General features: G+C 52.4%; 84 protein-coding genes, 16 tRNA genes, 1 rRNA gene, 1 pseudogene, 2 riboswitches and 1 other annotated feature (1 of these 105 only partly in view). Of the genes and pseudogenes, 77 read left to right on the top strand and 25 right to left on the bottom strand.

Translation table 11 applies throughout. From position 1 onward, the window contains the following. From J2Z18_RS08570 to J2Z18_RS08440, 27 genes are all read left to right on the top strand, one after another. Window positions 1-196 (top strand): 23S ribosomal RNA (locus tag J2Z18_RS08570); the annotation flags it as partial. Between the two features lie 161 nt (window positions 197-357). Then, window positions 358-433 (top strand) — tRNA-Asn (locus tag J2Z18_RS08565). A 5-nt stretch (window positions 434-438) separates the two neighbouring features. Further along, window positions 439-530, top strand: a tRNA-Ser gene (locus J2Z18_RS08560). 15 nt (window positions 531-545) lie between these two features. After that, window positions 546-620, top strand: a tRNA-Glu gene (locus J2Z18_RS08555). A 65-nt stretch (window positions 621-685) separates the two neighbouring features. Then, window positions 686-761, top strand: a tRNA-Val gene (locus J2Z18_RS08550). 29 nt (window positions 762-790) lie between these two features. After that, window positions 791-867 (top strand) — tRNA-Met (locus J2Z18_RS08545). A 29-nt stretch (window positions 868-896) separates the two neighbouring features. Further along, window positions 897-973 (top strand) — tRNA-Asp (locus J2Z18_RS08540). 65 nt (window positions 974-1,038) lie between these two features. Further along, window positions 1,039-1,114, top strand: a tRNA-Phe gene (locus J2Z18_RS08535). A gap of 18 nt (window positions 1,115-1,132) precedes the next feature. Beyond that, window positions 1,133-1,208 (top strand) — tRNA-Thr (locus J2Z18_RS08530). Window positions 1,209-1,212: 4 nt separating this feature from the next. Next, window positions 1,213-1,298, top strand: a tRNA-Tyr gene (locus J2Z18_RS08525). Between the two features lie 7 nt (window positions 1,299-1,305). Beyond that, window positions 1,306-1,379 (top strand) — tRNA-Trp (locus J2Z18_RS08520). 20 nt (window positions 1,380-1,399) lie between these two features. Beyond that, window positions 1,400-1,475, top strand: a tRNA-His gene (locus tag J2Z18_RS08515). Window positions 1,476-1,491: 16 nt separating this feature from the next. Then, window positions 1,492-1,566 (top strand) — tRNA-Gln (locus J2Z18_RS08510). 8 nt (window positions 1,567-1,574) lie between these two features. Continuing rightward, window positions 1,575-1,649 (top strand) — tRNA-Gly (locus J2Z18_RS08505). An 11-nt stretch (window positions 1,650-1,660) separates the two neighbouring features. Continuing rightward, window positions 1,661-1,734 (top strand) — tRNA-Cys (locus J2Z18_RS08500). Between the two features lie 11 nt (window positions 1,735-1,745). After that, window positions 1,746-1,819 (top strand) — tRNA-Arg (locus J2Z18_RS08495). A 7-nt stretch (window positions 1,820-1,826) separates the two neighbouring features. After that, a tRNA-Leu gene (locus tag J2Z18_RS08490) sits at window positions 1,827-1,906 on the top strand. A gap of 370 nt (window positions 1,907-2,276) precedes the next feature. After that, window positions 2,277-2,576, top strand: a complete 300-nt coding sequence (locus tag J2Z18_RS08485; RefSeq protein WP_007131933.1) for a hypothetical protein — start codon at window positions 2,277-2,279, stop codon at window positions 2,574-2,576. 71 nt (window positions 2,577-2,647) lie between these two features. After that, the gene (locus J2Z18_RS08480; protein WP_007131934.1) at window positions 2,648-3,322 is read left to right on the top strand and encodes a PspA/IM30 family protein; all 675 of its coding nucleotides are present in this window, start codon (window positions 2,648-2,650) and stop codon (window positions 3,320-3,322) included. A gap of 2 nt (window positions 3,323-3,324) precedes the next feature. Then, window positions 3,325-3,822 carry a PspC domain-containing protein gene (locus J2Z18_RS08475; RefSeq protein ID WP_028404769.1) on the top strand — a complete coding sequence of 166 codons (498 nt, stop codon included), beginning with the start codon at window positions 3,325-3,327 and terminating at the stop codon, window positions 3,820-3,822. 1 nt (window position 3,823) lies between these two features. Continuing rightward, entirely contained in the window at window positions 3,824-4,510 is a 687-nt protein-coding gene (locus J2Z18_RS08470) for a PspA/IM30 family protein (RefSeq protein ID WP_007131936.1), read from the top strand. 174 nt (window positions 4,511-4,684) lie between these two features. Next, window positions 4,685-5,329: a cell wall-active antibiotics response protein LiaF gene (liaF, locus tag J2Z18_RS08465; RefSeq protein ID WP_210094573.1), complete on the top strand. Its 645-nt coding sequence runs from the start codon at window positions 4,685-4,687 to the stop codon at window positions 5,327-5,329. Window positions 5,330-5,378: 49 nt separating this feature from the next. Beyond that, on the top strand, window positions 5,379-6,452 hold the full coding sequence (locus tag J2Z18_RS08460; RefSeq protein WP_210094572.1) for a histidine kinase: 1,074 nt from the start codon (window positions 5,379-5,381) through the stop codon (window positions 6,450-6,452). Beyond that, window positions 6,436-7,080, top strand: a complete 645-nt coding sequence (locus J2Z18_RS08455) for a response regulator (protein WP_007131939.1) — start codon at window positions 6,436-6,438, stop codon at window positions 7,078-7,080. Before J2Z18_RS08460 ends, J2Z18_RS08455 begins: the two co-directional genes overlap by 17 nt. 99 nt (window positions 7,081-7,179) lie before the next feature. Continuing rightward, the gene (locus tag J2Z18_RS08450; RefSeq protein ID WP_312889577.1) at window positions 7,180-7,968 is read left to right on the top strand and encodes a YwmB family TATA-box binding protein; all 789 of its coding nucleotides are present in this window, start codon (window positions 7,180-7,182) and stop codon (window positions 7,966-7,968) included. A 137-nt stretch (window positions 7,969-8,105) separates the two neighbouring features. Beyond that, entirely contained in the window at window positions 8,106-9,656 is a 1,551-nt protein-coding gene (zwf, locus tag J2Z18_RS08445; RefSeq protein ID WP_007131941.1) for a glucose-6-phosphate dehydrogenase, read from the top strand. 114 nt (window positions 9,657-9,770) lie between these two features. Further along, complete coding sequence (locus tag J2Z18_RS08440; RefSeq protein ID WP_210094571.1) at window positions 9,771-11,351, top strand: peptide chain release factor 3; 1,581 nt, start codon at window positions 9,771-9,773, stop codon at window positions 11,349-11,351. Window positions 11,352-11,432: 81 nt separating this feature from the next. Here J2Z18_RS08440 and sspI read toward each other — a convergent pair whose 3' ends face one another. Further along, window positions 11,433-11,672 carry a small acid-soluble spore protein SspI gene (gene sspI, locus J2Z18_RS08435; RefSeq protein WP_007131943.1) on the bottom strand — a complete coding sequence of 80 codons (240 nt, stop codon included), beginning with the start codon at window positions 11,670-11,672 and terminating at the stop codon, window positions 11,433-11,435. Window positions 11,673-11,824: 152 nt separating this feature from the next. Here sspI and J2Z18_RS08430 point away from each other — a divergent pair, with 152 nt between their 5' ends. The 6 genes from J2Z18_RS08430 to yunB all read left to right on the top strand — a co-directional run bounded on the left by J2Z18_RS08430 (window position 11,825) and on the right by yunB (window position 16,063). Beyond that, a complete protein-coding gene (locus J2Z18_RS08430; protein WP_007131944.1) occupies window positions 11,825-12,487 on the top strand; it encodes a potassium channel family protein in 663 nt (220 codons plus the stop codon). 79 nt (window positions 12,488-12,566) lie between these two features. Continuing rightward, entirely contained in the window at window positions 12,567-13,376 is an 810-nt protein-coding gene (locus J2Z18_RS08425) for a TrmH family RNA methyltransferase (protein ID WP_028404771.1), read from the top strand. A gap of 168 nt (window positions 13,377-13,544) precedes the next feature. Next, the gene (locus J2Z18_RS08420; protein WP_210094570.1) at window positions 13,545-13,970 is read left to right on the top strand and encodes a DUF1801 domain-containing protein; all 426 of its coding nucleotides are present in this window, start codon (window positions 13,545-13,547) and stop codon (window positions 13,968-13,970) included. A gap of 143 nt (window positions 13,971-14,113) precedes the next feature. Continuing rightward, window positions 14,114-14,539 carry an SRPBCC family protein gene (locus J2Z18_RS08415; RefSeq protein ID WP_028404773.1) on the top strand — a complete coding sequence of 142 codons (426 nt, stop codon included), beginning with the start codon at window positions 14,114-14,116 and terminating at the stop codon, window positions 14,537-14,539. A 3-nt stretch (window positions 14,540-14,542) separates the two neighbouring features. Beyond that, on the top strand, window positions 14,543-14,950 hold the full coding sequence (locus J2Z18_RS08410; RefSeq protein WP_007131948.1) for an ArsR/SmtB family transcription factor: 408 nt from the start codon (window positions 14,543-14,545) through the stop codon (window positions 14,948-14,950). Between the two features lie 108 nt (window positions 14,951-15,058). Further along, window positions 15,059-16,063, top strand: coding sequence for a sporulation protein YunB (gene yunB, locus J2Z18_RS08405; protein WP_007131949.1), 1,005 nt, complete (start codon window positions 15,059-15,061; stop codon window positions 16,061-16,063). Window positions 16,064-16,118: 55 nt separating this feature from the next. Here the strand turns inward: yunB and J2Z18_RS08400 are convergent, their stop codons facing one another. Beyond that, complete coding sequence (locus J2Z18_RS08400; RefSeq protein ID WP_245255917.1) at window positions 16,119-17,207, bottom strand: M23 family metallopeptidase; 1,089 nt, start codon at window positions 17,205-17,207, stop codon at window positions 16,119-16,121. 294 nt (window positions 17,208-17,501) lie between these two features. Between J2Z18_RS08400 and lipA the strand changes: the two are divergent. Then, window positions 17,502-18,401, top strand: a pseudogene (gene lipA / locus J2Z18_RS08395) (lipoyl synthase); the annotation flags it as partial. Window positions 18,402-18,438: 37 nt separating this feature from the next. After that, window positions 18,439-18,960, top strand: a complete 522-nt coding sequence (locus tag J2Z18_RS08390; protein WP_007131952.1) for a YutD family protein — start codon at window positions 18,439-18,441, stop codon at window positions 18,958-18,960. A gap of 88 nt (window positions 18,961-19,048) precedes the next feature. Here J2Z18_RS08390 and J2Z18_RS08385 read toward each other — a convergent pair whose 3' ends face one another. Together J2Z18_RS08385 and spoVV are read right to left on the bottom strand one after the other, a co-directional pair. Beyond that, a complete protein-coding gene (locus tag J2Z18_RS08385) occupies window positions 19,049-19,852 on the bottom strand; it encodes an NAD kinase (protein ID WP_007131953.1) in 804 nt (267 codons plus the stop codon). A gap of 64 nt (window positions 19,853-19,916) precedes the next feature. Further along, the gene (gene spoVV, locus J2Z18_RS08380) at window positions 19,917-21,155 is read right to left on the bottom strand and encodes a dipicolinic acid transporter SpoVV (RefSeq protein WP_007131954.1); all 1,239 of its coding nucleotides are present in this window, start codon (window positions 21,153-21,155) and stop codon (window positions 19,917-19,919) included. Between the two features lie 403 nt (window positions 21,156-21,558). Here spoVV and J2Z18_RS08375 point away from each other — a divergent pair, with 403 nt between their 5' ends. Together J2Z18_RS08375 and J2Z18_RS08370 are read left to right on the top strand one after the other, a co-directional pair. Then, window positions 21,559-21,942, top strand: coding sequence for a globin domain-containing protein (locus J2Z18_RS08375; RefSeq protein ID WP_007131955.1), 384 nt, complete (start codon window positions 21,559-21,561; stop codon window positions 21,940-21,942). A gap of 42 nt (window positions 21,943-21,984) precedes the next feature. Next, the gene (locus tag J2Z18_RS08370; RefSeq protein WP_007131956.1) at window positions 21,985-22,677 is read left to right on the top strand and encodes a DUF2225 domain-containing protein; all 693 of its coding nucleotides are present in this window, start codon (window positions 21,985-21,987) and stop codon (window positions 22,675-22,677) included. 152 nt (window positions 22,678-22,829) lie between these two features. On the opposite strand, the gene J2Z18_RS08365 is transcribed toward J2Z18_RS08370, so the two are convergent. Both J2Z18_RS08365 and J2Z18_RS08360 read right to left on the bottom strand, forming a co-directional pair. Next, entirely contained in the window at window positions 22,830-23,060 is a 231-nt protein-coding gene (locus J2Z18_RS08365) for a hypothetical protein (protein ID WP_007131957.1), read from the bottom strand. Further along, on the bottom strand, window positions 23,057-23,245 hold the full coding sequence (locus J2Z18_RS08360; protein ID WP_007131958.1) for a YycC family protein: 189 nt from the start codon (window positions 23,243-23,245) through the stop codon (window positions 23,057-23,059). Before J2Z18_RS08360 ends, J2Z18_RS08365 begins: the two co-directional genes overlap by 4 nt. Window positions 23,246-23,373: 128 nt before the next feature. Here J2Z18_RS08360 and J2Z18_RS08355 point away from each other — a divergent pair, with 128 nt between their 5' ends. Then, on the top strand, window positions 23,374-25,167 hold the full coding sequence (locus tag J2Z18_RS08355) for a M3 family oligoendopeptidase (protein ID WP_007131959.1): 1,794 nt from the start codon (window positions 23,374-23,376) through the stop codon (window positions 25,165-25,167). Between the two features lie 234 nt (window positions 25,168-25,401). Continuing rightward, window positions 25,402-25,806 carry a hypothetical protein gene (locus tag J2Z18_RS08350; protein WP_007131960.1) on the top strand — a complete coding sequence of 135 codons (405 nt, stop codon included), beginning with the start codon at window positions 25,402-25,404 and terminating at the stop codon, window positions 25,804-25,806. 94 nt (window positions 25,807-25,900) lie between these two features. On the opposite strand, the gene J2Z18_RS08345 is transcribed toward J2Z18_RS08350, so the two are convergent. Both J2Z18_RS08345 and J2Z18_RS08340 read right to left on the bottom strand, forming a co-directional pair. Then, window positions 25,901-26,122, bottom strand: coding sequence for an alpha/beta-type small acid-soluble spore protein (locus tag J2Z18_RS08345; RefSeq protein ID WP_007131961.1), 222 nt, complete (start codon window positions 26,120-26,122; stop codon window positions 25,901-25,903). Window positions 26,123-26,371: 249 nt separating this feature from the next. Further along, window positions 26,372-27,352 carry an aldose 1-epimerase gene (locus J2Z18_RS08340; protein WP_007131962.1) on the bottom strand — a complete coding sequence of 327 codons (981 nt, stop codon included), beginning with the start codon at window positions 27,350-27,352 and terminating at the stop codon, window positions 26,372-26,374. A gap of 179 nt (window positions 27,353-27,531) precedes the next feature. Next, window positions 27,532-27,784 (top strand) — a binding site (T-box leader). Window positions 27,785-27,844: 60 nt separating this feature from the next. Between J2Z18_RS08340 and trpS the strand changes: the two genes are divergently transcribed. Beyond that, on the top strand, window positions 27,845-28,831 hold the full coding sequence (gene trpS / locus J2Z18_RS08335) for a tryptophan--tRNA ligase (protein ID WP_007131963.1): 987 nt from the start codon (window positions 27,845-27,847) through the stop codon (window positions 28,829-28,831). A 64-nt stretch (window positions 28,832-28,895) separates the two neighbouring features. Here the strand turns inward: trpS and J2Z18_RS08330 are convergent, their stop codons facing one another. After that, window positions 28,896-29,063, bottom strand: coding sequence for a hypothetical protein (locus J2Z18_RS08330; protein WP_007131964.1), 168 nt, complete (start codon window positions 29,061-29,063; stop codon window positions 28,896-28,898). 121 nt (window positions 29,064-29,184) lie between these two features. Here J2Z18_RS08330 and J2Z18_RS08325 point away from each other — a divergent pair, with 121 nt between their 5' ends. The 3 genes from J2Z18_RS08325 to J2Z18_RS08315 all read left to right on the top strand — a co-directional run bounded on the left by J2Z18_RS08325 (window position 29,185) and on the right by J2Z18_RS08315 (window position 31,391). Beyond that, the gene (locus tag J2Z18_RS08325; protein ID WP_007131965.1) at window positions 29,185-29,412 is read left to right on the top strand and encodes an alpha/beta-type small acid-soluble spore protein; all 228 of its coding nucleotides are present in this window, start codon (window positions 29,185-29,187) and stop codon (window positions 29,410-29,412) included. A gap of 285 nt (window positions 29,413-29,697) precedes the next feature. Then, complete coding sequence (cyoE, locus tag J2Z18_RS08320) at window positions 29,698-30,636, top strand: heme o synthase (RefSeq protein WP_007131966.1); 939 nt, start codon at window positions 29,698-29,700, stop codon at window positions 30,634-30,636. 137 nt (window positions 30,637-30,773) lie between these two features. Beyond that, window positions 30,774-31,391, top strand: a complete 618-nt coding sequence (locus J2Z18_RS08315) for an SCO family protein (RefSeq protein ID WP_007131967.1) — start codon at window positions 30,774-30,776, stop codon at window positions 31,389-31,391. Between the two features lie 158 nt (window positions 31,392-31,549). Here J2Z18_RS08315 and J2Z18_RS08310 read toward each other — a convergent pair whose 3' ends face one another. Together J2Z18_RS08310 and J2Z18_RS08305 are read right to left on the bottom strand one after the other, a co-directional pair. Then, complete coding sequence (locus tag J2Z18_RS08310; RefSeq protein WP_007131968.1) at window positions 31,550-31,897, bottom strand: toprim domain-containing protein; 348 nt, start codon at window positions 31,895-31,897, stop codon at window positions 31,550-31,552. 408 nt (window positions 31,898-32,305) lie between these two features. Continuing rightward, window positions 32,306-33,475 carry an MFS transporter gene (locus J2Z18_RS08305; protein WP_007131969.1) on the bottom strand — a complete coding sequence of 390 codons (1,170 nt, stop codon included), beginning with the start codon at window positions 33,473-33,475 and terminating at the stop codon, window positions 32,306-32,308. 175 nt (window positions 33,476-33,650) lie between these two features. Between J2Z18_RS08305 and J2Z18_RS08300 the strand changes: the two genes are divergently transcribed. From J2Z18_RS08300 to J2Z18_RS08290, 3 genes are all read left to right on the top strand, one after another. Continuing rightward, a complete protein-coding gene (locus J2Z18_RS08300; protein WP_007131970.1) occupies window positions 33,651-34,097 on the top strand; it encodes a hypothetical protein in 447 nt (148 codons plus the stop codon). Between the two features lie 127 nt (window positions 34,098-34,224). Then, window positions 34,225-35,370, top strand: coding sequence for a transglutaminase domain-containing protein (locus J2Z18_RS08295; protein ID WP_085978421.1), 1,146 nt, complete (start codon window positions 34,225-34,227; stop codon window positions 35,368-35,370). Window positions 35,371-35,510: 140 nt separating this feature from the next. After that, window positions 35,511-37,556 (top strand): peptidoglycan D,D-transpeptidase FtsI family protein, encoded by a 2,046-nt coding sequence (locus J2Z18_RS08290; protein ID WP_007131972.1) that lies wholly within the window; start codon window positions 35,511-35,513, stop codon window positions 37,554-37,556. A gap of 148 nt (window positions 37,557-37,704) precedes the next feature. Here J2Z18_RS08290 and J2Z18_RS08285 read toward each other — a convergent pair whose 3' ends face one another. After that, the gene (locus tag J2Z18_RS08285; protein ID WP_007131973.1) at window positions 37,705-38,169 is read right to left on the bottom strand and encodes an SRPBCC family protein; all 465 of its coding nucleotides are present in this window, start codon (window positions 38,167-38,169) and stop codon (window positions 37,705-37,707) included. A gap of 167 nt (window positions 38,170-38,336) precedes the next feature. Between J2Z18_RS08285 and J2Z18_RS08280 the strand changes: the two genes are divergently transcribed. The 3 genes from J2Z18_RS08280 to J2Z18_RS08270 are packed head-to-tail and all read left to right on the top strand — an operon-like array spanning window position 38,337 to window position 41,250. Then, window positions 38,337-39,083: a Cof-type HAD-IIB family hydrolase gene (locus tag J2Z18_RS08280; protein WP_007131974.1), complete on the top strand. Its 747-nt coding sequence runs from the start codon at window positions 38,337-38,339 to the stop codon at window positions 39,081-39,083. A 7-nt stretch (window positions 39,084-39,090) separates the two neighbouring features. Further along, complete coding sequence (locus J2Z18_RS08275) at window positions 39,091-39,570, top strand: DUF456 domain-containing protein (RefSeq protein WP_007131975.1); 480 nt, start codon at window positions 39,091-39,093, stop codon at window positions 39,568-39,570. A 54-nt stretch (window positions 39,571-39,624) separates the two neighbouring features. Beyond that, window positions 39,625-41,250, top strand: a complete 1,626-nt coding sequence (locus J2Z18_RS08270) for a putative polysaccharide biosynthesis protein (RefSeq protein ID WP_210094569.1) — start codon at window positions 39,625-39,627, stop codon at window positions 41,248-41,250. Between the two features lie 86 nt (window positions 41,251-41,336). Here the strand turns inward: J2Z18_RS08270 and J2Z18_RS08265 are convergent, their stop codons facing one another. Continuing rightward, on the bottom strand, window positions 41,337-42,755 hold the full coding sequence (locus tag J2Z18_RS08265; protein WP_007131977.1) for a DUF2515 family protein: 1,419 nt from the start codon (window positions 42,753-42,755) through the stop codon (window positions 41,337-41,339). A 111-nt stretch (window positions 42,756-42,866) separates the two neighbouring features. Here J2Z18_RS08265 and J2Z18_RS08260 point away from each other — a divergent pair, with 111 nt between their 5' ends. The 8 genes from J2Z18_RS08260 (at window position 42,867) to J2Z18_RS08225 (ending at window position 51,083) form a co-directional block, all read left to right on the top strand. After that, a complete protein-coding gene (locus tag J2Z18_RS08260) occupies window positions 42,867-43,211 on the top strand; it encodes a thioredoxin family protein (RefSeq protein ID WP_007131978.1) in 345 nt (114 codons plus the stop codon). 215 nt (window positions 43,212-43,426) lie between these two features. Continuing rightward, window positions 43,427-44,401 carry a COX15/CtaA family protein gene (locus tag J2Z18_RS08255; RefSeq protein ID WP_007131979.1) on the top strand — a complete coding sequence of 325 codons (975 nt, stop codon included), beginning with the start codon at window positions 43,427-43,429 and terminating at the stop codon, window positions 44,399-44,401. A gap of 108 nt (window positions 44,402-44,509) precedes the next feature. After that, complete coding sequence (locus tag J2Z18_RS08250; protein ID WP_210094568.1) at window positions 44,510-46,279, top strand: UbiD family decarboxylase; 1,770 nt, start codon at window positions 44,510-44,512, stop codon at window positions 46,277-46,279. A 52-nt stretch (window positions 46,280-46,331) separates the two neighbouring features. Next, a complete protein-coding gene (locus J2Z18_RS08245) occupies window positions 46,332-47,051 on the top strand; it encodes a Cthe_2314 family HEPN domain-containing protein (RefSeq protein WP_210094567.1) in 720 nt (239 codons plus the stop codon). Between the two features lie 119 nt (window positions 47,052-47,170). Then, a riboswitch (SAM riboswitch) is annotated at window positions 47,171-47,319 on the top strand. A 112-nt stretch (window positions 47,320-47,431) separates the two neighbouring features. After that, on the top strand, window positions 47,432-48,448 hold the full coding sequence (locus tag J2Z18_RS08240) for a methionine ABC transporter ATP-binding protein (RefSeq protein WP_210094566.1): 1,017 nt from the start codon (window positions 47,432-47,434) through the stop codon (window positions 48,446-48,448). Next, complete coding sequence (locus J2Z18_RS08235) at window positions 48,448-49,116, top strand: methionine ABC transporter permease (RefSeq protein ID WP_210094593.1); 669 nt, start codon at window positions 48,448-48,450, stop codon at window positions 49,114-49,116. The genes J2Z18_RS08240 and J2Z18_RS08235 overlap by 1 nt, the downstream gene beginning before the upstream one ends. 65 nt (window positions 49,117-49,181) lie before the next feature. Then, window positions 49,182-50,024: a MetQ/NlpA family ABC transporter substrate-binding protein gene (locus J2Z18_RS08230; protein ID WP_007131984.1), complete on the top strand. Its 843-nt coding sequence runs from the start codon at window positions 49,182-49,184 to the stop codon at window positions 50,022-50,024. Between the two features lie 285 nt (window positions 50,025-50,309). Then, window positions 50,310-51,083 (top strand): SDR family oxidoreductase, encoded by a 774-nt coding sequence (locus tag J2Z18_RS08225; protein WP_007131985.1) that lies wholly within the window; start codon window positions 50,310-50,312, stop codon window positions 51,081-51,083. Between the two features lie 76 nt (window positions 51,084-51,159). Here the strand turns inward: J2Z18_RS08225 and J2Z18_RS08220 are convergent, their stop codons facing one another. Beyond that, window positions 51,160-51,405 carry a NifU family protein gene (locus tag J2Z18_RS08220; RefSeq protein WP_007131986.1) on the bottom strand — a complete coding sequence of 82 codons (246 nt, stop codon included), beginning with the start codon at window positions 51,403-51,405 and terminating at the stop codon, window positions 51,160-51,162. Window positions 51,406-51,487: 82 nt separating this feature from the next. Between J2Z18_RS08220 and J2Z18_RS08215 the strand changes: the two genes are divergently transcribed. Continuing rightward, window positions 51,488-51,739 carry a YuzB family protein gene (locus tag J2Z18_RS08215; RefSeq protein ID WP_210094565.1) on the top strand — a complete coding sequence of 84 codons (252 nt, stop codon included), beginning with the start codon at window positions 51,488-51,490 and terminating at the stop codon, window positions 51,737-51,739. 53 nt (window positions 51,740-51,792) lie between these two features. Here J2Z18_RS08215 and J2Z18_RS08210 read toward each other — a convergent pair whose 3' ends face one another. Both J2Z18_RS08210 and mqnE read right to left on the bottom strand, forming a co-directional pair. Beyond that, window positions 51,793-52,851 carry an NAD(P)/FAD-dependent oxidoreductase gene (locus tag J2Z18_RS08210; protein ID WP_210094564.1) on the bottom strand — a complete coding sequence of 353 codons (1,059 nt, stop codon included), beginning with the start codon at window positions 52,849-52,851 and terminating at the stop codon, window positions 51,793-51,795. 188 nt (window positions 52,852-53,039) lie between these two features. Next, window positions 53,040-54,146: an aminofutalosine synthase MqnE gene (gene mqnE / locus J2Z18_RS08205; RefSeq protein ID WP_007131989.1), complete on the bottom strand. Its 1,107-nt coding sequence runs from the start codon at window positions 54,144-54,146 to the stop codon at window positions 53,040-53,042. A 392-nt stretch (window positions 54,147-54,538) separates the two neighbouring features. On the opposite strand from mqnE, the gene J2Z18_RS08200 reads away from it, so the two are divergent. Together J2Z18_RS08200 and J2Z18_RS08195 are read left to right on the top strand one after the other, a co-directional pair. Beyond that, entirely contained in the window at window positions 54,539-54,898 is a 360-nt protein-coding gene (locus J2Z18_RS08200) for a HesB/IscA family protein (RefSeq protein ID WP_007131990.1), read from the top strand. A 190-nt stretch (window positions 54,899-55,088) separates the two neighbouring features. Further along, window positions 55,089-55,301 (top strand): hypothetical protein, encoded by a 213-nt coding sequence (locus J2Z18_RS08195; protein WP_210094563.1) that lies wholly within the window; start codon window positions 55,089-55,091, stop codon window positions 55,299-55,301. 647 nt (window positions 55,302-55,948) lie between these two features. On the opposite strand, the gene J2Z18_RS08190 is transcribed toward J2Z18_RS08195, so the two are convergent. Continuing rightward, on the bottom strand, window positions 55,949-56,158 hold the full coding sequence (locus J2Z18_RS08190) for a hypothetical protein (protein WP_028404799.1): 210 nt from the start codon (window positions 56,156-56,158) through the stop codon (window positions 55,949-55,951). Window positions 56,159-56,378: 220 nt separating this feature from the next. Here J2Z18_RS08190 and J2Z18_RS08185 point away from each other — a divergent pair, with 220 nt between their 5' ends. Both J2Z18_RS08185 and J2Z18_RS08180 read left to right on the top strand, forming a co-directional pair. After that, window positions 56,379-57,041 (top strand): YheC/YheD family protein, encoded by a 663-nt coding sequence (locus J2Z18_RS08185; RefSeq protein WP_028404800.1) that lies wholly within the window; start codon window positions 56,379-56,381, stop codon window positions 57,039-57,041. A 282-nt stretch (window positions 57,042-57,323) separates the two neighbouring features. Beyond that, the gene (locus tag J2Z18_RS08180; RefSeq protein WP_028404801.1) at window positions 57,324-57,467 is read left to right on the top strand and encodes a sporulation histidine kinase inhibitor Sda; all 144 of its coding nucleotides are present in this window, start codon (window positions 57,324-57,326) and stop codon (window positions 57,465-57,467) included. Window positions 57,468-57,679: 212 nt separating this feature from the next. Here J2Z18_RS08180 and J2Z18_RS08175 read toward each other — a convergent pair whose 3' ends face one another. Beyond that, on the bottom strand, window positions 57,680-58,681 hold the full coding sequence (locus J2Z18_RS08175; protein WP_007131994.1) for an NAD(P)/FAD-dependent oxidoreductase: 1,002 nt from the start codon (window positions 58,679-58,681) through the stop codon (window positions 57,680-57,682). Between the two features lie 480 nt (window positions 58,682-59,161). Between J2Z18_RS08175 and J2Z18_RS08170 the strand changes: the two genes are divergently transcribed. After that, window positions 59,162-60,355, top strand: coding sequence for an NAD(P)/FAD-dependent oxidoreductase (locus J2Z18_RS08170; RefSeq protein WP_210094562.1), 1,194 nt, complete (start codon window positions 59,162-59,164; stop codon window positions 60,353-60,355). Further along, complete coding sequence (locus tag J2Z18_RS08165; protein WP_007131996.1) at window positions 60,356-60,610, top strand: hypothetical protein; 255 nt, start codon at window positions 60,356-60,358, stop codon at window positions 60,608-60,610. A gap of 368 nt (window positions 60,611-60,978) precedes the next feature. On the opposite strand, the gene hemQ is transcribed toward J2Z18_RS08165, so the two are convergent. Beyond that, on the bottom strand, window positions 60,979-61,728 hold the full coding sequence (gene hemQ, locus J2Z18_RS08160) for a hydrogen peroxide-dependent heme synthase (RefSeq protein WP_007131997.1): 750 nt from the start codon (window positions 61,726-61,728) through the stop codon (window positions 60,979-60,981). A gap of 262 nt (window positions 61,729-61,990) precedes the next feature. Here hemQ and J2Z18_RS08155 point away from each other — a divergent pair, with 262 nt between their 5' ends. The 3 genes from J2Z18_RS08155 (at window position 61,991) to dnaI (ending at window position 65,045) form a co-directional block, all read left to right on the top strand. Further along, the gene (locus tag J2Z18_RS08155; protein ID WP_007131998.1) at window positions 61,991-62,290 is read left to right on the top strand and encodes a YuiB family protein; all 300 of its coding nucleotides are present in this window, start codon (window positions 61,991-61,993) and stop codon (window positions 62,288-62,290) included. 263 nt (window positions 62,291-62,553) lie between these two features. Next, the gene (locus tag J2Z18_RS08150) at window positions 62,554-64,056 is read left to right on the top strand and encodes a replication initiation and membrane attachment family protein (protein ID WP_210094561.1); all 1,503 of its coding nucleotides are present in this window, start codon (window positions 62,554-62,556) and stop codon (window positions 64,054-64,056) included. A gap of 35 nt (window positions 64,057-64,091) precedes the next feature. Beyond that, window positions 64,092-65,045, top strand: coding sequence for a primosomal protein DnaI (gene dnaI / locus J2Z18_RS08145; protein WP_210094560.1), 954 nt, complete (start codon window positions 64,092-64,094; stop codon window positions 65,043-65,045). 101 nt (window positions 65,046-65,146) lie between these two features. Here dnaI and J2Z18_RS08140 read toward each other — a convergent pair whose 3' ends face one another. Next, on the bottom strand, window positions 65,147-65,302 hold the full coding sequence (locus tag J2Z18_RS08140) for a hypothetical protein (protein WP_007132001.1): 156 nt from the start codon (window positions 65,300-65,302) through the stop codon (window positions 65,147-65,149). A 250-nt stretch (window positions 65,303-65,552) separates the two neighbouring features. Here J2Z18_RS08140 and trxA point away from each other — a divergent pair, with 250 nt between their 5' ends. After that, window positions 65,553-65,870, top strand: coding sequence for a thioredoxin (gene trxA / locus J2Z18_RS08135; protein WP_007132002.1), 318 nt, complete (start codon window positions 65,553-65,555; stop codon window positions 65,868-65,870). 297 nt (window positions 65,871-66,167) lie between these two features. Next, complete coding sequence (gene uvrC, locus J2Z18_RS08130) at window positions 66,168-68,282, top strand: excinuclease ABC subunit UvrC (protein WP_210094559.1); 2,115 nt, start codon at window positions 66,168-66,170, stop codon at window positions 68,280-68,282. Here the strand turns inward: uvrC and J2Z18_RS08125 are convergent. Then, window positions 68,254-69,942, bottom strand: a complete 1,689-nt coding sequence (locus tag J2Z18_RS08125) for a CPBP family intramembrane glutamic endopeptidase (protein ID WP_210094558.1) — start codon at window positions 69,940-69,942, stop codon at window positions 68,254-68,256. The genes uvrC and J2Z18_RS08125 overlap by 29 nt on opposite strands. Before the next feature lie 291 nt (window positions 69,943-70,233). Then, window positions 70,234-70,380: riboswitch (cyclic di-AMP (ydaO/yuaA leader) on the top strand. Between the two features lie 75 nt (window positions 70,381-70,455). On the opposite strand from J2Z18_RS08125, the gene J2Z18_RS08120 reads away from it, so the two are divergent. Both J2Z18_RS08120 and J2Z18_RS08115 read left to right on the top strand, forming a co-directional pair. Beyond that, the gene (locus J2Z18_RS08120; RefSeq protein WP_376773064.1) at window positions 70,456-71,784 is read left to right on the top strand and encodes a TrkH family potassium uptake protein; all 1,329 of its coding nucleotides are present in this window, start codon (window positions 70,456-70,458) and stop codon (window positions 71,782-71,784) included. A 16-nt stretch (window positions 71,785-71,800) separates the two neighbouring features. Further along, window positions 71,801-72,475 carry a potassium channel family protein gene (locus J2Z18_RS08115; protein ID WP_007132006.1) on the top strand — a complete coding sequence of 225 codons (675 nt, stop codon included), beginning with the start codon at window positions 71,801-71,803 and terminating at the stop codon, window positions 72,473-72,475. Window positions 72,476-72,496: 21 nt separating this feature from the next. On the opposite strand, the gene J2Z18_RS08110 is transcribed toward J2Z18_RS08115, so the two are convergent. Then, entirely contained in the window at window positions 72,497-73,423 is a 927-nt protein-coding gene (locus tag J2Z18_RS08110) for a LysR family transcriptional regulator (protein WP_007132007.1), read from the bottom strand. A 263-nt stretch (window positions 73,424-73,686) separates the two neighbouring features. Here J2Z18_RS08110 and J2Z18_RS08105 point away from each other — a divergent pair, with 263 nt between their 5' ends. The 5 genes from J2Z18_RS08105 to J2Z18_RS08085 all read left to right on the top strand — a co-directional run bounded on the left by J2Z18_RS08105 (window position 73,687) and on the right by J2Z18_RS08085 (window position 78,813). Beyond that, window positions 73,687-74,355, top strand: coding sequence for a succinate dehydrogenase cytochrome b558 subunit (locus J2Z18_RS08105; RefSeq protein WP_028404807.1), 669 nt, complete (start codon window positions 73,687-73,689; stop codon window positions 74,353-74,355). 200 nt (window positions 74,356-74,555) lie between these two features. Beyond that, entirely contained in the window at window positions 74,556-76,301 is a 1,746-nt protein-coding gene (sdhA, locus tag J2Z18_RS08100) for a succinate dehydrogenase flavoprotein subunit (protein WP_028404808.1), read from the top strand. 15 nt (window positions 76,302-76,316) lie between these two features. Next, the gene (gene sdhB / locus J2Z18_RS08095) at window positions 76,317-77,081 is read left to right on the top strand and encodes a succinate dehydrogenase iron-sulfur subunit (RefSeq protein ID WP_007132010.1); all 765 of its coding nucleotides are present in this window, start codon (window positions 76,317-76,319) and stop codon (window positions 77,079-77,081) included. A gap of 118 nt (window positions 77,082-77,199) precedes the next feature. Beyond that, window positions 77,200-78,000 carry an AAC(3) family N-acetyltransferase gene (locus J2Z18_RS08090; protein WP_210094556.1) on the top strand — a complete coding sequence of 267 codons (801 nt, stop codon included), beginning with the start codon at window positions 77,200-77,202 and terminating at the stop codon, window positions 77,998-78,000. 120 nt (window positions 78,001-78,120) lie between these two features. After that, on the top strand, window positions 78,121-78,813 hold the full coding sequence (locus J2Z18_RS08085; RefSeq protein ID WP_007132012.1) for a potassium channel family protein: 693 nt from the start codon (window positions 78,121-78,123) through the stop codon (window positions 78,811-78,813). Window positions 78,814-79,009: 196 nt separating this feature from the next. Here the strand turns inward: J2Z18_RS08085 and J2Z18_RS08080 are convergent, their stop codons facing one another. Then, window positions 79,010-80,389: an aldehyde dehydrogenase gene (locus tag J2Z18_RS08080; RefSeq protein ID WP_210094555.1), complete on the bottom strand. Its 1,380-nt coding sequence runs from the start codon at window positions 80,387-80,389 to the stop codon at window positions 79,010-79,012. Window positions 80,390-80,545: 156 nt separating this feature from the next. On the opposite strand from J2Z18_RS08080, the gene J2Z18_RS08075 reads away from it, so the two are divergent. After that, window positions 80,546-81,454, top strand: coding sequence for a metallophosphoesterase (locus J2Z18_RS08075; protein WP_210094554.1), 909 nt, complete (start codon window positions 80,546-80,548; stop codon window positions 81,452-81,454). Window positions 81,455-81,768: 314 nt separating this feature from the next. On the opposite strand, the gene J2Z18_RS08070 is transcribed toward J2Z18_RS08075, so the two are convergent. Then, a complete protein-coding gene (locus J2Z18_RS08070) occupies window positions 81,769-82,578 on the bottom strand; it encodes a histidinol-phosphatase (protein WP_210094553.1) in 810 nt (269 codons plus the stop codon). 68 nt (window positions 82,579-82,646) lie between these two features. After that, on the bottom strand, window positions 82,647-82,893 hold the end of the coding sequence (locus J2Z18_RS08065) for a LysR family transcriptional regulator (protein ID WP_007132016.1). It continues 656 nt past the right edge of the window; 247 of the gene's 903 nt are visible here — the last part of the coding sequence; its start codon lies off the right edge, out of view; its stop codon occupies window positions 82,647-82,649.

Genomic DNA, 82,893 nt, shown 5'->3' with positions numbered 1-82,893 from the left:
TGTTCCGCCAGGAGCATGGCTGGGTAGCTACGTACGGACGGGATAAGCGCTGAAAGCATCTAAGCGTGAAGCCCCCCTCAAGATGAGATTTCCCAATTAGTAAGACCCCTTGAAGACGACGAGGTAGATAGGTTGGAGGTGGAAGTGCAGCAATGCATGGAGCTGACCAATACTAATCGGTCGAGGGCTTATCCTAAACAACACCCCAAAAAGTGAAGCGAAGCTTTGAAGCGGATGCCGAATACTTTTCGGGGACCCCGATACCACATTGGGACAATGCTACGGATTCTAATCAACGCAAAGACGTTTCGTATCTAGTTTTCAGGTGATCAAATCATCACTTGAACTGAATAATGTTCCCTGATAGCTCAGTTGGTAGAGCACTCGACTGTTAATCGAGTTGTCACAGGTTCGAGTCCTGTTCGGGGAGCCATTTATGGAGAGGTGTCCGAGTTGGCCGAAGGAGCACGATTGGAAATCGTGTAGGCGTCAAAAGCGTCTCGAGGGTTCGAATCCCTCTCTCTCCGCCACTATTATTTAAGTAAGGCCCGTTGGTCAAGGGGTTAAGACACCTCCCTTTCACGGAGGTAACAGGGGTTCGAATCCCCTACGGGTCACCATCTTTCTTTTAAAAAGACTTGATTTCGTCGCCGGTTATCTGGTATGATAGAAATCGCTTTGTTACGGAGGCTTAGCTCAGCTGGGAGAGCATCTGCCTTACAAGCAGAGGGTCGGGGGTTCGATCCCCTCAGCCTCCACCATAAATAACAATGTAACCCTTTTATAATGGCGCGGGGTGGAGCAGTTCGGTAGCTCGTCGGGCTCATAACCCGAAGGTCGCAGGTTCAAATCCTGCCCCCGCAACCAATTATATCGCATTAGCGATAGTGCCTCGTGGAACTGTGGTGTAGAGGCCTAACATGCCTGCCTGTCACGCAGGAGATCGCGGGTTCGAATCCCGTCAGTTCCGCCATTTTTTAACTTTTGGGATGAGATGAGTGTCCGATATGGGATTCGTCGAAGTCACGAAGAGCGTAAGGCTCGGTAGCTCAGTCGGTAGAGCAGAGGACTGAAAATCCTCGTGTCGGCGGTTCGATTCCGTCCCGAGCCACCATGTTTCACAATTGCATACGCCGGTGTAGCTCAATTGGTAGAGCAACTGACTTGTAATCAGTAGGTTGGGGGTTCAAGTCCTCTCGCCGGCACCACTATGGAGGATTAGCGAAGTGGCCAAACGCAGCAGACTGTAAATCTGTTCTCTTACGAGTTCGGTGGTTCGAATCCATCATCCTCCACCAGTTTTATAGGGGCATAGTTTAAAGGTAGAACAGCGGTCTCCAAAACCGTTAGTGTGGGTTCAATTCCTGCTGCCCCTGCCAATCGAAAATTTATAAATATGGCGGTCGTGGCGAAGGGGTTAACGCACCGGATTGTGGCTCCGGCATTCGTGGGTTCAAGTCCCATCGATCGCCCCATATTTCAAAATCATATTGGGGATTAGCCAAGCGGTAAGGCAACGGACTTTGACTCCGTCATGCATAGGTTCGAATCCTATATCCCCAGCCATGATTTCTGCGGACGTGGCTCAGCGGTAGAGCATCGCCTTGCCAAGGCGAGGGTCGCGGGTTCGATTCCCGTCGTCCGCTCCATTTTTATTTGTGGCGCCATAGCCAAGTGGTAAGGCACAGCTCTGCAAAAGCTTTATCCCCAGTTCGAATCTGGGTGGCGCCTCCATTTACCAATCTGTGCCCTTAGCTCAGCTGGATAGAGCGTTTGACTACGAATCAAAAGGTCAGGAGTTCGAATCTCTTAGGGCACGCTTTTATGCCGGTGTGGCGGAATTGGCAGACGCGCGCGACTCAAAATCGTGAGGGAAACCGTGGGGGTTCGAGTCCCTTCACCGGCATCATGCAAAAGGAATGCAAGACGATTATCGTCTGCATTCCTTTTTTGCGTTTTTCGTCTGATGATCGGTTGGTATGACAGCGTTCAACTGCAGTGAGATGTGCTTCTTGTCGAAGTGCGTTGTTCCTATGAAAGAAGAGCGCGGGTTTCTATGGATCGAGCACCGTTTGGATGCAATGGCGAATAGGCGATCCGGCCCGCTTTAAAATGGGCCAGGAATGGATTGGACGCAGGTCTATAGAAGGCCCCGACTTAGGTCTAGGTGCAAAAACCGTCCGCAGTCCGTTTTAGTGAAGCGTGAAATTACCTAGAATAGAGTCATAAGGTTGAACACATAAACAACGATCAAACGACAGAAAGGCGGTGTATAAATGAGATATTCGAGAGGAAACGGATTAAGTCTCCTGCTGATTGGTTTAGGGGTTTTGATTCTTCTGGGTGTATTCGCTCCTCTGCTCGGATGGTTGTTCAGTCTTTTGCTTCCCGTTCTGATGATCGCTTTGGGATATTACGGAATTCGGAGAGGCAACGCTCTGATCGGGTGGATCATTCTCGGTATCGGCGTCATCTGGTTGATGGGTAAGCTGTCTTGGCTCATCGGTCCGGTACTCGGTATTATCCTGATCATCTATGGGTTGTCCCGATTCAAGAAGGGAAGACCGCGTTACTAAATGCGATTATAGGATAACAGCCAGCTGAAGTTAAGGATAAGAAGTTGATAGAAGAGGAGGGCTAAACCCAAATGAGTGTTTTCAGACGGATACGAGATATTACCGTTGCAACCTTGAATGAAAGACTCGAGCAGAGTCAGGATCCGGTCAGATTGATCGACCAGTTCCTTCATTCGACAAGACAAGACATCACGGAAGCCGAGAAGCTTCTGCAGCAATGCCAGACTCACTCCAGGCAACTGAAGCAGCAGGTTGACCAAGCCGAGACGATGCGGGATAAGCGTGAGGAACAAGCGCTGCTTGCATTGAAAGCCGGTGAGGATCATCTGGCGAAGCTGGCACTTCAAGAGAAGCTGATCTATGAAGAAAAGATTGAACAATACCAAGGCTTGTTGTCTACCAGCCTGGAATCGCTGAGAGAGATTGAAGAGCAGCTCGGGGAGCTCCGCATGGAGTATCAAACTGTATACAGCAAGCGTCAATACTATGTTGCCCGAATGGAGACACTCCGTCTGCAGCAGAAGATGAATGAACGCACCGGTGCATACGGTGGTCAAGATGTTCCGAAGATGTTCAACCGGCTCGAGGATCGCATCAGCGATTGGGAGCTTGAAGCCAGAAGCTTGCGCGATTTACGCCGGATGGGCCAGGAGTATGTGGAGCAGGCAGGCAATACCGTCTCTTCCGTACTCGAAAAGGAGCTTGCCCGTTTGAAGCAAAAGCTGAATGACAGCGGAAAGGAGTAATCATGACTAGATTGTACCGTTCTACCCGAGACAAAATGTTTACCGGGTTGATCGGCGGCCTATCCGATTATTTCGGAGTCGAATCGACCATCCTCAGAATTATATTTGTAGTCAGTATCTTTTTCACTGGCGGTACAACACTATTAATTTACCTGATCGCGTCGTTGGTTGTTTCCAAAGAGCCGCCGTATTACCACGATCCATACGCACCTCATGGAAGACATGGAGGACATGGAGGCTATCGTTTCAATGATGCACCTGGACCCGGATATAACGGCTATAACGATAACTATGGTCGTCCAGGATATCCGAATGAAGGCGGCTTTGGACCGAAATATGATCGATCCGGCCGGCCGGATCCAGGCTATGGTCCCCGGAATAACGCATCCGCCGATTCCGGTCTGGATGCGATGATGCAAGACATCGAGAAGAAGGCATTGCAAAAAGAAATTGAAGAGTTGAAGAAAAAACTATCGGATTATGAGAAGGGAGATAAGTAACATGGGAGTATTTAAAAGAATTAAAGATATGACAAAGGCGTCGGTGAATGAGCTGCTGGATAAGGTAGAAGACCCGATTGTGATGTTGAACCAGTATCTGCGCGACATGGAAGCAGAAATTCACGAGGCTGAAGTAACCGTAGCGAAGCAAATGGCGAATGAGCGTCGGATGAAGCAGCGCGTGGACGAAGCGGTTAAGATGGCTGCACAGCGCGAGGCACAAGCCGAGCTGGCTCTGAAGAACGGTCAGGAAGAAGTTGCACGCAAGCTTCTGGAGGAAAAAATCTACTTCGATCAAAAAGTTACCGAGTACTCCGAGCTGCACCTGCAATCGGAATCCCAAGCTAAAGAACTGGTTGCCCAGCTTCATCAAATGAAAGACGAGTTTTATAAAATGCGCAACAAGCGCAATGAGCTCGTAGCTCGTGCGCAAATGGCCAAAGCCAAGAAGCAAATGTCTCAAGTGAGCAGCTTGCATACGATTGAGAGCGGCAGCGCTTCGATGGGCTTCCACCGCATGGAGGAAAAAATCATGCAAATGGAGGCAGAAGCGGACGTGCTTCGCGCACCATACCGTCCGAACAACGCGGCTTACACCAGCCCGGTGGATGCCGAGAAGCAGCTGAAAGTCGATGAGCAGCTGGAAGCGCTAAAGAACAAACTGAACAACACCTCGAAATCGGAGTAATTGTTCAGGAAACTTAGCAAAATAAATGAAAAACCGTATGCGAAATTCCGGGTTCATATGATATGCTATACGGATGAAGCAGTCCGAGTAGTATAGGACAAAGCCATACCGTGAGGGGCTCCTCATGGATATGGCTTTTCCCGGCTTTATATTTCGTCATCAAGGAGGTGCGACATGGATCGAAACCGCTGGATCGCAGTAGGGTTCATCTGTTTAGGTTTTATTATGCTCTTCGGCCGATGGTTCGGTTTCTTTACCATTGTCGCCCTGTTGCTCATGTTTGCAGGCGTGCTTCAGGTCCGCACAGGCCAAGTGAAGAGAGGCTACATTCTGCTCGGGGTCGGAGCTGTCATGCTGATGCTGGAGCACCTCATGCTGATTATCGGCGTCAGCCTGATCTCGCTTGGCATTTTCTACGGAAAATCCAGACGGGCGCATGGTACAACCGGCTATGTCCAGAAGCAAAGCTTTATGTCCAACTTCGATTGGGACCAGTCGCCATGGGTTATGCGCAGTCTGAGCATATGGCATGTGCTCGGAGAAGCTGATGTGGACCTGTCCCTGGCTCTGCCGGAGGAGCGTCATACGGTTATGATGTTTCACGGTTTGCTTGGGGATATCGATCTGATGATCCCCGATTATTACGGGGTGGAAATCGAGGCCTTCATCCTGTTCGGATCGATCCATATGGGCGACCGGAAGGAGACGGGCATCATGAATCGCGTACGTTATCAATCTCCCAACTATGAGACGAGCGAATATAAAGTGAAATTCATCGTTTTGTATTTAGGCGGAGATTTGAGTATACGAATGACGTAAATGACTTATTCATACATTGGATTTGGATACCAATCAGGAGGGTTGCCCCGTGGAAACGGAAAAAAAAGCAAACATCATAACCCGTAGCATGCGCGAGGGAGCCCTTCTGGGATTGGTTGTCATGCTGATCGTGTTGTACTTGCTGTATACATACGGGTACTTACAGCCGTTTGAGACCTGGAAGGGGCGGATTGAAGCGCTGATCACCATCGTGCTTCTGCCGGTCGGTCTTGGGGCCATTTATGGGTTTTATCAAGGATATCGGGTCAAACGAAGAATTGATCTTGTACGGGAAACGCTGGTAAGCTGGGAGAAGGGCAGTCTGACCGATGTGATGCCGGATATCGGGGAGGACGAAGTCGGACGGCTGGGCGAGCAGCTGGTGCGCATCAGCAAGCGTTGGGAGGACCAGGTCTCCTCCTTGCAGCGGCTGTCGACCAATAACGCCCAGCTGGCGGAGCAAGCCCGGGTGACGGCGATCGTCGAAGAGAGGCAGCGACTGGCCCGCGAGCTGCACGATGCGGTGTCCCAGCAGCTGTTCGCCATTTCGATGACCGCCACGGCGGTTGGCAGGACGCTGGATAAGGATTTTGACAAAGCCCAGCGCCAGGTGGCTCTGATCGAGGAAATGTCGGCGGTTGCCCAGTCCGAGATGAGGGCGCTGCTCCTTCATTTGCGGCCGGTCTATTTGGAGGGTAAAGCCTTGGAGCAAGGTCTGCGGGATCTGATTAAAGAACTGCAGATTAAAGTGCCGATGGAAATTACGTTTGAAATGGACGAGGATATTCACTTGGTGAAGGGAATCGAGAACCACTTGTTCCGGATCATTCAAGAGGCCATGTCCAACACGCTTCGTCATGCCAAGGCGGACAAAATGGATATCCGCATTCACCGGAAGCAGAATACCGTTCGGGTAATGCTCCGCGATGACGGTGTAGGGTTTGAGCTGGATGACAAGAAGCAAACCTCTTACGGCCTGTCGACCATGCAGGAACGGGTCACGGAGATCGGGGGCTCCATTCAGTTTATTACCGCCCCCGGCAAAGGAACACGCATTGAAATTACGGTACCGCTGATGAATGAAGAACGCAAACGGGGGGATAGCGATGGAAACACCGATTAAAGTGCTGCTGGTGGACGATCACGAGATGGTCCGGATCGGCCTCGCCGCCGTGCTGGGCACGGAGGATGGGATCGAAGTTGTAGGGGAGGCAGGCAGCGGTGAGGAAGGCATCCGGCTTGCTCAGGAGTATCAACCGGATGTGGTGCTGATGGATCTGGTGATGGACGGAATGGACGGGATCGAGACGACCCGGCAGCTCATGAAGCAGTTCCCGAATCTCAAGGTGATTGTGCTGACGAGTTACCTGGACGACGAGAAGATGTATCCGGTCATTGAAGCCGGCGCCTTTAGCTATCTGCTAAAAACATCCCGGGCCTCCGAGGTTGCGGACGCTATACGCGCAGCGGCACGCGGACAGTCGGTTCTGGAGTCGCAGGTCGCTTCCAAGATGATGAATCGTTTCCGTCATCCGCAAAACGAGGCTCCGGCTCATCAGGATTTGACGGACCGGGAAATGGAGGTTCTGCGTCTGCTCGCCCAAGGCAAATCGAATCAGGATATTGCCGATGAGCTTATCATTGGAATCAAGACGGTGAAATTTCACGTTACGAATATTCTGGGCAAGCTTGGCGTTGAGGATCGTACCCAAGCGGCTATATATGCGTACAAAAATGGGTTGGCTGAGTAGAAGAGCCGGCTCATTTTTTTATGCCTGCTTGTATATTTTCCTCCCGAATCGGCGATCCTTTTACTAGATTGATAGATTGTACGGGGAGCGTGACGAGCGGTGAGGAGAATATCATTTCAAATATTGGGGATGGTAATGGTGCTATGCAGCTTGGTGGGAATACTGGTCGGATTTTCAGACGTAAAATCCAGTCCGTTGTCCGGAAGTGCTCATGAAGCACCGGCCGCAGCTGCTCAAGCAGAGCGCGATTTGCGGCTTCTCCTCAAGCTTGGACGGGAGCATGTGGATTCGGACGTTCGCTTCACCGTTAAACTGCAGGGTGAAAGTCAGGCGGTCTCCAGAGACCAAGCCATGGCTTCCGCTGAGCAGGTTGCACAGGCACTCGGCCTTCCTGCAGTCACTGCAGGAAAGGTGCATGGAAACGAAGTGTTCCGTTCCGAAGGGACTCTCGAGGGCCTTCCGGTCCAGATGGATTGGGCGCTTACCCATCTAGGGGGAAGCTATGTACGGGTAATGCTGACCGCCGAAGGGGAGGCGCAGGGCGAGCGGATGATTGGGATGCAGCAGCGCGTGCTGGATGAACTGGCTCATGCCGGCGTCGAGGCCGCGATGAATGCTGCCGTTCAAGGCTACAGCGCAAGGCAAGAAGGAGCTGCCGAGACGATCGGTCGGCTTGAAGGGGATCTTGGCCGGACATTGACGATGCGCTTGGTGGAGGATTATGAAGACGGAAAGACGGTCAGCCGATCCTACGAAGCTCCAGCGCTGGGCACTTTCGTCAAAAGCGGGGAGCAACCGATTCATATGCAGCTGGCAGTGCATGAAGATTCGATGAAGAAAAGTAGTAGAATCACGATCGGATTTCCCGTCATTACTGTAGAATATTGAAAACAGCATCTGAAACTATAATGAAAAAATGCGGAATGAGATAGCATAGTTGATATGAATGTGCTAAAATGTCATCAAATCAAAGAAAGTCCAGATGCATAAAAATACACTATATTACATAGAAAGAATGAGGAGCCATGGCTGAAAAACAAAATCTAGATACATTGAAGGCACCGGGAGCGGTATTTTTCATCTTTGGGGCGACCGGTGATTTGGCAAGACGCAAGCTGTTTCCGGCGATCTACAGTCTTTATCGTGAAGGGAAACTGGATGAGGATTTTGCAGTAATCGGCGTGGCGCGTCGTCCGCGCACCCAAGAGGAATTTCGGGAGGACGTTTACCGTTCCATCCAGGAATTCTGCCGGTACAGTTCCGAGCAGGATCAGGAGTGGAATGCCTTCGCGCAGCATTTTGAATATAAATCATTAGACATTAACAATATCGACGGCTTCCGTGAGCTTCGCGAACAAACGGAGCAGCTGGAAGCGAAGTTCAACATCCCGGGCAACCGCCTGTTCTATCTGGCTCTTGCACCGGAGCTGTTCGGCAGCGTATCGTTCAACCTGATGAAGGGCGGCATGCTGGAAGGCGCAGGCTGGAACCGTCTTGTGATCGAGAAGCCGTTCGGCTACGATCTGGAGTCGGCTGCCAAGCTGAACGAAGAAATTCGCAAAGTGTTCAAAGAAGAAGAAATCTACCGCATCGACCATTACCTCGGGAAGGAAATGGTTCAGAACATCGAAGTCATCCGCTTCGCCAATGCGTTCTTCGAGCCGCTCTGGAACAACAAGCATATCGCTAACGTTCAAATTACGCTTGGCGAGACGGTTGGCGTAGAAGAGCGAGGAGGCTACTACGATCATGCCGGCGCCCTGCGGGATATGGGTCAGAACCATATGCTGCAGCTGCTGACGATGATCGCGATGGAGCCGCCTAGCCGTCTGCTTGCCGAGGACATTCGGGATGAGAAGGTCAAGGTGCTTCGTTCCCTTCGTCCTTACGCTACCCATGAGGAAGTGGCGAAGAACGTCGTTCGCGGCCAATATACAAGAGGTTCTGCGGGCGGCAAGGAATTGCCGGCATATCGGGAAGAGGATAAGGTGAACCCGGAATCCAATACGGAGACGTATTTTGCCGCAAGAGTCTTTGTCGACAACTTCCGCTGGGCAGGCGTTCCGTTCTACATCCGCACTGGCAAGCGTCTTCCGGTCAAGACGACTGAGGTGGTCGTGGAATTCAAACGGATGCCGAACAACGTATACTTGGGCCAAAAGCATTCGCTTGAGCCAAACCTGCTTGTTATTCGCGTTAACCCGATGGAAGGCATCTATGTGAAGATCAATGCCAAGAAGCCGGGCTCGGAATCGGAAATCGCGCCGGTGGCCATGGATTTCTGCCAAAGCTGCATCGTTGGCATTAACTCGCCGGAAGCGTACGAGCGGCTGCTGCATGATGCTGCCCGCGGAGACTCCACTTATTTCACCCGCTGGGATGAAGTCGCTTCGGCATGGTCCTTCGTGGATCGCATCGCAAGCGCATGGAGAGAGAACCAGGGTGAGCTGGAGTCCTATCCTGCAGGCTCCTGGGGCCCGGCCAAGGCCGACGAGCTTCTTAAGGAAGACGGCTTCCACTGGTGGCCGGTGAACGGTCAGCTGGAAGATAATGTGGTTTGGCTAAAAGGCGAATAACGCGTTCGATATATGCCTAGAAAATCATCCCCATGCGCACATGCGTGGGGATGATTTGCGTATCAATTGTGGTACAATGATATACATGACTTTAGTAATGAAGGGATTTGTGTGATGGCAAAGCTAAGCGATGAATTAAAGCAGGAAGTGGATAAACGCCGTACGTTTGCGATTATTTCCCACCCTGACGCCGGTAAAACAACGCTGACCGAGAAGCTGCTCCTGTTCGGGGGCGCCATTCGATTGGCGGGAACTGTAAAAGCGCGCAAGGCGAGCAAACATGCGACAAGTGACTGGATGGAAATCGAGAAGCAGCGCGGTATCTCGGTCACTTCATCCGTCATGCAATTTGACTATCTTGGGCATCGGATTAACATTTTGGATACCCCGGGCCACCAAGATTTCAGTGAAGATACGTACCGTACGCTGACCGCTGCAGACAGCGCCGTCATGTTGATCGACGTAGCTAAAGGGGTCGAGGCCCAGACGATCAAGCTGTTCCAGGTGTGTGCGAAGCGGGGCATCCCGATTTTTACGTTTATCAACAAGCTGGACCGGGAAGGGCGGAGCCCGTTCGATCTGATGGAGGAGTTGGAGCAAGTGCTCGGCATCCGTTCGGTTCCGATGAATTGGCCGATCGGCTCCGGCCGGGATCTGTGCGGCGTATATGATCGGGTGAAGAACCAGGTGGAGCTGTTCCAGGGGGATGACCATTCAACGATCCAGGTGCAAAAGGTTGAAGGCTATGAGGACCCGCTGATCCGCGAGATGGCCGGCGATTACTTGCATGATCAGCTGTGCCAGGATTTGGAGCTGCTCGATGTGGCGGGCGATCCGTTTGATTACGAAAAAGTGCTGCAGGGGCAACTGACCCCGGTATTCTTCGGCAGCGCCATTAACAATTTCGGCGTGCAGACCTTCCTGGAGAATTTCCTCCAGCTGGCACCGAAGCCCGAGCCGCGTCGCAGCACGGAAGGCCTGGTGGAGCCGACGGACGAGAAGTTCTCGGGATATGTATTCAAGATTCAAGCCAACATGAATCCGGCGCATCGCGACCGTATCGCATTTTTGCGTATCGTATCGGGCAAGTTTGAGCGCGGAATGAGCGTGAAGCACGTCCGGGCCGGCAAGGAGATCAAGCTCTCGCAGCCGCAGCAGTTTCTGGCGCAGGACCGGGATATTGTCCAAGAGGCGTATCCTGGCGACATTATCGGCCTGTTTGATCCGGGTATTTTCCGTATCGGCGATTCGCTCAGTCAAGGACGGGAGGTCGTGTTCGATGAGCTGCCTACGTTCTCGCCTGAGATCTTTGCCAAGGCTACCGTAAAAAATGCACTCAAGCATAAACAGTACCAGAAGGGGATCGATCAGCTAACAGAGGAGGGCACCATCCAGGTGTTCCGGACGACCAGCTTCGATGAAATCATTCTCGGCGTTGTCGGCCAGCTCCAATTCGAGGTATTTGAGCACCGGATGAAGGCCGAATACGGGGTTGACGTTCAGCTTCAGCGGCTGCCATACCAGTTCGCCCGCTGGATCGTTGATGACCAGATCGACCCTTCCAAATTCCGGATTAACTCGACATTGGTGAAGGATAAGAAGGAAAACTTCGTGGTGTTATTCGAGAACGAGTATGCGATGAGAACCGCGATGGAGAAAAATCCGACGGCTAAATTTTTGGAGACTGCACCGTAAGCTCTCCTTGATATAAGCAAAAAAACAATCCTCAGGCTGTTCAAGCTTTGAGGATTGTTTCTTTTTCGGCCGCCGGCCGTCTTAGCCTTGCGTTAGGTTCCCGGGGGTGACGTGCTTCAGATGCTCGTGAAGGGAGGAGACGAGCTGGTTTTGCTCGGAAGCATCCATGTCCTTCCACATCATTTCAAACATTACCCCTAGTCCCGGCAGGGCGGCTTCCGGCCCGTCGACGGAACCCTCGATCATGGAGCGCAGCTCTTCTTGGTCCTGATTATGGACTTTGTGAATGACAGCTTGCCGTAGATCTAACAATATGGACATCGAAATGTTCCTCCTTGTTTATGAAAGGGTCATTGGTAATGTACCCGTAGAGAGGCAGTTACATTCAAGTATTCGGGACAGTATGGTATACTGAAATAACGAATAACCAGAACAATGCGGAATGGATCTAGGCTCGCGGGAGGATTATATAAATGGCGAAGAAACAGTACGCAGTAATCGGTATGGGACGTTTTGGCACGAGTGTAGCGAAGGAATTAAGCACCATGGGCTTTGATGTATTGGCCGTGGACGCAAGTGAGCAGCGCGTGCAGGAAATCGCTAATATGGTTACGCACGCGGTATCGGCGGATTCGACTGATGAAGAAGCGCTGCGGGCGCTCGGCATTCGCAACTTCGATGTCGTTGTCGTGGCTATAGGGGAGGACATCCAGTCCAGTATTTTGACGACATTGATCTTGAAGGATCTTGGCGTGCCGGCGATCGTCGTCAAGGCAAAAAATGAACTGCACGGCAAAGTGCTTCATAAGATCGGGGCGGATAAGGTGATTTTCCCCGAACGGGATATGGGGCTCCGGGTTGCGCATCATCTGGTGTCTCCGAACATTTTGGACTATATCGACCTGTCGGATGATTACAGCATTATGGAGATGCAGGCAACGGGGGAACTGCTCGGGCACAATCTGAGAGAGCTGGATATTCGGGCCCGGTTCGGCTGCAACGTTATGGCGATCCGCAGCGAATCGGATATGAACATTTCACCCCATCCGGAAGACCGCATCGAAGAGGGCGACATTCTTGTTATCGTCGGTCACAAGAACGATCTGGCGAAGCTGGAGCTGGCTTACCCGAAATGAACCTAATATCGAATCAAGCCGGCTAATAGCCAGGCCATGAATTCTTTCTTAATTGTATAGAGGAACGGTGGATAGAGCGATGGAGATATTATCGCCGCAGAATGCCCGCGTGAAGAGCTGGGCTCAGCTGCAAGAGAAAAAGCATAGGGACAAGCAAAACAAGTATGTGGTTGAGGGGATTCATCTGGTGCAGGAGGCGCTGTCCTCGGGTGCGGATGTCGAGTGCGTGGCCTTTGACATCGAGCGGGGCATCCCTCGGGAGCTTACTGGCATACCGGACACGGAACAGGGTGTAGAATGGATCGGCGTATCCCATGCGGTGATTGCCAAAGTAAGCGATACGCCTTCCCCGCAGCCGGTATTTGCCGTCGTTCGCAAGGAAGCCGGGCAATGGCAGGATCTGATCATGCGTGAAGGAGGCCTTGTGATGGTTCTGGATGGTTTGCAGGATCCGGGAAATGTCGGAACCATTATCCGTACGGCGGATGCAGTAGGAGCTGCAGGCGTTGTGCTTGGCCGAGGCTGCGCCGATGTTTACAATCCGAAAACGCTTCGCTCCACGATGGGATCGTTATTTCATTTGCCGGTGCTTGAAGGCGATCTCCTGGAGATTTTGCCGGAGGCTCGAGCGAAAGGTGCCCGGCTGGTGACCACGCTGCTCGAAGGAAAGCGCTCATGCTTCGAGTATGACTTTCAAGGAACATGCTGGATCGTCATCGGCAGTGAAGGAAGCGGGGTATCCCCCGAGGTTGCAGCTCTGGTGGACGATGCGATTCGTATCCCCATGCCTGGACAAGCCGAATCGCTGAATGCGGCGATGGCAGCCTCCGTCCTTATGTATGAAGCGCTGCGTCAGCGGGAATACAGCGACAGCAAGACTGGACATTGATCGAGTTTGTCGATCGGCTCCAGTCTTTTTTACTTGATAATCGATTCGTCGATGAGAGAGGGCCAGGATATCATGGAACGATCTTACAGGATGGGCATAACAGCCGTCTTATACAGCTTCGTTGGATAGGGAATGATGAAAATGATACCGGGGAGAGGGGAAAGCGGCATGTACGAGCAAAAAACGAAAGAGACGGAAAACAGCGTCATCGAATTTATCGAGCAGGTGGACAATCCCAAAAAGCGGGAGGATGCTTATCGTCTGCTGGACATTTTTACGGAGACGAGCGGTTTTCCCGCTAAAATGTGGGGGCCCAGCATCATCGGATTCGGTTCCTATCATTACCGGTATGCTTCCGGGCATGAAGGCGATGCGCCGTATGTCGGCTTCTCTCCGAGAAAGGCGAAGATAAGCCTGTATTTTGCGCCGGGAGATGAGCATCGCGAGGAGCTGCTGGCAAGCTTCGGCAAATATACCGCCGGGAAAGGCTGCGTCTATATCAATAAAGTTGCCGATATCGATGAAGTGGTGCTTAAGCAGCTCATTCGGCAATCCATCGATTTTCTCCAGCGAACCTATCCGGTTCAGGAGTGAGTCTTTGGGGAACGACGCGTATGGCTTAACGGTATGGAAGACAGGCAAGTTATGGCAGTTGACATGAAACCGTTTGGTTTCATATAATGCTATTATGAAACCAAACAGTTTCGTAATATTGGATAAAGCGAGGTAGGATGATGATGGACAACGCAAGCGGTGCTAAACTGCCGGATATACGACATACGCTTACTTTAAAGGCTCCGATCGACAAGGTGTGGCAGGCGGTGGCTACATCCGAAGGGATTGCGGCTTGGTTTATGCCGAACAACTTCGAGCCAGCCTTGGGCTTTGAATTTCAACTGAATGCCGGGCCATTCGGCATGTCCCCATGTAAGGTAACCGAGCTCGACCCGCCCCATCGGTTAAGCTTTAATTGGGGGAAGGACTGGACGCTAACGTTCGAGCTGGTTGAGCAGGGCGAGCATACCGAGTTTACGCTTATTCACGGCGGCTGGACTGCTGATCAGGTTACGGAATTCGGGGAAGCTCACGAGCTTGTTCGCGGGCGCATGGATAACGGCTGGGCAGGCCTTGTTCAAAAGCTCGCCGGATATGTCGAGGGATAAGCCATGTCCGGGGCCGCTCCGAGGCACGACGTTTTTCAGGCGATCGCCGATCCAACGCGCCGTAAGCTTCTTGGCCTTTTGAGCGAGAAGGAAATGCCGGTCAAGGATATTACCGGGCATTTCTCCATGACCCGGCCGGCGGTGTCGAAGCATCTTCGCATTCTGGAGGAAGCCGGGCTTGTGAAGGAACGCAAGGTCGGACGGGAGACGCGATATCGTCTGGATGCAGGGCCGCTGCAGGATCTGAAGGACTGGCTGTCCTATTTCGATCGTTTCTGGGAAAACAAGCTATCGATGCTGAAGCATTATGTGGAGGAGGGTTCGATGGATCGAGAAACGCCGGAAGGCCAGGATCCAGCCCTTTCCCTGGTGTCACGAAAGTCTCGCCCGAATCAAGAAGAGCAGGGATAACGATCCCTGCTCTTCTTTTTTGCCGGTTGTCCGCATACCCTCTATACAGGAGGAGCTTGCCAGGGTGATCTTGCCGCATCCAGGACGCCCGAATAGGGGGGATACAGTTTGAGACGAAAGAGATGGGGAAGCAGGCGTTTATCCTTTCCGTCCCTGTCATGGCCGAAACCACGCCGAGCGTTCAAGCCGTCCAGGAGAGGGTTCCGGGCGGTACCGCCGAGAAGCGGGGGCCGTCCACAGGTCGCTAAGCGGCGCAGCAGGAAGAAATGGTGGCTTATCGCAATCGTGCTGATTATCTTTGGAATTACGCAGTTTTTTATGCATATTGAACGGAATCTCAGGCCGCCGATCATGCATCTTGCCCAAATCCGGGTTAAGCAAATCGCCACGGAGGCAATCAATAAAGCGATCACTTCCCAGGTAACGCAAGGCCAGGATTTCGAGAACCTGGTGAATTGGAAAACAGACAGCAGCGGTAAAGTGACGGGGTTTATGCTGAATTATGCAGAGCACCTGAAAATTACGTCGCATACGACGCAGGTCGTTCAGCAAACGCTGGATGATATCCACAAGCGGAAGGAGCATATCCCGCTGGGCCAAGTGCTCAAGAGCCCGATCATCGCCTCGTTCGGTCCCCAGATTCCGCTGAAAATCGAGCCGCAGGGAGCGGTAAAGGTGCAGCTGGACACCCGTCAGCAGGGAGCCGGGATCAATATGATTCTGGTCGAAGTGTTCGTCCATATCGTGACCGAGGTGGCGGTGGTCGTCCCGTTCGATATGGAGCCGCAGACCGTTGAGACCGATATCCCGATCTCCTACCTGCTCGTTGTAGGGGACGTGCCTATGTATTACTATGACGCGCAAGGAAAAGCCGTCGGCGAAAATAAAGCGAGCGCGCCAAGCATTGCCATCCCTCCGCCTTCCTCCAATGAAAACAGCGCAAAAGAGGGAGAGCCGCAAGGAAGCACCGGAGACACGCCGCTCATTACGCCGCCGTCAGGCACCACGAGTCCAGGCGCTACATCGCCAGGCTCGACTCCTGCACCGGGGGAAACGCCTGCAGGGGAATCCGACAGTCCGGCCCAGCCCGAAGGGGGAGTGACGGGACACTAGGGCAGCTGAACGAAGCAGCAGGCTCTTATTATAAAAAAACGCGTCCTGAAGAGCTTCAGGAGCGCGTTTTTTTCTTGGATCTTTTCTCCTCCAGCTCCCAGCGCTTCAGCAGGGGGTAAGGGTCAAAGGCCCATTCGGTGTGGCCGGTATCCCGGTAGATGCCGTAATGCAGATGCGGAGGGAATTTTCCCTGGGTGCCCGGCTTGCCGTAACCGGAGCTGCCGACCCAGCCGAGGGTCTGTCCCGGCTTGACCACATCTCCGAGGGCGATGCTTTTGTCAAAGCCCTGCAAATGGGCGTAATAATGATAGTGATTGTTCAAATCCCGAATGCCGATGCGCCATCCGCCGTATTTGTTCCAGCCCTTGATCTCCACCACGCCATAGCATGTGCTTCGCACGGGAACGCCGTGAGAGGCAAACAGATCGGTGCCTTCGTGAACTCTTCTTCCTCCCCAGTTGCGCCCCATACCGAAGGTGCTTCGGTAGGAGTAATTGCTTTTGACGGGAAGCGGGAAGGCATGGTCGAACAAATCCAGTTTGCCGAAGGTTTCATACAGCTTGGCATACTGCATAACCCGCTGGACGGCCCGGGTGTTCTGATAATAGGACCATAAGCCGATGCTGAAGTCATCGGCAGCATGGCCATACGGGGCCAGTCTGGCCGCGACGGTATAGAGCAGGTCCATATCATCGTTAGGATCGGCTTTACCATCTCCGTTCCCGTCAAGACCGATACCCGAGAACACGCTGATGGACATCGGATCGACGTCCTCCTGATCGGGATTTAACGGTCCTGCCCATCTGGTAGGAGGAATGAAGATGCCGAGGGTTCGTTCGGGATGCTTTCGATCCCTGGGATGAACCTGGGTCAGCGTTCGTTCATACTGATCAATGGCCGCGAGCCGGTACCAGGGAATTTGGGTTACAGCGGCAACCTGGTCGTATAAAGATTTCCTGGCTGCGTATACCGCTTCAGCATTGCCGCCCTTGGAGCTTGCTTCGACAACTGCATGGGACGGCTCCGAAGACTTTATGGGCTCTGCGGCATGTACCGTTCCTTGCAAACAGCTGATCGACGTTATGGAAGCCACAGCTGCAAGCATCCCGCGGCGCAAAGCGCGGCTTGAGCATATCGATCGCATGATCCTCAATGTGTTCTTCACCCCCTTTTTAGACTGTTATTATTGAGGGTTCTTGTACGCTTCGAAAATCGGCGTGCACCGGCGATGCGAAGCCTATAGACAGATGGTGCCCGCCGGTCGGATAGGAATGCCTACACCGTAGGGTGAATCAAAACAAGGATTTTTATCCATGCCGTACGTAGATGAATGTTATATCGATGAGGACAGGTAATATGATGGTTTTCATGATATAATATGGAACAGTTAACGTGAGTTTATGAACTTTAGGCAAGATCAAACCAACGAAAGAAGGTATTTTCTTTGTCCAAAACCAAACAGCCAAAACCCGACTGGATTCGAATTAAGCTGACAACCGGCGATAATTATAAGGAAATCAAGAGCATGATGCGGTCCAAAACGCTTCATACCGTGTGTGAAGAGGCCCGCTGCCCGAATATTTACGAGTGCTGGGCGAATCGTACCGCGACGTTTATGATTCTGGGGGATATTTGCACGCGTGCTTGCCGTTTTTGCGCGGTAAACACGGGGCTTCCGACGGAGCTTGACCTGCAGGAGCCGGAGCGTGTAGCCGAGGCAGCCGAGCAGATGAACCTCCGGCACTGCGTCGTGACAAGTGTAGCAAGGGATGACCTGAAAGACGGAGGCGCGTACATATTCGCCGAAACGGTGAAAGCGATCCGAAGACGCCTTCCGCTATGTTCGGTTGAAGTGCTGATCCCGGACTTTATGGGCAGCGAGGAGTCGCTGAAGATTGTTATGGATGCGAAGCCTGACATTCTGAACCATAATATCGAGACGGTTAAGCGCATGTCGGATCGGGTACGGGCTAAAGCGAAGTACGACCGTTCCCTGCAGTTATTGAAGAATGCCAAAATGATGCAGCCGGATATTCCGACGAAATCGAGCATTATGCTGGGTGTCGGTGAGGAGTGGGATGAAATTCTGGAAGCGATGGATGACCTTCGGGCCGTCGATTGCGATATTATGACGATCGGCCAGTATTTGCAGCCGTCGCCTAAGCATTTGAATGTGGAAAAATATTATACGCCTGAGGAGTTCGCCATCCTGAAGGAAGAGGGAATGAAGCGGGGCTTCAGCCACGTGGAATCCGGTCCGCTGGTACGCAGCTCCTACCATGCGCACGAGCAGGTGAAATCGGCTGCACGGAGCAAGGAAGAAACGGTTCAGTCTTAATCCAGTCTCAGCGTGTTAGAAAGGCAGGGATGCTGTCATGATCATTATCGGCAACAAAAGCTATGAATTGCTGAAGGACTACCGGAACGGTTGGAATCTGGAGGCTTTCCGGGATCGGTACAGCGAGGTACTGGACCGGTATGACTATATTGTGGGGGATTGGGGCTACAATCAGCTACGGCTAAAAGGCTTCTACCGCGACAACCATCCGAAGGCCGCCAAGGACTCCACATTCTCCAGCATGTCTGACTATATTAACGAGTACTGCAATTTCGGCTGTGCCCATTTCGTGCTCCAGAAGACAAAGGAGCATAAGGAGCATAAAGAGCCGAAGGACCGGGAACCCCGGGATGCAGCAGAAGTTAAGGAAGTCCGGCCTGATGAGGAGAATAGAGGAAACAAGGAGGCCGCACAGGACGGAGCAGTGAAGAGCAGGAAGGACGGCCGGGAACGCGAAGTCCGGGAAGCGAAGCGGGAGCAGCGCGAACAGCGTGATCAGCGCGAGCCAAGGGAACCGAGGGAGAAGGGGCCGAAGGCTCCGAGGTCCGCTACTTCTTGAATCCCGTCTTGACTTGAACTTTATATCCTAATAAAAAAGATCGGATCTCTGTACCAATGGACAGAGGCCGATCTTTTTGTATGCTTGATTAACCAAGAAACGCATCGCGAACCCGGTTCCAGAACGGAAACGGACGGTATCGGGCAAAGCTGACCTGCTGCTCCGCCACCTGACAGCGAACGGAGATAAGATCATCGATCGAGATATTGATATGATCAATCGTAAGCAGCAAGCGCTGCTCCTTGCGCGAAAAAATATCACAATGATGATGCTTGGGCAGAAGAAGCGGCGAGCCGAGCGTTCGGAAGATGCGGTTGTTGATCGAGGCAATCTCCGCGATCTGCAAGGCATCGATCGAGGGATGGACCATCGCGCCTCCGACACTCTTGTTATAAGCCGTGCTGCCGGATGGGGTGGATACGCAAATGCCGTCTCCCCGGAACATTTCAAAGGTTACATCGTTAATGTCAATCTGGGCGACGACCGTCCCGTCAACGCCCTTGAGCGTAAACTCATTCAGCGCAATATAAGATGAAGTCCCTGACTTCTTATGGATCTCCAGTTGTACCAAGGGATACTTGACGAGACGCGGCTCCACGGCTCCGGTCTCTTTGGTGCCGCTCATATGATCAATAAGTTCGTTCAGCTCGTCAGCTTTCCAGTCTGCATAGAACCCTAAATGACCGGTATGAACACCGACGAAAGCCAAGTCAGGTATACGGTCAATAAAGGTATGAAATGCGTGCAGCATCGTACCGTCTCCACCGATCGAAACGACAATCTCGGGAGATTCTGCATCCAGCACAAACCCCCGCTGTTCGGCCAGCTTGTGAAACTGCTGGGTCAGCTCAACAGACAATGGGTCACCGCGGTCCAGAACATAATATCTCAAGTTGATAAGCTCCTTTGTAAGGTTATATAAAGATGATAATCAATCTTGGAGAATAACACAATGTTCACCTAGGGATTTTGCGGATTTTTTGATGCAGGCCCCTGATCAGACGGATCAGCAACGAGCAAGCGATCATCGTGCCGATCGTTAAGGAAAAGGCCGCCATAATATGGGTATACCCGCTTAAGGCAGGAGTCGAAACAGCAGAGGGATCCATCCACGCAGGCATCGAAGTCCCCATCACCGTCTCCCACAGCAGGATGACGGCCGAGGCCGCTATAATCCCGTGGATCAGCCGTGCGACGGCAAACGGGAAGTATCGTAAATTGGTAGAGTTCAAAATGCTGACGATTTGCGCATGAACGGACAATCCTCCCCATGACAGGATAAAAGCCGCGGCTGCAGCCTTGTAAGGCAAGGGGATGAAGGAACCGGCCTCCCCGGCATAACGCGCCCCGAGCGTTACCTCAAAGATGCCGCCTACCAGCGCGGTCGACAGGGCTTCCGGCATCCCGATCAGCGACAGCAAAACCTTGATCAACTCGGTGAAGCTTGTAACCACACCTGCGCGGGTCCAAAGCTCCAGAAAGACGGAAAAGAATACAACAAGCCCTCCAACGACAATAATAAGCTGAAGGGAGGATTGAATCGCTTGGCTTACCAAGGTGCCGAGATCTCGTCCATCCTGCAGTCTTGCGGCATGCATCGCTTGGAACGCGGCCTTGATCCGTCCCGGCTTCCCGCCTGCGATATTCAGCGTGTCTTCACCGGAATGGTCGGCGGACTTGCGTCTGCCGTGAAACCGCATAAGGAGACCGACAACAAAGCCTCCGCCATAGTGGGCGATCGCAAGGATCAAGCCGATCTTCGGGTCATGGAAGAAGCCGACCGATACCGCGCCAATCAAAAAGATCGGGTCAGACGAGGTGGTGAAGGCGACAAGACGCTCGCCTTCCTCGCGGTTCACCATGTTCTGCTCCCAAAGCTTGGCCGTGAGCTTAGCGCCGACCGGGTAACCTGATACATAGCCCATCGCCGCAACAAACCCGCCTGCCCCGGGTATGCGAAACAGCGGGCGCATCAAGGGATCGAGCAGGGTGCCGACCAAGTGCACAACCCCAAATCCCAGCAGCATTTCCGATATCACAAAGAAGGGGAACAGGGATGGAAACAGCACATCCCACCAGATGGAGAGGCCCCTGAGAGCAGACTCCAGAGCAGCCTTCGGATATATAGCCATTAGAACGATCACGCTGGTCAATGCCATTACCAGCAGCAGCCAGCCCGCTTTTTTCATGGTCATGTAATCATTGCCTCCTGGCATCGAAGAAAATTCGCAGAGATAGGTCTTTTCTAAAAATGTATGCCGGGATTAGGACAAACAGTCTAAAAAAACATGAGTAAGCGGTTTCAAAATTGCTTTATTTTCCGGAAACATGTGCTATAATAAAAAACATCAAAGCACATCTTTCGTATTATGTTTGGATGGAGTGATGATCATGAGCATAGTCGCAGGTATTCTGGTATGCGCCTTCGTTTATGTTATACGTGCTTCTCTCGTCCAGAGTGAAGAGGATTGGCGCAGTTATTAATAGCATTTAGAAGGGGCTCCCGTTGGGGTGCGCCTTTTTTTGTTGTTTTTTGCTATAATAGAGAAGTGCATCCATGTCGAAAATTATATATATAGATGGGAGACCTGAACGGGTATGAATCCGCATTTGAGCATCTATGATAACCTCGGGGGGGCCGAGGGGATCCGGTCTTTAGTCGAGGCATTTTATCCGAGAGTTCAGCAGAACGAGCTGTTGGCACCGTTGTTTCCGGAGGATATTGAGCCGGTAATGGAGAAGCAGTATATGTTTTTAAGCCAGTTTTTCGGAGGCCCCGCGCTCTTCTCCGAAGCGTATGGTCACCCGATGATGCGGGCAAGGCATCTTCGATTCCCGATTACGGAGCGTCATGCCGAGGAATGGCTCCGCTGCATGGAGGGGGCATTGATGGAGATCGGCGTGGACGATGAGCTCCGCGAATTTGTGCTGCAGCGCCTGTCCGGCCCTGCCCACCATTTCGTGAACACGCCCCTGGACTAAAGGCAGGATGAGAGTACGCAAGGGAAGGGATGGGAAGCGAAGATGAAATTGGAGCCCTTGTATTCCATCAAGGTGCAGTGTATCCACTGCGAGCATGAGTTTGAAACCTCGAGGGTCCGGCCCAGCTTTAAAAAGGCCTATCGGACGGATACCGATTTTTGCGCGTACTATAAGTCGGAAAATCCCGATTACTATGTCGTCAGGATCTGCCCGAGCTGCGGATTTGCCTCCACGGAAAATTCCCTGATCAAAATGAATGACAAGCAGAGGTCGGCTTTTCAGACGCAAATAGCATGCCGATGGGAGAGCCGCGACTTCGGAGGCCGGCGCAGCCTTGAGGAAGCGCTGGAGACGTACAAGCTCGGCTTGCTCTGCGCGCAGATCATCGGGGAACGCGAGCGAATCATCGCAAGCTTGCTTCACCATATTGCGTGGCTGTACCGCTACCAGGAGAATCAGGAGCAGGAAAGGCGCTTCTTGAGGTATAGTCTGGAGTCTTATATCCGAGTGTTTGAGCTTGAGGGAGTAGGGGCCAATGACGCAAAGCTGCTGTATCTCATCGGGGAAATTCACCGAAGGCTGGGACAATACCAGGAGGCGGTGCAGTGGTTCGCAAGAGTGGTTCAAGACCAGAAGATTGTGGATGCCGCAATGATTCGGGCTTCCAGGGAGCAGTGGCGGGTCGCTTCCGAACAGCTGAGGGAAGAGAAGGGCCACGCACTGGGAGCGGAGTAGCCGCTTCATCCAGAGGAACGAAAGCCGGCAGAAAGGCGCAGCTTAGAATCGATAGACTTAGCTTGGAGCTTGCCGCGCTCCGGATGCATCGGACTTGCGGGGAGCAGGGATACCGACTCCGAAAGGCAGAGCCAAGCGGCCGGCTGTCGTCATTAGCGGAGCCGCTGGTCTGTAAGCAAATAATCGATGTCGCTGTCGAGCACGGTTACTCGGTTGTGGCAGCAGGGGAAGATCAGCAGCTTTTTCTTGCCTTCCCTGACGCTAATCAGCTCCTTGGGCTTCATGGGAAGCAGAACATTGTCGGTCCCGCAGAAGGGGCATGTTTGTACATATACGTCATTTCCGACGACATCATAGGGCCATGTGTTTGAAAAAGGTATCATGAGTTCTCCGGACGGCCCTGTTCGCTCTTCTGCTCCGACTGCGGCTCTGCCTTATCGTTCTTCGCAAGCTCGGCGATCTTCTGCATCAGGATATGCTGCGGCATATGCATAAGCTGCTCCAGCGGAACGCCCAGCTGCTTGGACAAGGTTACCGCCGTCTCTGGTGAAATTTGTAAAGGTCTCATCGCTTATCGATCCTCCAACAGTAATTTTAATATATATAGTTATACACTTTTCACGTCGTTCATACAAATATGAGCGTCAAGCTGGAAGTAAAAAAACTCACTTCATTTTTGAAAGGCGGACTATGGATATGACACTTCAACAGACCTGGAATTTAGAAACCATTTTCCCGGGAGGCTCCTCGTCTCCGCAGCTGGCAAGCTTCCTGGAGACGCTGGAGAAGGATATGCAAGCCCTCCAGCAGGATGTAAGAAGCCTCTCCGTGCCGGATTCGATCGAAGGCACACAAGCATTGGAAGCCTTTTTGGAGCAGTTTCAGAGCTGCTATGCCCGGGTACGGGAAGCCTCAGCATTTGTAAGCTGCTTGACCGCACAGAACGTAAACGATAAAAAAGCCGTTCAGCTGTCAGGGCGGGTCACCTCGCTGTCGGCTACGCTCCAATCCGTGAAAAGTCGGTTCGATAATGTGCTTCGCGGCATGAACGATGAGCTCTGGACGGCGTGGACAGGCACCGGGGCTGCGTCCAAGCTGGACTTCATCTTGAATGAGAGCCGGAACCTGGCGAAGGAGAAAATGAGCCCTGAGCTGGAAAGCCTGGCTTTGGCGCTCGCCGTTGACGGCTACCACGGCTGGGGCGAATTTTACGACACCATTGTCAGCAAAATTCAAATTCCGTACGAAGAGAACGGCGAGACCAAGCTGCTCTCCGCCGGACAAGCCTTTAACAAAATGCACCATCCTAACCGTGAGGTACGGCAGTCGATGTTTGAGAAATGGGAAGCAGCATGGGGCGCAGCGGCGGACTACTGCGCAGATACGCTAAACCATCTGTCCGGCTTCCGGCTGAAGCTGTATGAGAACCGGGGCTGGGACGATGTGTTGAAAGAGCCGCTGGCGATCGGACGGATGAGCCGCGAGACGCTGGATACGATGTGGGCGGTCATTCAGGATACGAAGCCGGTGCTGGTGGAGTATTTGAATCGCAAGGCGAAGCTGCTTGGTCTTGACGGGCTGTCCTGGACTGACGTGGATGCGCCGATCCGCACGTCCGCAGCCAAAATTTCTTATGATGACGCGGCAGTTAATATCGTAGAGCAGTTCCGCAAATTCAGTCCGAAACTGGCGGACTTCTCCCAAATGGCGTTCGATAAAGGCTGGATTGAGGTTGAGGACCGTCCCGGCAAGAGACCTGGCGGCTTCTGTACTTCGTTCCCGGCCAGCGAACAGACGCGGATCTTCATGACGTTTGGCGGGACCGCCTCGAACGTGTCCACGCTGGCTCATGAATTGGGACATGCGTACCATCAATTCCTGATGCGCGGAATTCCCGTGCTCAACCAAAGATACGCGATGAACGTCGCCGAAACCGCTTCGACCTTCGCGGAAATGATCGTATTTGACGCGATGGTGAAAGGGGCGTCCAGCGAAGAAGAGAAGCTGGCATTGCTGGAGGAGAAAATTCAGAACAGCGTTGCGTTCTTTATGAACATTCATGCAAGATTCCTGTTTGAGACCCGTTTCTATGAGAAGCGGAAGAGCGGGCTGCTCAGCGCCGAGGGAATTTCGGATCTCATGGTGGAGGCGCAGAAGGAAGCGTATTGCGACGCCTTGACGTCTTACCATCCTCATTTCTGGGCATCCAAGCTGCATTTCTATATTACGGGTACACCGTTCTATAATTTCCCGTATACATTCGGCTATATGTTCAGTACCGGCCTCTACGTGCGTGCCCTGCAGGAAGGTCCTGCTTTTGCTGAGAAATACGATGCGCTTCTCCGTGATACAGGCGTCATGACGGTGGAGGATTTGGCGAAAAAGCATCTGGACGTCGATTTGACCCAGCGCGATTTTTGGCAAAGCGCGGCGGATTTATGCGTATCGGATATCAGACAGTTTCTGCAGTTAACCGACCATTTGGCATAAGGTGCCGAATGCTTCGGGGAAATACGATAAAAGAAGCTCCTTGCGGGCTTCTTTTTTTGTCGCAAAGGGGAGAAAAATGCCGGAAGATACAGAAAAGCTTTTAAATAATTGTGCAATTTTAGTCATATATACCCAATTATGTTGAATTATGTTGATCGAGCTTTTCCATTCCCTTATAATGAGTCATAAGCCCTAATATTAGGGAGGATTTACTAATAAAGGAGGGGTGACGATATGGTACAATTGGATCAATTATCGCTGGCTAGACAGTTGGATATCGTGTTTCGAGAGCTGGAGGAAGAACTGGGGGGATTAACCTCCGGTACGGTATTTGTACAAATACGAAATAATATCATCGGCAAATTCGGTATCCGGCACAATCCGTTGGCCGGGCGAAACGGGGTGATTGCACCTTGTGAGGAGGGGCTAAGCGAAGCGCAGCAGTATTCGTTTCGGATGATGGCGCTTGAAAGCCTAAAGCATAAGCGGCATTGGACACACGGTGAAATCAGTTACGAGTTTATGGTGCGGCAAGGCATGGTTGTGGTGGATGCAATTCTCGAGTCGAACTACAATATGGCGAGCTTAATGATAAGATATCCCCGGCATACATATCCCGAAGCTGCTTCGAAATCATGAAATTATTATTCGTTCATACCATATAACGGCGAAAGAGGCGATCTTTGGGGAGAAGATCGCCTCTTTCTATTATGGCTGGAGGGAAGAGATGCGATTACAGGTTCGAACGACCCGATAATTGCTGCTCAGCCAGTTGTACCAGACGCTTAGTGATGTAACCTCCCAATGAACCAGTTTCACGGGAAGTGTAGTTACCCATGTAGCCGTCTTGAGGAAGAGTTACACCCAGTTCTTGAGCAGCTTCTACCTTCAATTGTTGAAGAGCTGCAGTCGCTTGAGGAACAACCAGGTTGTTAGAAGAACGTCCTTGAGCCATGTCATGTCACCTCCTTTGAGATTGTATGAGGATATTATGACCTGAAAGATAGGGGTCTCATTCGCCATCAAGGGAGATACGGAGCTGGTAAAATTAGGGGGACGGGCATCGAGCTATTGATTATGGAGCATCACCAAAAAACAGCCCTTCAAGATCGAAGGGCTGCCATTCTATCAAGCAGTAAGTATGTCGCTTCTGACGATTCTTCCAATATGGTCACGTCCGTTTAAATGTCGATCGATTATGCCATTAGTCGACATTCGCGCCATGAAGAACACGGATGCGGGTTTGCAATTCAACGGATGCTCCAGCCTCGAGATGAATCAGACCAGTCTCGGCGCTCGATAGGTTCAAGTTGGGTGCATTTGGAAGCCATGTGTAAGGCTCGATGCACAGGAACTCTTCAGCTTGGCCCTTCGTATACAGCACCCAATGCTTAAAATACTGGCGATCGGCCGAATAATGGATCTCATAACCATCGTCCCGTTTAAGCAGTGCAAGGGCAGGCTTGCCTTCCGGTATTTTCAGAATCGTGTCCAGATCCGTATCCTTCAGATTTAATCCGGTATTAAGGCCTTCGAGATGCCCCAGCGCCGACGTATCTCCTGTCGGAATCAACTCGTTATTAAGCGTATAGATCGAGTCGACAGGCACTTCCAGCGACCATCGATGCGGTTCGCCGTCAAGCAGGAACCATGTATGATAACCCATGCCGAATGGGGCGGGTTGTTTGCCGGTGTTCGTTATGCGCAGATTTTGGACCAATTCGGTTCCCTGGAGTCGAAAGTTCATTTCCAGCTTCAGGGGGATCGGAAACTGCGACATCCATTTCGGATCATCAGAGGTCACGAACTCTGTCGAAACCGCACAGCCTTCATCATCCTCTTCGATATCGCTTACGCACCAAGCTTGGGTCCGGTGCAGTCCATGGATATGATTATCGCCTGCCGTATTTTGGTCGAATTGATACGTTTGGCCGCCGTATTCGAACCGGCCTTTGGATATCCGTCCCGGCGGAATGAGCATCGGGATGCCGAAGTGGTACGGCTTTTGGAGATAGAATGCAAGCTCGCTTTCATCCGGCCTTCGGAGGATTTCACGCTGTTCTTCGATGTCTTTAATCCCAATCACGTTGTTACCTAGACGAGGGAGGAGAGTCACTTCGAGACGGCCGCTGTTTAAGATATAGGTGTCGTAACCATTCCACTGGCCTTTGGTCACTTGATTCATATCGATGCTCCTTTACTAACAAAAATCATGGTCTGGACGATTAACCACATCATAACAGATTTTTAAGCCTCGCGTACAACAAAAGCTCTAAATCGCCGGGGGCATGCCTTCGCAGGATCTTGGAATTGACAAGGTGGTGTAAGAGATTTATTATTGCATGTAATAGTGATCAATGATGATTGAACACGATGACAAGGACAAGTAGGCAGATGCGGTCGCTCCTTCAGAAAGCCGGTGGCTGATGTGAACCGGTGGAGCCGCTTTGCTGAATGGACCTTTGAGTGCTGAGCTGAACAGGATAAACATGAACCGTGTTAATTCCTTAATATGCCGGCCGGGTATTCTCCGTTACAAGAATGGAAGGCTGCAGCTGTCAAGCGTACGATGCTGCTGCGGCGAATAAGGGTGGCACCACGGTCTCACGTCCCTTGCGGATGTGGGGCCTTTTTTTGTTGGATTTTTATGAAAGAAATAGAAATGGAGGACTATGAAATGAAAACCGTATTATCCGGCATTCAACCAAGCGGCAACTTGACGCTGGGCAACTATATCGGAGCCATTAAAAATTTTGTGAAGCTCCAGGATGAGCACAATTGCTACTTCATGGTCGTGGATTTGCATGCGATTACGGTGCCGCAGGAGCCAAAGGCGCTCCGTGAGCGTTCGGAAATGGTCGCGGCATTGTATGTTGCGGCCGGCATCGATCCGGCAAGAGCGAATATTTTTATGCAGTCGCATGTTCCGCAGCATGCTGAGCTTTCGTGGTTGATGACAACGCTCGTGCATATGGGCGAGCTAGAGCGCATGACCCAGTTCAAGGATAAGTCGGAAGGCAAGGAATCGGTGGGGGCAGGTCTGTTCGTGTACCCGGCGCTGATGGCAGCCGATATTTTGCTGTACAATGCCGACCTCGTTCCGGTTGGGGACGACCAGAAGCAGCATTTGGAGCTGACGCGTGACTTGGCCGGACGGTTCAACCATCGCTTCGGGGAGTTCTTTACCGTACCGGAGCCGTATATTCCGCAAGTGGGAGCTCGAATCATGTCGCTGGACGATGCATCTAAAAAAATGAGCAAGAGCAGCCCGGTTGAGGGAAGCTATATTGCCATGCTGGATACACCCGACCAGATTCGCAAAAAAATTAGCCGCGCCACAACCGACTCCGGTACCGAGGTTGTTTACGATCCTTCAACGAAGCCGGAGGTCAGCAATCTGATGAGCATTTATTCGGAATGCGCGGGCATTTCCCTGCAGGATGTGCAGCATCGCTTTGAGGGGAAAATGTATGGTGCGTTCAAGAAGGAGCTTGGCGAGGTGGTTGTGGCTGCGCTTGAACCGCTTCAAAAGCGATATTATGAAATTCGCGAATCCGGAGAAATTCACGACATTCTTGCAAGAGGGGCAGAGCAGGCACGCAGCAAAGCCGCCCAAATCTTGGACGGCGTTAAGGATAAGATGGGCTTTCTGCCTGCAAAATAATTGCTCTATGCACTTTGGAGGCAAACGCTTCGGCGCCGAGAACCCGACTTAATGAAACTTGATTTTAAGACGGCTTGCGCTTGGACTTGATGATAAAGCCCCAGCCGATGTTAAGAATCGACAGAATGCCGAGACCGATGGCAATCAGCCAGTTCGTGCTGATCATGATTGCGCAGGCGGTTAGAAGGACGATGGACGAGACGGCAAACCATAGGGATAGACCTTTGCTCATATGAAAAAAAACCTCCAACATAAAAAATAAAAAACTACGTATAAGGCTGCGAGATGAAGCCATAATAAGTTTGCAAGCTTGCACTGGAATAACAGACATTCAGTGAAGGGAGATATTTAATATGGCACAAGGTCGTTCCCGCAGCAACAATCTGGTTGTACCTCAAGCAAGACAAGCACTGGAGCAGCTGAAAATGGAAGCTGCTCGCGAGCTGGGTGTGACTATTCCTCAAGACGGATACATGGGCAGCTACACATCCCGTGAAACCGGTTCTTTGGGAGGTTACATCACGAAGCGTCTGGTACAGCAAGCTGAACAGCAACTTTCGGGTTCTGGACGCACACTGTAATTTCTTCTCATAAGGGACTTACCGCCCGGGGCGCTATAGATGCGCTCCGGGTTTTCATTTGATTCTTGGCGAACGTCCCCGGACACGGGGCCATACATAGACAAATTGTGCCTTAAACAACGTCATAACGTCAAGGAAATATCCTTGGCAAATGTCACTGAATTGTCATATAGATACACCGAATTCCGAAGGATTGCTAAACACTTTTTACTAATGATATGATAAACTTTATAGCGGAGGCAGTACTTCCTCCATAACGACAGATACAAGGAGGAACGTTTACACGTGGGTAATCACTTGAGATATCAGGCTCCTTCAGAATCCGCAGCACTGGCTTCCGCAGCGCCTGCACCTCCCGAACAAGCGGGGACTTGGAAAGATTTTATAACCGTGACCAAACCCGGAATACTCCGGTCTAATTTGATAGCAGCATTTGCCGGATTTTGGCTGGCGTCGCGCTGGGACATCCAGTTCGGACTGCTCGCGATGACATTGCTTGGAACTTTGCTCGTCATGGCATCCTCATGCGTGTTTAACAACTATTTCGACAGAGAACTCGATATGAAGATGGAACGGACACGCGATCGTTCTCTTCCAACCGGACGGCTGACGCCAAAGGTTGTTCTTTGGTATGCCATTATACTGGGTGCATTGGGACTAGCAGTGCTGTTCCTGTTCTCCGGCGTCCTGGCGGGGATCTTCGGCGCGATAGGCATGTTCGTTTATGTCGTCGTTTACACGCTATGGCTGAAGCGCACCTCGACATGGAGCACATCCGTCGGCGCCATCTCCGGCGCAATGCCGCCGGCTATCGGCTATGTGGCGGTATCGGGACAGGTAGATATGGGGGCAATTCTGATCTTTGCACTGCTCTTCCTATGGCAGCCGCCGCATTTCTGGGCGCTCGGCATTCGGCGGGTAGAAGAATATCGTGCAGCAGGATTTCCGCTCCTACCGGTCGTCAAGGGCATCAAGCGTACGAAAATTCAGATGATCCCTTACCTTGTCCTCCTGCTGCCGATTCCGATTCTCATGTATGTATACGGATACGCAGGCATCTTCTTCCTGGTTATCGGTCTGCTCCTGGCGATCGGCTGGCTTTATACGGCTTTGAAGGGATTCACGGCGAAGGATGATGAGGCTTGGTCGAAGAAAGTATTCATCTTCTCGATCAATTATTTAACGCTCAGCCTCATTGTTCTAATCCTGAATACGACCTTCTAAGATTTGAATAATCAGGTCGGCTATGGTCGTTAGGTCGGCGGATAGGGGATTACGTAGCGGTCATAACGTTCAGTATGCAGGACAGGCATATGGTTCCATAAGAATCAGGCCGGGAAGAAGGGAGAAGAGCAAGGGGAATGAACGCATTCAAGCGCTATAAATGGACTTGGATTTTGCTGGCCGTCTGCGTGGTCGCGGCGGTGTACCTCGTATACAACTCACTGGGATTCGGGAAGGATAAACTCCCGGTCATTCGTGAAGTCGGCAGTTATTCCATGGAGAATGTCGACGGCAAAACCATCACGTCAGAGGATACGAAGGGAAAGGTCAAGCTGATGTACTTTTATTTCACCAGCTGTCCGGACGTTTGTCCGGTTACGACGCTGATCCTCTCGCAGATTCAGGAAGAGCTGAAGAAGGAAGAGCTGTTTGGGGGCGAGGTGAACTTCGTGTCCATTTCCTTTGACCCGAAGACCGACACGAAAGAGAAGATCAAAGAGTTCGGCGACCGCTTCAATGCTGATTACAGCGGTTGGTACTTTCTAAGGGGAGACCAGGAAGAAACCCGGAAGCTGATGCAAGATTCCTTTAAAATCCCGCTTCTCGGCAACGATTCGACGAACTTCACCCATGGTAACTCCATCGCTCTGGTGGACCGGGATAACAATATTCGCAAAATGTATAATGCCGGCGTTCCGTCGGATGTAAAAACAGAGGATATCATTCAAGACATCAAGACCTTGATTAAAGAATAGGACTTATCCGACAATTCGAATAGAGGAAGCAAATACGGCGGCGCAGGAGAATCATCCTGACCGCCGTTTCTTCTTACTTGGAAGGAGAGCCGTATCCGAAATTCGAAAATGGAATAGGCTGCAAGCTTCGAAAATCCCTTTATAACAGGGGGCTAGGGCTAGTATTCTTCAGGCGGCGGGTAGATGATGAATTCCTCCAATCCCGCTTTTTCCAGCTGGGCAATTAAATATTCATCTGGCGTGCCCTCTACGCCTGCGTACCCGCGGCGGGTGTAAATCTGCTCGGCATCCGGGAATGCGTCGCGCAATATCCCGCGAATCCTTTTGCCGGAGCTGTCGTTGTCCATAAACAGATACACCTCCTGATCGCGTACCTGCTTTTGCAATGTGTCAAGCTTGGCACTGTTCAACGTACCGAATGTACATAATATCGTAATATCGGAGGTTAGCAGCCGGCGGAGACGGCTGCGGTCGTTCTTGCCCTCGACGATGATAAATATTGACATGCTGTTCACCTCTGTCATGATACGGCGTAGCTTGGCAGCATTCCCCGGGAAATGTTGGCGTTCTGGTCGAAAGATGTATATATAGTGTAGCTTGTTTACCGCCGTTCATGCAAAACAGAAAAATGCGGCCTTCCAGCAGGAAGACCGCTTCAGTAAAACTCATGTATTCTAGTAGAAACAGCTGCTCAGGATAATCACGAGAAGAATATACAGAACCAGAATCATTCCTACCGAATTTCCATAGGCCGGTGCATGACAATGTTTATGATGGACATGACTCATTCGTTTTCACCCCTTGGTTAAATGTCCGTGGTCAGTTGCCACACTGTATTCTATGTCCATTTACCCAATAGGATTGTGTATTGGCCCACTTGATGCGGTTTATGGAGCCCATATCCGTGATGTTTGTCAGAGCGGTGATACCGGTGTCGTCTCCGGTGCCAAGGTGGCCGAAGGCTCGACACGTTTCTGATGCGGGAGCAGAAGGAGAACGGTCATCAGCATAAGAAAGGCAATAAAATAAGGCGATACGATCGTCCGCAGCTGCCCGGCTGCAATCGGGCCGACAAAGGAACCGAGCGACATGGCGATGGACTGCAGCGAGAATACCCTCCCGAGCCGGGTGCCCCCGCTCAGCTCAATAAATAGCGATGATAAGGCAGGGAACAGCAGGCCTTTAGACAACCCTAATACAAATAAAGTAACCGTCAACGGCAAATGATCAGCTGCGGCCAGCAAATAAAAGCTGATGGCAAGGCCAAACACGCCGGCTGCTACCCGGGCCCGAGGGGGATAGCGGTTCAGGAAAAGCATGCTCAGGGTAACAAGCGCCCCCAGGCTGATGACGGAGAAGAGCAGTCCGGTTGACATGATGCTTGCCTGCCCGCTGTCACGGAGCGGAATCTCAAAGAACAATATGCCTTGGGAGCATGCGATGACAAACGGGAACAGATAAAGCCGAAGGCTAAAGGGCAGCCGGGTTGTTCCCTGGTTAGGCTGGGCTTTGGCTTCCTTCTTGCCGACTGTCTCTGTTGCCTGCCTGGGGAGGCTAAGAAAAGCCATGATTCCCGTAAAGATGAGAAGCCAGCCGAGGCTCTGAAAGGTGCCCGAAAATCCGGTGTTCGCTACGATAAAGGCTCCGGCTGCAGGCGAAAGAACGGAAGCCAGGGTGTGTACAAGGCCGTGCCCGGACATGTATTTGCCTTGCGTCACGGGATCTTTGGATAAGGATGCGAGCAGGGCAAGACATGCAGGTGACAGGAAAGCCAGCACAAAGCCGCTGATGGAGCGGAGCACAAGCAGCTGCCAGGGAAGCTGGACATGGGCCTGCAGCAGCAGAATGATGCCTGCCGCAGTCAGGCTGAAAATAATGTAGCGCCGGCTGCCGTGCCGGTCGATCAGGCCGCCGGCAATCAGATTGCCCGGCAGATGGGTCAGGGCATATATGCCCATCATCCAGCCGATAAAGGCCGGAGCGGCCCCAAGCGAGATGGCGAACGGCGTGAGCACGGGATATTGGGCGTGCAAATCAAAAAACGCCAGAAATAAAAACATGTATAGCCATAAAGCGGTTTTCAATATGGCACCCTCCTATCCGGCAAAAGATCGTTATGATACTACTTGTACGCTCCAAGGGGCAGGCTTATACCTCTTAGTAAAAAGACCCGGTTGGCTGACAGCATCCTTGGGAATCATGTATAATTAAAAAGACGGCCGTCAAACCGCCGTTTTATTAGCGACGGGAGTGAAGGATATGGATACGCAAGTATGGATGGAGTTTCTGAAGCAGAACTGGCTCGTTATCGCAATCGCGTTAATTATTCTGTTTGTCGTTTTGAATGTGGTGAGAACGGTCATCAAATGGGCGATCGCCGTCCTGATCATTGTAGGCCTATTGGTCTATAGCGGAATATCGCTGGACAAGATCGGGGAGGTTGTATCGACGGTAAAGGATGAAACCATCGATACCGTCAAGACCGAAGCGCTGAATTTGATGATCAAGGAAGCGAAGGAAGCAAAGTATACGTCGAATGGAGACGGGACCTATTCCATTACGGCCCCGAACTTGGAGCTGAAGGGAAGTGCAGGCTCCAATGAAGTTGAGGTAACATTTCGCGGGGTATCGGTAGGAAAGTGGGACATGAACGACACCATACGCAGCTTTATCAACGATGCCAAGAACAATACGGATTCCAAATAACGAACAACCATTTTATCTAAATAAAGGTGCAATCAGACCCGGTTAAGCAGATCCGATGTGCAATAGTAACTTGCCAGCTCATCTGCGGCCGGTTGTACCAACATCATTGGGAGAGGGGGAATGCCGTGTGATGTCCGCATGGATCGATAGTGTGCGTGACGGAAACGGAATTACCGTTTTGCTGCTGCTGATTGTGGCCTTCTCCATGATACAGGGTTGGAGACGAGGAGCGTCCCGTTCAGCCGGGAAGCTTGTTTCTTTTCTGGGGGATGCCCTTCTCCGGATCGGAGGTCTGGTGATATCCATCCCGTTTACGTTGTGGCTGTCGCCAAAGGCCGGGGAATGGTTAGGCGCGATCTCCGCTTTACCGGACCGGGAATTGCGGTTCTGGGAGCAGGTGTATTATACGGCGGTGAAATCGCTGGCTGATTTTCCGCTCCTAAGATTTGCGGTCCTGTTTATGATTAGTTACGGATTGATCGTATTTATGCTGCGGCTGCTGATCTCACTGATTTTCGGCGGGGGAAGCTTGTTCCGATCCGGGAGGGAAACATCCGCATCGTTGCCGAGCCGGCTGGCCGGCACCGGCATCGGGGTGCTGATTGGTGCTGCACGCAGCATGCTTGTCATTGCTGTGCTGTTCGTGTGGGTCAGCCTCAATCCGGATCATGGATTCAGCCGTTATGTCGAGGCTTCCCCAATCTATTCGCAGGGAGCAAGGGCTGTTCTCGAGCCGTTGTCGGGATCGCTGGTACGGGAACAGCTGCCGGTCTTCGCCCAGTCGGTTCAAGATGAACTAAGCGGCATCATGGAGCGGAAATACGAGGTGATCGACCACCGGATTCCGGAGGGGATCGAGCAGACAGCGGCGCATGTGGTCAAGGGGGCTTCGACCGATAAAGAGAAGGCCCGCAAGCTTTATGATTGGGTCGGCAGCCGGATATCCTACGATCATGAGAAGGTTCGGCTCTATGAAGAGCAGAGGATTTGGAAAGAGCAGACGCCGCAGGATACGTACGATACCCGGCTTGGCGTCTGCATTGATTACGCCCGGCTGTATGCGATGATGGCGCGCTCACAGGATTTGGATGTGCGCGTCGTAACCGGGCGCGGCTATAACGGCCAGGGCGGCTATGGGCCGCATGCCTGGAACGAAGTGTACTTGAGCGAGGAGAAAAAGTGGGTTCCGCTGGATCCGACATGGGCCCAGAGCGGGGACTGGTTTAACCCTCCGCGATTCAATGAAACGCATATTAAAGAGAGGGTATTTTAATAGCGAATCGAACAAGGGGCGGACCCAGGGCCAAGGGGGTTCGCCCTTTGTGAGTCCGACCATTGTCATCGGGATGAAGTGGGGAGGCTTTTTGTGATAATATAGGTTTAGGTAATGTGCATAAAAGGGGAGAAGCATACGTGAGAGGGTTTAGGCCGGATAAACGCAAACAAGATGAGGGAGATGCCGGCAGTCAGTTTAATCTGCGAGTCAACCTGTTCTTTTTTAGCACGTTTATTATTTTCTGTGTCATCATTATACGTTTGGCGATTCTTCAATTCGTGGAAGGGCCTGAGCTGAAGGAAATGGAAACCGGGGGTCAGATCAAAAACTTCCCGCTTCAGCCGATCCGTGGAAGCATCCTTGATGCATCGGGCACGCCGATAGCCTACTCAACGCCTTCCCAGGCGCTGTATCTTACGCTGATGAAAGATTACAGCAACTCCGACCGCGGTAAGAAGAACCGGCCGGAAATCGAGAAGCTGGCGCAAGAGATGGTGGATGTCTTCAACCGGTACGGCGATCCCAAAGCCGAGAAGATGACCGTGGAAGATGTCATCAAAGCGATGGATCTGAACTTTAACAAGCAGCCGGGGTACGAACCTCGGCGAATTAAAGCCAACCTGTCCTCGAAGGAAGTCGCCTATTTCATGGAGCATAAATCCCAGTATCCCGGCGTCGAGATCGTGGAGGAAAGCGAGCGAAAGTACAGCGAGGACCGAATTGCGGTACAGACGATCGGGTATTTAAGGGAGTTTAAAGGTCAGAAGGATTTGGATAAGTACAAAGCCATTGATCAGAAGAACAAAACCCAGAAGGACCCGGGTCTGATCTATTCGGAGCAGGAGAAGGTCGGTGTCGACGGGCTTGAAATGATGTTTCAAGATGAGCTGCGCGGCAAGAACGGCTATATCAATATTCCGATCAGCCCGCAAAATATGGCCAACGGCGTGCCGACCATGGTCCCGCCGCAAAAAGGCTATAATATCCACTCGACCATCCATAAAGACATTCAGCTCGCCGCGCAGCAGGCGATTGTCGACCAGCTGAAATGGCTTCACACTAATGCTGTTTCGGGGAGGACCCATCCTGAGGCCCAAACAGGATATGCAGTGGCCATGGAAGTTGATACGGGGAATGTTGTAGCCATGGCCAGCATTCCGGATTACGATCCGAATGTATGGGAGACCGGAACGGATGACTGGGATTCGGTCATGAGTCATTACCGTAACGGAACCATATGGCCATACAGCTCGGGACGTTCAGGCAACAATCTGGAATCGACCGTCCTGCTCGGCTCCACGATCAAGCCGCTGAGCGTATTGATCGGACTGAATGAGCATTTATTCGGCCCGAACGATTACTATCCGGACCAAGGGGCGGCGTACTTCGGTAAAGATAATTCGAGGGTCTACAACTCCGGCCGAAAGGCAAACGGATCAATCAATGCGCGAAAAGCTCTTGAGAAATCCTCCAACGCCTTCATGGTCGACTGGGTCGGGGAGAAGCTGTTCAACAAGTACGGCTCCAAAGCCGTCGAAAAGTGGGACGAATACATGAAGGAATTCGGGCTGGGCGTATCCACCGAATCCGGGCTGCCGAACGAGCATAAAGGCATTATCGAGTATACGAACATCGAGCAGGCGGGCAGTTATCTGGCAGCGATGGCTTACGCTTCCTTCGGACAGTCCGGGAAGTATACGACGCTTCAATTAGCGCAATATGCCACCATGCTTGCAAATCAAGGCACAAGGATTAAACCTCAGCTTGCCAGCAAAATCGTGGACCAGAACGGCAAGGTAGTCAAGAAGTACGGACGTGAAGAGCTGAATCACGTCGATTTTCCGCAGCAGTACTGGAATGAAGTGATTCAGGGGATGAATACCCAGAATCTTCGGGCGTTTGAAGATTTCCCGTATGATTTTGCCCGCAAAACCGGTACGTCCGAGCAGGATATCTACAAGAACGGACAGCGCATCCGCGTTGACAACGGTGTGTTTATCGCCTTCGCTCCTCGGCAAAATCCGAAGCTGGCGGTTGCCGTCGTCATTCCGGAAGGCGGCTTCGGTTCCCAAAGTGCGGCTCCGGTGGCACGTAAGATCTTCGATGCATACGATGAAATCTACGGCCTCGACGGCACGCCGCATCCGAAGAACAAGGATGAGCAGGAAGGCAACGGAGAATAGGCATAACGAAAAAGAAGGCAGCTTTCAAGCTATAAGGGCTTGGCTGCCTTCTTTCTGTTTATCAAGGGAATTGAAATCAACCGGCAGTTGTATAACATTTTACGTATTTGAACTAACTTCCGTTGATTGGTTCAACTTATAGATATAGCTATACGTGGGCATCCGGTGCCTTATCTGCAACGAGATTCAAGACGATGCCGAATTCAAGCAGCGCCTTCAACTCGCAGAGCACCATCGTATATCCTCCCATCGAATCGATGGCCTGGCGGGTAACGTCAGCATCCGTCCCTTCGAATCCGGTATGGATAATCGTCACGAAGGTGCCGCCCTCGCTTCGAGGCACGAACTCCCATTCCGTCGTCGTGCCGTCCGACGATTGGATAACAATCCGGCGGTCGGTCTCCAGCTCTTTGACGAGGATCGTATCGGATACGCCGTACATTTCCCAGTCCCAACGAATTTCTTTACCGGCTTCCAGCTTGCCGGTGGATCGGGTGAACCAGAACTTGGTCGTGATATCAGGATCGACAAAGGCCTCAAAGACCTCGGAAACCGGTTTGCGGATCAGCATTTCGGCTTGAACGGCAACAGCGGAACTCTGGGGTGATTTCATGGGACACGCTCCTTATTCAGTTTAGAGTTTCCAATAGGTTAGCACATTATCGCGGACTTGACTTCTTATCCCTTGCTCATTTGTCCGAGCGTTCGGTTTTGAGCCCGTACCTTTTGTGGTAAAATGTCGTTATGCTTATCGTGTGACTAGATTAGGAGGCTTAAACAATGAATCGTAAGTACCGATTGCTGGCTTTAGATATGGATGGCACGCTGCTTCAGGACGATCATGAAGTGTCGCCGGAGACCGTCCGTTGGATCAAGGAAGCGGTTCGGCAAGGCATCCATGTCTGCTTGTCCACCGGACGGCCGTTTCAGGATGCATACCCGTATGCGAAGCAGTTAGAGCTGACCACCCCGATGGTAACGGTCAATGGCAGTGAGGTGTGGCGTGCTCCGTATGAGCTGTATCGGCGTTCTCTGCTGGACAGCAAGCTCGTTGCCGAGATGCATGAGCTTGCCGTTGAAACCGGAGCCTGGTTCTGGGCGTATTCTGTAGAGAGATTGTATACCCGGGAGAGCTGGTGCGAGGATGTTGAGAATCAGGAGTGGCTGAAATTCGGCTATACGTCGGAAGACGATGAGGTTCGCCATCGCATCCTGATGCAGCTTCAGGATATGGGGGGACTGGAAATCACCAACTCCTCACCGGTGAATCTGGAGATCAATCCGCAGGGCGTCAACAAGGCGACAGGGATCAAGCAGGTATGCGAACTGCTCGGTCTTGACATGTCCCAGGTTGTGGCCGTTGGCGACAGCTTGAACGATCTGGCCGTCATCCAGCAAGCGGGGCTTGGCGTCGCCATGGGCAATGCCCAGCAGACGGTGAAGGATGAGGCTGATCTTGTCGTGGCCAGCAACAATGAGAACGGGATTGTGGAAGTGATCAGGGATCATATTTTGATCGAAGGGTGATTAACGGATGGACGTATTAGGCTGGATTATTGTGATCGCACTGTTCATCATCGGGATGGCCGGCGCGATCTACCCGATTTTGCCGGGGGTTATCGCCATTTATTTGGCATTGTTCGTATACGGCTGGTTCTTTACGTTCGCCCATTACGACGCATGGTTCTGGACCATTCAGACGATCATTTTGGTCGTGCTGTTCATAGCCGATTATGCAGTCAACGCATGGGGCGTGAAGAAGCTTGGCGGCTCGAAGGCCTCGATATGGGGGAGCACGATCGGCCTGATCATCGGCCCGTTCGTCATTCCGGCATTCGGTCTGATCATCGGCCCGTTTATCGGCGCCTTTATCGGGGAGCTGCTGGCGGGCTCGGGAGCGGGCAAGTCGATGAAGGTCGGACTCGGTTCGGTGCTCGGCTTGTTCAGCAGCATCGTGGTGAAGGTCGTATTGCAGCTTGCGATGATCATTGTGTTTATCGTTTGGGTGTTTTAAGCAGGCGCGAGGGGTGCTTAACAAGCGCTATTGGAGGAGAAAGAAGGTAAGGAATTGTCTAAGAAGGAATCATTCATAAAAGGCACGATTATCCTGGCCGTGGCGGCGCTGGTCGCCCGCGTGCTGGGACTTGTGCAGCGGGTGCCGCTGGAGCACATGCTAAACGATGTGGGGGATGCTTCCTTCACGATTGCCAACAATGTGTATTTGATGCTGCTGACCGTCGCTACGGCCGGTATTCCGAGCACGCTCAGTAAAATGGTTTCCGAGCGGCATGCGCTGAATAAGCCGGCCGAGGCTCAGCGCGTATACCAAGCGGCGCTGATCTTCGCCGGAGCGGCTGGCGTTGTCATGACGCTGCTGCTGTATTTCGGAGCGCCGTATTACGCGACCCATGTCGCGGAGGTGCCGGAATCGGCCGCGGCCATTCAGGCGCTGGCTCCGGCGCTGCTGCTGTTCCCCGCTATCGCCATGATGCGGGGGTATTTCCAGGGCCGCAACAATATGTCGGCCGGCGGGATTTCCCAAATCGTGGAGCAGATTGCAAGAGTGCTGACTGCTATCGGTCTAGCCTATGTGCTGCTGCGGTTGGGGTATGACGATACTTGGGTAGCGGCTGGGGCCTCCTTCGGCGGCGTGCTCGGCAGCATCGGCGCCTTCGCGGTCATGCTGTATTTCGCCGCGAAGCTCCGGCGCAGTGACCGGGAGCAGAAGCTGCCCCCGGCAGACCGTTCGATTCCGCTCGGCGGCATCTACAAGGATATTTTCAAGTTATCGATTCCGATCGTGTTGTCCTCTCTGGCGGTCCCGGCGGTCAACTTCATTGACGGCTCCATCGTCAAGCCGCTCCTGACGGGCGAGATCGGAGCGGCGCAGGCGACCGAGGCGCTCGCCGTATTGGGCACACGGGCGCAGAGCGTTGCGGGCATCCCGCCGATCCTGGCCATTGCCCTCAGCACATCGCTGATTCCGATCATATCGGCGGCGTTTGCCAGACGTGATCAAGAGCATCTGGAGCGGCAAGTCACGCTTGCCATGCGGATCGGGATTTTGACCGGCATGCCGGTGGTCATCGCGCTGGGAGTAGCGGCTTACTCGGTGAACGGTCTCTTGTTCAGCTCGCTGGGCGGCAGCGGAATCATTGCATTTCTGACTTTCGGCACCATTTTCCAGATTACCATGATGACGACGAACTCGATCTTGCTCGGCATCGGAAAGGCCAAGCTGTCCATGATTCACGTGATGATCGGCGTTGCCGTCAAGCTGGCGGCCAGCTTCCTTCTGGCTCCCTTGTTCGGCATCTACGGCATCATTGGAAGTACGGCGCTGTGCTTCCTGGTCATCACGCTGCTTAACATCCGGTCGATTAAATCGATTGTATCGTTCTCGATATTGGGAAGCCGCTGGCTGGGATTCCTGTGCACCGTCGTAGCGGCAGCGGGAATCGGCTACGGGTTGAACCAAGCGGGCATTCAACTGGTTGAGGTGATCCCGGCACGATTGGCATTCCTGTTAACATGCATCATCGTCGGAATTGCCGTCGTTGTGATTTATCTCGTGCTGCTTGTCGTGTTCGGCGTCATTCGCCAGTCCGAGCTAGGCAATTATCCGCGTCCACTCCAGAAGGTATTCCGCCCTCTGATGAGACTGGCGCCTTCACGGATGCGTGAGCGGGGATAACTTTGCGTCTATATAATCGATAGTGGAAAATGTATTTGCAGAAGGACTGTTCTGATCCAAGGGATCGAGAGCAGTCCTTTTTTCAACTATCCATGCTTTGGTTGGTTCTCATGAGCGACATCGTGGGCCATGGCCGTCTTCTCCAGCTGGGCCCGGTGCGCGTGGGTCATATCGAACAGCAGCGGCCGGACCGGTTCACGGAATAGCCGAAGCTTGGCGGAGCTGCGATACCAATCATACCGCGGGATCGGGCCGGAGGGCGTATCCTGCCACACGGATTCCAGCTCGGGGCTGTACAGGCGTTTCCCTGAAGGGAGCCACTCGGATTCCAACAGCACGCTGCTTTCCTTGCCGTTGTTAATGGCCGCCTGCTTGTCCGCGGTGAAAAGCGCCGGCCAGTATTCGGAGCGCGATCCCCGGTGCGGGGTGGACCGGGCGAAAGCGAGCGCACGACGGTGCACCTCCTCGTATCCGAAGAGCAGCCCGTAGAGCGATTTACCTGCTTTGATCCGAGCCGTCAGGCTGTCGAATTTGGGAAGGGTGAGCCCCGCAAGCGGCCGAAGCGGGAGCTTATTGCCTGCAGCGGAAGGGGCTACGCCCCTGGTAAGGGCTTCTTCTTGCCCAAGGGGAAACAAAATTTGATTGAATCTCGCGAGCTCATGCAAACGAAAATACGGATGCTTCAGAACCCGGGACCGAAAATACGGGTCCTGGGCAACCCGGCCTTCAATGTAATTCTGTTCATTTAGGATGAGGGCAACGGCGAGCATAGCGCCGTGATCGGGTTCCCGCCAGAAATGCTGCCAGAAGGGAAGCATGAAGGCCGAGACATGAAAGCATGGCAGGAGATGAAACAGCGGCTCGCCCAGCTTCCGGCTGTGCATGTACAGCAGCAGCTGGGGGTAGGCGTCCTGAAAGATCAAGGCGTTGCATCGTTCTAGAAAACGGTACAGATTCACTTGAAATTCGGAATTCGTTAGATCCGACAGCAAGCCTCCTTGCAGGTCGCTCATGTTCCAGCCGGCATTTCGGGAGACCATATGGGCAAGAAAGGCCCAATGCAGCTCCGGAAAGGCTTCATAGCAGCTAAGGTAGGCCTGCGTGCGCGAGATGTTGCTCCGATTGGCATCCATGACGGTGCTTTGAATGGATTCCACTATTTCTTGTTCCCTGGCATTAAATCCGTCTACGGAATTCACGGCCCGAATAAAGGGCAAGCTCATGGCGGGTGGGCTCGCGTTCATTTTTATTTCCTTGTGCTGCCTGCGGGCGATACGCTTTAGCTCGGACCGGAGGCTTCGCGCTGCGACCGCCTCCCAGCTCCAGTCCTTCCGGCCATCCCGGAGCTTGGAGGATATTTCCCAGGAGGTCACCCGTCCAGTCAAGGCTTCGACTGCGGCTTCCGCCAATGTGGACACCCATCTGCGTATGGATCCGGACCACGCCTGTTTGTCTTTTTCGCCTTGCTGCATCCCGTTCTCACCTGCCGTTAGTCGCTTGGTCATCTTGGCGATTGCTCTATCTTGGTATTGTCAGTATGTCACGAATATTTGACTTCCACTCCACATTTTGATTCACTAAAGTTGAACCATTTCGACGAAAAGGGGAGATCATCCATGGACAAAATCACTTCGGAAGCCGAATTTCAGGTTGCTATCCAGTCTCCGCGCTTGACTGTCGCAGTATTCAAAGCAGACTGGTGCGGTGATTGCAAGTTTATCGATCCATTCATGCCGGATGTTGAGCAGAAATTCTCGAACCAGCTGACCCTGGTAGAAGTTGACGTCGATGCTGTCGGCGATGTAAGCCAGCAGCAGAACATCCTCGGTATCCCTAGCTTCGTCGCCTATGCCGACGGACGGGAACTTGTCCGCTTCGTCAACAAATTCCGCAAATCCCGCGAGGAAATCGAAGATTTCCTGCAGCGTGCGGTGGATGTGTACGAAACGATTCATAAGTGAGCATAACGGGAATGATGCACAACGCACCGTCGCCTATGGATGATCCCTTGGCGGCGGTGTTGTTTTTGGCAATAAGCTTCTCCTAATTTTGAACATTTTGTCACAATCGTTAAAGTGACCGTCGCGGCATAATCAGGTATAATGAAATTTAGACTGCAATAAGGAATCCGCTATTGATGGCGGATTGTTAAGAATATAGGCAGCAGGTGAGATTAGTGAATGATAAACAATTAAAATGGCTGAGTTACATAACATGCGCAGTCATGTTCTTCGCCACCTTCGGGGGCATGGTCGTTACCAAGACCGACTCCGGGCTTGGCTGTGGACAAGAGTGGCCGCTGTGTAACGGAAAGTTTATTCCCGCTTACACCGTCTCCTCCTTGATCGAATACTCGCACCGCGCTGTCAGCGGGATGGCCGGCTTGGCCGCCCTGGCTTCCCTGATCGCATTTTGGAGATACAAGCGTGACCGCAAGGATCTGATGGCTTATGTGGTCATGACATCGGTGTTCGTGATTGTACAAGCGATTATGGGAGCGCTCGCAGTCGTCAAGCCTCAGTCGGCGGCCGTGATGGCGCTGCATTTCGGCTTCTCGCTCATCGCATTCGCTAGCTCGGTTATGCTTGCGCTGGGCATGCGGAGGGTAGAGAAGGCGAAGATGCCGCTTGGATCGGAGCGGCTGCCCCGGGTCAGCAATGGTTTTCGCCGACTCGTCTGGGGGGCGACGATTTATACGTATATCGTGGTATATATCGGAGCATTCGTAAGCCACACCGACTCGAGAGAGGGGTGCTCCGGCTGGCCGCTCTGCAACGGGGAAGTGATTCCGGAGCTCGGCGGCGGCGTGGGCATTGCCTTCATGCACCGGGTGGCGGCTCTTCTGCTGCTCATCGTAGTAGCCGTAATGGGACATTTCGCTTATTGGCGAAACCGGGACAACCGCGAAATTCAGATGCTCGGAGTTTCGGCAACGGTGCTGTGCTTGCTGCAGATTTTCAGCGGCGCCATCATTATGGCCACGATGCACAATGACGAAGTCTATGTATTCTCCGCGCTTGGTCATACCCTTCTGATCTCTGCGCTGTTCGGCGTGCTCAGTTATTTGAGCGTGAGGGTATGGCAGCTAAGAGAATTGGCACCGGTCGAGCAGCAGGGCGAATTGGAGCTGCGCGGGGAGAAGATCGGCTAATTCCCGTCACTACAGTATGCAACATGGAACATTTTAATATTTGTGCAGGCGAAGTCCCCGAAGCGAAACATGCTCGAGGACTTTGTTGTACCCGAAGGAGTGGAGCACTTGATTTACCAGAATCTACGCCAATGGCTTGAAACGCTTCGCAAGGAAAATGATCTTGCTGTCATTGAAGCACCGGTGGATCCGTATCTGGAGCTGGCTGAAATTCACCGGCGCGTGATCGAAGAGGGAGGACCTGCCCTGCTGTTTACCAATGTGAAAGGGACGCCTTTTCCAGTGGCAACGAATCTGTTCGGAACCGCGCGCCGGGTCGACATGGCATTCGGTCCGCGCCCGGAGCAGCTGATGAAATCGATCATCGGGGCAACCGATAAGCTGCTGCCGCCTACGTTTTCCGCGCTGTGGAATGAACGCGGGCTGTTTAAGGATATTTTAAAGGTAGGGATGAAATCCGTGCCTCAGCAAGAAGCGCCGGTGATGGGCGTCAAGGTGACGGAGAATCCGCTCAAGCAGCTACCGCGGTTGACCAGCTGGCAGGAGGACGGCGGACCGTTCATCACGCTGCCGCTCGTCTATACCGAGAGCCCATCGAAGCCGAAGGATCATAATCTGGGCATGTACCGGATTCAAATTTATGATGACTCGACCACCGGAATCCATTGGCAGATTCATAAGGGAGGCGGCTTTCACTACTTCGAGGCAGAGCAGCAGAATCAGCCGCTGCCGGTGTCCGTCTTCGTCGGCGGCCCGCCTGCGCTGATTGCCTCCGCTATCGCACCGGTGCCGGAGCATCTGCCGGAGCTGCTGATGGCTTCGCTGATCATGGGCGGCAAGCTGCCGATGACAGACAACCCGCTTGGCGGACACCGCATTCCGGCAGAGGCGGAATTCGCGATCAGCGGAATCGTGCCGCCGCATGAACGCCGCCTGGAGGGTCCTTTCGGCGATCACTACGGCTATTATTCCCTTGCGCATGACTTCCCGGTGCTTCATGTGAAGAATATGTGGCACCGCAAGGACGCTATTTATCCGGCAACGATCGTCGGAAAGCCGCGGCAAGAGGACTACTACCTGGGCGAGTTTTTGCAGCGCCTGCTGTCCCCGGCCTTCCCGATGGTGATGCCGTCGGTCCGCTCGCTATGGACCTATGCGGAAACCGGGTTCCATGCACTGACGGCAGCGGTCGTTCGGGAGAGCTATTCCCGCGAGGCGCTCGTCTCCGCGTTCCGGATTCTGGGCGAGGGTCAGCTGTCGCTCACCAAAATGCTGATGCTGACGAACCGGCCGCTGGACCTGTCGGATTTCAACGAGACGCTAGAAGCGGTGCTGGAACGATTTAATCCGGCAACGGATTTATTCATATTTAATAAAACCTCGCATGATACGCTGGATTATACGGGGCAGAAGCTGAATCACGGCAGCAAGGCCGTGCTGATGGGGATCGGGGAGCCGATCCGCGAGCTTCCGCGAAGCTACGATGAAGGGGATATTCCGGGAATTTCCCAGGCGGTCGCATATTGCGGCGGTTGCCTTGTCGTATCCGGGGCATCCTATGAGAAAGAACCTGGGCTGGCCCAGCGCGTCATGGAGTTCATGCATGCCCGCAGCACGAAATGGCCGCTGGTGATCGTCGTGGATGATGCCAAGTCGACGTCCGCCACGCAAACATCGTTCTTGTGGACGGTATTTACCCGCTTTAATCCCGCAACGGATATCTTCGCCGCCAGCGAGATCGAGCATCATCATCTGTCGTACAAGCTTCCGCTGGTCATTGATGCCCGCATGAAGCCCGGATACCCGGATGAGCTGTTCCCGCGGGAGGATATCGTAAAGACGGTGGATGCCCGCTGGAACGAATATTTCGGCAAATGACCAGTCCATCCTAGAGGGAATCAGGGACATTTTGACGTAGGAGGTGCGGCCCATGCTTCGTTTGTTGCTTGGGGAACAACCGCGGCAGAATAACGGGCTGCTTGAAGAAGCGATTGAATCGATGGTCAAGACGAGCCAGCTGCTGAAGAAGGAAATGGAAAAAAATGAAGACCCGACGCATGACTTTCGCAAGCTTGAAATATGGACGCGCGGTTTAATCGTGTCGCTCGATGAACTGGAGCAGAGCTGGAATGCAGCGAAGCATTTCAGCCGATCGGTCAATTCGGGATATGTGGATGACATGTCGATCGAGGAGCAAGGGGAATACCGGCGCTATGTTTATTTTTATAAGAACGGATTTATTCGCGTATTCTCAATCCTTGACAAGCTGGGAACGGTGCTGAACGATCTGTACGATCTGAACACCTCGAAGGTGAAGGAGCATTTCTCCTACTTTACCGTGCTTCGCCAGTTCAAGTTCCTGAAGGCGCACGGCGAGCTGTCCGCAGAGCTGGAGGCGATCAAGGAGCGCTATAAAACTCCGATGAACAAGCTGCGGAAACGGCGCAACACCGAGATTCACTACATGAATTCGGAAATGCAGGACGACCTGTGGCAGCGCCATCAGGGACTGTCGGAGCGGATCGAGCTGGAGGATATCGGGTCGCACCTGGATGAGCTGGAGCAAGGGCTTGAAATGGTGTGCCAAAGCCTGAGAGCATCCTACCGGTATACGAACCAAATGTGGGCGAAGAACGGGATCCGGGCTTGATGCAGCCGACCATGAAATTCCTTTTGACAAAAGGGCGAAAAAAAACTATACTAACAATTGCATTCATGAATATGATTTGAAAAACACATCAATATAACGAAAAAATTTCATATCGAGTTTTCTTATCGAGAGAGGCGGAGGGACAGGCCCGATGAAGCCCGGCAACCGGCTCCAGCGTTGATTGCAAGTGCAATGAACGCAAATGGAGTGACATGGTGCTAATTCCTTCAAAGCAGCGCGACGTATAGGCTGCTTTGACAGATGAGAAAAGGCGTCGACTTTATGTAAAGAGAGCCCTTTTTGATTCTGCAAAAAGTGGCTCTTTTCTTTTGCGGGTAAATAGATATGAAACGTTAGCACGAAAAAAGGGGGATCACGGTTTGATTGAACTGAAGCAATTGACGAAGCAGTACGGAAAAGCCGGCCGAATGACCACAGCATTGTCCGGATTGAATTTGTCGATTGAAAAAGGAGAAATATTCGGTGTCATCGGACATTCCGGGGCAGGCAAGAGCACGCTCATCCGCTGCATGAATTTGCTGGAACGTCCGACGTCCGGCGAGGTGTGGGTAGGCGGCGTCAACCTGACGAGCCTCGGAAAGAAGCAGCTGCAGGCGGAGCGGCGGAAGATCGGCATGATCTTTCAGCATTTCAATCTGCTGTCCTCTGCAACGGTCTATGACAACATCGCCTTTCCGCTTCGTCTGATCAAGACTTCGAAGGCGGACATCGAGCGCAAGGTAAGCGAGCTTCTGAATTTGGTCGGTCTTGCGGAGCATCGGGACAAATACCCGTCCCAGCTGTCGGGCGGCCAGAAGCAGCGGGTAGGAATCGCCAGGGCGCTTGCAAGCGACCCGGAGGTGCTGCTCTGCGACGAGGCCACCTCGGCCTTGGACCCTCAGACGACGGATTCGATCCTGCGGCTGCTGCTGGATATTAACAAGAAGTTTAACCTGACGATTGTGCTGATCACGCATGAGATGCATGTCATCCAGAGCATTTGCGACAGAGTGGCGGTCATTCACCAAGGCGGCATTGTGGAGCAAGGTCCGGTGACGGAAGTGTTCCTGAAGCCGAAGCACGAGGTTACGCGGGAGTTCATCCGTCAGGAGATGGACAACGGCGATGCATTGCGACTAGCGCTTCAAGGTCAAGACGGGAGCTCCTCGCAGGCGGTGCAGATCACGTTCCTCGGGTCGAAGACGTACGAGTCGATCTTGTCGCATACGGTCCATGAGACCGGGGTTAACTTTGCGATCCTGCAAGGGACTATCTCAACGATCAAGGAAACGCCATACGGGCAGCTGATCGTACGGTTTGAAGGCAGCAAGGGCGCGATTGAAGACACGATCCGCAGACTGCTGGATCAAGGATTAGACGTGGAGGTGATTCATTGATGCTCGGACTGGATTTTTCTCAGGTGGATTGGAATGAGATTGGCACGGCCACGCTGGATACGCTGCGCATGCTGGGCGCTTCGGCCTTGTTCAGCTTCATCATCGGCCTCCCGATCGGGGTGCTTCTGTATATGGCTGCCAGATCAACGTCAGGCTTCGTTCGCTTCGGCTATTCCATCCTGTCGTTCATCGTGAACATTCTGCGGTCGGTTCCATTCATCATTCTGATCGTAGCCATGATTCCGATTACGAAGTCGATCGTCGGGGTATCGTACGGCGTGCTCGGGACCATTCCTCCGCTTGTCGTCGGAGCGGCGCCGTTCTTCGCGAGACTTGTGGAGACGGCGCTGAACGAAGTGGATAAAGGCGTCATCGAAGCCGCCCACGCCATGGGCTCATCGACCAGCCAGATCGTGTGGAGAGTGCTGCTGCCGGAAGCCCGCCCGGGCTTGCTGGCAGGCATGACGATCACGATCGTGACACTCGTATCGTATACCGCGATGTCCGGCCAGGTTGGCGGCGGCGGTTTGGGGGATTTGGCGATCAAGTACGGTTACTACCGTTATGAGACGGAGATTATGATTTTGGCCGTTGTCTTGATGATTGTGCTGGTGCAGCTCCTGCAGATGGCGGGAGACCGGCTGGTGCGTCATTTTACAAGAAAATAACGGATTGCTGGAGCAACAAGGAAGACATCATATAGATAAACTATTTTCGGAGGGAGAGTTTTAGGATGAAAAAATGGGTATTGGCATTCATTAGTCTGACTTTGGTCGCGGTGCTGGCTGCTTGCGGCAGCAAGCCTGCGGATAACGCATCGGAGCCTGCGGATACAAACGGCGCTGCGGGACAAGAGAAGGTAACCATTAAGGTGGGGGCTTCGCCGGCACCGCATGCAAAGATTCTTGAGCATATCAAACCTGCGCTTGAAAAAGAAGGCGTGAATCTGGAAATTGTCGAATTCACCGATTACGTGCTGCCGAATACGAAGGTCGACTCCAAGGAGATCGACGCGAACTTCTTCCAGCATAAGCCGTATCTCGATAACGAGATCAAGGAACGCGGATTGAAGCTGGAGTCCGTTATCGCCGTACACGTTGAGCCGCTTGGCGCTTATTCCAGAACGATCAAGTCGGTCGACGAGCTGAAGGACGGCGCCGTGGTCGCCATTCCGAACGATCCGTCCAACGCGGGCCGTGCGCTGACCCTGCTGTCCAAGAACGGCGTTATCAAGCTGGCGGACGAAACCAAGCTGGAAGCGACCGCGAAGGATATTACGGAAAATCCGAAAAACTTGGAGTTCAAAGAAGTGGAAGCTGCCATGCTGCCTCGCATGCTGGATGAGCTTGATCTTGCTGTCATCAACACGAACTATGCATTGGAAGCCGGCCTTGACCCAACGAAGGACGCGCTGTTTATCGAAGACAAGGATAACCCTTACGCGAACCTGCTGGTAGCTCGCCCGGACAACAAGGATTCGGAAGCTATCCAGAAGCTGGCGAAGGCGCTGACTTCGGAAGATGTGAAGACTTTTATTGAACAGGAATACAAAGGAGCCGTTATCCCGGCATTCTAATGTGCAGATGTAGGCAGGATGCCTACGGAAGCGGATCCGGCCCGGATTACGGTTAGACCGGTTAACTCCGGACAGAAGGATCTACTGAATACAACGAACTTTTCGTATGAAAGGGGCATCCCGACCATGCTGCGGCTTGTGCAGCTAATCGGGAGCTCCTTTCTTTTCTTTTGAGGAAAGAAAATGGCCGCTCATATCTTGCAGGATTCCGGTCTGTCCTCAAGTTGTGGGGAAACAGCAAATCTTTTATACTGAAGGAAGGCGATACTCGAAGGAGGGAAACCATTGAAGGGAAAAGTGGCGCTGATTACCGGCAGTGCGACAGGACTCGGAAAAATGACTGCGCTGTCGTTAGCACGGCAGGGATGCAGTATTGTTATAAATTATGTCAACAGCAAGAATGAAGCGGAGGCGCTCTCCCGCGAAATTGAGAGCTTCGGCGTTAAATCCATCGTGGTAAAGGCCAATATTGCAGACGAGTCCGAGCTGTATTCCCTAGTTGATCAGACGGAACGCGAGCTCGGCACCGTGGATATCCTGGTTAACAACGCGGGTCCTTTCATCCGGGAAAGGCGCCTGTTCTCGGAATACAGCCGGGATGAAATCGTACATATGGTGAACGGCAACCTGACCGGCGTCATGCTGCTTGACCACCGGGTGCTGCCGGCGATGAGGGAGAAGCGATGGGGACGGATTATCCATTTCGGCTTCGGCCATGCCGGGGAAGCGCGCGCTTGGCCCCAGCGTGCCGCTTATGCGGCGGCCAAGGTGGGGCTCGTATCCTTCACGAAATCCTTGGCGGTCGAAGAGGCACCCTACGGAATTACCGTCAACATGATCTGCCCTGGCGACATCCGCGGGGCGAACAAGGAGAAGACGATCGACGAGGTGGCCGGCATCCATGACGGCATGACGCCGCGGGGACGCTCGGGCAGCGGCGAGGATATTGCAAGAGTGATTGAATATCTGTGCATGGATAAATCGGACTTCATTACAGGCAACATTATGGATATATCCGGCGGGCTGGATCCGATTCGTCCTTTGATCAAGCCGGAATAAGCACGCCATACCATACCGCCACAAAAAAGAGTCTTGGATCCCGAGGGGAGCCAAGACTCTTATACTAAACACAAGATTAAAATACTTGCACTACTTCTTGAATGCCTTCTACTTCCTCAACCAGGGCGCGTTCAATCCCTGCCTTCAAGGTGATGGTGGAGCTTGGGCAGCTGCCGCATGCACCCATCAATTTCAGCTTAACGATGCCGTCTTCAACGTCGACCAATTCCACGTCACCGCCATCGCGCTGCAGGAACGGACGAAGCTTATCAAGCACTTCAGCCACTTCATCGTATACAGTGGTTTGCGTGTTATCGCTCATCTTGTTCAACTCCTTTCCTCCCTATATTATAGTACATAAACCGGCAAATTAAAATGCCAATCTTAAGGAGGGGCTGTGACCGATGACCATCTATATTGAATTTTGCACAAGCAACTCCTATTTCGGAACGGATCAAGCATTGAAGAAGCTGGAAGGTCAATACGACTGCCAGGTGATCGAGTACGGCTGTCTGACCAGCTGCGGTCAATGCTATTTGATGCCCTTTGCGTATGTGGACGGCGACTGGGTGGAAGCGCCCACGGCGGAGGAGCTGTATGACAAGATATGCCGCCGGCTCGAAGCTTTGGCGGAAGGGAGGGAGCCCGAAGATTGAATCGGGCTCCCTATCCACTTTAATGAAGCGGGATCGCTGAATCTATGATTCGCCTAGTAGTGGCGCTTGGATTTCCAGAGCACGCCGCTCTTCAAAATCCGCGGCACGCGTCCGATGACCGAAGTATTGCCCATCAGTCCGAAGCCCGCATGCTTGCCGAGAGAGCCGAGGGTTCCCTTCAGCTTCAACGGCGATACCTTCGGCACATCATCGCGCCATAATGCCTTTAAGACGTGGCCGACTTGTTCCGCCTGGGCGCCGGCAGCCTGGGCGCTCGGTACGAACGGAAGGCTCGCGCAGTCGCCGATGACATATACCTCCGGATGGGAAGGTACCTGATAATACTGGTTCAGCAGCACGCGTCCGCTGCGGTCTTTTGGCAGATCGAGGTCCTGCACCACTTTTACAGGCTGGATGCCTGCCGTCCATACAGCCAGATCGGTGGCGATCGGCGTATCGAGATTATAGACGGCGTCCTTCTCCACTCTGGATACCGAGACCCCGCTATGGATCTCGACATGATGCTCCTCGAACCAGCGATGAATATAAGCGGACAACCGGTTAGGAAAAGAAGAAAGCACCCGCTGTCCCCGGTCCAGGATGGCGATATTGAGGTCAGGACGGCTTTCGCGAAGATCGGCCGCGAGCTCGATTCCGCTTAAGCCTCCGCCGATGATATGAACCTGGCTGTACGGCTTCAAATTGTTCAGCCGCAGATAGGTTTCCCGGGTCGCGGCGAACGACTGCAGGCTGTAGGTATACTCCTCCGCGCCCGGTACTCCGTGGTAACGATCCGTGCAGCCAAGCGCAATGGCGAGCTGATCGTATTCCACGGGATCCTGGTCCAATATGTTCACGCGCCGGTTCTCAAGATCAATCGATGTGACTTCACCATACAGGATCTGAAGCCGGTCATAAACCGGGAACTTGACACGAACGGCGGTATCGGCCACCGTGCCGGCTGCCAGCGCGTAGTATTCGGTCTTCAGTCCTTGGTAAGGCATGCGGTCGATGAGCACGACCTCCACGTCCGGGGGAAGATAGCCGCTGAATAATTCCTGAATTAAGGCAAGACCACCATAGCCTCCGCCGAGAATGACGAGCTTGTTCATAAAATTCTTCCTTTCTCAAGAGATAAGAATGAGAGATTGTTCGTAAGTGCCAGTCGCAAGAAAAACGCCGCTAGAAGCGGCTAGGAATCCCCACACTATAATATCTCTTTAACCTGTTTTCCGTTATTTCGAACGCTGATGCGGGTGCCGAAGTCTCCAGAAGGTTGGGGATTAGGCTGATCGATCGTTTATTCGTAAACCTTGATCTCGTTATAAAACGTGTCCCGTTCAACGGGGATGCGGCCTGCGCCTTGAATGAGCCATACGAGCTCTTTGCGCGTAAGGCCTTCCGGCGTCAGCGCCCCTGCAGCATGGCTGATCCGTTCCTTCAGAATCGTGCCGTGCACGTCCGAAGCGCCGAAGCTGAGCGATACCTGGGTCAACTGCGGGCCGATATTGATGAAATAAGCCTTGATGTGATCGATGTTATCCAGCATCAGCCGGCTGATCGCAATGGTCTTCAGATCCTCGTAGGCAGAGTTGCGGCGCATGATGCCGGCATTTTTACTCTTCGGCTGCATAGACAATGGAATGAAGACAAGGAAGCCGCCGGTTTCATCCTGCAGATCCCGAATCTGCATCATGTGCCGGATCCGGTCCTCATGGCTCTCGATCGCCCCGTACAGCATGGTGGTATGGGTCTTCATGCCGAGCTGGTGGGCGGTGCGGTGGACTTCAAGGTACTGGTCGACATTGGCTTTGTCCACCTTCATTTTCTGACGGTACTGGTCGGACAGGATCTCGGCTCCGCCGCCGGTGAGGGATTTGAGGCCCGCCTTCATGAGCTCTTCCAGCACTTCCTTCGTGCTCAGACCGCTGATGCGGGTGAAGAACTCGATCTCGGCTGCCGTGTAGGCCTTCAGGGTTACATCAGGGAAACGCTCGTTCAGCGCTTTGAGGGAATCGACATAATATTGGAACGGCACATGATTATTATGTCCGCCGACGATATGGAATTCACGGATGCCCGGGTGGATATGCTGTTCAACGTATTCGATCATCTCGGGACCGGACAGCGTATAGGAGCCTTCCTCGCCCTGATCCTTTCTGAAATTGCAGAACGCGCAGCGGGATTCACACACGTTCGTAAAGTAAAGGCTCATGTTCTCGATAAAATATACTTTCTTGCCGTTCTTGCGTAGATTCGCTTCATTGGCCAGCTGCCCGAGGGTCAGCAGGTCGTCCGTCTGGTACAGGTACACGCCGTCTTCGAGGTTGAGGCGCTCGCCGCTCCGTACCTTCTCAACGATCTCAGCCATTCTCCGATCGGTAAATGGTGTTATGATTGTGGACATACTTCCATCCTCCTGTTCACACTTCAGCTTCCGTGAAATCCGGCAGCTGAAATGATCATTAAGTAATCACTCCCCGCAGGGAACGGTCCGGTTCTCAAGGGTACAGCATCAACGTAACGATAGGGCTGAATAAAAACCAAACTTTGTGAAAAAATATACAACTGTAGACCGCCATAACCTTTTTCCCACGCGATATGCGGGAGTGTGACAATAATCTGACAGTTGCCGCCCATGTTCCTCCCCTATTATAAACCTGACCCTCCGGGGTAGCAATACAAATAGACGAATTGGAAAAAGGGAATCCGCAGGAAGAAGCGGCGGGCATTTACGGCCTTGAGGGATTGAGGGAAGAGGAGTATACTTAAGAGTGAACGAAAAGGAGGGTGACCTAAATGATTACAATCAGCGACACAGCTGCAGAGCGTTTGAAAGAGATGCTGGCTGAGCAGGAAACACCGAATATGTTCCTTCGTTTGGGTGTCACGGCCGGCGGATGCAGCGGTTTTTCGTATGCGATGGGCTTTGACGACCAGGAGACGGAAGATGATGTATATATGAACGTTCAGGATATGAAGGTGGTTGTCGAGAAGGACAGCATGAAATATTTGAACGGTCTTGAAATCGACTTTGAGGAATCCGGCATGACCGGGGGATTCACCATCCATAATCCGAACGCTACCGTCACTTGCGGCTGCGGCTCGTCCTTCCGCACGAGGGAAGATGCGGGTAAGCCAAGCGCTGAGCCTTGCTAAAACCGGAGTTACGCCATTAATGGTGTCGAATGTGGCCATGCGAAAGCAATGGCGCCATGGTTGCGGATTGTACCTGAAAAACGCAGTCCTCAATCGAGACAAGGAATGAAAACAACCCTATATTAGCGTTTTGGGATTGTGGATCACGACCTTCATGACGGTGAATAAACCGATATGGAGGTCGTTTTTAATGTCTCTGAAAACTCCTTTGTACAGTAAATGGATAATTATTTATTATATGGGTGAATGCGATTTTAATGGTTATACTGAAATCTATGGTTCAGCAAGTGCAAAAGAATTAAAAGATCTTCTGGAAAATAACCCTGAAATTTTAGTGATGGACACTGAAAATGGGGACCAGCTACCTCTAGGTCTTTTTTGGAAATATGAACATAGTAAGTAGGTGGTGAAAAAAATTAGATTTTCTTCATTGCAATATGCCTTCATTATTTTCTCAATGTTTGGGATCTGTTTTTTTATTAATGGTTTAATCATTCAGAATATTCTTGATCAAATTGTGAGTCACAAATTTAATATTGTAATTTAAGGAATATTCGCATCCTTCTTTGCACCTTTCTTGATTGGAGTTAAGGAGAAGCGAGTCACAATACTTAATTTTATCAAAATTGTTGTTTTAGTAATTCTAGTTCAACTAGTACTACCACTTGCTTCCTTTCAATTAATACGGCCGCTATATTCAAGATACGAAAGTATTTTTTATATGGTAGCAGAAATATTACCATTTTTTTGTATTTGAAATGAACTATGTAATTATGTCAATAGTAATTAATATTATTTCACTTTCTTTCGGCCTTTATATCGGTAGGAAACTAAACGGGGAGGCTCTATTGTAGAAACCGTATTCCTTCGATGGCCCATAAAAAATGCAGCTTTTCTTCATCGACGAAGAAAAAGCTGCATTTTTTTAGATAGCAGAAAAGTATAAACTTCGCGGAGTCAGCTTCCTGATATCGCGATGAAAAACTACCGCTAAACGAGGTCTGTCATCTTTGAATGTACGACGATAGACGTTTTTCTTATATTGCCCGCTCAAGCCGGAAAAAAGAACGTATCGTTCAGCATCAGCACAACCATCGCCGCTGCGACCAGCGAGAAGACGATACAGCCGGCTCCCAGGCCTCGGCGCTTATCCTTGATGAACCTGAAGCCCAGCACGAAGATAACAACCGTGACCGCTGCAAGGGCAAGCGACATGCCAATCATGGCAATCCAGTACAACACTTCAAACAAGCCAGCCAAAATGAAAATCCTCCTTGATCTAAAATCCCTATGTGTTATTAGTTATGGACATCCTGATGGTTTTACTATACGACAGAACACAGCATTTGGAAAGCGTACCGGTACAGACGACACGATAATGCCAAATTATTAGGCATACCGTCACGGACAATCATCCAAGAGGATACATGGCGGATCGAATACGATAACGTATGTCATGATAAAAGGAGGCGAAAGCAGCATGGCGGGAAGACAGCTGGCCAGCAAGTGGCTCAAAACGGAGGCGCTGCTGACGGATCCGCAAGTTGCTCCCTACATTCCGGCTACGATGCCGTATGCAGCGGATACTCTGGTCTCAATGCTGGATGAGCACGGCATGGTTGTGATTAAGCCGATCGTAGGAACTGGAGGCAACGGCGTGATCCGGGTACTGCAAGACGGAACGGGTTACTTGATCACCCATAAGAGGCGTTCCGTTCATGTAAATACACAACAATCTATGCAGTATGTGTTGTCCAGAATGAGGCTCAGACGACGCTACATCATCCAACAAGGCATTCATCTGGCCAGTATTCAAGGCCGTCCGCTGGATTATCGGGTTAAAGTGGTCAAGGAAAGGGGCAGATGGGAATTCCGCGCGATGCTGGGGAGACTTGCAAGTCCGGGGCTGTTTGTCACGAATATTTGCAAGGGTGGATCACTGCTCCGGCTGCGTCATGCGCTTCGTTTATCCCTGCCGCACATCAATGCTTGGGAGAAGCGGAATGAAATGCGCCATCTGACCCGGCAGTGCATCGCCATTCTGGAAGCAAGATTTCCGGGGATCGGTGAGCTTGGCTTCGATTACGGACTCGATCATGAAGGGAAGATTTGGATTCTTGAAGTGAATACAAGACCGGCCTAATAAATACGAAATTTTCCATATTATATCGTTTATACGAATTATTCATAGGGTAATAAAAAAATAACAATATATTATTGATTAAATTTTTTTATAGGAAGTTGTTCACGATCCTGTGTATAACAATTATCCCCATAATCCACTTTGATATGACCTCGTTTTTAACACTTACCAACAAATTATACACAGGATTTCCACAGAAGGTTGTGGATAAGCGAACAGTTGTTCCGTTTTTCTATGTCTGATATGATAGATTCAGGAAATTTGAGGAAGGGTGTGAGAGGGATGGCTATGTTGACGGATGAGATGCTGCTCGATTCCTATCATATGGCTGTTGAATTGAAGTTAGAGCGTGAGTTCATTACTCTACTGCTGGCCGAAATTCATAAACGGAACTTGGACACCAATTCCGGCAGCATCCTGCATTAATTCACATTTTTCGTATAAAGATCAGATAGATTACGACGCTGCATGCGTATAATGCGGGATGAAACAACCTGGTTCTACATATGTAGATCAACCGAATAGAAAAGGTATCTTCGATGGAAGGATCATCCCTTCTGATCAAAGATACCTTTTTTCTTGCTTTAAACACTGCTCTATTGCAGCAATTTCATAGATAGTAGATTCTTAGGCCGTGATTAAAGCTTCATGTTGCTGCTGTGGCCCGGAGCCAGTCTTGCTTCCGGATCGATGTATACTTTCGCGTTGTTGATCGCGGTAGGCGCCTCGCCGAAGCCGACGGCGATCAGCTTGACCTTGCCCGGATATGTCGTGATGTCGCCGGCCGCGAAAATGCCGGGAATGCTCGTCTCCATACGGGAGTCGACGACGATGGAGTTGCTCTCGATCGCGATTCCCCATTCCGAAATCGGTCCAAGCGAAGAAACGAAGCCGAAATTGACGATCACGTCATCCACTTCGATCTCCTGTGTTTCCTTCGTTTTGATGTGGGTCAGCGTCACCTTGCTGATCGTATCTTCACCGTGCAGCTCAGTGATCTCTGTAGGAGTAATGATATTCACCTTGGAAGCCATCAGCTGCTCGACGCTGTGCTCATGCGCGCGGAACTTGTCGCGGCGGTGAACCAGCGTCACCTGCTCGGCAATCGGTTCGATCATCAGCGCCCAGTCTACGGCCGAATCGCCGCCGCCGCTGATCAGCACCTTCTTGCCTTTGAAGCGGCTTAGATCGTTTACGAAATAGTGAAGATTGCTCTTCTCATATTTCTCCGCGCCCTCGATCTCCAGGCGGCGGGGCTGGAATGCGCCGACGCCAGCCGTAATGATAACCGCCTTGGCGTGGTGCTCTCCGAGATTCGTCTTGACGACAAAGTGGCGTTCTTCCAGCTTTTCGACAGACTGGACCTTCTCCTCCAGGCGGATATCCGTGTTGAACAGATCCATCTGTTTGGACAGATTGTCCACAAGCTCCTGGGCCGTAACCTTCGGGAATCCTGCCACATCATAAATATATTTCTCAGGATACAGCGCTGCCAGCTGGCCGCCAAGCTGAGGCATGCTCTCAATCAGCTTTACCGACGCTTGGCGCATCCCGCCGTAAAACGCAGCAAACATCCCTGCAGGTCCGCCGCCGATAATCAATAGGTCGGTCATGCTGTTGTCTTGTGGCGTCGTTGTCATGCGGTAAGCACCTCCGTTTATTAGGGTTCTATTCGAATCAGACAGACGATTGTCTAAGATTATGCTGATTCATGAATTCCCTAACTATTATAATCGTCACGACCCGGCATGAAAAGTCGAGAATTGAGCTAAAATACCTACACTTGCGATGATTGCGCTTACTTTACACGAGGGGGGATGCGATGCGGCGGGGGCTACATATTAACTGGCAAAAAAAACTTGATCTTTGCTTGCTTTATGCATATTATTAACGTGATAACTTGTGTTCATAGCAGGTTGACTGAATAGGACAGCATCTGGATAAACATCCGAATCCACCCGGGTTTTCGGGCCTGGACGAGCATGGACGGACACAGTCAGGTCAAATCGTGAAATGGGCTCTGATGAGGGGCTCTTCTCTTTTTTTGCATGCTTTTCACAAAATGTTAACAAGTAAACCATACTATATATATAAAGAGTCAAGCCGGAAGGAGCAGGAGAATGAGCAGCATACCGAAGATCGTAATCCTTGGTGCGGGTTACGGGGGCATATTGACAGCGCAGCGGCTGCAAAAAGAGCTGAATTATAATGAGGCCGACGTTACTTTGGTGAATCGACATGACTACCATTATATAACAACGCATTTACATATGCCGGCAGCAGGAACGGACAGCATCGAGAATACGCGGGTATCCATCTCGAAGCTGATCGACGAATTCAAGATCGATCTGGTGAAATCCTCGGTTCAAGAGATCCGACTTCATGATAAGAAGGTTATTCTTGAGGATGGCACCCTATCTTATGATTATCTCGTGATCGGACTCGGCGGCGAGCCGGAGACGTTCGGCATTCCAGGGCTTGCCGAGCATGCGATGACGATCCGGAGCATTAACTCGGTGCGGCTGATCCGGGAGCATATCGAGTATCAGTTTGCTTTGTATAAAAATGAACGCAGACCGCAGGAGCGCATTAACTTCGTCGTTGGCGGCGCGGGCTTCAGCGGCATCGAATTCGTCGCGGAGCTGGCTGACCGCATTCCGAAGCTGTGCAAGGAATATGACGTTGACCCGACGCTGGTGAACATTTACAACGTAGAGGCTGCGCCGTCCGCGCTGCCGGGCTTTGCGCCGGAGCTGGTCGATTACGCGATCCGCGTGCTGGAGAAGAAGGGAGTCACCTTCAAATTCGGCGTAGCCATTAAAGAGTGCCTGCCTGGCGCCGTCCTTCTGAACAACGGGGAAGAGATCCGTTCCCAAACCGTTGTGTGGACCGGCGGGATCCGGGGGAACCGCCTTGTTGAAGCGGCGGGCTTCGAGACGATGCGCGGCCGCGTCAAGGTGGACGAGTATTTGCGGGCTCCGGGATACGAGAACATTTATATTATCGGCGACAACTCGCTGATTTTTAATGATGAAGGCCGTCCTTATCCGCCTACCGCCCAGATTGCCATGCAGCAAGGCGTTTGCTGTGCGCAGAATATCGTGGCTTCGATCCGCGGCAAGGCGATGCGGAAGTTCGAATTCCATAACAAAGGCACAGTTGCCTCTCTCGGCAAGGGAGAAGGAATCGCCGTCGTCGGCGACAAGAAATATCAGGGCTGGAAGGCCGCTCAGCTCAAGAAGCTGGTGGATTTGCGATACCTCTTTATTATCGGCGGCATTCCGCTTGTCCTGAGAAAGGGAAGGTTTCTGTAAATGAGACACTGCAGCGTTCAGGTGCGGGGACTGCTCACGAGAGAGGAGCTGGACCGCTATAATGCATTGATGGAGGTCGGCTCCTATCTGGAATCGCAGGAACGCTACGACCTGGCGTATACGATCCAGCAGGAAGTGGATATTCTCATCCTTCCCGCCATTGAGCGACTGAAGGAAAAGGGGCGTGCCCGGGACCGGGCGACGGCCGAGTATTTGGAAAGCCTGAGTAAGCAGGAGCAGGAAGACGACGAGTAAGAGGGATGACGTCTTGGAGTGCCACGAAGCACATGAAGATTTTCATTCTGCATTCTAGTATAGACGATCGCTTTCTTGGTTCTAATCCCAAAAAAGGTGGAAGACATGCTCGAAGAGAGCACCTGTCCTCCACCTTTTTCGTTTAAGGGAGCGGCTTGGTGGTCGAAGGCTTTCCCAAAGGAAAATCTTGCAGCGCACACACATGCCTAGACTGAATGTCTCCGTTGGATAGAGGATCCCCATTGAAGTGGGGACAGCGATGGGAACTATAAGCAGTTCTCGCATTGTCCCCAAACACAACAAGAGGGCCCCGCCAGATCAAAGATCTTTTGGGTAACCCTCTTAATTGTTGCAGCGAATGGCGACGTTTAAACCTTCATAAGCTCGGTAAACGAGGCTTGGTCCAGCAAGTTGCCGACATAGAACGGCCCGAACTCGCCAAAGCGTGCGCTGACTTCATCAAAACGCATTTCATAGACAAGCTTCTTGAACTGCAGCGCATCGTCCGCGAACAGGGTAACGCCCCACTCCCAGTCGTCAAAGCCGACGGAGCCGGTGATGATCTGCTTCACCTTGCCGGCATATCCGCGGCCGATCAGGCCATGGCTTTGCATCATCGATCGGCGCTCATCCATGCTCAGCATGTACCAGTTGTCCGACAAATCGCGCTTTTTGTTCATCGGGTAGAAGCAGATATGCTTTGCTTTCGGCAGGGATGGCTTCAAGCGGGCCACGACATGCGGATTTTGCATCGGATCCTCGTTCGAGGAGCCTGCCAAATAGTTGCTCAGCTCGACGATGCTTACGTAAGAGTAGGCTTTGGTTGTGAACTGAGCGAAGGTTGTTTTGTTAAAAGCATTCTCGATCGCGTTCAGTTCCTCCAGCGTCTCGCGCAGGTGCATGAACACAAAATCGGCCTTCTGACCGACAATCGTATATACGGCGGTGCTTCCCTGCTTGGCTTCGTCAACGGCAGCCCACTCCTCAAGGAAGCCGTTCAGCTCGTCCAGCGCAAAGGCGCGAACCTCATCGTCCGCGGCTTTCCAGGCGGACCAATTGATCGTGCGGAAATCATGCAGGGCATACCAGCCTTCAAGCGTCATTGCAGCTTCGTTCATGAGATCACTCCTAAACAATATGTTCGATAGCTCCCGAGCGGATCACCGCTTGCTATCATGACAACTCCCTACATTGTACTGTACACGCGGTCCGCAGAGCAAACGCGTCACAATTCATTCACGGATTGTTCGTTGATCTGTGACATTTTTTTTAGTAAACTAGCTATTAGCTGAAGCTGAGGCCTTGCTGTATCTTGCTGCACAGCAGCAACCTGATAGGCTGCTATGCGTAGGCGATAAAGAAGAGGTGAATAAGGCGACCATGCTTCAATTTATTCCTGTACTTGTACTGATGATTCTATTCTTTGTCATGATGTTCGGTATCGGCTTTATCCTTAATATGCTGATGAAGACGACCTGGTTTCCGTGCTTTTTGTTTGTCATCGTCATTCTGCCGGTCGTTGTATACAGCTTGTGGGATCGGAGTCAGACGCCGTTTTGGACTCACGTCGGATCATTCCAGCTGGTGGATTACCTGACCGGCGTTGCCGGACTGATCGGCGCTTATATGAGCGGATGGACGATCAAGACTTTGCGGATCAAAGGCTTTAAAATGTTTTAGAACATGCAGCAGCGATTTCATAGGAACATTTTACGCACATGCGGCATATCCGCTTCAAGGGATTTGAAGCAGGAGCAATAGGCGAATAGGATGATGGCGGCGGCTCTTCGATACTGGGGGCCGCCGCTTATTATTCGCTCTGAACGAATGAGGCGCTTGCATGGAATTCCAATATTTTTGATGCAAAAGAACCGACTTCCGATCCCTTGATTTGTGATAGAATAGAGGAAGTCTATTTTTGGGCGACAGGGGGAGCAACAGCGATGCGCATGACTAATTTTTTATATTTTACCGAGAATCACCGTTACTGCGTATACCGTGACTTCTGTTTGAGCAGCTTGGACGACAAGATGCTCGGCTCGATATATCAGCCGATGGTAGGCGCCTTTGCGATCAGTCTGTACCGTCTTTTCGTCCAGCATGTGCCGGCCGAGAAGGTCGGGTACTCGGCGATCGAACAGCAGCGGCGGCTGTTTCTGACGCTGGGGCTGGAGCCCAGTGAGAAAGGACGCCGGTATCTCATAGAGCAAACCTCCAAGCTGGAGGCGGTAGGCTTGCTGCAGACGAGCCGGATGTTCGTCCCCGAGACGGACGACTACATCTACGAGTATGAGCTGCAGGCTCCGCTCAGTCCTGCCGAATTTTTCAACACGCAGCATTTGACACTGCTGCTCCGCGATAAGGTCGGCAAATTCGCCGTACTGTCGCTCCGCGAGGAGCTGTGGAGCAAGGAGCCCCATGAATGGTCGGGCATTTCGCTGAACAAGGAGAACATTTCGGTTCCCTTCTATGATATTTTCGAATTGAATACCCATGTGATCGATTACGAATTGGAGCAGGCTCTGGAGGAGGTAGCGGTGTCCAGGCCGGCCTTGCCGCCGACCCCGCCGGGAGAAGGGCTCAATTATGCGGACATTATCCTCCGCTTCCCGCGCGAGTCCCGCAATCGGGTGTTCGTGGAGCGTCTCCGCTACGATCATGAGCAGATGGGGATCGTGAATTACGTGGTCCGCAAGTATGATCTCAGCGTTCAGGACCTGTGCCGTCTTCTGGACGAGGACGGAATCTTCACCGAGCACGGGGAAATTGTCCTGGACGATCTGCAGCACAAGGCGAGCCTTCATTTCCGCCAGGGAATGAAGCTTCAGGAGAAGAGGCAGATTACGGCCGGCAAGGTGGTAGCCCTGCATCAGGAATTGAATACGGATCCGGATAAGCCTGCCGAGGAGCATGCCGTGCAGATGGAGTATTACGTCGAGGTGCCTGCGCAGTTCCAGTCGAAGTGCGATATTCATCAATATAATATGATGCTGCGCAATGAGCCGTATACCCGGCTGCTGCAGACGTTCTTCCCGGGGGCCGTACCCGCGCAGTTCCTGGACATTTTCGAGAAGATCGACCTTAGTTACAAGCTGCCGGGCGAGGTCATCAACGTACTGATTCATTATTTGGTGTCGTTGATCGCCGTCGGCGGCGAGCAGCGGATCAACCGTAATTTCGTGGAGGCGATCGCTTCCAACATGCTGCTGAAGCAGGTTAACAGCTATGAGAAGGCTGTTCAATATATAAGGGACCAAGCCAAGATGAAAGGCAAGCAGAAGCAGGGCTCAACACGCACGCGTACATACGCTAGAAGCGGACAGGCGAAGCCCGAAATTCCGGTGGCGCTGGAGACCGATAAGGGCGAGGCGGTAACGGATGAAGAATTCGAAGAGATGATGAGGTTCGCTGCCGAGATGCAGGCCGGCAATAAGAAAGGCGTATAAGAACCAAAGATGCTATAGATGAAGGAGGGAGAGAGATGGAATCCCTTGGCGAGCTGCTGGAAAGTATGAAGAGCTCTGCGCTGCGGCGCAGAACGGCCGAGATTACGGAGGAGCTGCTGAAGAACCCGCTTATTCAGGCGATGCGTGCGGAATATCCGGAGATTGACGACCGGGTGCTGCGCATCAATTTAAGCAAGCTGTACCAGTATGCCGGCGATCAGGCCAACTGCAAGCAGTGTCCGGGACTGGACCGTTGCCCGAATGATTTCCAGGGACACTACAGCAAGCTGGATATTCAGCGGGTCAACGGAACGGTGGAGATTTATGAACGGAAAACGCCGTGCTCCCTGCAGGTTGCCAAAACGAATGAGGATCAGATCCGGAAGCGGATCCGCAGCTTCTATGTCGACGACAAAGCGCTGAATGAAGGCTATGACCATATGGAGATTATGGCCAAGGACCGGCTGAGAGCTCCCGGAGTTCATCAGGTGTTCAAGTATATTAAGGAGACGAAGGAGAATGGGCTGAGTCCCCGGGGATTGTATTTGACCGGATCCTTCGGCACCGGCAAGACTTATTTGATGGGCTATCTGCTCTATGAGCTGGCGATGGCGGGGTATTCGGGCGTAATCGTGTATATGCCTGATTTTGTAGAGGATCTGAAAACGATGATGCAGGACGGACCGAAGCTGAAGGAAATGGTCGAGACGATGAAGAACTGCGATCTGTTGATCTTCGACGATATCGGCGCCGAGAATTTAAGCCCTTGGGTACGGGATCATGTGCTGGGGTCGATTCTGAATTACCGGATGAACCGCAAGCCGACCTTCTACACGTCGAACTATCCGCTGGACGGACTCGAGCGGCACCTAAGCTTTACGAGCAAGGACGGGGAAGAGGCCCATAAGGGGCAGCGGCTGATGAACCGCATTGCACCGTTCGTGGACGTCGTTCATTTATACGGCGAGAATCAGAGGGGAAAATTCTAGGCAAGGCTGCTGCCTATAGAAATGTAAAAAAGCCTGATCCCTTTAGCGTCACAGGACGCGATGACAGGGATCAGGCTTTTCTTAGCGCAAGGAGCCGTCAATTAGCCGACCAAAAATTTGATAATGACGAATCCGAAGAAGATGATGGTCATGAAACCGAACATCCCAAGAAAGCCCATCATCAAATCGCTGAAATCATTGCGCGGTTCTTCATTGATGTGCTCCCGCGGATCGTTCATGCGCACGTTTACATCCATGGTGCTTGCCTCCTCAAAAAGGTGAACATTCCGTATGCACGGCTAAGACAGGTCACCCGACTTATTATTAGTAGTATACCCAATGTCCAAATCATTTGTAAAGATTGCATGAATATTCCGAGAATTCCCCTTTCTTTAGGTGAGTATATTTCACTTTTTCTTAAAGTTTGTGGTATACTAAAACCGTCGACGCATTCGACATTATGATTCGCGCTATATCTTGAAATTATCCTGTAAGGAGGAGTATACAATGGCTATCGTTAATGTTACCGATCAAACCTTCGCCAACGAAGTGGAAGGTCAAGGAACGGTTGTAGTTGATTTCTGGGCCCCATGGTGCGGTCCTTGTAAAATGCTCGCTCCGATTCTGGACGAATTGTCCCAAGAACTCGGCGACGATGTAAAAATCGCAAAGGTGAACGTGGATGAAAATCCGGAATCCGCAGCACGCTTCGGCGTTATGAGCATTCCGACGATGATTTTCTTTAAAGACGGCCAGCCTGTCGATAAAGTGGTAGGGCTTAACTCCAAAGAAGCCTTGAAAGGCATCATTGCGAAGCATCAATAATGCTTGATAAGCAAGTGCCGCTACCGCAATAAAGCTTCCATAAAGCGCCTTCGGTCAACAATCCGATAGGCGCTTTATGCGGTTTATCATCAGGATTTTGCAGCATCCGATTACTGCCGCTTCCGGGTACAATATATAGATCCCGATCAGCGCCTCGTGAACGAGCCGCCCGCGAGCGCCTTTGGCGCCACGAACAAAACCGTTGACCTATACATTGCAGATTGAACGTCGCTTTTTGGATTTTTTGCAGCATTCTCATCATAATCATATATAATCTTCTTGGAGAGGAGGAAGAAGATGGACGACTTCGGCAAACAACTGCAGGAGCAGGAGAAGGCGCTGGAGAATATCCGGCACAAGCTGGCGCTGCTGCCCGATCAGCCCGGGTGCTACCTGATGAAGAACCGGGAAGGAACCATTATTTATGTCGGCAAGGCCAAAGTGCTGAAGAACCGGGTGCGCTCTTATTTTACCGGCAGCCACAACGGCAAGACCCAGATGCTGGTGGCCGAAATCCGCGATTTCGAATACATCGTAACGGGCAGCAATATGGAAGCGCTCATCCTGGAGTGCAACCTGATCAAGACGCACCAGCCAAGATATAATGTTCTGCTGAAGGATGACAAAACCTATCCATATCTAAAAATTACGAACGAAGAGCATCCCCGTCTCGAAGTAACGCGCCGGGTGCTTAAAGATAAAGCCAAGTACTTCGGCCCGTATCCGAACGCTTATGCCGCTCAGCAGACGAAAAAGCTGCTCGACCGCATGTATCCTTTGCGCAAATGCGGGGTTATGCCGAAAGAGGTGTGCTTGTATTATCATATGGGCCAATGCATGGCTCCATGCGTGAAAGAGGTGCCGAAGACCGCCTACGAGGAGATCACCAGCGAAATCACCTCCTTTCTAAGCGGCGGCCATGAAGAGATCAAGAAGGAGCTGCAGCGCAAAATGCAGGAAGCCGCAGAGGACCTGTATTTCGAACGCGCCAAGGAGCTGAGGGACCAGATCATCCATATCGACACCTTGATGGAGAAGCAGAAGATCACCACAACCGATACCCGGGACCGTGACGTATTCGGTTATGCCGTGGATAAGGGCTGGATGTGCGTGCAAATTCTGTACATGCGCCAGGGGAAAATGGTGCAGCGCAACAAATCCATCTTTCCGTTCTACGGCGACGCGCACAGCGATTTCATGTCCTTCATCGCGCAGTACTACAGCGAAAACCCTGCCGTGCCGCAGGAAATCCTGCTTCCGGGGCCGGTCTTGATCGAGGAGGCCGACTCCGATGCGCAAGACAGCATCGCGGCCAAGGATGATTCGATATCGGAGGGAGCAGGCAGCCGAGCCGCTGCTTCCAACGAGAGCGGCCCGGCCCAAGGCACCGGTGAGGGCGATACCGCTGGATCGCCTGCCTTAGCAGTCGCTGAGGACCCGTCCGGCTCAGGTTCGGCCGGCGGTCCGGAAAGCCCCGGGCAAGGGGAGGAGGCCGAACGTCTGGCCGCCGCGACAAAAGCCGAGAACGAGCGGGCGGAGGCTGCCGGCCTGGTGGACGCCGCCGGAGGTGCAGCCGCCTTGCAGGAATGGCTCGGCGTTAAGGTCCATGTGCCGCAGCGCGGCTTAAAGCGCCAGATGGTCGGGATGGCGATTGAAAATGCAAAGGTTGCGCTGGATGAGAAATTCCGCTTAATCGAACGAGATGAGGAGCGGACATCGATTGCCGCGGCCAATCTCGGCGAAGTGATCGGCATCGAATCCCTGAACCGGATCGAGGCGTTTGACAACTCGAACATACAGGGAACGAATCCGGTTTCGGCGATGGTCGTGTTTACAAACGGGAAACCGGATAAGAAGGAATACCGGAAGTACAAAATCCGCACCGTGCAGGGGCCGGATGATTACGAGACGATGCGTGAGGTCATCCGGAGACGGTACGAGCGGGTGCTGAAGGAGAATCTGCCGCTGCCGGACCTGATCGTGGTCGACGGCGGCAGGGGACAGATATCGGCTGCGATCGATGTGCTGGAGAATGAGCTGGGACTGTTTATTCCGGTCTGCGGGCTTGTGAAGGATGCCAAGCATAGAACGGCGCAGCTGATGGTCGGCGATCCGCCGCAGCCGGTGTCCCTGCCGCGGGACAGCCAGGAGTTCTACCTGCTTCAGCGCATCCAGGATGAGGTCCACCGGTTTGCGATCTCCTTCCATCGAGAGCAGCGCGGCAAATCGATGGTTTCGTCCAAGCTGGACTCGATCCCGGGCATCGGCGAGAAGCGGCGGAAGCTGCTGCTGAAGCATTTCGGCTCGATCAAAAAAATAAAAGAGGCTTCAGTCGAAGACTTTAAGCCCCTTTCGATCGGTGAAAAATTAGCTACAGATATACTCAATGCCCTTCGTGATGAGGAGTCGTGACATACGGCTTCTCTTTTTTTGTTGGATTCAAGCGATAGATCACGTAAGCCACGATTGCCGGCAGCACCATATAGAACAGGCCGATTAGCACATTAGGGGCCCCTTGAAGCATGACCAGGCTGATTCCCATGAGAATGCTGTTGAAGACGACATGCGAGAACATGGCCGCAATATATCCGTATTTCAGGAAAATATAGCTGAACAGCAGGCCGATAATGACCAGCTCAATCGGGCGGGATACGACTGGGTAAATCGGATACAGCGTATGGCCTAGCGCCCAGATGATCGAGGTGATCAAACTCGCGACAAAGGTGCTGCGCACGATTTTCTTCACCATTCTAATGCCGAACAGCCGGTATACCGCTTCCTCCGAAATGCCTGCCAGCCAAGCCATCAGCGGAAACAGCCATGGATAGAGCATGTTGTAAGGCGACTGCGAGGCATCGGTCGTGGACCAGGTGTTCAAGGTCAGGCCGAGCGCGATGAAGATCAAGGACTGAATGCCGAGCAGAATGAGGGCCCACAAATAGCCCACCTTCATGCTTTCCAAGACATAGCGGCCGTACCCGGGCTCCTTGGCACGCGGCCACGGATTAAGCCCGTCTTCCTTTCGCCATAGACCGCTTCCGCCGACAAGCGAGAAATAGAGCAGGGCGGAGAAGACGAGGGAGTAGATGGCGTAGAAGATCATCATCCCGATGATGCCGGTCTCGGACATTCCTTGTGCCTTAAAGACCGGAACCAGGTTGTACGTATTCAGCATCTGGATGACAAACAACAGGACGGACAGCAGGATACCGCGCTTAAACGAGGTATAGGCTCTGGTCTTGACGCTGTAGACGATGGCCAGGATACCGAGCACAAGCGTAAACAAACCGTACCCGACCAGCGTCAGCAGCGTTGCATCCTGCGTCTGCTTGTTCACATAGGCAGCATGCGCTGCCGGAACCGAGAACGCGGGCTCGAAGGAACGCAGTGTCCCATGTTCAAAGGTAAACTCCAGCTGCAGCCTCGAATCCCCGATGGCGGCTTCCGTGACGGTATATCTCAGCTTAGGTTCGCCTTCCCGGGTAGAAAGCTGCAGCTGCGTCGCATCGTATCCGGCCCACTTGAGCCACGGCTCCGCGAGCGCCTGCTTCTCGGCCAGCGTCATGCCTTCCTCAACCAGAAGCAGCATTTGCTTCCGGACCTCCCCTTGATTCAGCTCGATCCTGTCGTAACTGGAGCGGGCGGAATCATAGGAGAATCCCGCGATGCCGGCATTCTGCATATGCACATCCACGTTCAGCGCATCGCCACCCGGCAAGGTGAAGCGGACGCGGTATACGTCATATGGGTATTTGGCTTCGTAATTCTTGTTATACTCCTTTAGCTTCTTTTCCTTGGCCAAATATCCGTACAGCTCGGAGTTGGACTGGTATGTAACAAGGGGGTCTTGCCCTTCGGAAGCAGGAAACCCTAAACGTTCGCGAGCGAACCGTGACGCCGCTTGCGCAGCCTCATCCTTGGAAATGATTTGCGGATAGGGCGTATCGGTCGACTCGAAGGAAGTGGATGGGAGTACCTGGAATATAAGAAACAGGATCAGACCGATGATGGCCGGTGCGATAAGCTTCTTTAGGTTAGGCGTCAGCTTCAGGGGCTCTTCGGCACGGTTCATGAAATTCCTCCTCTTAATTTTAGTGCTTTCCGATATGAATAACCGGCCCCGCAAAAAGCGGATCATAGAGTCAATATAACATACATATGAAGAACAAGCCCTGCTTATCCCAAAGGGCCAATAATGAAATAAAACGCTGAAAATGAATGAAAGGTTTCGAAAACGTTAGAGAACCATATCCTTGTACTCTTGAATATGCCCAATTCGCGCTCATTTAAAGACTTTTTGGTAAAAAAACGACGTTGGGTTCGCTTCCGGATTGCGTTATAATCACATCATGCTTCAAGGAACCGAATAAACCAGCCGAATTTCGTAATGAGAACGGGGGAACCATGTAATTGGGGTGAATTTCATGATCTCTTTCGGATCATGGATAGGGCGGCCTGTGATAATGCCCGAATCCGTCAGCTAACCTCGTAGGCTGTTGCACAGGAACCAGACCGTGAAGGGCACTGTTTTCCAGTGTCTTTTTTCTTTGATTTTTTTGGAGAAGGTGAAACTTTGAACTCAAAAATGAAGTGGCTTAAGCTGTCACCTCCGCAGATCCTTGCGCTCGGTTTTGCGGCGGCGATCCTGGTCGATACCATTCTGCTCATGCTGCCCGTATCCAGCAGGACCGGCGAACCGATCAGCGGGATTGACGCCATGTTTACGGCGGCTTCCGCCGTCTGTCTGACCGGGCTTGTTGTCGTGGATACAGGCACAAGCTTCAGTGCTTTCGGACATACGGTGATCCTTCTGCTCATTCAACTCAGCGGGCTCGGGTTTATGACGATGGCAACCCTGTTCGCCCTGGTATTCAAGCGGAGGATATCGCTCAAGGACCGGCTTGTTCTGCAGGAAGCGATGAATCAGTCCTCCATCGAAGGGATCGTTCGTTTGATCCGGCGGGTGTTTATCTATTCCTTGACCTTCGAGGCGTGCGCTGCCGTACTGTTTACACTGCGCTGGGCATGGGATATGCCTATTGGAAAAGCCATCTATTTTGGGGTGTTCCATTCCGTTTCGCTGTTTAACAATGCGGGCTTCGATCTGTTCGGTGATTTTCATAGTCTCACGGATTATGTCGATGATCCGTTGGTAAACATCGTATCCATGCTGTTGATCATATCCGGCGGCATCGGGTTCGTTGTATTATCCGATTTGATCGATTTCCGTCAAAAAAGGAAGCTGTCGCTTCACTCCAAAGTCGTTCTCTCGATGTCGGGGGCGTTGATCTTCATCGGGGCGATCATCATATTTATTTTTGAGTTCACCAATCCGTTAACGCTGGGCTCCTTGGACGGGGGAGGTAAAGTGCTCGCCTCGTTCTTCCAATCGGTCAGTCCGCGAACAGCGGGCGCGAATTCGATTGATATCGGCGGCCTAAGGCAAGCTACGCAATTTTTCATTATTATACTTATGTTTATCGGAGCGTCGCCGGGATCGACCGGGGGCGGAATCAAGACGACAACCTTTATGGTGATGGTAGGGGCCGTGTTCGCAATGATGAGAGGGCGTGAGGACATCGTCTTATTCCGGTTTCGCCTCGCTCAGGAGCGGGTCTTAAAGGCGTTAACGATTGCGCTTCTTGCGCTGCTGCTCGTATTGACGGTATCCATGATCCTGTCCACGACAGAGGATGCGGATTTTCTGGAGATTCTATTCGAAACGACCTCGGCCTTCGGCACCGTCGGCTTGTCGATGGGATTGACGCCGGATTTGACGGTGTTCGGCAAAATATTGATCAGCTTAACGATGTTTGCCGGACGTCTAGGTCCGCTGACGCTGGCTTATGCACTCGGTCCGAAAAAGGGTAAAGAATTGTATCGTCATCCGGAAGGCAAAATGATTATTGGATAAGGAGTATAGGAGAGACATGAAACCAAAGCAATTTGCAGTGATCGGTTTGGGGCGGTTCGGCTCGAGTCTGGCACTGGAACTAATGGAACTAGGCTATGAGGTTCTCGGCATTGACCGGAACGAAGAGGTCGTCGAGGATATGAGCGAGTATCTGACCCATACGGTGGTCGCCGATGCTACGGATGAGGAGATGCTGAAATCGCTCGGCATCCGCAACTTCGACTGCGGGATCGTCGCGATCGGAGACGATATCCAGATGAGCATTCTGTCCGCCATCCTGCTCAAGGAGCTTGGCGTATCGACCGTCGTGGCCAAAGCGATTTCCGTGCTGCACGGCCGGGCGCTGCAGAAGCTGGGTGTGGACCGGGTCATCTTCCCCGAACGGGATATGGGAATCCGTGTGGCTCACCAGCTGGTTACGCCGAATCTGCTCGACTATATCGAATTATCTAAGGATTATTTGATCGTGGAAATGACGGTAACCGATTGTATGGACGGCAAGACGTTAAGCGAACTGAACACGCGCGTCCGTTACGGTGTCACGGTGGTCGCCCTCAACAAGCGATCCGGCATTATCGTCGCGCCGACGGCGATGGACGTGGTCAACGCCGGCGATGTTATGGTCGTCATCGGCTCCAACGACAATGTGGAGCGGTTTGAGACGGAAGTCGTGAATCTGCAGCAGAAATAATACAAAAAAACCTGACGATCTCTAGGTCGTCAGGTTTTTTCGCTGCTTCTCTTCCGCGAGGCTTCGGAAGAGCACCTCGGTTTCGTTAATCCAGCGGCGGGCGGCGCTGCTAAGCTCTGAAGCATCCCCGTAAATCAGGGAGGTCGTCCGCCGCGTCTCCATGAGCGCGGGGATGTGAATGTCCACAAGCCCGTTGTCGGAGAGCAGCTGCGGACGGAGGTATGATTTCGGAAGCAGGGCCGCTGCTTTGCAGGTCGGGATCAAGCGGACGATCGCTTCGAAGGAATCGATCTCCATCCGAATATCGGGCATGATGCCCCACCGGTGAAACAGGTCGTCCGTCAGCTTACGGTACCAGGTGCCGGTCGAGAAAATAATCATCGGAAGCCCCTGGAGGTGCTCGACCTCGACATCCTCCAGCTCCGCCAGCGGATGGACGGCGGGAATGACGAGCTCCAGATGATCGTCAAACAGGGGAATGCAGTTTAGTCCCGGTTGGTTGATGGAAGAGGCGACGATGCCGACATCCACCCGTTTATCCCTTACATAAGAAACGATCTCATGGGTTTTGCCGGTAATCAGCTTGATTTCCGCGGCGGGATGCCGCTCCATGAACGCGTTGACGAGCGGGGGCAGCGTCGTCTGCAGCGTCGTAAGGCTCGCGCCCAGATTAATCGAGATCTGCTCCCCTTCCCGATAGTGGGCGAGCGTCTGCATGAGCTTCAGCTGCTGCTGGCGCTGCTCCAGCGCAAAGGTATATACGATCTGTCCGATCGACGTCAGCTCAAGGCGCTTGCCGCGCCGGTTGAACAGGGGCAGGCCGAGCTCGTCTTCGAGCTTGGCGATCTTCCGCGAGAGCGCAGGCTGGGACAGATTCAGCAGCTTGGATGCTTTATTGATGCTGGATTGCTCCACCACAACGGCAAACATGTCCAGATCTTCGAACATGATATTCCTCCATTATATATAGGATGGTGTTCCAATATCCCCTTATGCGTATAGATTATAACGATTAATAATTATATTGCAATTCCCTTATAAGAAAAAAAGGAGTAACATGAAACATGACACAGGATGTTCACACGTTTGTGGAAAAAGGGAACATTTTGTCGTTGCACGCGAAAAGCACAGTATAAGTAAGTGTAATTGTTCCGTAAATAGGAAAGAGTGAAATTGAAAACGCTGCACATTGGAAAGGGGAACGTCAACTGATGAAAGGGTATTATTCCAGAAAGCTGCATTCCTTACTCGGTGTCATACCGCTTGGAGCATTTCTGCTCAGCCACATGATATCCAACTTTCAGGCTTTCGAGGGTGGAAAGGAAGGCTTCAAGGGAGCCGTGAATTTACTGAACAGCTTGCCTCTAATCTTCTTCCTTGAGCTGTTCTTGATCTGGCTGCCGCTGATGTACCACGGCATTTATGGTCTGTACATTGCGTATCAGGCCAAAAACAACATCGGCAATTACAATTATGAGCGGAACATCCGTTTTACCGTTCAGCGGATTACCGGGGTTATTACGTTCGTATTTGTGATCTGGCATATGTACGACACCCGTTTTCAGATCATGATCGGCAAGATCACCCATGATGATCTGGGTGCCGTCATGCACGATATCGTGAGCAATCCTGTATTATTTGTTCTGTATATTATCGGCGTTGTATCGGCTACGTTCCACTTCGCGAACGGCCTTTGGGCATTCCTCGTCAGCTGGGGCATTACCGTCGGCCCGCGCGCGCAGCGAGTATCCACATACATTTGCATGGGCTTGTTCGTATTTATGAGCGTCCTGTTTATCCTTGCGATGACCGGATTCAGAAACTCCGAGTTCCAAGCTGCGCAAGCAGCGATCGATGTAGTTAAGACAGTCTTGGCTTAAAGTGCAAGTTCAAAAAGCCGGTTTTTCAGCACCGAGAAGGTTGGATGAAGTTAGGGACTGAAGGGCGGAGCGTACGATTTGGGTACGTGAGCACTGGAAGGCCCGGCTGAGTTCAAGATTCGATGCCGAGTTACATCTTGATACACTACGTGATCAAAAGACGACTTTTTGAACAACCTCTTAAAGGAGTGAACGTATAAATGGCAGCATCTAATATTATCGTAGTGGGCGGCGGCCTTGCCGGACTGATGGCAACCATCAAAGCGGCCGAAGCAGGAGCCCATGTTCATTTGTTCTCACTGGTACCTGTGAAACGTTCTCACTCTGTGTGCGCGCAAGGCGGCATTAACGGAGCGGTTAATACGAAAGGTGAAGGCGACTCCCCGTGGGAGCACTTTGACGATACGGTTTACGGCGGGGACTTCCTGGCGAACCAGCCGCCGGTTAAAGCGATGTGCGAAGCCGCTCCGGGCATTATTCACCTCATGGATCGCATGGGCGTTATGTTCAACCGTACGCCTGAAGGCCTTCTGGATTTCCGCCGCTTCGGCGGAACGAAGCATCACCGCACGGCGTTTGCCGGAGCGACCACCGGCCAGCAGCTGCTGTACGCGCTTGACGAGCAGGTGCGCCGCTGGGAAACTGCAGGTCTCGTGACCAAATACGAGAACTGGGAGTTCCTGAACGCGGTTATTGATGACGAGGGCGTATGCCGCGGCATTGCCGCCCAGGACCTTCGCTCCATGGAGATCCGGGCGTTCAAGGCAGATGCCGTCATTCTGGCCAGCGGTGGCCCCGGCATCATTTTCGGTAAAACGACGAACTCGGTTATCAACACCGGTACGGCAGCAAGCGCGGTATACCAGCAGGGCGTATACTACGCTAACGGCGAATTCATCCAGATTCACCCGACCGCCATTCCAGGCGACGACAAGCTGCGCCTGATGTCGGAATCGGCCCGCGGTGAAGGCGGCCGGATCTGGACTTATAAAGACGGAAAGCCTTGGTACTTCCTCGAAGAGAAATATCCTGCATACGGCAACCTCGTTCCGCGGGATATCGCGACTCGCGAAATTTTCTCCGTATGCGTGGACATGGGCCTTGGCATTAACGGCGAGAACATGGTATACCTGGATCTCTCCCACAAGGATCCGAAGGAGCTGGACGTGAAGCTAGGGGGCATCATCGAGATCTATGAGAAGTTTATGGGTGACGACCCTCGCAAAATTCCAATGAAGATCTTCCCTGCAGTCCATTATTCCATGGGCGGCATGTGGGTCGATTACAACCAGATGACGAATATTCCTGGCCTGTTCGCAGCCGGGGAATGCGAATATCAATATCACGGAGCCAACCGCTTGGGCGCGAACTCGCTCGTATCGGCCATTTACGGCGGCATGGTCGCAGGTCCGAAGGCGATCGAGTATGTTAAAGGCTTGAAGAAATCGTCCGAGGATATCTCCTCCAGCGTCTTCGACCGGTACACGAAAGAGCAGACCACGAAGTACGAAGGGCTTCTGAAGATGGAAGGCACGGAAAATGCTTACGTGATTCATAAAGAGCTTGGCGAATGGATGACCAACAACATGACCGTTGTCCGCTACAACGACAAGCTCCAGGAGACGATCAACAAGATCAAGGAATTGAAGCAGCGCTACCGCAACATCAACATGACCGATACGTCCCGCTGGAACAACCAAGGCGTGGCATTCACGCGTCAGCTGTGGAACATGCTGGAGCTTGCGGAAGCAATGACGCTTGGAGCCCTGCTCCGGAATGAAAGCCGCGGAGCTCACTATAAGCCGGAATTCCCTGATCGCGATGACGAGAATTTCCTGAAAACAACGAAAGCGAAATGGACGCCAGAAGGACCGCAAATCTCGTACGAAGAAGTGGATGTTTCCTTAATCCCGCCGCGTATTCGCGACTATTCGAAAGAAAAGTAAGAAGGGGGATTTACCATGGCTCAAACGGCAGCCGCCTCAAAGACAGTAAAATTTATCATCACTCGTCAGGACAACCCGGAATCCAAAGCGTATACAGAGGAATTTGAGGTTCCGTACCGTCCCGGCATGAACGTAATTAGCGCGCTGATGGAAATTCAGCGCAATCCGAAGAATGCGCAAGGCCAAACGACTTCCCCGGTATGCTGGGATTCCAACTGTCTGGAGGAAGTATGCGGTGCCTGTTCAATGGTCATCAACGGCAAGCCGCGCCAAGCCTGTGCGGCGCTGATCGACAAGCTGGAGCAGCCGATCCGCATCCAGCCGATGAAGACTTTCCCGGTCGTGCGCGACTTGGTCATCGACCGGAGCCGGATGTTCTCCGCCCTGAAGCGAGTTAAAGCCTGGATTCCGATCGACGGCACGTATGATCTCGGTCCCGGACCCCGCATGGCGGAGAAGAAGCGCCAATGGGCTTACGAGCTGTCCAAATGCATGACGTGCGGCGTATGTCTCGAGGCTTGCCCGAATGTCAACGAGAAGACCGACTTTATCGGTCCAGCGGCCATTTCTCAGGTCCGCTTGTTCAACGCCCATCCAACGGGCGAGCTGAACAAGGAGGAACGCCTGGAGGCGCTGATGCAGGACGGCGGCATTGAAGGCTGCGGCAACTCGCAGAACTGCGTACGCTCCTGCCCGAAAGGCATTCCGCTGACGACATCGATCGCGGAGATGAATAAAGAAACAACGAAGCATCTGTTCAAGCGCTGGCTCAGCGTCTAGAACCGAAAAGCTTACGAAATGGCAACAACAGCGCCTGACCGCTTGTATCATTCGCGATCGGGCGCTGTTTTGTTGTACGATAATAGCAGAACTTTTTATCTAAAGGTGGTACGCACTCATGATTACAGAAAGACCGATTACGATTCAGGATTTGAGCCGGGACCTCGCCGCTTTAGGCGTTAAGGAAGGGATGACGGTGCTTCTCCATTCTTCGCTTAAGAGCATCGGCGGATGGATCGTCGGCGGGGCTGAAGCCGTCATTCTCGCGCTAACGGAGGTGCTGGGTAAGAAAGGAACGCTGGTGATGCCCACACAGTCCCCGAACTTGACGAACCCGGAGACCTGGGGAAATCCGCCCGCCGATCCCAAATGGTGGCAGCTGATCCGGGATAGTATGCCTCCCTTTGATCCCGATGCTACGGTAACCTCGGGAATGGGGGTTATTCCGGAAACGTTCCGTAAGCAGAAGGGGGTCATCCGGAGCCTTCATCCGCATGTTTCCTTCGCGGCTCGAGGCCGTGCAGCGAAGGGGCTGATGGACCCGCATTCGCTGACAGACAGCCTCGGGGAATCCTCGCCGCTGGCCCGACTGTACGATGCAGATGCCTTCGTGCTGATGCTCGGGACCGGCTATGGCAGCAATACCTCCTTCCATCTGGCCGAGTATCGCGCGGCGTGGAGGGGCAAAGAGCATATTACGTCCCAAGCGCCGGTGTCGAGAGCTGGAGGCAAGACGGAATGGGTGTCCTTTTCGGATATCAATTATCATTCCGACGATTTTGAAGCGTTGGGGGCTGCATTCGAGCAGGAGTGCAAGGAAGCCTGCAGTTACGGTAACGTAGGCGCGGCCTCTTGCGTGCTGGTCAAACAGCGTAGAATGGTGGATTTTGCCGTAGAGTGGCTTGCCCGTAACCGGTAAAAGTCGGATTGCCAAGGAACGCCAGTTGCATGAGCTCCTCTCCAAGGGTAATAAATGATTAGGTGTAATGCGGCCGGAGTACGAACGATCGATATGGGGCCGTAGGAAGGAGGGACGCTCATGAGCTGGTGGATGTGGCTGCTCAATTTGGCGGGGTTGATAGCCTTGATTTATGCGTTCTACATGATGGACAAGAAATGGTCAAGCCGGCCGCTGCTGCTCGCGCCTTTGCTGATTTATGTGCTGGTGTCGGTGGAGGATTTGCTTGGTTGGATCGATCTGATGGAAATTGTACCAGGCAAGGGAGGGATGCGTGCTCTCATTGTGATCTTCTCCTTGTGCTCGGTTGTCTTCTATGTGCTGTACATCTTCGATAAAATCGCGGATTCCGTGAACCGGCATGTCGATATGAAGACAACCCTCATCCGAATCAGCATGGCCGCTGCCATGTGTATTTTATTTTTCACGCTGGTCTATATGTCGATCTACAAGCTGTTTGGCGGTGTATCCTTTGAAGGGGATAATCTAGGGCAGGACCCGCTGTCGCAGTTCATTACGTTTCTATATTTCAGCATGGCCACGTTTGTGACGGTCGGGTATGGGGATGTAAGTCCGGTTGACAACACTTCAAGACTGGTCGTCATCTTGGAGATCGCCTTTAGCTTTATCACCGTTGCTTATGCGCTGTCCATGCTTGGAACCCTGCGGCAAATATTCAAGCCGGGTAGTGATCGGCCTGAAACCTACAGCACTGAAGAGGGCGAACCGGGAACGGCCGCCCCGCCGCATGAGCGCAAGCATTTTACCCGATAGTCAGCCAAATTTGATGAGCGCAGGAATTGATTTCGGCTCAAGGTGCTTTGTCAGCTGACGCTGACGGGCAGCGGTAACACCAGCAGTCATCAATAATTGACATCACACGTTGATAGGCGTACAGCCTGCAAGGGAGTGGGGCTCAATCGACGCCATCAAGTTCCCGGGTCCGCTCTCGTGGATGGCTATCCCCGGTTCACGGCTTCAGCAGCTTTTTGAGAATGCCGAGTCCGTTTTTTGACGGATACCGGAATTTAAAGTCGAACCGGTTCGTCTGCTTCAGCACGCTCTTCATATGCGAGAAGGTGTAGAAGCTGTACTGCCCGTGATACGAGCCCATCCCGCTCTCGCCGACGCCCCCGAACGGCAAATACGGCGTAGCCAGATGCATGAGCGTATCGTTGACGCAGCCTCCGCCGAAGGAAACGGAGGATAGCACATGCTCCTGTAGGTCCTCATTCTCGGTGAACAAATAGAATGCAAGCGGCTTGGGGCGTGACTGAACGGCCCGGATCGCTTCGTTCATGTCATCATAAGTCAGGATCGGGCATATGGGTCCGAAAATCTCCTCTTCCATCACCGGCATATCCCATGTCACTTGATCAAGAACCGTCGGTTCAATGTATAGTTTGTCCTTATCGGCCTTGCCGCCGTGCCGAAGGCGGCCGTTATCCAGAAAGCCTGCCAGCCGATTGAAGTGCTTCTGCGACACGATTCGGCCGTAATCGGGGTTGTTCAGCGGCTCAGGGCCATAGAATTCAATGATCGCTTCCTTTAAATAGGCGATGAACGGCTCTTTTACGCGGCTGTGAACCAATACATAATCGGGTGCTACGCATGTCTGCCCGGCATTCGTGAACTTTCCGAAGGCAATGCGCGATGCCGTCAGCTTCAGTGGAGCGTCCTCATGGACGATGCAGGGGCTTTTGCCCCCGAGCTCGAGCGTGAGGGGAGTCAGGCGCTTGACTGCTGCTTCCATCACGATTTTCCCCACATTCACGCTGCCGGTAAAAAAGATATAGTCCAGCGGCTGCTCCAGCAGCACGGTGCTGACCTCGGGTCCGCCCTCAACAGAAGCCACGTACTCCGGCGGGAACGTTTCTTCCAGGATGGACGTAATGAGCGCGGAGACGGCCGGCGTCAGCTCGGACGGCTTTACAACAGCGGTATTGCCCGCAGCCAGTGCGCCGATCAGGGGAGAGATGGCAAGCTGCCAAGGGTAATTCCAAGGAGCAATAATCAGCACGCTGCCGTACGGCTCGCGATAGATCATCCCCTTGCTGCCGACATGCGTCAGCGCCGTTTTCACGCGCTCGGGTTTGCTCCAGCGCTTTATATTTTTCAAGATATGTGAGAGTTCTTTGTAAACGATGCCGATTTCTGTCGTATAGGCTTCCTGCTCGCTCTTGTTCAGGTCCTGGCGCAGCGCCTGGATTACCTCGCTCTCTCTGGCGACGATGACCTCGCGGAGTCTGGTGAGCTGCCGGATCCGGAATTCCGGATCCTTCGTGAATCCTTTCAGGAAAAACTGCTTCTGCGATGAAACTAATGACGGGATGGATTCGTTAACAATCATAAGCAGCTGCAGGCTCCTTTCCATGGGCATAGACTTGTAACGATTTATCGTATAAAAGTAATAAATCTAACCGTGCTATCGAGCATGTCCTCAGATAAGTTCATGCCAATACACACAGGGTGTTCTTTTCCATATTATATAGGAGGATGTCCGTTTATGAAAAATTCATCCACAGGGCCGCAGCGGTCATCCAGCCAAGCGGATGCCAAGCCGGCAGCGGGCACGACCATGACGCGGCGCAGGTTTCTGAAGCATGGGGCGGCTGCCGTCCTGGGAGCAGGCCTTGCGGTGGGTGCCTACGCCTCCTTGTGGGAGCCTAACCGGCTGGAGGTCAGGCGGCTAACACTGGCGCTGAATGGTCTGCCTGCCGCTTTCAACGGCCTGAAGGTTGTTCAGTTCAGCGATATGCATCTGGGCTTTTATGCAGGTGCCAAGGCCGCCGTGCGGGTGGTTGAAGCCATTAACCGGGAGAAGCCGGATCTCATATGCTTTACAGGGGATATGGTGGACGGGGAGGTTGATGCTTTGGAGGAAGCGATTCTGCCGTTGTCCGGCCTGGAAGCCGCGTTCGGAACATACTCGATCCTCGGCAACCATGATTTCTACGATGTAGAGAAGCTGATCCGGATGGAGGAGAAGGCGGGATTCACCGTGCTTCGTAACAGCCATGCCAAGCTCAGACGAGGCGGCGAACAGATCGCGGTTGTGGGCTTGGATGACGGAATATGGGGGCATCCTGATCCGGCATCGGCGCTTGAAGGACTCCCGGAGGGGATGATCAAGATAGTGCTGATGCATGAGCCGGACTATGGTGATACAACTGCGGAGTACCCGGTTCATCTGCAGCTGTCCGGCCACAGCCATGGCGGGCAGGTACGGCTGCCTTGGCTTGGGGAGGTTGTGACGCCACCTGGGGCAAAACGTTATGTACAAGGCTTGTATCATGTCGGCAGCCGTGGAATGCCGCTGTATGTCAATCGTGGGATCGGGATGACGCAGCTGCCGATCCGGCTGCTATGTCAACCGGAGTTGACGGTATTGACGCTCCGGGGGGCAGACGTGTGATCGTGAAAGTCTTGGTGCCAAATCGCCATCATAGTATTGATAATAACAAGTTGAAATAATAACAAGATGCGATACCATTCAAATGGCCGTGCATGTCCTGGCGAATGGATCAATATGAAACGTACAATTTGAATTTTTGTTACACAATTGAAATATACCTGTTATGAAACTCTAACAGCGAGAGGTTAAACTTATCACATGACCCCCTTTTGAGAATATATATGATGCTTTTGGATCCGCTGTGCGGGTCCACTTTTTTTGTTCCTGTGTATTATTTATGGATCTGCAATAAAAAAACAGAAGGGGTACCCCTGTTAAAGAGGTACGGCAACCTTCTGTTTTTGCTCGTAATAGACCCATTCCTTAAACCCGATCTCTTTCAGAACCTTGGCCACTTCCTCGAACTCGTCGCCGACCCGGGACGGTTTATGCGCGTCGGAGCCGAAGGTCACATCGACGCCGTAATGATGCGCAACCTCCAGAATTTCGTTGGACGGATACCATCCGCCGCACAGCTTCGTTTTGCCCGAGGTGTTGATTTCGATCGCCAGCCCGGATTCCGCGATGACCTTCAGCGTTTCCTCTATCGCTTCGTCTGCCTTGATTTCGGAGAATAACGGATAGTTGCCCTTCATGGCATCCATGTGCGCGATAATTTGAAACATCCCGCTTTGCGCGGACTGCCGGATCAGATTGAAATACTCCTCCTTATCGGCCACTTGCTCGGACGGAGTCAGCTTCTTCCACCGGTTTTTATTAAATATGCTGACGCCTCTCACGTGGTGGATGGATCCGATAATGTAATCGAAAGGGTAGGCAGACATCGCCTGTTGATATACATTGGCATGCTCAGGAAAGAAGTCCGATTCGATTCCCAGCAGTACCTTGATCTTGCCCTCGTACTCCCGTTTCAATTGCAGCACTTCCTGGACGTACCCGTCAAAGTCGGATTTAGCCATGGAGATGGAAGGAAAAGGATGCTCCTCCTCGCTTCCGAAGTATGGCGTGTGGTCCGAAATCCCGATGACTTGTAAATCCGCGGCAATGGCCGCTTCGATATAATCCCGGATATTGCCGTCCGCATGGCCGCAGCGGAAATGGTGGGTGTGCAGATCAAATTTCATGATAAGCCCTCCTTCATGCTGTTATCGTCATAATATAGCATCCCGATTCTGGTCATGATCATCGTGACTTACTCGGTGCTGATGAATTGCGTTTCCGGCATGCCCTTCAAGTCGCTTAAAAATTGCCGCATGGCCGAGCTTACATAACGGCCGCTCTTATAGATGACGCCGACCGGATGGCTTACCTCCAGCTCGCTGAGCGGAACGATCTGCAGGGTGCCGTTTCGAAGCTCTGTCGCTACGGATTGCTTCGAAATGATGGCAGCGCCAAGATTAATCTCAACCATCCGTTTGATTTCCTCGCTGCTGGACAGC

The organism is Paenibacillus lactis, from assembly GCF_017873605.1.
GTDB lineage: Bacteria > Bacillota > Bacilli > Paenibacillales > Paenibacillaceae > Paenibacillus_AQ > Paenibacillus_AQ lactis.
Note: the sequence above shows the minus strand (reverse complement) of the source record. Positions and strands in the feature narration are given on the sequence as shown.

Coding starts and splice junctions, on each gene's coding strand:
- J2Z18_RS08485 (WP_007131933.1), top strand. CDS start 2,277: ATGAGATATTCGAGAGGAAACGGATTAAGTCTCCTGCTGATTGGTTTA.
- J2Z18_RS08480 (WP_007131934.1), top strand. CDS start 2,648: ATGAGTGTTTTCAGACGGATACGAGATATTACCGTTGCAACCTTGAAT.
- J2Z18_RS08475 (WP_028404769.1), top strand. CDS start 3,325: ATGACTAGATTGTACCGTTCTACCCGAGACAAAATGTTTACCGGGTTG.
- J2Z18_RS08470 (WP_007131936.1), top strand. CDS start 3,824: ATGGGAGTATTTAAAAGAATTAAAGATATGACAAAGGCGTCGGTGAAT.
- liaF (WP_210094573.1), top strand. CDS start 4,685: ATGGATCGAAACCGCTGGATCGCAGTAGGGTTCATCTGTTTAGGTTTT.
- J2Z18_RS08455 (WP_007131939.1), top strand. CDS start 6,436: ATGGAAACACCGATTAAAGTGCTGCTGGTGGACGATCACGAGATGGTC.
- zwf (WP_007131941.1), top strand. CDS start 8,106: ATGGCTGAAAAACAAAATCTAGATACATTGAAGGCACCGGGAGCGGTA.
- J2Z18_RS08440 (WP_210094571.1), top strand. CDS start 9,771: ATGGCAAAGCTAAGCGATGAATTAAAGCAGGAAGTGGATAAACGCCGT.
- sspI (WP_007131943.1), bottom strand. CDS start 11,672: ATGTCCATATTGTTAGATCTACGGCAAGCTGTCATTCACAAAGTCCAT.
- J2Z18_RS08430 (WP_007131944.1), top strand. CDS start 11,825: ATGGCGAAGAAACAGTACGCAGTAATCGGTATGGGACGTTTTGGCACG.
- J2Z18_RS08425 (WP_028404771.1), top strand. CDS start 12,567: ATGGAGATATTATCGCCGCAGAATGCCCGCGTGAAGAGCTGGGCTCAG.
- J2Z18_RS08420 (WP_210094570.1), top strand. CDS start 13,545: ATGTACGAGCAAAAAACGAAAGAGACGGAAAACAGCGTCATCGAATTT.
- J2Z18_RS08415 (WP_028404773.1), top strand. CDS start 14,114: ATGGACAACGCAAGCGGTGCTAAACTGCCGGATATACGACATACGCTT.
- J2Z18_RS08410 (WP_007131948.1), top strand. CDS start 14,543: ATGTCCGGGGCCGCTCCGAGGCACGACGTTTTTCAGGCGATCGCCGAT.
- J2Z18_RS08400 (WP_245255917.1), bottom strand. CDS start 17,207: ATGCGATCGATATGCTCAAGCCGCGCTTTGCGCCGCGGGATGCTTGCA.
- J2Z18_RS08390 (WP_007131952.1), top strand. CDS start 18,439: ATGATCATTATCGGCAACAAAAGCTATGAATTGCTGAAGGACTACCGG.
- spoVV (WP_007131954.1), bottom strand. CDS start 21,155: ATGACCATGAAAAAAGCGGGCTGGCTGCTGCTGGTAATGGCATTGACC.
- J2Z18_RS08375 (WP_007131955.1), top strand. CDS start 21,559: ATGAATCCGCATTTGAGCATCTATGATAACCTCGGGGGGGCCGAGGGG.
- J2Z18_RS08370 (WP_007131956.1), top strand. CDS start 21,985: ATGAAATTGGAGCCCTTGTATTCCATCAAGGTGCAGTGTATCCACTGC.
- J2Z18_RS08365 (WP_007131957.1), bottom strand. CDS start 23,060: ATGATACCTTTTTCAAACACATGGCCCTATGATGTCGTCGGAAATGAC.
- J2Z18_RS08360 (WP_007131958.1), bottom strand. CDS start 23,245: ATGAGACCTTTACAAATTTCACCAGAGACGGCGGTAACCTTGTCCAAG.
- J2Z18_RS08355 (WP_007131959.1), top strand. CDS start 23,374: ATGACACTTCAACAGACCTGGAATTTAGAAACCATTTTCCCGGGAGGC.
- J2Z18_RS08350 (WP_007131960.1), top strand. CDS start 25,402: ATGGTACAATTGGATCAATTATCGCTGGCTAGACAGTTGGATATCGTG.
- J2Z18_RS08345 (WP_007131961.1), bottom strand. CDS start 26,122: ATGGCTCAAGGACGTTCTTCTAACAACCTGGTTGTTCCTCAAGCGACT.
- J2Z18_RS08340 (WP_007131962.1), bottom strand. CDS start 27,352: ATGAATCAAGTGACCAAAGGCCAGTGGAATGGTTACGACACCTATATC.
- trpS (WP_007131963.1), top strand. CDS start 27,845: ATGAAAACCGTATTATCCGGCATTCAACCAAGCGGCAACTTGACGCTG.
- J2Z18_RS08330 (WP_007131964.1), bottom strand. CDS start 29,063: ATGAGCAAAGGTCTATCCCTATGGTTTGCCGTCTCGTCCATCGTCCTT.
- J2Z18_RS08325 (WP_007131965.1), top strand. CDS start 29,185: ATGGCACAAGGTCGTTCCCGCAGCAACAATCTGGTTGTACCTCAAGCA.
- J2Z18_RS08315 (WP_007131967.1), top strand. CDS start 30,774: ATGAACGCATTCAAGCGCTATAAATGGACTTGGATTTTGCTGGCCGTC.
- J2Z18_RS08310 (WP_007131968.1), bottom strand. CDS start 31,897: ATGTCAATATTTATCATCGTCGAGGGCAAGAACGACCGCAGCCGTCTC.
- J2Z18_RS08300 (WP_007131970.1), top strand. CDS start 33,651: ATGGATACGCAAGTATGGATGGAGTTTCTGAAGCAGAACTGGCTCGTT.
- J2Z18_RS08285 (WP_007131973.1), bottom strand. CDS start 38,169: ATGAAATCACCCCAGAGTTCCGCTGTTGCCGTTCAAGCCGAAATGCTG.
- J2Z18_RS08280 (WP_007131974.1), top strand. CDS start 38,337: ATGAATCGTAAGTACCGATTGCTGGCTTTAGATATGGATGGCACGCTG.
- J2Z18_RS08275 (WP_007131975.1), top strand. CDS start 39,091: ATGGACGTATTAGGCTGGATTATTGTGATCGCACTGTTCATCATCGGG.
- J2Z18_RS08265 (WP_007131977.1), bottom strand. CDS start 42,755: ATGACCAAGCGACTAACGGCAGGTGAGAACGGGATGCAGCAAGGCGAA.
- J2Z18_RS08260 (WP_007131978.1), top strand. CDS start 42,867: ATGGACAAAATCACTTCGGAAGCCGAATTTCAGGTTGCTATCCAGTCT.
- J2Z18_RS08245 (WP_210094567.1), top strand. CDS start 46,332: ATGCTTCGTTTGTTGCTTGGGGAACAACCGCGGCAGAATAACGGGCTG.
- J2Z18_RS08235 (WP_210094593.1), top strand. CDS start 48,448: ATGCTCGGACTGGATTTTTCTCAGGTGGATTGGAATGAGATTGGCACG.
- J2Z18_RS08230 (WP_007131984.1), top strand. CDS start 49,182: ATGAAAAAATGGGTATTGGCATTCATTAGTCTGACTTTGGTCGCGGTG.
- J2Z18_RS08220 (WP_007131986.1), bottom strand. CDS start 51,405: ATGAGCGATAACACGCAAACCACTGTATACGATGAAGTGGCTGAAGTG.
- J2Z18_RS08215 (WP_210094565.1), top strand. CDS start 51,488: ATGACCATCTATATTGAATTTTGCACAAGCAACTCCTATTTCGGAACG.
- J2Z18_RS08210 (WP_210094564.1), bottom strand. CDS start 52,851: ATGAACAAGCTCGTCATTCTCGGCGGAGGCTATGGTGGTCTTGCCTTA.
- mqnE (WP_007131989.1), bottom strand. CDS start 54,146: ATGTCCACAATCATAACACCATTTACCGATCGGAGAATGGCTGAGATC.
- J2Z18_RS08200 (WP_007131990.1), top strand. CDS start 54,539: ATGATTACAATCAGCGACACAGCTGCAGAGCGTTTGAAAGAGATGCTG.
- J2Z18_RS08195 (WP_210094563.1), top strand. CDS start 55,089: ATGTCTCTGAAAACTCCTTTGTACAGTAAATGGATAATTATTTATTAT.
- J2Z18_RS08185 (WP_028404800.1), top strand. CDS start 56,379: ATGGCGGGAAGACAGCTGGCCAGCAAGTGGCTCAAAACGGAGGCGCTG.
- J2Z18_RS08180 (WP_028404801.1), top strand. CDS start 57,324: ATGGCTATGTTGACGGATGAGATGCTGCTCGATTCCTATCATATGGCT.
- J2Z18_RS08175 (WP_007131994.1), bottom strand. CDS start 58,681: ATGACAACGACGCCACAAGACAACAGCATGACCGACCTATTGATTATC.
- J2Z18_RS08170 (WP_210094562.1), top strand. CDS start 59,162: ATGAGCAGCATACCGAAGATCGTAATCCTTGGTGCGGGTTACGGGGGC.
- J2Z18_RS08165 (WP_007131996.1), top strand. CDS start 60,356: ATGAGACACTGCAGCGTTCAGGTGCGGGGACTGCTCACGAGAGAGGAG.
- hemQ (WP_007131997.1), bottom strand. CDS start 61,728: ATGAACGAAGCTGCAATGACGCTTGAAGGCTGGTATGCCCTGCATGAT.
- J2Z18_RS08155 (WP_007131998.1), top strand. CDS start 61,991: ATGCTTCAATTTATTCCTGTACTTGTACTGATGATTCTATTCTTTGTC.
- J2Z18_RS08150 (WP_210094561.1), top strand. CDS start 62,554: ATGCGCATGACTAATTTTTTATATTTTACCGAGAATCACCGTTACTGC.
- dnaI (WP_210094560.1), top strand. CDS start 64,092: ATGGAATCCCTTGGCGAGCTGCTGGAAAGTATGAAGAGCTCTGCGCTG.
- J2Z18_RS08140 (WP_007132001.1), bottom strand. CDS start 65,302: ATGGATGTAAACGTGCGCATGAACGATCCGCGGGAGCACATCAATGAA.
- trxA (WP_007132002.1), top strand. CDS start 65,553: ATGGCTATCGTTAATGTTACCGATCAAACCTTCGCCAACGAAGTGGAA.
- uvrC (WP_210094559.1), top strand. CDS start 66,168: ATGGACGACTTCGGCAAACAACTGCAGGAGCAGGAGAAGGCGCTGGAG.
- J2Z18_RS08125 (WP_210094558.1), bottom strand. CDS start 69,942: ATGAACCGTGCCGAAGAGCCCCTGAAGCTGACGCCTAACCTAAAGAAG.
- J2Z18_RS08120 (WP_376773064.1), top strand. CDS start 70,456: ATGAAGTGGCTTAAGCTGTCACCTCCGCAGATCCTTGCGCTCGGTTTT.
- J2Z18_RS08115 (WP_007132006.1), top strand. CDS start 71,801: ATGAAACCAAAGCAATTTGCAGTGATCGGTTTGGGGCGGTTCGGCTCG.
- J2Z18_RS08110 (WP_007132007.1), bottom strand. CDS start 73,423: ATGTTCGAAGATCTGGACATGTTTGCCGTTGTGGTGGAGCAATCCAGC.
- J2Z18_RS08105 (WP_028404807.1), top strand. CDS start 73,687: ATGAAAGGGTATTATTCCAGAAAGCTGCATTCCTTACTCGGTGTCATA.
- sdhA (WP_028404808.1), top strand. CDS start 74,556: ATGGCAGCATCTAATATTATCGTAGTGGGCGGCGGCCTTGCCGGACTG.
- sdhB (WP_007132010.1), top strand. CDS start 76,317: ATGGCTCAAACGGCAGCCGCCTCAAAGACAGTAAAATTTATCATCACT.
- J2Z18_RS08090 (WP_210094556.1), top strand. CDS start 77,200: ATGATTACAGAAAGACCGATTACGATTCAGGATTTGAGCCGGGACCTC.
- J2Z18_RS08085 (WP_007132012.1), top strand. CDS start 78,121: ATGAGCTGGTGGATGTGGCTGCTCAATTTGGCGGGGTTGATAGCCTTG.
- J2Z18_RS08080 (WP_210094555.1), bottom strand. CDS start 80,389: ATGATTGTTAACGAATCCATCCCGTCATTAGTTTCATCGCAGAAGCAG.
- J2Z18_RS08075 (WP_210094554.1), top strand. CDS start 80,546: ATGAAAAATTCATCCACAGGGCCGCAGCGGTCATCCAGCCAAGCGGAT.
- J2Z18_RS08070 (WP_210094553.1), bottom strand. CDS start 82,578: ATGAAATTTGATCTGCACACCCACCATTTCCGCTGCGGCCATGCGGAC.